Below are 115,343 nucleotides of genomic sequence, written 5' to 3'. Positions count from 1 at the left end.
CGATATCCGCGGTCTGCTCAAAATGTGCATCCCAAACTGCTGGGGTCTGGCTTATCCATAGCAATTCCTCCACATTGGAAATTAGATAGGGGTCCGTTTGAGTTCCTGCTCCCAAAGGCTGGGTATAACTGGTGGGTATAATAGGAGTCGTAAAACTTTCCACGGAACCATACACCCTGCCGTTGCTATTAGTAATAAAGGCGCGTACGTAATAGTCCGTTCCTGCGGTAAGATCACCAACTGGCAGGGTGTAACTTTCAGTTGTACTGGGTACGCCCTGACTATAAGTCGCCCTGAATTCAAAATCCGAGGTAAGGGCAAATTCAAATCCATGGTCAGTAGCACTGGGATTACCCAGGTTATCGATAGTGGCATTGGCAATAACTGAAGTTTGGGAAATGTCCGTAACCGATACTGTAGTAGCACCAGGGGCAAATTCCTGCCATTGCAGGTAGGGATAGCCGTTGTTGTTGATACCATCCAGCTTCCAAACCGTGCTAAAATCCCAGCCCGCATCCGTAAACGTTTGCTGTTGCTGCATTTCAGCCGTCGTTTTACCCACACCGCCTTGACTCGTTGACTTATTGGATTCTTCTGTATCCCAAAAACTTGATGATATGGGGTAAAACCCAAAAGAATCCGTATAGCCATTTAATCCGCCTGAAAAACCTGAACTATTTACCAGTCCTGTAGAATAACTATTCGTGATATTGTTGGTTGCATTCTCTCCGCTTAATCCGCCCTGAGTTCCTAGTCCATTGGTTACAACGTTTGTATAACTATTGGTTATAGATTGATAATTTGCTCCTGTTATCCCCCCCAAAAGAATAGGTGCATTTACAACTCCAGAGCTAAAACACTCATCAATGGAACCAAGATTTCTACCAACCAAACTTCCTGTAACGTTATCGCCAGTTATATTTACATCTATAAGTCCTAGATTCTTGAGTTCACTGCCCAATTGATTATACCCAATGAAACCAACAAAATTTGTTGACGACCTATCAATATATAAATTCGTAATTAAACTCCCATTACCATCATAGAGGCCCATAAACCGATTTGAATTATTACCAATAGGGGAAAACCCTTGGTTATTCCCTGCACTAATTGCATCATTAGGGTCGTTGTATAGATCCCCATCCAAATTGTCATCTGAATCATCCCAAAATTGGGTTTCAGCAGCATCGATATCCGCCGTCTGGTGAAAATGTGCGCCCCAAACAGCTGGGGTCTGGCTTAGCCAGGATAAATTTGCCAAGGAAGCAATTTGGTAGGGATCAGCAGAAGTGCCGGAGCCCGTGGGTTGCACAGTATTGGTTTGCGCCTGTACGGGAAGCATACTCAGAACGAGAAAAAAAAGTAGAACGCTAAAGTTGCTTTTGGTATAAATCTTAAAAGAAAAGGCCATTGGATTAGATTTGGATATTGAAATACCATCAAATAACCAAATATTGTAAGATTTTACCTACTTTTTGTTGTTTGCTATTCCGTAAGCTGTTGTGAATTCTTAAAAAATTGATGTTGAGGGATTTGCAAGAAATGGTAAGACTCTTATCCTAAAGCATGGATTTTATTGCTTACATTAAGTGGTATCCGCCTTATTTTGAAAAGACTTTTTCCTAAGCTCTAGTTGTATCTGGGGTTTGCAACCTTAAAAAACTTTGCTCACCGCTTCAATGGTCTTGGCTAAATCTGAATAACTGATAGCATCGTTTAAAAAGTAGCTCTCGAAGGCTGAAGGTGGCAGGTAAATCCCTTGGTCGAGCATACCATGAAAATAGTTTTTGAAGGTATCATTATTCCCTTTCGCAGAACTTTCAAAATCAACAACAGGGTCATCACAAAAATGAACAGAAATCATGCTGCCAAATCGGTTAATCTGATGGGCAATGCCCTTCTCGTTCAACACCTCGGCAATACCTTTATGTAAAAACTCTGTTTTCTCAGCCAAACTGATAAAGGTTTCTGGTTTGGTATTCAGTTCGGTCAACATCGCCAATCCTGCACTCATGGCCAATGGGTTTCCACTTAAAGTACCCGCCTGATATACCGGACCTTCAGGTGCCAGATGGCTCATAATTTCAGTACGAGCCGCAAATGCGCCTACTGGGAGTCCGCCCCCAATTACTTTTCCGAACATCACAATATCGGCATCAACACCCAAAGCTTCTTGTGCACCACCTTTGCCCAGGCGAAAGCCCGTCATCACCTCATCAAAAAGTAACAAGATTCCCTCTTTGGTACAGAGTTCTCTAAGGCCTTTTATAAATTCATCTGTGGGAATAATACACCCCATATTACCTGCAACCGGTTCAATGATAATGGCTGCAATTTCTCCTTGATTTGCTTTAACCAAAGCTTTAACTCCATCCAAATCATTATAATTCGCAAGCAACGTATCTTTTGCCGTGCCCTGTGTCACCCCTGGGCTGTTAGGGCTGCCAAAGGTTACCGCACCACTACCTGCCTGAATCAAAAATGAATCGGAATGTCCATGATAACATCCTGCAAATTTTATGATTTTGTCCCTGGCGGTATACCCGCGGGCTAATCTGACCGCGCTCATACATGCTTCTGTTCCTGAATTCACAAAACGAATCTTGTCAATGTTTGGCACCATGCTCACTGCCAGCTTAGCAAGTTCTGTTTCTATTTCGGTGGGAATTCCGAATGAAGTGCCTTTTTTAGCTTTTTCAATAACAGCCTCTAAAACAGGCTTGTGGGCATGACCTAAAATTAAGGGACCCCATGAAGCAATATAGTCTATATAGTAATTTCCGTCTTCATCATAGAGATATGCTCCTTTGGCTTCTTTGATAAAAATAGGGTCGCCACCAACGGCTTTAAATGCTCTAACCGGCGAATTCACCCCACCAGGAATATATTTTTTTGCTTCAGAAAATAGTGCACTACTTCTTTGGTATCGCATACGCTTTTATCTGGTTTTCGCCTTTCTGAGATTAAGGACCTGACCTATGGCCAAATTATTATTCTTCAAACTGTTCAAGCGTTTAATTTCATCAATTGAAAGTCCATACTTCTTTGCAATTCCATACAGCGTATCCCCTTTATTCACTATATGGGTAAAAACACGATACTCTTTCGGTTTACGAATGGTTTCTAGTCCGCCATCAACCACTTCTTCATCAAATTGGGTCAATTCAAAACGTTCAATCAATGCTATGAGCTTTTGAGGGTATTTCTTATCTGTTGCATAACCAGCTTGCCGTAAACCGTAAGCCCATTTTTTATAATCGTCTCTTTGATAATTAAACAAAAACCGATAACGACTTCGTGACGCCAAAAAGATACTATGGTCTCTAAAAGAAAACATGGGGTGATTGTATTTACGAAAACATTCCCCCTTGGCATCATCATCATGAAAATCAAATTCGCCCTGCCATCCTGTATGACATTTAATTCCGAAATGGTTGTTCGTTTTTCTGGTAAGCTCTCCTTTTCCCGAGCCGCTCTCTAAAATACCTTGGGCTAAGGTAATGCTTGCCGGAATACCAAAAGCGCGCATCTCATATTGTGCAATTTTTGAAAACTCGGCTATATATTGATTGGTAGTTTCAATTGGAAAAGCCTTAAAGTAACCTGGGTCGGCCGGTAACGGATACAATCCTGATTTATTGAATTTAGTATCTTCAATACCAGTATTGGGTTTATATACTCCAGCTTTTTTTGTGTTTGTGGCTACTTTTTTACTGCTTGCAGCGCGTTTCTTTGCACCACAGCCAACCAAAAAAATAGTTGCAAAGAGCGCTACTAAAAAATGTCTTGTCATATATCTAACAACGGTAAATCCTTTTTTTTTAATACACTGTTCATTCCTTTTATGCCTTGCAAACCCCCTGTATGGATTACTAATACTCTAGTTTTTGCTTTGAAATAATCCTTCTTTATCAAGTCTAAAAGTCCAAAAAATAATTTTCCGGTATAAATGGGATCGAGTGCAATATCAGTGTTGTTCTTAAAGTCATTGATAAAACGAACAAGCTCGATATTGCATTTGGCATAACCCCCAAAATGATAGTCAGAAATCAATTCCCAATTCTCATTTTGAGCAAATTTACGAATATCGTTGCTTAAAAAATCAACTTTAAGCGCTGGGAATCCCAAAACCCTTTGATGTGAAGCTGAAGAATTTACCAATCCTGCCAAAGTACCGCCAGTACCTACGCAGCAACAAACTACATCAAAATGAGCATCAGCTTTATTCAAAATTTCTTCACAGCCCTTTATGGCCAATAAATTTGTTCCTCCCTCAGGAATGATATAAAAAGAACCAAATTTCGACTTTAATCCATCTAAAAAACCACTGGACTTTTTTAACTGATAGTTTGCTCTAGAAACAAAGTGAAGCTGCATTCCATTTTCATAAGCTAGACGAAGTGTAGGATTGTCCTTCCATTTTCTTTCTAACTCTTCACCTCTAATTACACCGATGGTTTTTAAACCATAGAGCTTGCCTGCATAAGCGGTAGCCGCAATATGATTAGAAAATGCCCCGCCAAAAGTCAGAAGAGTCTTAAAACCTCGATGCTGTGCCTCGGCTAAATTGTATTTGAGCTTACGGTATTTATTTCCTGAAATTTGAGGGTGAATCAAATCTTCCCTTTTCACAAAGAGCTCAATCTTTTTCTGATGAAGCAATGGAAGTTTTATTTCTTGATTGGCAACTTTCAAAAATAACTTATCTGAAAATATAGTTTAAAAAACCATAAGGTTTGCGCTTTTGAATATAGTCCAACCGGTGTTCATTAGCATAAGCTTCGCGCTCAAAAGAAATATTCTGATAGGCTCTGTAACTATCTAAATACAAAACGGTTCTAAAAAGCCATTCCCCCAAATACCATAAATAAAAAAAAACCAACAATAGCTCTTGCTGCTGCTTTAAATGAATGCGCTCGTGGTTGATGAGCACTTGGTCTTGCATATAGGTATCTTCTTTGACAATGATGAATGGCCAAAGGGTGAGTCCTACATAATTTTTACGAAACAAGTGTTTAAAAACTAAAATCATCTACGGTTGGTTTGATGAATTTTTGTTATCGTGGGGTACAACAAATATAATTCATTAGAAATTTAACAACGAACTGAAACTATTTTTCTTACAATGCATAGGTCAAAACCCCAATTAACTCGTTAAATAGTAATTTTGCACTTAGAGATTGTTTAGAATCTAGAACGCTGTTATGAAGAAAATTCTACCTTTAGAAGAAGGTGATTTTTATCTTTCACCTGAGGGATATAAAGTTTTTACTGAAAAATATCATTTAAAAAGAGGGTATTGCTGCGAAAGTGGCTGTAGACACTGTCCATACGGGTATAGTCAAAAAACGAATTCAAGGGACCAATCTTAGGTTTTCGGCATAATATTTGATAAACATTAAGTGCATAAAGTTCTGGTTTAACTCAAAATAAAATTGTTATGAAAAAATGGAAATTATTTGTTCTGCCTGTAATGGCCTTACTTTTTTTAAGCTCGTGTGTTTCTGTTCGTGTTCTAGCGGACTATGACAGAGAAACTAATTTCAACACCTATAAAACATACGCTTTTTATAAAACCGGAATCGACAAAGCTCAAATTTCGGATTTAGATAAAAAGCGAATTCTGAAGGCCATAGATGCTGAAATGACTTCTCGTGGCTTCACAAAATCACAAGATCCTGATTTACTGGTCAGTATTTTCACAAAAGAGCGCGAACAAGTAGATGTCTACAACAACAACTTTGGTTGGGGCGGTGGCTTTGGTTGGGGCGGTTATGGATGGGGCGGCTTCGGATGGGGCAACCCTTGGCTATGGGGCCCAGGCTATGGTTGGGGCGGCAATAATGTTAGCACCAGAACAGAGGGATCTCTTTATATTGACCTGATTGACAACACCAATAAAGAATTGGTTTGGCAAGGTCGTGGTGTTGGCACCTTGAATAACACTAAAAATATTGAAAAGAAAGAAGAGCGAATCAAAGAATTTGTTTCAGAAATCTTGGAAGCCTATCCGCCAGCGATAGTTGCGAATTAAAAGTTTGAAATAGCGAAGTAACTAAGATACCCTTTTTTGAGTGTTTGTCGTTACGAGGGTAGTTACTTCGCTATTCATTTTCACAAAAGAGGGAAAGCAATTTCATCTTTCACTTCCTTTAATACAAAAGCACTTTTTACGGCTCCAATATTTGGTAGGGTGGCAATTTTGGTCTTTGCAAAATTGTAGTATGCATCAAGATTTTTAACGATGACCTTTAAGAGAAAATCAAACTCCCCTCCGACTACAAAGCACTCCACAACTTCAGGAAATTGATTTACCAATTCTAAAAAATCGTCCATCATAGGGCCCTTTTGAGCCTCAAGAGAGATAAAACTGAACACAGTAATACTACTTTCGACTTTCTCTTTATTGATTACGGCCACATAATTTTTAATATAGCCATCTTGCTCTAGTCTTTTGATGCGTTCATAAACGGGGGTTTTGGTTAAATTAAGATGCTCGGCAATGCTTTTGGCAATTGTTTTGGCATCCTTCTCCAAAATTTTTAAAATAGCCCTATCTATGGCGTCCAGGTCCGTGATCATACTTTTTCCTTTTACAAGTTCAAAATAAATATAAATTTATTGTTTTTCCTTTATTATGATCCATTAAAAGGAATTATCACTAATTTATATTTATAATACACTTAATAGTTCTTTTAGAACTATCTTTATAAGAAAATATTTCGAAATGAATTTTCATCTCGCACAAGCCAATATCGCGCGCTTTAAAGCAAGTCTTGACGACCCTTTAATGAAGGAGTTCGTTGATTTCTTAGAACCCGTGAATAAATTGGCAGAAGAAAGTGAAGGATTTGTTTGGCGATTGATGGATGAAGAAGGTAGGTCTGCAAGTTATATTGAATCTCCTTTTAAAGATGAGATGATGGCAGTAAACATTAGCGTTTGGAAAGATTTAAGTTCCCTTAAGGCTTTTGTTTATGGAACGGTCCATTCCTATTTTTTACAGAACAAAAAGAAGTGGTTTGATATGAAAGGCCCATCACAATTTGTAATGTGGTGGCTGCCCGAAGGAGAACTACCCACATTGCAAATGGCCAAAGACAAATTAGAAACGATGGAAAAAAATGGGGATACCCCTTCAGCTTTTTCAATGAAATCAATCTTTGATGCAAACGGAAAATTATTAGTATAAATTAAATTTTAATTAGTCAGCAAATTTTATAAGGATGAAAACTGCATACGAAAGCAATCCTATTTTAGATAAACTTCCACATCATCTAAGACAATACATAAAACCTCAAGGTTATGATAACTACACAGCCATAGATCAAGCAGTTTGGCGTTACGTTATGCGTAAAAATGTTGACTATTTAAGCAAAGTTGCTCACAACTCTTATATTGAGGGCCTTCAAAAGACTGGTATCTCCACCGACGATATTCCGAATATGTACGGCATGAACCGAATTCTAAAAGAAATTGGTTGGGCCGCCGTTGCCGTTGACGGTTTTATTCCTCCTTCTGCTTTTATGGAATTTCAAGCATATAATGTGTTGGTAATTGCCTCTGATATTAGACAACTAGAGAATATTGAATATACACCAGCCCCAGACATTATCCACGAAGGTGCTGGCCATGCCCCAATTATTGCCAACCCAGAATATGCAGAATATTTAAGACGTTTTGGTGAAATTGGCTGCAAAACCATTTCAAGCGCCAAAGATTATGAATTATATGAAGCTGTTCGCCATTTATCCATTATCAAAGAAGCTGAAGGGACTCCCGCTCTGGAAATTGAAAAAGCAGAAAAGCAAATTGAATTCTTGCAAGACAATATGGGAGAACCAAGTGAAATGGCCCTTATCAGAAACTTGCATTGGTGGACGGTAGAATATGGTTTGATAGGTAGTGTCAAAAAACCTCAAATTTATGGTGCAGGATTACTCTCTTCCATAGGTGAAAGTGCTTGGTGTATGACTGATGGTGTAGAAAAACACGAATATACATTAGATGCAACTTATACCGGTTTTGATATCACTAAACCACAGCCACAACTATTTGTCACTCCAGATTTTGCTCATTTAAGCCAGGTTTTGGAGGACTTTGCGAATACCATGGCCTTGCGAACCGGAGGTTTAAAAGGATTGACCAAATTGGTAAATTCTAAAGCTTTAGGATCCATAGAGTTAAGCACAGGCATACAGGTCTCAGGTGTTTTTGAGCATGTTATCTCCAATGATGGAAAGCCCCTTTATTTCCGAACCTTTGGGCCTACTGCACTTGCCTATAGAGAGAAAGAGCTTGTAGGCCATGGCACACTTCAACATCCTGAAGGTTTTGGCTCTCCTATTGGAAAATTAAAAGGAATCAACCTTGCCATTGAAGACATGAGCCCAAGGGATTTAAAGGCATACAATATTTTTGAAGGTGAGCGCATTACATTAGAATTTGAAGGTGGTGTAATCGTTACTGGTGAAATAATTACAGGAACAAGAAATTTAAAAGGGGAGATTGTACTAATTACATTTAAAGATTGCCGTGTTACCCATGATGAAACCATATTATTTTTGCCAGAATGGGGGCTATATCATATGGCGGTTGGAGAGCAAATAACTTCAGCATTTAATGGCCCAGCTGATTTAAACAGTTTTGATTTGATAAGTCATGAACTTACTGAAACGACAATAAAACCCAAAAGAAAGGAAGAGCAAGTCTTGTTAGCGCAGTATTATAGACAAGTACGAGAATACAGAAAGGGCACTAATACTACCATTTCTAGAAATAAGGTATTTCAAGAAATCAAAGAGAAATTCCCTAATGACTGGTTATTGTCCGTTGAGCTGTATGAATTGGCAAAATCTACGGACGAGAGCAATCTCACCAATAACATTTTAAAACACTTAGAGCTGGTCAAACAAAATAATCCCAATGTCGGCCATTTAATTGATGATGGATTAAGTTTAGCGGATAAGATGTTTTCCATTAAGGTTTAATTCTTCGATAGCACCAATCGATTTATCTTCGAAAACCAATTTCCATCCCATAGAGTTGGTGAGCAATAAAAATTTAGAAAGCTCGGTCAGCAGTCGGTTTTCTGAATTGCTTTTTAAGGTTGATGCTTCAATTTTTTTGAATAATGAAGCATTCACATTACGCTTGATAGCATTATAATCTTTAGCGTCAAACTGATTCAAATAATCTGCGGACACATCATAATATTCAAAATCAGGATTGATTTTGACTTCTGGCTCAGGAATGTTCTTTATGAACAAGGTTCTAGACTCTTGATCAATTTTAAAATCAACCTTTGTCAGATCGTAAGCAATAGTCACATCAGCATTTACGACCACAAGGGCTTTCTTATCGGCAGTAATCAATGGACCAAAAAGTTCTTTGGAATCAGCATAATTATAAATCTCAGCAAAATGACCTTCGGTCACAATCAATTTTGAAACGTTATTGATCTGCTGTTCAATCAGCATCGAATTCTCTTGTAGAATCACTTTTTTATCTAAATCATCAGAACATGATTTATATATCAAAACGGAAGCCAAAGCGATAATGGCTCCAACAAGAATTTTTTTCATTTTATTTTAAATATGCTTTCACGGCTTCTAAGGCTTCAGGGATACCCGCAGGGTTTTTTCCCCCAGCAGTCGCAAAGAAGGGCTGTCCACCTCCGCCACCTTGAATATATTTACCCAATTCACGAACAATGGTGCCCGCATTCAAGTTACGCTCAAAAGCCAATTCTTTTGAGATGTAGCAAGACAATATGGCTTTTCCATCTTTTTCAGATGCTAATAGCAAGAAAAGGTCTTGCTTATTGCTACCTATCTCAAAAGATAAATCTTTGATGCCACCAGCATCTATATCCACTTTTTTTGCTAAAAATTTAACACCATTTACCGTTGTCAATTCATTCAATAAATCGGTCTTTAAACCCTTCGCTTTATCCTTTAAAAGGCTTTCCACTTGTTTCTTTAACTGTATGTTTTCATCCTGAAGTGCAACTACGGCCTTTACCGGTTCTTTGGTATTATTGAGCAAGTCCCTTATTTCAAAAAGCGCTCTATTGTTCTTAAAATAAAAATCTTTCACCGCATCTGAAGTAATCGCCTCTATTCTTCGAATTCCAGCAGCGACGGCACCTTCGGAAGTTATCTTAAAATGCCAAATATCCCCCGTGTTTTTCACATGGGTGCCACCACACAACTCGATGGACTGTCCGAAACGAACGGTGCGCACGGTATCTCCATATTTTTCCCCAAATAGAGCCATAGCCCCTTCTGCCATGGCATCCTTTATGGCAATATTTCTATTCTCTTCAAGCGGCAATTGTCCTTCTATACGAGCATTTACAAAATTTTCGACTGCCCTTAACTCTTCAACGGTCAACTTTGAAAAATGAGAAAAGTCAAACCGTAAATATTTTGAATGAACTGCCGACCCTTTTTGTTCTACATGATTTCCTAAAACCTCACGAAGTGCTTGATGCAATAAATGTGTTGCTGTATGATTACTTGCTGTTCGCCAACGCTGTTTTTTATCAACGGAGGCTTTAAAAGTTCCCGAAACATCTTTGGGTAAATTTTCTGAAAAATGAACAATCTCATTATTCTCTTTTTTAGTGTCCGTGATATATGTCACATCTCCATTAGTAGCTTCTAGATAGCCCTTATCACCCACTTGACCGCCACCCTCAGCATAAAAAGGAGTCAGATTAAAGACCAACTGGTATTGATCTCCGTCTTTTTTACTCGTCACCTTTCTATATTTCACCAGTTTTACGTTTGCTTCTAAACTATCGTATCCGATAAATTCTTGTTCCGCATCTTCAGAAAGAATGGTCCAATCTTCTTTTGAAGTCTCAGAGGCCGCACGAGATCTATCCTTTTGAGCTTTCAGTGCTTTCTCAAATCCATCAACATCCAGTTCATATCCTTTTTCCTCCAAAATCAGAGCGGTCAAGTCAATAGGAAATCCAAAAGTGTCATAGAGTTCAAAAGCCTTGGAACCGTCAATGGTTTTATCTTTTGACGTTTTTATAACGGAATCCAACAAGATCAAACCTTGTTCTAAAGTGCTTAAAAACGAATTTTCTTCTTCTTTAATGACATTTTCAATCAATTGGTATTGTTGTTTTAGCTCCGGGAATGCTTTCCCCATAGATTCACCCAAGACTTTCACCAACCGATAAATGAATGGTTTATTAATGTTTAAAAAGGTAAATCCGTAACGTATAGCACGTCTTAATATTCTTCTAATGACATATCCAGCTCCTGTGTTACTGGGCAATTGTCCATCTGCAATGGAGAACGCCACAGCTCTCACATGGTCTGCTATTACGCGAATAGCGATATCTACATCCTCTTCCTTACCGTATTTAGCGTTGGTAATCGTTTCTATTTCACGTATCAAAGGAGTGAAAACATCGGTATCGTAATTTGATTGTACATCTTGCAACACCATACAAAGGCGTTCAAAGCCCATGCCCGTATCAATGTGCTTATTGGGCAAGTCTTCAAGCTGTCCGTTCGCTTTTCGATTGTACTGCATGAAGACCAGATTCCAAATCTCGACGACGAGAGGATGGTCTTGATTTACCAATGAAGCTCCTGAAACTTTTGATTTTTCTTCTTTTGAACGAATATCTACATGTATCTCTGAACAAGGTCCACAAGGGCCTTGGTCTCCCATTTCCCAAAAATTGTCCTTTTTGTTGCCCATGATGATCCTATCTTCAGGCACTATGGCTTTCCACAAATCGTAAGCTTCTTGGTCCATTTTAAGATTGTCCGCATCATCACTCCCTTCAAAAACAGAAACATAAAGGCTGTCTTTGTCAATTCCGTAAACTTCAGTCAAAAGCTCCCAGGCCCATTGAATGGCCTCTTTCTTAAAATAATCTCCGAAACTCCAGTTACCCAGCATTTCAAACATGGTGTGGTGGTAGGTGTCCTTGCCCACCTCTTCTAAATCATTGTGTTTACCACTTACACGAAGGCACTTTTGGGTGTCAGTAACTCTTTTTGATCTTACCACAGAATTTCCTAGAAAAAACTCTTTGAATTGGTTCATACCTGCATTGGTGAACATCAAAGTAGGGTCATTTTTCATGACCATGGGTGCCGATTGAACAATCTTATGTTCTTTCGATTTAAAAAAGTTTAAAAACTGTTCTCTAACCTTTTGGGATGTCATCTTAGGAGTTAAGCTTTAATTAATTTTAACAGAATGAACAAAACAATTTTTATATTTGTTTGTTTCCATAAAAACGAATGACCAAAAATAGGATAATTTCATTTCATGTCTAAAGTAAAATACTATTACGATCCTGATACGCTTTCGTATAGAAAGATTGAACCAAAAAAATCAAAAAGGTATCGCAATCTGTTTTTTTTCATATTAGGCGCTGCTCTATTCGGATTTTTGGGTTTACTTTTCTTAATGAACACGAATTTGGTCAACACGCCAAAAGAACTTTCTTTACAGCGTGAGGTGCAGAACTACGAGCTGCAATTTGACATATTAGATAAGAAAATGGAACAGATTGAGAATGTTCTCGCCAATATTGAAGATCGTGACAATAATATTTACCGCTTGTATTTTGAAGCGAACCCTATCCCTGAAGAACAACGTCGAGCAGGATTTGGTGGGGTAAATCGTTATAAATCCTTAGAAGGATTTAATAATTCTGACATTGTCATTAATGCATCCAAACGTTTGGATATCATTCAAAAACAAATGGTTATCCAATCTAAGTCTTTGGATGAAATTGCAATTCTTGCTGAAGAAAAAGAGAAATTTTTAGAAGCTATACCAGCTATTCAGCCTATTAGAAATGAAGATTTAACACGTATGGCATCTGGTTTCGGATGGAGATCTGATCCTTTTACGAAAGCAAGAAAAATGCATTATGGAATGGACTTCACAGCACCACGGGGCACACCAATTTATGCGTCAGGCAATGGTAAAGTTACCCGCGCTGACAATAGGGCATCTGGCTTTGGAAAACATATTCGCATTGACCATGGTCATGGTTATTTAAGTTTGTATGCGCATTTGAGCAAATACAATGTCACCCCGGGGCAAAAGGTCAAACGTGGCGATCTTATTGGTTTTGTTGGTAGTACAGGCCGTTCTGAAGCTCCTCATCTACATTACGAGGTTTGGAAAGATAAAGAACGTATCAATCCTATTAATTTCTATTACGGAAGTTTATCACCACAGGAGTTCGAAAACATGCTCAAGTTTGCCGCTCAAGAAAACCAATCTCTCGATTAATGCACATAGACCTTCCTGAAAAACGGTATTATGGAATTGGCGAAGTAGCCAAAGCTTTTGGCGTAAACACCTCGCTTATCCGCTTTTGGGAAAAGGAATTTGATGTATTACAACCAAAAAAGAATGCCAAAGGCAACAGAAAGTTCACCCCTGAGGACATTAAAAACCTTAAACTCATCCATCATTTAGTCAAGGAACGCGGTTTTACGCTTGAAGGAGCTAAAATTCATTTAAAGGAAGACAAGCATAAGATCCTATCTAATTTTGATGTCATAGAAAAACTACAAAAAGTCCGGGCTGAATTAGTAAAAATTAAAGAGAATCTTTAGTTGATCGTAACAAAATTGGTTTTCTTCCAACCTATAGACAACTATAAACGAAATAAACACTAAAACTTTATAAAATGAAAAAGCTATTAATTCCATTAATCGTAATTGGCGTCTTAATCTTTGTTCTGGGAAGCTGGTATGTCAACACCAATAATTCATTGGTTGATATGAAAGGCCAAGCAACAAAACAATGGGCCAATGTAGAAAGTTCTTATCAACGTAGAAGTGATTTGATTGGTAATTTGGTAAAAACCGTACAAGGAGCTGCCGACTTTGAGCGGGGAACCTTAAAAGATGTCATTGAAGCACGCTCCAAAGCCACTTCTACAACCATTGATGCTAATAATCTAACCCCTGAAAAGCTGGCTGCTTTTCAACAAGCACAGTCAGGTCTTTCATCAGCTTTATCAAGATTATTAGTAACTGTTGAGCGCTACCCGGACTTAAAAGCAAATCAAAATTTTCTAGAACTACAATCACAGTTAGAAGGAACCGAAAATCGAATCAATGTGGAGCGTAATAGGTTCAATGATTTAGCTGGAGAATACAATATCAAGATTGAAAAGATTCCGACCAATATCATCGCAAATATTGCTGGTTTTGACGGGTTGGCATTATTTAGCTCAAACCCCGGTGCTGAGAATGCCCCTGATGTTGACTTCAATTTCGACTAGTAATGTCTAAAGTAGAAGATTTTCTTACTGCAGATGAAGAACAAGAAATTGTACAGGCCATTCTTGAAGCTGAGAGAAACACTTCAGGTGAGATTCGCGTGCATATTGAACCTACTGCTAAAATTGATCATTTTAGTCGTGCCCAACAGGTATTCCATTTGCTGAAAATGGATAACACCAAAGATGGAAATGGCGTACTGATCTATGTTGCTGTGAACGATAAAAAGTTTGTCATTTATGGTGATAAAGGTATTGACAAAGCAGTTCCTAGAGGATTTTGGGAAGGCACAAAAGAAACTATTGCCAACCATTTTAAACAAGGAAATTTTAAGAAAGGAATCATAGAAGGAATATTAAAGGCAGGTAAGGAACTTGAAGCCCATTTTCCTTGGGATCATAATGATACAAACGAACTAAGCGATGCAATTTCAAAAGGGTAGTCTACTTATTGCATTACTATTGGTGTCTTTTGCTTGGGGTCAATTCACCATACCCGAGAAACCGTCTAATCAAACCAGTGTTTACGATTATGTGGGCTTACTTTCGGCAACACAAAATTCAGCTTTAGAACAAAAATTAGTCCGTTATGCCGATAGTACTTCAACTCAGATAGTCATTGCCATAATAACTACTACCAGAGGCGAAGATATTAATTACCTGGGGGCCAAGTGGGGACAAAAATGGGGTATTGGACAAGCTAATGAAGATAACGGTGTATTGGTTCTGTTAGCTCAGGATGACCGCAGAATAGCAATTAGCACAGGTTATGGCGTAGAAGAATTTCTAACAGATTTGATGAGCAAAAGAATTATTGAATCAGTCATAATTCCGGAGTTCAAAGCTGGAGATTATTATAGGGGATTGGATAAAGGAGCCGATGCTATTTTTGAAGTCTTGACCGGGCAGTTTATAGAAGATAGAAGCTTTAAAAACCAAGGTTTTCCGTTCGAATCATTCTTACCATTTATTATATTCTTTGTCATTCTCATTATTCTAGCAAGCCGCAAAGGTCGGGGGGGCGGTAAAAACAACCGAGGAGGACGTGGTGGAAGCGGACTTGACATTTGGGATATTATAATTCTCAGCAATATGGGACGTGGAGGTTATAGAGGTGGCTCTTCTGGTGGAAGCGGAAGCTTTGGTGGAGGAGGTTTTGGCGGCGGCTTTGGAGGTGGCGGCTTTGGAGGCGGTGGTGCTTCAGGCGGCTGGTAAACTTATTCCGCTTAAAGCTTATGACACCTTAAGTTCTTAAAAATTCAAGTTAAAGAACGCCCAAATTATTTATTCCCTTTCAACCTAGGGTTATTTTCATATTAGTAATTAAAGCAACCCGTAAAGGCCTAGAGTATCTCTATATAAAAAAATGGTGATGAAAAGACTGATATTTCTATTTGTATTACTCAGTATTTTGTTTTCTTGTAATGATGATGAAAATAACCTTGATTGTAGTTTAGTAGATTGTGCAGGCTTTCCAAGTCTTAATTTTGAACTACTGGTGAATGGAGAAAATGCTTTTACAGCGGATCTTTTAAATATTGATGAAATTTCATTAACCGGTATTTTTCCCGACCACTCAGAATTGACCACCTTCGAAGTCAACTTAGCCAACGGAGAAACTGAAATATTGTTTTTAAACAGTTTTGCTTGGGAAGAAGGAACTTATGATTTTAATTTGAACATCGGTAGCGAATATACCAGCAAAATAGTAGTCGAGGTCGAAGAAACTCCAAAAGGTGGATGTTGTGGAGGAATACCATTTTTCACAAGTTTGCAAATAGATGGCGAAGTCATTCAAAATCCAAATTCCGTAATCACCCTTGATATTGCATTATAGAATTAGGCTCTATTTATTTTTTCCGCATAAAAAATCTTTTTAAAATTTCTCACTAGTAATGCAGTAATTCATGACTAAAAACACAGAGGATTGATTAATTTTTTGTCGTTATTATAGTCTCATTCCGTGTAAACAAATTGCCACTTGCATCCATTCCTTCAATAAATAATTTTATAGTTTTTTGCCCCTTGACAGGCACCATAATTGTGGTTGGAATTTCTGAGCCTATTAAAATGTTTGCCTTCCAATCTATAGCACCATAATTTTTAAATACGGGTGTCGTATGATCTGGATAATTAGGCGTAAAATATTCTTGTGGCCGAGCATAGCCGTTTTCTATGGCAAATTTTAAGAATTTGTTGCGATTCTGAGGAGAAACATAGTTATGATTTAGTTGAATTGAAATAAATGGATTAGTTCTAGTTTTTTTAAAACTAATAAACTTAACACTAGAAAGAGGCATTCCAATAACTTCCCCCTGAGATGCCATCATACCCTCTATAATTATTGGAGCTTCGGGAAATGGGAACTTGTTTACAACAGCTCTAACTCTACCTTCTCTCATTAAAATTGAAAAACCAAGCCTACGTAGGTATGAAACTACTGATTTTGTTCTTTTAATATCTAAATCATTTACAAAACTACCCTCTATCTCCGCTGTAATTTGAAATTTGTTATCTGTAGTAGTCACTTTTTCAGTCACTACAACTTCGTCTAAAGCGATTGTAAGCTCTACAAGGTTCAAGGATTGATTACCTTCAACAGAAGACCCTATATCTTTCTTTTCAAGAATTACATTCTCAAAATTTAACCAATTATCTTTCTGAATCCTTAAAGGATTAGTATTAAAAAATTGGACTTCGGCATTTGGTTTTCTAAGCTTTCCTTTTTTTCCAATTAAAGAGATTCCCAAAGAATCACCCTCGAATAAGTTGATATTACTTTCAAATGCTTTATTAACACTCAATTCTTCAAAAGTATAAGCTCCAGAAAAATCAGTAACTAGTGAAACTTGGTTTTCTTCAGTTAAATCAGCATCCAGCACTTTCCCTGAAATGGAGATTCCTGTTTCCATGTCAAAGCTTAATTTTAATTCCTCAACTTTTCTTGACTCCCAATCATATTTTCCCCAACCTTCAACTATCAAGCGCTTATCAAGTTCAAATCGTTTTTTTCTATTCATATTATCAAAGTAATAGGATCCTTTGAAAGCATTTTTCAAATAATAGTCCACCAAAAAAGCGGAAACAATTGAATTCTTGGGATTGTATGCGAAACTCGAACTAGGTAGTACGGAAACACTCACATTGGTATCCAGAATACCATTCTTTGGTCTTATAAAATCTATTTGAATACTATCGCCAAACTCGCTTAGGCAATGTTCAACTTCTAAGGGTACTATTCGTTCTTTATCATTTCGATGGTTAAAGAACATTCTGTAAGACACTGGTTTTAGTTGGTCATCAAAAAGAACCGCAGTATTTACGCCATAAGGCAAAGATTTTCTTAGCAACGCGATAACAGATTCTTCTTCTATAATTTCAACAGCCTCAAAAACAATGGACTCATCTTGATAAATAGCAACTGAATAATTTTCGCCATCTTTCTCTTTGAATATTTGCTTTGAGGCTATCAACTTTACCAAAATATTGTCTTTCCCGTTATTATCAATATTTAATCCAATTCTATTGGATTTAGGAATTGGAAGCATTTTCTTTGAATATCCAATGGCATTATTTCCCCACTGTAAAAAATACTTTTTACCTATGGACACCATAAAACCTATCTTTCCTAATCCTAAAGAGTTGGTAGTAATGTTCGAACGGACCACATTACCCTGACCATCTACGAGTTCTAGGTTATTTACCGACAGCCTTTCTCCAGTTGTTCTTGAAAGTACAATCCCAATTTGGTTAAAAGCACCCTCGATTAAATATCCTCCTTCGGGATATACTTCAATTTTGAGTTCGTCTACAATGTCATCATCTTCTACACCAGCTTGTATTATCTTAATATGCTGTTGAAAAGGAGTGAGATGCTTAAAATTTCTTTGGTAGTTAGTCCAAGCTATAATTTTATAATCCTCCTCTGTAAAAGTAGAATCAATAGCAAAATCCCCATTTGTCAATCCATCCTCGGTATAGAACAATTTTCGTTTAATTTCATCTCCTTTTTTATCATAAATAGCAACATGAAGATTTGTGGTTTTCAATGAAGGCAATTGGGTGTTCTGATCTTGAACATAAGCCTTAAACCAAAGCCTTTCCCCTTTTATAAATGTAGTTTTGTTCAAATGGAGATGGATGTTTTCGAATAGCTGAGGTACTGTCTCCTCGGTTTGGGTAAAACCAACGTTGGCACTAAAATGAAGAAAACAAAAAAACACAAGTGCTTTTTCCATATACACTGTTTTTATTGTTATAAATTACGAAAAAAGACTCCTAATTCTTATTTTTTGCGCATGAAAACCGTCATAGGTACACCGGTAAAATCAAATTCTTTTCGCAATTGATTTTCTAAAAAGCGTTTATAAGGATCGCGTACGTATTGTGGTAAATTACAAAAGAAGGCGAACTGCGGATAAGGTGTAGGTAGTTGGGTGCAAAACTTGATTTTTACAAACTTGCCCTTATATGCAGGTGGTGGATGGTTTTGAACAATGGGCAACATAACATCGTTCAGTTTCCGGGTTACAATTTTCTTTGATCGATTTTTATATACCTCAACAGCAGTTTCAATAGCCTTAAAAATGCGCTGTTTGTTTAACACGGAAATAAAGAGAATCGGTACATCAACGAAAGGTTCCATGGCCTCGCGTATCTTCTTTTCAAAATCACGAACTGAGTTAGTCTCTTTTTCGACTAAATCCCACTTATTGACCAAAACTACAATACCCTTATTATTTCGTTGCGCCAACCAAAAAATATTCTGTACCTGCCCATCAAATCCTCGTGTAGCATCCAATAATAAAATACATACGTCAGCATGCTCTATGGCACGCACAGAACGCATCACAGAATAAAACTCTAGATCTTCCTTTACTTTGGCTTTTCTACGAATACCTGCCGTATCGACCAAATTAAACTCAAACCCAAAACGGTTGTATTTTGTATCAATACTATCCCTAGTGGTACCAGCAATATCAGTAACGATATATCTTTCTTCACCAATTAATGCGTTAATAAAAGATGATTTACCTGCATTGGGTCGCCCCACAACGGCAAATCGAGGAAGTTCACTTTCTTCTTCAACTACCTCTGGCAGTACTTTAACCAATGCATCTAATAATTCTCCTGTTCCACTACCATTAATGCTTGAAAGTGTATAATATTCACCTAACCCTAAAGCGTAAAATTCAACCGCATCAGCTTCACGTTGCCCGTTATCCACTTTATTAATGGCCAAAAAAACTGGTTTATCTACTCTACGCAATAATTTGGCAACGTCCTCATCCATCCCTGTAACGCCAGACTCCACATCTACCATAAAAATAATAGCATCCGCCTCATCGATGGCAAGTTCAACTTGTTGGTCAATCTCCTTTTCAAAAACGTCGTCACTTCCAAGAACATAACCTCCGGTATCAATAACTGAGAACTCCCTGCCGTTCCAATCTGTTTTTCCATAATGGCGATCACGAGTAACCCCACTTACTGCATCAACGATTGCTTCTCTTCTTTGAATCAAGCGATTAAAAAAAGTTGACTTTCCAACATTTGGTCTTCCCACTATGGCTACAATTGCCCCCATCCTCAGTAATTTTTGGCAAAAATAGCATTTATTTACCAAGAAAAATCGATACCTTTTGGAATAGCAAACCTAACAACATGAGCGATTTAGGAAATGAAATCGTTTTACGTCCTCGTTTTGAAATTTCATTGGTTACTGAAATTGAAAAACTAATGGCATTTTTTGATCAACAGACGCAAAACCCTTTTGTAATAAAACGAATAGACGAGCATATTTATATTAGATTTCGACAAGAGGAAACTACCTTTTGGTCTCCACAGCTCCATATAGAACTGACTTCTTTCGAAAAGGGCATAACTAAAATTCAAGGGCTTTTTGGGCCTAATCCTACTCTTTGGACATTTTTTATGTTCCTTCACTTCGGGGTAGGCACTCTATTTGTCATCATTGGTGTTTTTGCTTATTCAAAATATTCATTGGGGCAAGATATTACGGTCTGGATAGTCATTATGATTTTGCTGACCTTGCTTTGGTTTGTACTTTATGCTTTTGGTCGTTTAGGCAAATCAAAAGGTAAAGCTCAAATGAAACAGCTAAAGGTTTACTTTGACCAATTGGTCTCAGATTTTGAAAAAAGCAAAAAAGGCACAATTTAAAAAATCATGCCTTGCACTTAGATTCAATTATAAAACAGAACTATCTTAAATTCTTAGTTTTCATAAAAAGTAACTGTACCACTCACTTCATTACTCACTACCAACAATTCTTTACCAGTAGGGCTATCTTCTGCTGCAATTACAATGATTCCTTCAGGGCCAACATCACCAGCAGTTTCTAAAATTTGAATGAACTCAGGAGCGCTTGGGTTACTGATATCATACACCATAACTTGATTATTTCTTTCAAGACCTACAAAAAGTATTTGTTTATCCCCTATTTTTTGAATAGTGACTGCTTCTGGTTCCGCACCTTTATCATCGCTTCTACCATCATTACCATTAAAAGCCCCTGGAGTCAGTAATAAAGTTTGTATCGCAATATCATTACCACTATCATAAACCAATTGACCGTCGCCTGACCAAATAGAGAATGAACGAGCGCCATAGTTATAAATAGCATCATAATCACCATCACCGTCAATATCGCCCAAAGTGTTGGTTACTTTGAGCCTACCCAGGTTTTCTTCTAATTGAAGGGTAGCAGCATCTGGAAAAACCGTTTCATCAAGCATAAAATCTTCTAAACGTTCTTCTTCTGAGTAACCATCATAATCTCTGGCATCTCCTTCATTGGCGGTCACCACATAATCCATTCCATCAACATTGTAATAGGCAATTGCATCAGGTTGGTACATTCCATAAACAGGAACACTGCGTAATGCTTTGGTATCATCTTTATCACTAGGGTCTATTTCATTGCCCATGGCAGAATAGTCTTTAAAGCCTAAAGGGACAATAGCTTCAATCTGTTTCGTTTCTAGATTCACTACTGCTACTCCATTGTTTTCTTGCAGCGTTACCCAAGCAGTTTTTGAATCATCAGAAACTGCTACATACTCAGGCTCAACGTCCATGGCCAAAGTAGCATGCGGACCAAATACTCTAAAACCTTGAGATTCTAAATCTGCCTCTTGACTGTTAAAGGCATCAAAACCTAAATTGTAAACTTCTCCGCTTTCAATATTGATAATACTAATAATTCCCTTTGGATCAATTGTATAATCATCATTAGGCTCTCCCTCATTAGCTACTACAATATATTTTCCATCAGGGGTAAATGTCACCATATCAGGAAGAGCTCCTACATTAAAAACATTTATTTCCTGTTGCGTAGTAGTATCAAAAAGCTCAATAAAACCTTTATCTTGCTTTGTTGGAGCTTCAATGGCAACAGCCAATTTCCCATTACTCACTGCAACACTGTTAGGAGCTCCATCCTGTAAACAAACTACTGGACTCAATTGTACAACATTGTTAATATCTGAAATGTCAAAAGACGAAATCTCATTGATTTCAACATTAACGACAAATAACTTATTAGTTGAAGGGTCAAATGCTGAAATTTCAGCAGCACCTTCGCCACCTACTTGAATGGTGCTATGATAGTCAAAATCAATATTTACTATTTCTTGTGGAGCATCATCCTCTCCACCACCATCATCACCAATAAAATCATCTAAATGTTCGCAACTAATAAAGCAAATAGCTAATCCTAAATAGGTTAGCGGTTTAATAAAATTTTTCATTCTGATTGGTTTAAATTTCTATGAAGGTCTTAAACCAAAGTGAAGTTAAGGTTAGCTAAATTGTAAATAATGATTTAGTTATTGTAACCAAAACGTTTCAACTGATTACTGTTGCTGCGCCAATTTTTATTGACTTTTACATAAAGCTCAATATGGACTTGTTTGTCAAAGAATTTTTCAAGGTCTTTTCTAGCTTCAACTCCGACCCTTTTTAAGGCAGAACCTTTATGTCCAATAATAATACCCTTTTGAGTATCACGTTCAACCATAACTACGGAGCGAATTCTGATAATCTTATCATCTTCAATAAATTCTTCCGTTTCGACCTCAACCGCATATGGTATCTCTTTTTTGTAGTGAAGTAAGATTTTTTCGCGAATGGTCTCATTGACAAAAAATCGCTCTGGTTTATCTGTCAATTGATCTTTGGGATAGTAAGGCTGCCCTTCAGGAAGTAATTCCAATATTCTGTCAAAAACTTCTTTTACATTAAAATTTTCTAGTGCAGATATCGGATGAATCTCTGCATTGGGCAACAAGCTTTGCCAATGTTGTATTTGGTCTTCTAAGACCAATTGTTCAGAAGTATCTATTTTATTGAGCAGTAATAAAACTGGAATTTTACTATTCTCTATCTTTTGGAAGAAAGCCTCATCTTTTAAAGCCTTTTCCCCTATCTCGACCATATATAAAAGAACATCGGCATCTTCAAAAGCCAGCTTTACAAAATCCATCATGGCCGTTTGCATTTCGTATACCGGCTTGATGATGCCTGGCGTATCAGACAAAATTACCTGAAAATCATCACCATTCACAATTCCTAAAATACGATGTCGCGTTGTCTGGGCCTTAGATGTGATAATAGAAAGTTTCTCTCCAATAAAAGCATTCATCAAAGTAGACTTGCCCACATTTGGATTGCCAATAATATTTACAAAACCAGCTTTATGCTTTTTCATGCTTCAATTTTTGAAAATATATTTTAGCTGCCTTATTTACTTTAGGTGCTAATAGTAATACCGCAATCATATTTGGTATCACCATTAATGCATAAGAAAGGTCAATAAGGTTTTTCACCAATTCTAAAGAGGCTACAGCAGCAAAAACAATCATAATGACAAAATACCAATTGTAAAACCTACCTATTTTGGCATTGGTTAAAAATGATAGGCATTTCACCCCATAATACGAATATGTAAATAATGTAGAAAGGGCGAAGGCAGAAACAATAATCATTAATAGTACGCCTCCCCAATTACCGAGAGAAATATTGAATGCGTTTAAGGTCATTACAATTCCGCTTCCATCCTCTAAATAAGCTCCACTCAAAATGAGCACCACAGCAGTGAACGTACATACCAAAATGGTATCAATAAAAGGTCCTAACATCGCAACTAAACCTTCTCTAATAGGTTCATCATTTTTAGATTGACCATGATACATTGGAGCGCTACCGAGGCCAGCCTCATTAGAGAACATGGCCCGTCGGACACCAATAATGACAAGCCCCCAAAAGCCCCCAGTAACCACTGTTTTAAAATTCCATGCTTCAGTTACAATCAATTTTAAAGATGGTAATACTTGTGATGCATTCATAATCATGGCCACTATGACCGCCACCAAATACACCATGACCATAAAAGGCACAATAGCGGTAGCTACTTTTGCAATTTTTGCAAGCCCTCCAAATATTACAAATGAAGTTATTAGCGCCAAAACGAAACCAATGGTCAACTTCCAATTAAAATCAGTCATTTCAAAAAGTGATTCAGAAGGCTGAATTACACTCATAAAAGTCTCTGTAAATTGATTTGCGGTAAACACACCCAAAAACCCAAATAGACCTGCAATACAAAAGAAGATAGCAAGAGGCTTATATTTCTTTCCCAAACCTTGTGTAATGTAAAACATAGGTCCACCTTTTAGTTTGCCTTCAGAATCTTCACCACGAAACATAATTGATAAACTACATGAGTAAAATTTGATACACATTCCGATAAGTGCCGTCATCCAAATCCAAAAAACGACACCCGGCCCACCATCATGAATGGCAATAGCCACGCCAGAAATATTGCCCAAACCAACAGTCGCGGCCACAGCTGCCGATAGTGCTTGTAAAGAACTAACATCACCTTTAGCATTTTTATCGTCATATTTGCCTCGAGTAATTGCAATGGCATGCCCAAAAAAACGATAGGGTAAAAATTTGGAATAACATACAAGAAAAATTCCACCTCCAATTAATAAGACGAACATTGGCCACTCCGTTCCTGAAATGGCATTTAATAAAAAATTATTGAATTGCTCCATGATTTCGAAGGTAACTATTTCGATTAAAACTGGAAGTAGTCTAAGTCATTTCAATTTATTTTTCAAATCAAAGTCTTACTAAATTTGGAAATAACGCTCAAACGGTTGTATATTTGCCGTCCACATCGCGGGATAGAGCAGTAGGTAGCTCGTCGGGCTCATAACCCGAAGGTCACTGGTTCGAGTCCAGTTCCCGCTACTAGTAAACAAAGGGCTTTTGAGAAATCGGAGGCCCTTTCTTATTGATCAGATATAACACTTCATTTTTTAAAATTTTAATTACTCTTAATTATAAGGACTACTACCGCTTTAATTCCTTTTATAAACCTACTCGTTTCATAAAAGCTTCTCTATAACTATCCCCAATAGGAATACGTATATCATAGATAACGATCTTACTTTTTTGTATTGAGTCTATTTTATTAACATTAACGACAAAAGAACGATGCACCCTAATAAAATCATTACTCGATAATTTTACTTCGATATCTTTGAAGTTCATTAGAGTTAAAATTGGCTTTTTTTCAGTATCAATATGAATTTTTAAATAATCTTTCAAGCCTTGAATGTGAGTAATGTTTTCAAGTTTTATTTTAACATTGCCATAATCTGATTTTACGAAAATAAATTGATTAGACTCAGATTCACTTCCGCTAGCTGAAGAGACATTTCCTAGTTTTTCATGCCCTTGGCGAAGAGAAAGAAGTTCTTTAACCCTATTTATTGCAGTAACGAATCTGGGAAAGGGAACAGGTTTAACCAAATAGTCTACTGCATTGAGTTCAAAGCCATCAATTGCGTATTGTGGATAAGCTGTTGTGAAAATAAAAAGAGGTTTTTTATCTATTGATTTTACAAATTCTATACCTGTAATTTGAGGCATTTCAATATCTAAGAACACTAAGTCCACCTCTTCAGTCTGGATATGGCCTATACTTTCTAAAGGATTGGTAAATGTCTTAATTACTTCTAACTCACCAATGTCTTCACAATAAGATTTTATGATGTTTATGGCCAAGGGCTCATCATCAATTATGATACAATTCATTTAGAGAGATTTAGTTCAAGTTGTACGGAATAAGTACCACCATTTTTATTGATTTTTAATGCATGATTATCTGGGTATATTAGACGCAGTCTATTTTCAATGTTATTTAAGCCAATGCCAGAATTAATTTTATCTTTTCTATGTAATCCAATTTTGTTTTTTATTTCAAAAAAAAAGTTTTCATTATAAATTTCCATCTTAATATTAATATCAGTTTTTCCATTAAAATCAGTTCCGTATTTAAAGGCATTTTCTACAAATGGAATAAGAAGTAAAGGAGGTATCTTTTTATCTTGGTATTCACCAATGATTTTTAGTTTTAAGGCGCTACTGTCTTTCAACCTAAAGCGTTGAAGATGTATAAAGTTTTTTATGTAACTGATTTCTTTTGATAGGGGAACCATTTCTTCCCTGGCCTCATATAACATGTATCGCATCAGCTCAGATAAGGTAATCACAGCTTCTGGAGCTTCTCGCGATTTGTTTCTAACTAAACTGTAAATACTATTTAAAGAATTAAATAAAAAGTGAGGGTTTAGTTGCGCCCTTAAGAACTGTAACTCTGTTTCCTTGCTTTGAACCTTAATTTCTTGGTTGACCTTATCTTTTTTATAAAACTCCTTCACCAGTCCTAAAACCCCTCCCAATAGAAAAAATGCTAGCGAAAAGATGAACGACATGGCATATGGCAATTGTCTAAAAGGAAGCATTTTTTCTTGTTCCGTAAGAACAATTGTATCAGTCAATTCTAAAAACTTCTTAAAGGGTGCAGGAAAAAAGTATGAGTTGATGATTACATTAAAAAAGAGTATGAATAGAACGGAAATGATAATATAGGCAAGTAGCTTTTTCTTGAGTAAAAACTTGGGGACTAGAAAAAGGTAATTGACATAAACCAGCACCAATGGTTGAAGTATGAAACGAGGTAAGAAGTTTGGATCAACCTTTCCAAGTTCTCCAAAACTTATACCTATTGGAAAAGAAAGAAAACATATCCATACAATGATATGAATCCAAATCTCTTTTATTTTAATCAACTTTTTCAAATTTCTTCTATTGGTAATTATATTTTTAGTAAGTTATCCCATTTTGGTCCAAATCAAATTTGGAAATCTTTGGCGAAAGTCTTTTTTCTAATCTATTAATTACCAAATAACCTATCTTTTCTGCTTCAATTTTAGTTTTAAAGGTTTTTCTATTCGAAATACCTGGAATATTTCTTTGTTTAATCAATATCTTATTGTCGTAATAAATGGTGTATTCCCAACCCTCTTGATTTTCTTCAACCTGCAATTCATATTGGCTATTTGAATTCGTATATAAAAATTCAATCCCTATGATTCCTAAAATGATTACCGCCAAAACCAAAATTAGGCGTGTTTTTTTTAAGTTCATCAAGTTATGATTTTAAACCGTATTCTCTTGGAAGGGAATACGGTTTGCTGACGCTCAACATATTATAAAAAATCAAAACAACATTAATCATCCTCGTCTTCTTCTTGGTTTGGAAAAAACTCTCTATTATCATCTAAGTATAGTGTTCCACTTCTTCCTAGTCCAACAAAAGCTCTAGACCCATTGTAAAATCCTATAGCTCCTTGGCGAACAATTCCTTCATATTCGGTCTTTTCTTCCCAAAGATCAGTTGAAGGATTGTATTCCCAGGTACTAACCGTACCTCCAGTTGTTGAAAATGCTCCAGTTGAAATATATCCTTTATCACCGACTGCAAAGCCGACAGCATTATTTCTTACAATGCTGTAATCATCATCATCATCCAAATCTAGCAAAGGACTCCAAGTTTCCGAATCCAGATTAAATACCCAAAAATCAGTGAGGTTAAGACCGTTTGACACGCCCGTACCCAAATAAACATTATTATCTATGGTAAATGTAGTACCATCTCTTCGCTTATTGCCGCCAAAACCCACTAATTCGGTCCAACTATCGTTAGAAGGTTCATACCTCCAAAAATCCTTCTTATCGTTGTCGCCATCAAAACCGGTACCCACATAACCATTTGTTGTTGAGTTAAAAGCCAGCGCACCTCTTCTAGCCGATCCACCAAAATCTGAAAGAACATCCCATGTATTTGCTGAAATATTGAGTCTGTAAAAATCCCTTAATTCGTTATCCCCATCATAACCTAAGCCCACATAACCATTTCCATTTACGGTAAACCCAACTGCCGAACTTCTAGGAGTACCTGGGAATGATACGAGTTGACTCCAAAAATTGCCTTCCATGTCATATTCCCAGACATCTGTGAGTCTATCATCACCATCATAACCAGTTCCCATATAGCCTTTGTTGCCTATTGTAAAATAAAAAGCACCGCTTCTTGGTGTACCATCAAAAATTGATCTATCTACCCAATTTCCTAATAATTCGTCATCATCATCATCATTTGAACACGAGATTAATAAAGGAATTACTACTATTAATATTGCTATTCTGAAAACTGAGATTGTAGGTGAACTTGTATTAGTTTTTGTTACCATTTATTTTTTATTTAAATTATATTTTATTCCCATAGTTAAGTAAGCTGAACCGTTAGGTTCAAAATTGTATACCAAATTTTGATTGCTATCCAGTAATTCTAAAGAGTTGTTTGAAAGAAAACCTATTCGGGTTGTTGCACTTATATTTGGTTGTAATCTATAAATATGTTCTAAACCAATATCAAGACCACTAAACTTTAACTTGGTGTGCTGTATTTGATCACCATTAAAAATCGTAGTAGCTGAAGTATTGGCGTATATCCCAGATAACATTCCTCTTAAATGAATCAAATTTCTTTCATTTACCAGGTACCATAGACCACTCTTCGGAAATCCCAGAGAATAACTCAATCTCTCTCCTATTTCTTTATTAAATGAGATAATTGGGAAAAATTGGGGCTCACCAAGTATTTGTCCACGACCTATACCCAGAGTAAATGAGTTAAAGTTTTTGTTGTTGTACCAATCTTTTGATATCGTAATCTTACCGTTGTATATTAAATCTTCGTTGGTTATATCATTTATAAGACTAGAAGAAAGTATGGGGCTCATTGAAATATTAAGACTCCAATTATTCTTGATAGAACCAGAATAAAAAAAGCGAGGTTCCACAATATGGAATACCTCTAAGGAGTTTTCCAAGTCATTATCGACTTCAAAAAATGAAAATTGATGGTTTGAATATGACAAACTCAATCCGATAAGTCCGATTTCTGTAGCCTTTTTTGTTGTAAATGATAAATTGAACATTCTGGCTTCCGTTTCTCCCACACTAGGGACTAGGCTGTATTCAAATGAGACTAACTCATTGAATTCAAAAGACTGACCATGCATTTTAGAATAAGATAGAACAACCATTAGAAGGAAGTAATATTTGTTTTTCAATCTATTTTTTTTTCAAAACTATCTAAGGAATTAAGTTGTTTGAAAAAAGATATACCGAGAATGATGTTTTATATACAAACTCATTTTTTTTGTCGATAAAGGTGAAACACAAAGTTCATAGACACATTTTCTTTATAGACAGAGATTTAATCTTATTTAGTATATAATACTTCATCACAAAAAAGCATGCGGTTTTCTTTGCAACTATTATAGCCGTAACATGAAGAAATTATTAATCGTTTTTAGTGTTGGACTGTTTATTGTTGCATGTTCATTTGATATAGAAAACATACCAACTCTTGAAGTAGGACAAGAATTTGTCAATTCAGAAGTACGTGTTCTAGTACTTGATACTTTTACAGTTAAACTCTCCACTTTTAGGTTTGATAGTATTAATTCATCAAGTACTGAAAGATTGCTTGTTGGTCAATACAATGATCAATTTACTGGTAAAGTTCGAACTGAAAGTTATTTTGAACTGACTCCAAGAGACTATGAATTGCCGAATGATGCTGAATTGGATAGTGTGGCCTTGATACTTGGTTATGATAACTATTTTTACGGAGATACCACGCTAATTTCAAAAATAGGTGTACATCAATTAGAGGATAGGGTAAATCCTGATGAAGATTTCTTTTATAATACAAGCAGATTAAATTTTGATCCAGAACCATTAGCTTCAATAAATTATAGACCAGAACCCTTTGATGAGGATTCTCTGCATATTTCAATACCGATAGAATTCGGTCGTCCAATTTTTGAGGGAATTAGAGAAAATGAAATTAACAATGATGATGATTTAAGAGAATTTTTTTATGGTTTTACCTTACAGCCTGATGCTAATGATAACACATCAATAATTGGTTTTTCGAGAACTCAAGAAGAAGGTGCTTTCACCATCGAAGCATCTTCGTATTTACGTTTCTTCTATACCACTCCTCAAGAATTCGAGGATGAAGAAGATTTTTACGATCTCATTATACAGCCATCAACAAGAGGAGTAACGGGATTTAATCATATTTCCAATACATTATCAGAAGAAAGTAGTTTAACCGCTTTAACAAAACAAGAAGATCTTTTGCCGTCTATAGCCTCAGGCGATTTAGGATACATTCAGTCTGGGACGGGTTATGCCTTACGTGTAGAGTTTCCGACGATTAGAAGACTATTTGAAATTGAGGGTACAGGCACCATATTAAGCGCTGAATTACAACTAAAGCCACCTACTGATTCATATAATGATTCTTTTCCAATTCGTGGTAATTTGAATGTTGGTCTTGTTGACAACAATAATGAAACAATTCTAACAGGATTACTAAATGATGATGGAAACGCAGAGGAACAACTTATAGGTCAACAAGAGGAGTTCAGTGAAGTATTATATGAAATCTCAGTTGGCACTTACATTGATACAAAATTGAATGAAACTACTATTGTTAAAGATGCACTATTACTGTTCACCCAACAATACAATAATTCTGTAGACCGAGTTATACTGCAAGGAGAAGAGAATATGGATTTTGAAGCAACGCTAACGCTTACCTATGCAATATATGAAGAGTAAAACGCTAAAATTAGCTTTAATACTACTTATTCCTGGTATAACATTAGCTCAAGGAAATGGCACCACCGGTTCTCCATACTCCCTTTTTGGTTTGGGCATAGAAAGCAATGCAAGCATAGGAAAAAACAGTTCTCTGGGTGGAGGTGGTTATGCGCTTAGCGGAAATAATTTTATCAATAACTTAAATCCTGCATCTTATGCAAATTTTGGAACCAATACATTTTTGTATGATGTAGGGGTTTCCGCCGAGATAAGCAATATTGCTAATAGAAGTGCTGACGAACGGAGATTTGCGGGTAGTATATCAAATTTGGCCCTTGCAGGAAGTATTACACCAAAATCAGGGTTTGGTATTGCTATAATACCTTTCACAGATGTAGGTTACTCATTGCTTGGGGTAGAAAGTAATATCGAAGGGGCTACTGATACTTTTGTTAGTAATATTTTTGGTTCGGGTTCATTAAATGATTTAAAACTAGTTTACGGTCATCGTATCTTAAAAAACATAAGTATAGGTGGTAGTCTGTCCTATCTTTTTGGCTCAATAGAAGAACGTGAACAGATAAATACTGGGAGTAGTGGCTTGACAGTATTAGAGGACAACAGATACACGGGAACCCGTTTGGGTTTTGGAGTTCAATATGACTTTTATAATAAACTTACATTCGGCTTTGCAATAAACTTTCCTACTTTCTTATCAGGGAAACAAGATAGAACCGTACAAAGAACCTTAGAAAACACCCTACCGGGTTTAGTTGATAATGAAAAAGATATACCGCTTTCTAATTTTAAACTGCCTATTGAACTTAACCAAGGTATATTCTTCAAGGCTAAAGAAAACTTGAGTTTAAATATTGACTACGGCATCAAATTATGGGGTTCAACAAATCAGACCGATAATATTGGAAAGTATATTGATCAATACATTTTTGCGGCCGGGGCTGAATATTATATCGATGACAGGGGAATTAAACCCTGGCATCGGTTACGTTTTAGAGCTGGATTTAATTATGACACTGGTTATCTAGAGATAAGAGACACGAACATTGAGTCTTATCAGTTTACAGCTGGAATAGGTATCCCTATTGGTCCAGGGAGAGGTTCTAACATCAACATTTCATTTGCAAGAGGTAATCGCGGTTCTATTGGAGGATTATTGGTTGAAGAAAGCTTTAATACCATAAACATCAACTTCAGCCTTAAAGACATTTGGTTTGTTAAAAGAAAGATAAATTAAGTTATACCAATCACCTGATTTTGTCTACGAATCCCAATTTCTTCATTGATATTAAAAAAAGTAACATAAGTATAGAGTTTTAAGTAATCAGTCTAAAACTTTTCATGGTCATTATGAGCAGAATTACTTTTAGAAAAAAAAGTTGAAAAAAGGTATTATATATATTACTCTTTTGATAGGTTTTCAGTCTTTTGGTCAAGCTATGTTAATGCTGGGAAATAGGGAAGAATTAAATCCTGTAGGCATCAACTTTTCATCTATACCCAATTTGGGCGGAACCGAAGTCACTAGTTATGGAGCAAACTTAAACTTCGGAATTCCATTAAAAAAAGGGTTGATAGGCTTATCCCTGGGTTATCAGAATCATGATTTTGTTTTTAGTGAATCTACCAACCTCATTGATTTATCTTCTTTTGAGAACATACAGGTAATCAGAAGCAATGTTTCTTACATGGTTCCTTTAAAAGATTCTTTGAATTTTATTCTTTCGGCAGGCACTTCATTGATGTCCAACTTTGGCGATGGATTGTCTTCAGAAGATTTTGTGTTTAATGCCATTATTGGGGCTTTAAAAAGGTGGGGGAACAATGAAAGAAACTCAGCTTTGTTGATTGGAGCTTTGTATGGCACACAATTTGGAGAGCCAACGCTGCTTCCTGCAATATCTTTTAATCAAAAGCTTAATGAACACTGGGGTTATTCTTTGGGCTTACCGGTGACCGGGGTTAATTATCAAATTAATGAAAAGCATCGACTCTCTTTTTTAGTTTCTCCTCACGGAATTTTTGGTAATAATTCTAATGAAGAACGTGTCGAAGGCAATCGTCTTTTAAGCAATACAAAGATTCAGTTTAACGGAATCAACACCCGTATTTCATATCAATTCAAGTTCACAAAGTATTTAGCCTTTTTTGCTGAAGGAGGATTTATACTCAATTCCGTATTGAAAATATTAGATAATGACAACAATGAAATTATTGATTTAAACCCTGGCAGTGGCACCTATTTCAATACGGGGTTACGATTGGTAATCAAAAGAGCAAATAATATGTATTTAAAGAAAAAGAATGAAAACTAGGTTAGTCGTGGCAATTGCCATTTTGTCCGCTCAATTGATTTCGGGGCAAAAAATAAACGCAAAGGAAATCGCAGATTATCAAACCAATTTGATGGTAGAGCGACTTGATCTAAATCAGGAACAAAAAAAAAAGATTACAGAGCATAACCTAAAATTTTCAAAGAAGCAAGCAGCATTGATGAATAGAGAAGGATCTATGTTCGGTAAAATTGGAGATATTAAAAAAATTAAAAAAGAGAGAAATGCCGAACTGGAAATCATCTTGAACAAAGAACAAATGGAGGTTTTCGAAGATGAAATTGAACCTGAGATACGCAAACATATGCGCAAGAAAATGATGGAATAAGCCAATGAAGAATACACTTAAAACTTTTTTAGGAGCAATTGTTATCGCCTTGGGGGTTTTCATTTTTGTTCTTATATCAAACAATGAAGAAAAAAAAGTGATTGAAAATACGCCGGATCGACCCATGGTTTCCACAACCTTGGCAGAACCTAACCCCATCGCCTATATTTTAGAGGTAACGGGAACTTTAGAGGCCAAAAACAAAGTTGAGATTTATAGCGAGGTTCAAGGGGTTATGCTTCCTAGTAGAACACCTTTCAAAGAAGGTAATAGGTTTTTAAAGGGGAAAGAATTGCTTCGAATAGACAACCGCGAATATATGGCGCAGTTTCAATCAAACAAAAGCAGTTTGATTAGCCAAATCGCCGCTATGCTTCCCGATATGGAGATTGAATTCCCTGAAGCTTCAAAAAAATGGGAAAGCTACCTAAAGTCTTTTGATATGGAAGTCTCATTACAGGCTTTGCCTAAAACCACCTCTGACAAAGAGAAACTTTTTTTAATGGGCAAAGGTATTTTCCAAACCTATTACAATGTGAAAAACCAACAGGAGCGTGTATCCAAATATGTAATTAGAGCTCCATTCACAGGGAGTGTCACAGAATCAAATGTAAATCCCGGCACCTTGGTACGTAGCGGACAAAAACTGGGCGAATTTATAAATACTACTGCTTTTGAATTGAGATTGGCAATTCCGGCAACGGCCAACGAGTATATTAAAGAAGGTAAACCAGTTGCATTAACTACCCTGAACGAAAGTCAAAAATTGATTGGACAAATTAGTCGTATTAACGATAAAATCAATCAAGAAACCCAGACAGTGATAGCTGTAGTCGAGGTCAATCATAAAGACCTCAAGGATGGTCAATTCTTAAAAGCTAAAATAGAAGGTATGACCATAAAAGACCTAGTTAAAATCAAAGGAAATTTAATGCTAGAAAACAATCATATCTATATCGTAAAAGATAGTGTTTTGACCCTACAAAAGATCGTACCCATTAACTACGAGCGAGACAGTGTCATTGTAGAAGGTTTGGAATCCAATATGATTTTATTGGATGAGGTTTTGGCAATGGCCTATCCTGGTATGAAGGTAAATTATTAATACATTTTGAATGAAAGGTTTTATTAGCCATTTTATAAAGTATCCTGTAGCAGTAAACATATTTATCGTCGGGTTCTTGATTTTCGGCTTTTTAGGGTATCAAAAAATGAATTCCTCGTTTTTCCCTTTGGCCGATGCCAAAACCATTCAAATAAGCATAACATATCCAGGGGCGTCTCCTGAAGAAGTTGAAGAAGGCATCGTTGAGAAAATAGAACGAAATCTAAAAGGTATTTCGGGAATAGATCGTGTAAGTTCAATTTCACAAGAGAACAATGCATCCATCATCATAGAAACTTTATCTGATTTTGATATCAATATCATCTTGGATGAAGTTAAAAACGCAGTTGACCGCATTCCATCATTTCCCAATACCATCGAACCCCCTGTTATCGAATCGGTCTTACCTACAAGACCGGCCATATCATTCATAATAACAGGTAAGGAAATTCCGCTTCGCATTTTGAAGCAATATGCTCAAGAAATAGAAGATGATTTACTTCGTATAGAGGGTATTTCCCAAATTGAGCTAAGTGGTTTTCCAGATGAAGAAATCGAAGTGGCAATTTCGGAAGAGAAAATGCGAAGTTATAATCTGTCTTTTGAAGAAGTGGCCCAGTCTGTTGCCGAAGCAAATATTATCGTATCAGGTGGCTCGATCAAAACAGAAGATGAAGAATTTTTGATCCGTGCCAATAATAAGGGCTATGAGGCCAATGAACTGAAGAATATTGTTGTTAAATCTACAATTGAAGGTTCCAAAGTTTATCTTAAAGATATTGCGATATTGAAGGATTCTTTCGACGAGAATCCTGATAAAATATTTTATAACGGGCAGCAGGCCGTTCAAATAGACTTGAAAAACACCAATTCTGAAGACCTTATAAGCAGCGTTGAGACCGTTAAAAATTATATTTTCAATTTCAATACCAGCCATGAAAATATTCAACTGAAAGAGACCTTTAATACTGCCGATTTAGTACAGGGCAGAATTTCATTGCTTTTGGAAAATGCTTTAGTCGGAATGCTTTTGGTTCTCATTATTCTATCTTTTTTTCTTAGACCAACAGTAGCTTTTTGGGTGGCTTTTGGACTGCCCATATCATTTTTTGGAATGTTCATCCTCTTACCCAATTATGGAGTTACCCTAAACATGCTTTCTATGTTTGGTATGATATTGGTCATTGGTATTCTTGTTGATGATGGAATCGTCATAGCTGAAAATATTTATAGTCGACGTGAAAAAGGTGATTCGCCCATAAAAGCAGCGGTTAGAGGAACTATGGAAGTTTTAAAACCTATTCTTTCCGCTATTGCTACAACCATTTTGGCATTTTCCGTTTTCTTTTTTCTTGACGGTCAAATTGGAGATTTTTTCGAAGACATCGCTTTGGTCATCACACTGACCCTTTCGGTCTCTCTAATAGAAGCTTTGCTCATTCTACCATCACATTTGGCGCACTCAAAGGATATGAAAGATATCTATAAAGTGAGCAGGTTCAATCGGTACGGAGAGCGGTTCATGGACTATCTAAGAGATAAAGTCTATAGTCCTCTTTATAAAAAGAGTCTACAGAACAAGTTTCTTTCCTTTTCAATATTACTTTTTCTTTTTTTGTTAACACTTGGTGCTCTTTCAGGAGGGATCATTAAACTTACCTTTTTCCCTACTAATGCAAGTGATCAAATAATAACAACCATAAATACTGCTAAAGGAACTAGTGAGAGAATAACAGATTCCATTGCTTCTTATGTCGAAGATAAAGTATGGGAAATCAACGAAAAACTGCCAAATAACGAGATTGGTGGCTCTCATGTTATAGGAACGATTAAAAGGGTTGGGCCTACGGGTTCGAGCAGTAGTATTACGATAAATCTTTCCCCTAGTGAAACTAGAACTATTTCGTCGGTAGAAATTACAAATGAAATACGTAAAGCGGTTGGCACTTTGCCTATTTTGGAAAAACTCTCTTTTAACTCTGGAGCAAACGTTGGTGGTGCGCCCATTTCAATATCCCTACAAGGCAAGGATATTGATAAAATTAACAGGGCCAAAGAAATGGTTTTTGAGGAACTTAAAAAGAATAAGAATGTTAAAGATATTACAGATTCAAGTCCGAAAGGAATTAAGGAAATCAACCTTAAGCTCAAGGAAAATGCTCAATTGTTAGGCTTAAGCTTTTCGGGTTTTATGGGCCAGGTTCGGAATGCTTTTTTTGGAAATGAAGTCCAACGCATACAAAGAGGCCAAGATGAAGTTAAGATATGGGTCCGTTATAATCGTGAAAATCGTTCAGCAATAAGTGACATTAATAATATTGAAATAAAAACTCAAGGAGGTAGGGTTCCTTTATCTCAAGTAGCTACTTACAGCATTGGGCGCGGAGAAACCGCTATTAACCATTTAGACGGTATTCGAGAGGTTACAATTGAAGCTGACGTGGCAAATCCGAAGGTCAGCTCAACTGAAATCATGGCCGATTTGCGTTCTAGGGTTGCCTCTGAAATTGAATCAACATACCCTGGAGTTGCGGTTTCAGCAGAAGGACAAAATAGAGAAGCCAATAAAATTGCTGATTCAGCGGCAGCGGTTTTTCCAGCTGTACTTTTTTTAATTTATGTGGTCATTGTCTTTACATTTCGAAGCTTTAGCCAACCTTTCATTCTGTTGGCCCTCATCCCTTTTTCTATAATTGGTGTAGCATGGGGTCATTACTTACATGGATTTTCTATGAGTATCCTATCCTATTTAGGGATTATTGGACTAATCGGCATCGTAGTGAATGACGGACTCGTTTTTACCAACAAATTCAATACATTTCTTAAAGAAGGGCTGCCATTTAATGAAGCATTATATGAGACTGGAAGGGCACGTTTTAGAGCTATATTCCTTACATCGATAACCACTATCGCTGGTCTTGCACCATTGATGTTGGAGCGAAGTCTTCAGGCCCAATTTTTAATTCCAATGGCAATTTCCATTGCTTATGGAATTGCTGTTGCCACTATACTTACGCTTTTTCTTTTGCCAATTTTCCTATCGGCGGTTAACGGCTTAAAAGTTATTGCGAAACAATTGGCTACCGGCAAAAAACCCACGCAAGAAGAAGTTGAACGAGCAATTAAAGAACTTAAGGTAGAAAATGTTGAAGTTTAGTTTATTGACCAGTTTTTTGTTGTTGATGACCACGGCTATGGCACAAACGGTATTGACCATGGATGAGGCTATTGCTATAGCCGTGAAAAACAATCACGATTTGCAAATTGCAGGCAACAACACCAAAATAGCAGCAGTAGATAAAGGTATATTGAATAGTGGATATTTACCTACTGTGAGCGCCGCTGGAGGTATAAGTTATTCGGATGAGAATCAAAATGTAACTTTTACCGATGGTAGTTCGACAGCTATTGATGGTGCTGTTACAGAATCGTACAATGCTTCAATAACTACTGAATACATAATTTTTGATGGAATGGTCAGAAAGTTTACCCAAGATAATAATGATACGAACTTTGATTTGAAAAAGGTTCAAGAACGTCAGCAAGTGGAGAATACCATTTTAACCATCTATGAAAACTTTTTTAACGTAGCTTTTCAACAAAAGGTTGTAGAAAATTTAAAAGTCAACATAGAAAATTCACTGGATCGCTTAAACAGAACACAGAGAAATCTAAAGTATGGTCAAGGAACATATTTAGACGAACTTAATGCTCAGGTCGATTTAAATAATGATAGCATAAGTTATATGGAAGCACTGAAAGATCTGAAAAACTTAAAGCGTAGTTTAAATCTAGTTCTAGGGCGTAAAATTGAACTCAATTTTAATGCTGATACTACGGTTTTATTTGGGCCTGAATTGCAAAAAAAAGAAGTGTTGGACGAGTCAGAAAGGAATAACATTCAGATAGTATTAGCAAAAAATAATATTCTTCTTAGCGAAATTGATGTCAAAATCAATAAAGCACAATTTTTGCCTAAAATTAGTGGAAGTGCCTCTTATCGATGGAACGAAAGTCAAAATCCACCTACTTCTTTTGCTTTAAGCAATGAGTCTTACGGGGTAAATTTAGGGTTAAACCTTTCATGGAATATTTTTAATGGAAGTAATTCCGCTAGGGTAAAAAAAGGTAAAATTACTAAGCAAAATAGACAAATTGAATTGGCCGAGGTACAATACCAATTAAAAACGGATGTTCTCAATGCCTATGAGGATTATATTCTAACCAGATATAAAATGAAAGCCGAAGAAAAAAATCTGGAAACCAATCGTCTGAATTTTACTCGAAGTCAGAAACAATATAGTTTGGGTCAAATTACCGCCGTTGAATTTAGACAAGCACAAATTAATTTATATAATGCATTGAATAATATGGAACGTGCAAAATTTGATTCAAAGATTGCGGAAGTCAATCTTTTGCAACTGATGGGTGGCCTACTTTAATCGACACATTGGCATACTAAGATGAAGAAAAAAAGTCCAAGCAAAATGAATAACAGAATAGTTAGTATTTTGAGCAAAAAGAAAAATCTAATAAATGAAATTAAAAGTAAAGTTACAGAAGATAATTTAAGGCTAACTTTTTCGCCCTTCAAAGAATAGTAGAGTGCTTCCATATACTTTATGAATTGTAATAGCTAAAGGATAATTTTGCTTGTTCGGTTTCTTTCTTAATACAATCTGGAAACTACTCATAATGTAACATTTGTATCAAGTTACAACGTTATTAGGTACAATAAATGATGGTTTTAATTGATTTTGGGGAAATTCGAAAATCGACTCATCACCGTAAGTTCATTGGTCGAGTACAGCTTTACTACTACTGCAAAAGCCTCAAGCATATTTGAAGCTTTTTATTGCTCAATATTATTGAAATTAAAACCGGTCAGCTCATTGTTGATAAACTTAGAATTTACTTCAATAGGGTTACAGCAAACCTCGCAGTCTTCGACATAGGTCTGATTGGAAATTGAAGTATCTAATAGCATTGAAATTTCTTCCCAGCAATAAGGGCATTGAAAGAAATGCTCGAGCATGATTATAAATTCGTATTCAATAATTGCCCTGTTAGCTGAAGAAGTTCCAACTCAGCCAGTTTTGCATTGTACTTTGCTAGATTTTTACTGGTCTTGGCATTTAATAAGTTTAGTTGTGCCTGTCTAAGTTCAACCGAAGTTATTTGACCCAACTTATAACGTTCATTGGAACGGTTATAGTTATTTGTAGCCGTATTGACATTTTGCTCTTGTAAACGAAATACTTCTAATCGATTTTCATAATTTCCTTTGGCATTGGCAATATCACGCTTAACTTCTTGTTCGATCTGTTCTTGCAAAGTATCTTGTGAGTCCAATAATATCTTTGCATTTTTTACTTGGGTGATTCCGCTCCCTCCATCAAATAAATTCCAAGTAAGATTGGCTCCCAAGGCAAAATTTCTAGTATTATTTGTATTTATCCCCGGAAAAAAAGCAGATGGCGCGCTCTGGTTAAGATTCCAACCGTATGACCCTGTTAAGCCTATCGTTGGTAAAAAAACAGATTTTCCAGCTTTTAAGCTGTAATCATTAATCATTACATTTTTCTCGGCCTGAAGCATTCTAATGTTATTTCGCTCGCCCTCATTCAAATAATTATCCAAAGTCAATGGATCGGTAAAAACGATGGTCGTGTCCACCCTAAAAACCTTAATTAATTCTTGGTTGAGCAATACATTCAAATCGCGCTGGGTGTTTTTAAATGTCTGCCTTTCATTCATCAAATTGATACTATCATTGACCAAATCAACCTCAGCATTCAATACATCCAATTTATTGTTTTGTCCATATTCAAAACTATATTCCGCTCGTTGTAATCTATTTTTTGTATTTGAAAAAGTCTCTTCTAAAACCCCAATATTTTCTGAAAGTCTTGCTACTTCAAAATAGACTGTGAACAATTGTAATATTGTCGTTTCAATAGTCTCTCTAGCCTGCAATTCAGACAGGTTGTATTCTTCTTTTAATCGCTTATAATCATACAACCTTCCCAAACCATCAAACAGTGTATAATTAGCTGTCAAACCTGCATTATAGCGTTGTGCTTCTGCCTTATACAAATCTGTATCAGGCCTAGGCACTTGATTTCCATCTTCATCCGTAATGAACTGCCCAGGAAACTCAAAGGTTGAATCATCTCGTTGATAATTTGCACCTGCGTTTCCAGTAATACTAGGTAAAAAACCAGAGTTCAAAATGTTTTTGTTGTTCTCAGCAACTTCTACATTGTTTTTGGCAATAATAATACCGAAGTTATTTTCCAAAGCGAGCTTAACAGCCTCTTCCTTAGATAATACTTTTTCTTGGGCACTGATAATCTGTACTAATACAACAAGTATTGTTGTTAGTGAGAAGGTTTTTATTCGCATTATAAAATTTCTTCTAGTTCTTTTTGATTTTTATCATCGAGGGAAGTATCCAAATCCAATCCATTTTGGTTCTGATGAGCAGTTGCCATATGGGTTTCTTCATGTTGCTCTTTAATAGCCCTTTCCACCTCTTCTTTACTTATTTTATTGCCTGTGCCCAACCATTTAGCACCTACTTTAACATTATTACTGAAAGAAAGGAATATAGGCAGCATCACTAGGGTTAAAACCGTAGCAAAACCTATTCCGTATGCAATAGAGATGGCCATAGGTTTTAAGAATTGAGCTTGTCTACTTTTTTCCAATAACAAAGGTGCAAGACCTGCTATTGTAGTAATACTTGTTAAGAAAATAGCTCTAAACCTTGAACGACCAGCTTGAAAAAGAGCCTCATCAAACTTCATTCCTTCACGAAGGTTACCGTTGAATTTTCCAATAAGCACTAAGCCATCATTGACCATAATTCCTATTAAGGCAATAATACCAAGCATAGAAAGAATATTGATTGGGAAACCATGAATCCAATGTCCCCATGCTACTGCTGTTAGACTAAAGGGTACCAATAGCAATAATAATAATGGCTGACTAAAACTTCTAAATGTGAACGCAATCGTAACATAAATCAGGAAAAAAACGGCCAATCCTACAAAATTTAGAGAATCCATTAATTTGTTGCGCTCTCTATTCTGCCCTTCATAAGAAGCTGTTACCGAAGGATACTTTGATTGGATATCCGTCATTACTTCATCTTTGATCCAAGCTAAAATATCAGGTGCACTAGTGGTTTCTGCGTCTTTCAAATCTGAGGTAATCCTAATTTCGCGCTGGCCTTCTAAGTGGTTAATAGCGACATCTCCTCTGGAGATGGTATAGGTTGCAATTTCTTTCAACGGTATTCGCGCGCCTGAAGGAGTAGCAATTCTCATTTCATCTAAATCAGTTATCGATGATCTGTTCTCACGATCATACCGTACCCAAACTCGAATCTCATCTTGTCCCCTTTGAAAACGCTGTGCTTGCGTGCCAAAGAAACCTGCCCGTACTTGATTCATAACGGTGCGCAAATCCAATCCTAACAAATAAGCATTCTCCTTAAGCTCTAATTGAATCTCCTTAATTCCTGCGGGGTCGTTGTCCGCTACATCTTTTAATAAGTCATTACCGACCATAGCAGCTTTAAGCTCTGTTTTTGCTGCTTTTAATTCTTGAATATTATTACCAAGCAATGATATCGAAACGGGATCTCCACCAAAATTACCCCCTGATCCATAAATCAAACTTTCCGTTCCGATTACTGGCCCTACTAACTCTCTCAATCGATTGGTGACCAAGTCTGAACGAATTGCATCGGGTCGTTCCTCACCTGGCAATAGGTTAATTACCAAAGTGGCAGATGAAGATCCGGGGCCAACATTTTTTATCATGTTTTCAAACAAAACCTTATCCGTACCCTTTAAATACTGCTCTGTTAGTTCTTCATTAACAATAATTGCCTTTTCTTCAATTAGACTTATAATAGAATCCGTTACTTTTTCGTTGGTTCCATTTGGCATTAAAAGCTCTACTGCAATACGATCACTAGCAATCCTTGGAAAAAAGGCAGTTCGAATGATTCCACCGCCAACAGAACCAAAGGTCAAAAACAAAGCCATGATGAAAAGAGCAAAGGTCAAAAGCTTGTATTCCAAAGCAAAACGAAGCACAGGACTGTATAGCTTATCACGCATCCAAGCCATTGCACTATCTCCTGCCTTATTGATACCTCTTAACTTGGCAAAAATTGCCGCTATACCTGTTTTCGGTTTATCACTTTGTTTTTGTAATGCTTTAGAATGTGCCAAGTGAGCAGGAAGAATAATCAATGCTTCCACTAACGAAACCACCAAAGTCAAAATTACAATCACGGAAACCTCCCCAAAGAAATCTCCAATTCTACCATCTAAAAATAAGAAAATAGAAAATGCCAAAATAGTGGTTATTATTGCAGAGACAATAGGTGGTATTACTTCCATAGTACCATCTACAGCGGCTTGAATAGGACTTTTTCCTTTCTCATAGTGCTGATAAATATTTTCGGCAATTACAATACCATCATCCACCAAAATACCAATAACTATAATCATCCCGAACAATGACAATACATTGATAGTAACATTAAACATAGGGGCAAATACAAACATTCCTAAAAAAGCAATTGGCAAACCGAAAGCTACCCAAAAAGCAAGTCTTGTATTTAAAAACAATGATAGAAAAAGAAGCACTAAAATCATACCCATTATGGCGTTTTCAGTCAATAATTCTGTTCGTTGTGTAAGCGTTGTTGAAAGATCACTTACTACATTCAGACGAACATTATTATACTTCTGATTAAAGTCTTCAATGTACTCTTTTACATTTTCCGCAGAACCAATAAGGTCCTCCGTATTTGTGCTCGTAATAGTAGCATTTACTGCCAAATCACCGTTATAGTATGTGGCATTGGGGGTTTCAGAAAAGCGGTCTCGAATAATAGCGACATCTTTCAAACGGACTGCTCGCCCTGAGGCATCACTACGAACAATAATATTTGATAATTCATCACCATAATAGGAACGATTGTTTGCCCGTATCAAATATTCTTCAGCACTAGTCTTTATATTACCGCCCGTCACCAAAATATTTGCATTAGAAACTGATAAAGCCACTTCATTAAAAGAAATATTATAGGCCAGTAAACTATTTTCATTGACTGCGATTTCAATCTCTTCTTCTGGATAGCCAGAAATACTTATTTGTGATATTCCTTCAATAGCACGGAGGTCATTCTCGATCTGCCTACCAATCTGCTTTAAAGTAGCCAAGGAAATATTCTCACCACTAACAGCAAAGCTTATGGTTTGACGAACTGCCTCTAATTTAGAAACCACCAAAGGTTCCATCCCAGTTGGAAACGTGGGTACTCGGTCTACCGCGTTTTTTACTTCAAGAAGCATAAAGTCAATATCTTGCCCTTTCTCAATCTCAACATTAATTGACCCTGAGTTTTCACGAGACGTTGAAGTTACCCTATCAACCCCTTGAAGGCCCTTTAGATTGTCTTCAATTTTTAATACAATGCCTTCTTCTATTTCTTGTGGTGATGCCCCAGGATATGTAATGCTTATGAGAACGTTTTTAGATTCTGTTAGAGGAAAAAAAGAAGACTTTAAAGTAAGTGCTCCAACAATACCGAACACAAAGAATGCCAAGATAATAACATTTACCGCGACATGATACTTGATAAAATATTCAATGACTTTTCTCATTCTGCGCTTTTTTCGGCGTTATCTGCCCCATAAACTTTCACTAGCATCCCCGCATATGCTCCAACTACTGGCTTAGAAACTATGGTTTCTCCATCTGGCACATCTTTCAGAACAACATTTTTATCTGAAAAATAAACTGGGTAAACGTCAATAAGATCTAAAATGGAGTCTCGAACAACAAAAATTTGATTATTATCGTTTACCAGTGCCCTATCTATTTCTATGGCATTGTTCTCATTTTTAGCATTCAGATTAGCCTCTAAATATTGCCCTTCTTTTAAATTATCACCCTTTACTTCAATAAACGCTGTTATTGTTTGGCTAGCTTGATCTACCCTTCCATTAATACGTGCTACCCTGCCAACATATGATTTAGTCTTATCTAGAGTTGTTAATGCTACTTCTTCCCCTACTTTTAGAAAATCTGCGTATGATTTGCTAATTGCAACTTCCAACTCATAAGTACCAACTTTTATAAACTCACCCAGTTTTTGACCAGTTCTAACCAAAGTGCCTTCCGTTACTAGTGCTTCAGTAAGTATCCCAGTAAAAGGAGCGGAAATAACATATTTTGAAAGGCGTTGTTCTAAGTTTTTTACATTATAATAACTACTGAAAATACCTCTACCCGTTATGAAATATTTTTCTTTGTCAGAATTGATCTCAGGAAGTTTAGGAGTTGTCTTTTCTAAATCAAAATTAGCCAAATAGCTTTGCCATTTTGAAAAATCTTCTGGGTAATCCAACTGCAGGTCTGGCATAATGGAAGTGACCAAATTATATAGGTTACTTTTTGCGGATTGCACGCTAGCGTAGTATTCCGAGGCATCTATTCTGACCAAAGCCTGACCTGATCTATACTCTTGACCTGTTTTAAAAAGCTGCCCACCTTTCTTTAAAACACCTTGAACCTCCGCATAGAGCTCAACGCGTTCTTTAGCCACCAGATTTCCATTTGCAGGTACTTTAATGGGTACAATACCATTTATCACGGTATCAATAAAAACCGTCTTAATTACTTTCTTTGGTATAGGCCTTCTATTTTCTTTACTATCGGCAATTAAACCGGCCCCGTAAATAGAACCTAAAATGATTGCCAATCCCAATAGGATGGAGAGAATTATTTTTCGCATCAAATAAGTTGATTAGTTTTTGCAAAACTATTGTCAACTAAAGGAGTTCTTGGTTAAATATTTCATAAATGTTTAGAGGTAACTTTTTATTTGTAAAACAAAAAAGGGGACGCACCTCTGCATCCCCGAACCAAACAAACTAAAGTATAACTAACTACTCATTATCGTCTTCATCTTCGAACTTAGTATCCGCCATACGAGTGCGTACCCGTTCTAGATCAAATTCTTTATATGGGTTTAATGATTTATCATCAGTATCAAAAACCAAAAACTGTTTTGTATCAATACTTTGCAATCCTTTGAAAGATTTAAATCTATTGTTCTGGATCTGTAATATTTTCAAACTGGCCAATTGGCCAAACTCTGTTGGTATTTCGCCACCTAATTGGTTGTTTGCCAAAACCAATTCTTTTAGTCTGGTTAGCTTTCCCATTTCTTGAGGAATAGCCCCCTCCAATCCATTTTCAAAGAGACCCAAAGTTTCTAACTTGCTTAGGTTTCCAATTGAAATTGGGATAATTCCTTTTAGATTGTTACTTGATAAATTCAATACTTTAAGCCCTTTTAAATTTCCTAGGCTTTCAGGAATTGGTCCAGAAAGAAAGTTATTGAACATTGATAATTCTTCAAGACTACTTAAGTTTCCTATAGCAGCCGGTATTGATCCTTTTATACGATTCATCTCAAGTTTCAAAACCTTTAAATTTTTTAACTGGACTAAATCCTTTGGCAATACCCCAGTTATGCTGTTGAATGCCAAATTTAAATGGGTCAAATATTTAAGACTACCCAGACTTTCGGGCAAAGCCCCATTTAAATTGTTATTGAATAGATTAATTCCAACTACATGATTATCGTCAATTTCTACACCTTTCCATTCATCAATTGGAGCCTTAACATTCCAGCTAGAATTCCAATTCTCGCCATCTGTGCTTTCAAATAAATCAATCAGTACCTTTTTTTCTTTCGATGAAACAGTTTCATAAACGGTTGCATGTATTTCAAAAAAGGTTAAAACTAAAAGAGATAAAATGATAGTAGATTTCATCTAAAATATTAATTTATAAGAATTTACTTACAAATAAATAGTAAGTATCTTATGAAACCAAACTTATTCGGTGTAATAAGGTAAACTTGTTGTGAAAGTTTAAAAAATTGTTGTTTAGTAAGTTTATTCTTACTTTTTAGTATTTTAATTGGACTCTATCTCAATTGTAATGGTCTCCCATTGTTCCATGTATTCCTCCAACTTCTTTTTAGCGCCATGGTAGGTATCAAAAAAACCAGCATTAGCAACCGTATTATCGTAGTCCATTAAAAGCTGATGGTCAAAGGTGGCTATTTCAGTCTCTAGCGTATTAATTTTTTTCTCAACCGAGCTTAATTTATTGTTTAATGCTTTTTTTCGCTTTTGCTTCTCATAGTCATTTTTTGGCTTTTCGGTTTTGGCACCTGGTCTTACCTTTTCTTTAAGCTCAATTTTTCTGAAGTTTTCAGCATTGCGCTGCTCTAAGTAAAAGTCAATATCCCCTAGATATTCTTTTATGCTTCCATCTTTAAACTCATAAACTTTATCCGTTAGCCCTTGAAGAAAATCCCTATCGTGAGATACCAATATTAAAGTTCCTTCAAAACTCTGTAATGCCTGCTTTAAGACATTTTTTGATTTAATATCAAGATGATTGGTAGGTTCATCCATTACCAAAACATTAAAAGGTTGCAATAACATTTTTGCTAATGCCAAACGGTTGCGTTCACCACCAGACAGAACTTTTACGTATTTTTCAACTTCATCACCTCTAAACAAAAAAGACCCTAGAATATCTCGTACTTTACTTCGGTTACTTTCATTGGCCGAATCTATCATGGTATCTAAAATGGTTTTACTGCCGTCTAAATATTCGGCTTGATTTTGTGCGAAATATCCTATCTGTACATTGTGGCCATTTTTTAAGTAACCTTTATAATCAAGCTCCCCAACCATAATCTTTGCCAAGGTGGTCTTTCCTTGACCATTTTGACCTACAAAAGCTGTTTTGCTTCCTCGCTCTACTAAAAGATTAATGTCATTCAAGACTTCTTTAGCACCATAATGCTTAGATAGTTTTTCCAGTTCAGCAACTACCTTTCCTGGAGTCACTGAAATAGGGAATCGCAACTTCATTACACTATGATCATCTTCATCTACTTCAATACGGTCAATCTTATCCAGTTTTTTAATGAGGGACTGTGCCATTGAAGCCTTAGAAGCTTTTGCTCTAAACTTCTCTATCAATTTTTCGGTCTGTTGAATTTGCTTTTCTTGGTTCTTTTGAGCACTCAGCTGTTGTTCTTTTATCTCAGCCCGTTGAATCAAATATTTTGAATAGGGCTTATTATAATCGTAAATTCGCCCTAGTGATATTTCAATGGTACGATTTGTTACATTATCTAAAAACATTTTATCGTGTGATACAATGACCACAGCACCAGAGTAGTTTCTTAAAAACTGTTCTAACCAAATTATGGACTCAATGTCTAGATGATTCGTAGGCTCATCCAAAAGCAACACATCATTATTTTGCAACAATAGTTTTGCAAGTTCAATACGCATGCGCCATCCACCAGAAAATGTTTCTGTAAGTTTATCAAAATCTTGGCGTTTAAAACCCAGACCTTGTAATACCTTCTCCGTATCACCTTGGTAATTATAACCGCCTAAAATTTCATAATGATGTGATACATCATTCAAATCGATCATTAATTGATTATAACCTTCACTTTCATAATCGGTACGCTCCGCCAATTGAGTATTGATTTCTTCTAGCTTTTCTTCGAGCTGTTTGATTTCAATAAATGCCTGATAAGCTTCTTCCAACACCGTTCTGCCCTGCTCAAAATCAATGTCTTGTTTTAAAAAACCAATCTTCACCTCTTTATCAGAAGCTATAGTGCCAGAATCTGGCTCCATCTCTTTACTCAGCAGTTTTAGCAAAGTAGACTTACCCGCACCATTTTTTCCGATAAGCCCGACCCTATCTCCAGAATTTAAACGGAATGCAATCTCTTCAAATAAATATTCTCCTCCGAAAGCGACAGAAAGATTGTGGATATTGAGCATAGGTGCTATATGATTTTACTATTATAAAATCAGGTTTTAATATTATCTAAAAGCAACAGGACCTGACTAATTTTTATCTTTGTTCAAAAGACCTGCAAATGTTAAAAAAAGGAAGCAAATTGTACAGTATTTTAACAGGAAGTTGTCCAAAGTGCCATAATGAAAGTATGTATATGAATCAAAATCCATACAATTTGACACAACTTTTTAAAATGCATGAACGTTGCTCGCATTGTCAAACTAAATATAAGATTGAACCTTCTTTTTTCTACGGTTCGATGTATGTTAGTTACGGGGTGGGCATTGCCTTTGCTTTAGCAGCATTTGTAATTGCCTTTTTAATCATAGGCGCCTCCCTAAAAAATACTTTTATTGCTATCGTAATCACGATGATTGTCTTTCTACCAATCATTATTAGGCTTTCAAGAAATATTTGGATTAATATTTTCATGAAGTATGACCCCAATTTAAAACATCAGACCACATAGTATTTGGCCGTAAATCTAGAAATGTCCATATCTGGGTCTATAGCTTCTCCCCCTTCAATATGTTCAAACAAATTTTGAGAAGCAGCCGGCGCAATAAGTACTCCTCTTGATCCAAAACCATTTAATACATATATATTCTTATATTTTGGATGCTGGCCAACCAAAGGCCTTCTATCCGTTACCGTAGGTCGTACTCCTGCCACATGGGACACCACTTCGTAATCACATCTTAAAAAGGTACCCAATTTTTCAAGCAACTCTTGTTTTGAAGCTTCGGTGGGAATATTCGTTTTATCTTTCCATTTATAGGTCGCTCCTATACGGTACAAATCACTTCCCAAGGGAATAATAAATACTGAAGATTTTATCACAGCTGTTTCTTGTAATTCGGGAGCCTTTATAGTCAACAACTCTCCTTTAGTGCCATTTAAGGGTAAATATTCAAAATATGGGTTAGATTTTAAACCATATCCTTCCGAAAAAATGATTTGTCTGGCCTTAATCTTTTTGTAAGCCACATGACTATTAGAAATCTCAAACTGTTCGAAATCGAATTGTTCTTCTTGCAACCTACTTTTTTTTAATAGGTAATCTTTGTAAGATTCAATAAGTACTCTGGTGTCTATTCTACCGGTATAGTTGACCTTCCCATACCCAAAAGGTGCTTCAATATTTGAGTTTTGATTTTCTCTGATACTAGTGGATAAAAAATAATCTAAATCAGCCTTATCTGCAGCTTCAAACCAAAGGTTTTGTTCTTCGATCGAAGCAAATCGTCTTAAAACTGGAAGTTTGTAATCTAACTTTACCTTCAGTTTATGCTCTAGACTTGCATAAAAGGGCATGGACACATCTATTTGCACCCTTGCATTCCAAGCCATGGTAAAGCGCTTTAAAATAACAGGATTGTAAAGTCCCCCAGCAACGATGGAAGCCCGTTGAGAATTATCGCTAATTGCCCTAAAAGTTTTTCCGTGTTTTTCTAGCTGTTCGCAAAACGAGATTCCGGCAAGACCTAAACCAACCACCAAGTAATCTAACATAGTGCAAAAGTAAACATCAGATTTGTTATTATGCCCATTATGAAAATGGAGATTTCTCAATCGCTATGCTCATTTCGAAATGACTCGACATAGTTTAAACAAAAAAAGCCCCAACATTGCTGTTAGGACTTTATCTTATAATGAATTGGAAAATTCTAAACTAAATTTGGCTTAGTAAGCCCACATGTCTTGTTCCCTATCTCGAATAGTTTCTTTGATTCTATTCGCTTCAAGTAATTGAAACAAGGCATTATCAAAAATATAATCGTCAATTTTACGGTCACCGTGAACATTATCTTCTTTATAAATAACTCCGTTAAACCTTCTGGCATTCAATAACATATCGTATGTTATTGGTTGCGCAGAGTTTCGATTGTTGAATACCTTTGCCTCATGTAGTATTTGTCTGGCACTTGGGTACCATACCCAAAACAGTTCTACTTTATTGGCATTTGGATCAACAGATTCGTCATCTATAAAGTTAACATCTGGTGCGACTGGAGCAATACCTAATAATCTGTATTTCAACTCGCCTTGACGTTTATCAAAAAACCAGATACCCTTAATTCGGTATTCTTCAATATCAGCGGCATCAAGATCTCTCTTATTGATAAACTCTTCTGAGATTTCTTCGCCTGCATTATATTGTTCATACCCTAAATCGGTTGTATCTACTTTTTGCAGGGTTGCTGTCAAATCACCAAATTTTCGTTTTTCGGTGAAATAAGAATCCGTGTACACATCGGTCAATTTACCATTCTTGATGTTTTTCATCAATACGTGGTACAAAGACCTTCTGTCCGCACCAATACCAATGGTATCGGTTGGGTAATACAACGGAAAGTTGACACGCTCATCTAAATCAATGGTTTCCCATACTGTTTTAGACCAGAGAATATCTCTGTCATCAACATAACCATATGCTAAAGGAGCATCGTTATCTTGAGCGATCTGTGCTTCAGTTTTAACTCCGATATCTTCTGGCTTTTTGGCATTTAAAATATTTGCCTGCGCTGCCATCGATATGGGTAAAAAACATAATGCGACAATTACTAAAACATTTTTCCAATTCATAATTAACTATACTTTATTTAGTTTGTAAGCTCTACAACCACAGGAGATACTTTTTTCAACTTGTAACCCTTGTTGTTTGTAATATAAGCTTGAATATCAAATACTTGAACAGCATCACCTCTACGTGCTCTTTTCAAAGCAGACTTAGCAGCACCATTCAACTTGTTACCTTTTACAACTACTGAAGGTTGCCCTGGCACTTTGAATTTGAATCCACTAACACCGATGTTCAATTCAAAATCAAAGTCTTCCAACATTGCACTAATTGTAGAAACTTCTAAGTTCCTTCTTGGCATTTTTATACTACCTGGTTCACCACGAACGGCGCCAGATGGTCTTGGAATATCTTTGATACGGAATGTAGCCGGAGTACTGATACGTTGTCCATCTGGCAAAATACCCGACGCACTAATCGTAACTTCTCTACCCTTACCAGGATTCATAACATACTTGCTACCGCTTCTTTTAGAAAGACCAGGAGCAGATGCAGATACCTTGTTATCAGGAATACCAGGAATAGAAATCGTCATTGGGTTGGCAACCCCACGATATACAACATTCATCTTATCAGCAGCAATTACAGCAGCATTAGGCTTATTAATGGTAGCGAAAGAATTCTTTACCTCAACAGGAATCTCTTCACCATCTTGCATAAAGAACATAGTACCTTTAATTTCATGGTCACCAGCGGCGCCAGAACCAATCAGCATCTTAATACCACCTGCTTCTAATTTGTAATCTTTACCTTCAGTAAGCTTTCTGCCGTCTAAGGTCAGGTCAGCTTTTACTGGAGTTGAAGAATTATCAGTTTTACTGATGATAATCTTACCATCATATCTATCACCACTATAAAAAGCTGATTTAGAAGCCAAAAGTGATGTCGCAAAGTTCTTTAATGAAACTTGATTGGTCAACTCACCTTCTAACATTGATTTTAAAGCATCTTCTTCCGTCGCTTTGACGTCTGCTTGAAGTGCAGTCAATTTTGCCAATGAAGCAACTAATGGATACCCTTCATAGTGATAGTTGATCCAATCTTGCTTTGTACCATCTCTTTTCTCAACCTTACCATTTGCGTCACCAACTTGAAAACGAGAGTTTACAGCTTCTTTAAGTGCAGCTGGAGCAATAGCAGCAACTTGAGTTCTATAATCGTTAATTCGCTTCAAAAACTCCTTACCATCTTTAGTAAGATTGTCTCCTTGAAAGAATTTTCCATCTAAGAAATCAGAGTTGTCCATTCTAGCATAATCCTTAGCGTCTTCAAGACCTTCGGTCATACCCTTTTTAAGCGACTCTAAATAATCATAATACTCTTGAGACAAAGATTTTATCTGTTGAGCATTTTGATATAATTCTCCGTATTTCTTAGCATCTTCAGAAGCTTTAGTCTCAAGACTAGCCAAGAATTCGTTGTTACTTTCTGTAGTTTTAATGTTAGAAGTCTCTAGCTTTTCATTCATAATACCGAATGCAGCTAGCACCTCTTTACTCATATTTAAGGCCAACATCGCGATGAAGATCAAGTACATAAGGTTGATCATCTTTTGACGTGGTGTTTGTTTTCCTCCTGCCATGGTTTATCTAATTAGTTTTGATTAATAATTTGATTTGGGGGCCTAATTAGTTTTTACTCATAGCTGACAACATACCACCGTAAACACCATTTAATGATGAAAGATTAGTTGCCAATGACTCCATTTGATCTTTTAATGCACCAGCATTTTGAACAACTTCTTCGTTGATAGAAGCTTGTCTGCTTGCACTTTCTAACTGAACTTTATACAAACTGTTTAAAGACTCCATTTGAGCAGCAGCATGTGATAACTCTTCAGAATATTTCTGAGTGTGTTGGATTGCATCAGTAGTAGGAGAGATGTTTTTAGCAGCTCCTTCAAAACTTCTAATGCTATCACCTAAGCTATTGAACAATTCTGTATCAATATTAGCTTCTTTAAGCATCTCATCTAATTTTCTGCCTAAAACGCCTTCAGCCTCTTGAGCTTGTTGAACGTCATTTTTACCAGATTTAGCTTCAGCATTGTTCAATTCTGGGTAAACCAGTGACCAATCGTATTCGTCATCTACTGGTTCAAATGCGCTAATAGCAAAAATTAATGCTTCTGTAATAAGACCTACTGCAAGTAATAATCCACCAGTCAGTGGTCCGAACTCCCAGTGAAGAATTTTAAATAAGGCTCCGATAATTACTACCGATGCACCAAGGCCATAGGCCATGTTAAATAGTTTTTTTGTTGATTTTGACTGTGCCATAATTTTAATTTTAATTAAGTTATATAATAATAAGAATTTGGTTACAAGGTTTAAATAACGTTTTCAATACTAAGTACTTCTAATTCTCTTTTTTTATTGGGTTGAATCCTCTTCACCCATGTAATCTTGTACGGTTCTAAAACCGATATAGCTTCGTGCCGAATCTTGATATTCGTAATCACGTGTACTCACCTGCAAGAAGTAAGCAACATCTTTCCATGATCCGCCTCGAATCACTTTTCTTTTATTTTGTCCTGAACCTGCATTAGGGTTCATTGTTGATACATATTCATATGCCCCTGGGTCGTAACTAGAGTTTGTCCACTCTGATACATTACCAGCCATATTGTATAGGTTATACTCATTAGGCTCATATGATTTAGCTTCTACGGTATATAAAGCTTGATCTGCAGCATAATCCCCTCTTTGAGGCTTAAAATTTGCCATAAAACAACCTGTATCACTTATCACATATGGTCCGCCCCATGGGTAGGTACCGCCTTCAATACCTCCTCTGGCAGCGTATTCCCATTCCGCTTCTGTTGGTAATCTAAATTGGTTAACAAACTGCTTACCACGCTCTTTTTGATCATCATTCTTGAACTTGGTTCTCCAGTGACAAAAAGCTTTGGCTTGTTGCCAGCTAATACCAACCACAGGATACTCACTATAGGCATCATGCCAGAAATAGTCATTGTGCATTGGTTCATTATAAGAGTATTCAAAATCACGTATCCAAACTGTAGTATCAGGATAAATTTCAAACTCTTCAGTACGGATAAAATCTTTTCTCCTACCCGACTTTGCTCGTGCAGCAGCTTCAATATCCATCCAATTGTACTTGTATTTCAATTTTTTAACGTCAATGGTTCTTTGTCCGTTATAGGTCTCTTCATCAGGAAGATAAATAGAGTCGACCATAATTTCGGTATAGAACTCATCTGGATAATCTTCTACATCCCACACCAAATCGATATCTTTATTAAGTGCCCGACCTTCATAACCAGTTTCACCTAAACCAGCATAATTGTCCAACATATACTTATCGTATTCAGAAAGTTTAGTAGTATCTGCATCCATGAATGCGTATTCACCAATACCCTCATCTTCAGGCGTCATACCTAACTGATCCGACAAGATTGCCATTTGGGTTCTAACTACAGAGTCTTTAACCCATTCTACAAACTGACGGTATTCACTATTAGTGATCTCAGTATCGTCCATGTAAAAAGAACGCACCGTTACCGTTCTGGTCGGAGCATTCAATACCTTCGCTTGATCTTCCTCAGCTTTACCCATTATAAATGAGCCTCTGGGTATCAATTCCATTCCATATGGCTTTTCGGGATACCACTTCTTTCCCTGCACACCAACTAATTCACCTTTTGATCTTGATTTAGAACCACAACTTGTGAATAAAAAAACAAGCGCTATAGATGATAACAATAGCTTTCTCATACTTTAGGTTAAATTTTCGATTTAAGAATACAAACTGTAAAACACAATTTCATTACTGATAAAACTAGGTTTTGAATAAATTATTGTATGCTTAACAATTTATACTTCAAAAAATATTCTGTTTAGTTTAAGCCTTTCTTATAGGCTTTAAGCCACCTTTCAGGAATATTCTGATTACAAGCATCTAAATAATCCTGTTGAGTGCATGGTAATAACGCAATCGAATTTGTTTTAGTATGCTCTGGTAAAATAGAAGGGACTTCAACCCACCAGCGTTCTGTAATGTGGCTTTTAAAAAAGATGAGTTCTTCAGAATCTGTTGGCACAGTAAACTTTGTAAAGTCCTCATCATTTGAGCTCGGAACTTCAGTAACCCTGTAACTAATACCTTCAATAAAGTACCAAATAATTTGTGCGGTAAGTTGGTGAGACAAAGAAGTATTTTCAATTTCATAAATACCAAAAACAGCTACTTTATCACTTATACCCGCATATCTAGCAATTGCACAAATCTCGCGCCCGCCAAAACCGTTCGGAGAAAAATTACCTGTTGCCCCCATTTCACTTGCCCGAATGGCCCGCATATCTAAACTGACCATATGGGCGTTTCTAAGTACCGGCTCGGCCAATGAAATATCAGAAACTATTTCACCCAGGCGATACGCATCAAAAAACAAACGCTCCATCAAGTCTATTTCTTCTTGAGCATTAAAATAACTCTGGTATCCAATATTCGAAAAATTATGAAGATTGTTTGGCTTATCAGTTATAATTCTGCTCATATATGAGTGTGATGAAATAAGTTCATCATCTTCGCCAAAATCAAATCGACTATCAATAGACACCATATTGATCATGTCTTTAATTTTATCGAATGCTCTATAGGTGGGAAATGTAATGTCTTGTGTTGCGCCAATAACAATAGGGATTATTTTTTCTTCCAATAGCCCTGCTACAATTTCTTTAACCACAAAATAAGTGTCTTCAACGGAGTCACCTGGCTCTACGTTACCTATATCAATGATATTAGAATTCCAATTACCCATCATTAAACGGTACAATTGAATACGAATGCCATCTGTATCTAATTCCTCAGACTTTTTCTCAAACGCATTTCGAGATTCCAATACGCCAAAAATTGCCACGGTGGCATTGGCGAAAACCGGCAAACCTTTTTTCTCCGTATGTTTAAATATGTTTTTTCCTAGCGATTGTGGGGGTAAAAATTCGGAGAACGCAAGTACCTTATCACTAACGGGAACCAAAAAATCAAATGCCATTGTAAACTATTAGGGGGTGTTTTTATATTTATTTCTTAGCCTTAGCTTTTGTTTTCTTCTTTTTAGGTGATTTCTTTTCTATTAATGCGGATGCTTCTTCAAGAGATATTTTTGTTGCATCAATATCTTTAGACAGCTCTACCTTTATCTTTCCTTTAATAATATTGTGCCTTCCCCATCTGGCTTTTTCAATACGGATTCCTTCTTCAGGCCATTCTTGTATCAGTTTTTCAATTTCTTTTTGTTTTTTGGCCTCAATAAGTTCAACTATATCCTCTTTTGTCAAATTATCAAAATCATATTTTTTGTTCACATTGATGAACAAACTGTTCCATTTAATAAATGGTCCAAAGCGGCCAACTCCTTTTGTTACCTCTTTATCTTCATAATGGGCAATGGGGGCATCAGCCTTTTGTTTTGCAATGATCAATTCAATAGCCCTGTCCATATCTACATCAAAAGCACTTTCTCCTTTATCAAGTGAAATGAACTTTTTTCCAAACCGAACATAAGGTCCAAAACGACCAACGCTTGCTTCAACTTCTTCCCCTTCATAAACGCCAAGCTTGCGCGGCAACTGAAAAAGCTCCATGGCTTCTTCGAATGTTATTGTTGTTATGGATTGCTCGGGAAGCAGGCTAGCGAACAATGGTTTTTCTTCTTCTTCTACGGTACCTATTTGCACCATGGGACCAAAACGACCCAAACGCGCAGCTACTTGCCTTCCTGTCTTCGGGTCAGTTCCTAAGACACGTTCCCCGCTAGCTCTGTCCGCATTTTCTTCAACATCAAGAACGGTCGGGTGAAAATCTTTATAAAAAGATTGCATAACCTTTTGCCAGTCTTCTTCTCCGGCAGCAATCTCATCAAAATCTTCTTCGACTTTTGCTGTAAAGTTATAATCTAGAATATTGGTAAAATGACTGACCAAAAAGTCATTGACAATCATTCCAATATCAGTTGGCACCATTTTACCTTTATCTGAACCAATGATTTCCGTGAGGCCTTTTTCCGATACTTGGCCACCTTCTAAAATTAGCTGTTTATATTGTCGCTCAACACCTTCTATGGTACCTTTTTCAACATAACCCCTGTTTAAAATAGTGGAAATGGTTGGCGCATAAGTAGAAGGTCGCCCAATACCTAATTCTTCTAGTTTTTTTACTAAAGACGCCTCAGTATACCTATAAGGCGGGCGTGTAAAACGCTCCGTAGCAGTAATGTATTTGTTTATCAATTTCTCTCCAACAACCATTGCAGGCAACATGCCCTCTTGTTCTTCAGTTGCATCTTCTTCATCCGTACTTTCTAAATACACTTTTAAGAAGCCGTCAAATTTAATCACTTCACCGTTGGCCGTAAACTCATCTTTATGGGTGCTGGCCTTAATTCTAACATTGGTGCGTTCTAATTGGGCATCACTCATTTGAGAGGCTAAAGTTCTTTTCCAAATAAGTTCATATAATTTTTGTTGGTCGCGCTCCAAAGAAGGTGATTGCAATTTCATATCGGTAGGTCGAATTGCTTCGTGAGCTTCTTGCGCTCCTTTGGATTTTCCCGTATAATTTCGAACTGTACTATATTTTTCTCCAAAATTGTCTACAATAGCATCTTTTGCAGCATTTAAAGCTTCTTTCGAAAGATTGACACTATCTGTACGCATATAGGTTATCAAACCGGCTTCATACAAACGCTGAGCAACCTGCATAGTCCGCCCCACGGAAAAGTATAATTTCCGAGAAGCTTCTTGCTGCAACGTGGATGTTGTAAACGGAGCTGCTGGCGACTTTTTAGCTGGTTTTTTATCCAACTTAGCTACAGAAAAATCTGCTCCTATATTATTTTTTAAAAAAGATTCTGCATCTGCTTTAGATGAAAAAGCTTTAGAAATCTTTGCTTCAAAAACTTTTCTGTTTTCGGTTTTGAACTCCGCCTTTATTCTAAAAGATGCTTCAGGATTGAACGCATCAATTTCTCGTTCTCTTTCAACAATCAAACGTACTGCAACAGACTGTACACGGCCCGCCGAAAGACCTGGTTTTATTTTTTTCCAAAGCACTGGAGAAAGTTGGTATCCTACCAATCTATCCAACACCCTACGTGCCTGTTGCGCATTGACCAAATTATAATTAATCTCGCGGGGGTTTTCAATAGCACGTTGAATAGCTGATTTGGTAATAGAGTTAAAAACTATTCGCCTAGTCTTGCTTTTTTCAAGACCCAGTTCCTCGGCCAAATGCCAAGAAATAGCTTCTCCTTCTCGATCTTCATCACTAGCTAACCAAATCATTTCGGCTTTCTTCGCCAGACCCTTTAGTTTGGTGACTAAAGCCTTCTTCTCTTTATCAACAATATATTTAGGTTGAAAATTATTATCTACGTCAACACCCAATTCTTTGGATGGAAGATCGGCGATATGGCCAAAACTAGATTCTACTTGAAAATCTTTTCCGAGAAAACGTTCAATGGTTTTTGCTTTGGCAGGGGACTCTACAATGACTAAGTTCTTTGGCATTCAATAGGTTTTGCGAAAACAAAAGTATATGATTTTTTTGATTTTATTTCATGCCATAATGTATAACGACCTTTATGGGCCAAAAAAAGCGAGCATATTGGAAGGTAATCTGACAAACATTTTCATGTCACTTTCATTGCTTTTTTTACTTACTTTTAAGGCACTCTATTACATTTAAGGTTTATACAAAAAAACAGAGCAAGTCCAACCAAAAGTATTTCTTATGAAAACCAAGTATTTAATTCCATTTCTTCTCTTATTTGTTTTTTCTTTTGAATCAAATCATGCACAACGTAAAAAAGCCGTTGACATATCTATAGATGAATCATTATATAGTGGTATGGTCTGGCGATCAATAGGTCCATTTCGAGGGGGCCGCTCAGGCACGGCAACTGGAGTGGCCAATGATCCAAATCTGTATTATATGGGTACGGCAGGAGGGGGCGTATGGAAAACTACCGATGCTGGCAGCACATGGCAATGCATTTCAGATGGATATTTCGGTGGCTCTATAGGGGCCGTTGCCGTTGCCGAATCAGATCCTAATGTTATTTATGTAGGTGAGGGAGAACAGACATTACGAGGAAATGTCTCTTCTGGAAATGGTATTTGGAAAAGTTTAGATTCTGGTGAAACATGGAAGTTTATTGGATTGGAAGGTTCTGAACATATTTCAAGGATAAGAATACACCCAAAAAATCCTGATTTGGTTTATGTGGCCGCTATCGGCAACTTATGGAAGCCCAATGAAACACGAGGGGTATATCGTTCAACCGATGGTGGGGCAAGTTGGGAGAAAATTTTATATGTGAGTGATAAAGCAGGAGCAGGAGATTTAATCTTAGATCCGAATAATCCGAGAATAATGTACGCTGCCACCTGGCAAATGAAAAGAAATGGTTATAGAATGGATAGCGGTGGACCTGATAGTAAGCTTTTTAAAAGTACTGATGGTGGTGATTCTTGGACTGATATTTCTAAGTTGCCCGGCTTACCTGCAGGGCCTTGGGGCATTGTCGGTATTGCTATTTCCCCAGTTAACTCTAATCGAATTTGGACTATTATAGAAGCTGACGAGGGAGGGGTATATCGTTCTGATGATGGCGGAAAAACATGGAAAAAGATAAACGAAAATAGAGCCTTGCGCCAAAGAGCGTGGTATTATAGCCGTATTACCGCTGATCCTCAAAATGTTGATAAGGTTTACGTAATGAACGTAAGTTATGGGGTATCAACCGATGGAGGAAAAACGTTTACTTTAAAAAATGCCCCGCATGGTGACCATCATGATTTATGGATTGACCCTAACAATAACAACAGAATGGTTATCGCCGATGATGGAGGTGCTCAAGTTTCCAATGATGGAGGAAACAATTGGACCACATATCACAACCAACCTACAGCCCAGTTTTATAGGGTATCTACCGATAATGAATTTCCATATCGCATTTATGGAGCACAGCAAGACAATAGCACCGTTAGAATTTACCACAGAACTTCTGGTAAATCGATTACTGAAAGTCATTGGGAAAGTACTGCTGGAGGCGAAAGCGCTCATTTAGCTCCTGATCCAAAAAATAGTGATATTGTTTATGGTGGAACCTTTAAAGGTTATATGATGCGAGCAGATCATACCGTGAATCAGACACGCTCTGTAAATGTATGGCCAGATAATCCTGCAGGTTCTGGGGTAGAAGTTATGAAATATCGTTTCAACTGGAATTTTCCTGTCAAATTCAGCATACATGATTCCAACAAACTCTATGCAGGATCCAACTACCTTCACGTTACCACAAATGAGGGTCAAAGTTGGAAAACCATTTCTCCTGATTTAACACGAGGGTTACCAGAAACCATTAAATCTTCTGGCGGCCCCATTACACAAGATAATACGGGAGCAGAGTTTTACTCCAATATTTTTGTTATTAACGAATCGCCACAAGAAGAAGGCGTTATTTGGATAGGAACCGATGACGGTCTAATTCAAATTAGTAAGGATAATGGTGCAAACTGGGAAAACATTACTCCTCCAGAAAGCATATCTCCTAAATTAAATATGATCAATAGCATCGACCCAAGTCCGTTCAAAAAAGGCACAGCATATGTTGCGGCCACTTCGTACAAATTTGGAGATTACACTCCTTATCTCTATAAGACTACAGATTATGGCAAAACATGGACTGTAATCACTAAAGGAATTAAGAGCAACCATTATACGCGGGTAGTTCGAACGGATAAAATTCGTGAAGGTCTATTATATGCTGGAACGGAATGGGGCATGTATGTTTCTTTTGATGATGGTGCCAATTGGCAATCGCTACGATTAAATTTACCCATAACGGCAATTCGAGACTTGGAGGTTAAGGGCAATGATTTAATTGCCGCTACCCATGGACGTAGTTTTTGGATAATTGATGATCTTACCCCATTACATCAATTGTCTCCAGAACTAAAAAACCAAAAAGCATATTTATATAAGCCAGACAAGGCCTACCGAATGCAACAATCGGGTTGGGGAAAACCAAATCCAAAATTGGAAGGAACCAATCACCCCAATGGAGCCATCATCAATTACTATATTGCCGATAAAAAAGACAAGGATACGGTTCATTTAGATATACTTGGACCGAACGGAAAACTCATTCAGCGTTTTTCAACAACAGCCAAGAAGAGCAAAAACGATCCAAGTGCTCCAAAAAAATTGGATGTAAAAACTGGTGGAAATAGATTTGTTTGGAATATGAGGTATCCAGGTTTTACATCATTTGATGGTATGGTCTTGTATTCCTCACCTAATATTGGGCCTAAAGCAGTGCCTGGAAATTATAAAGTAAGATTGACATATAATGGAATGTCTCAAGAGCGGGAATTTACAATTGAAAAAGACCCCAGACTACCTAATAGCAATGCAGATTTTCAGAATCAATTTGATTTTTTAATTTCTGTTCGTAATGAGGTGAGCAGAGCGAATCAGGCCATTGCCGATATTCGAAATGTAAAAACAGATTTGGAGTATGTCTCCAAAAAATCAAAAAACAATAGCTCTCTGAGTAAAATGATCACAGAGTTTAAAACTAAACTCGAGGTAATCGAAAACAATATTCACATGACCAAAAACCAAAGTAGGCAAGATCCTTTAAATTATGGTATTAGAATCAATAACAGACTCGCCTTTTTGCTAGCTGATTCGCAAAGAGGAGACTACCCCCCAACAGATCAATCTAAAGCATTTTTTGTTGAAGTAAAAAAAGAATTGGATGTAGAGATTGAATCTCTGAACCAATTAATGAATAACTATATTTCAAAAATTAATATGAAGGTATCAGAGAGCAACCTCAAAATGATATCCCAAGAGTAGTTTTTAAAAACAAGTGCTGTAAGATTTTCTAAAATAAAACTTTTGGCACTTGTTTTTTAATTATTGGTCATACATGAATACTGTTCTATCATTTTAGTTGAATATGTCATGTGCAGTGATACAATAGTACAATTTGAAATTAGAACGTCTTGTTAGTAAAGGTTTTAGTATCGGCCTCAAATTAATCTATCAATTAAAAATATTTCCAAGATATTCATTTTCAAATTCTAATAGTTCAAGACCCATCTTCACAGACTTTGCATTCCTCCAAAGTATCAAAAGGCACAACACCTTCGCAGCCTCCCCAAATAAACTCTTTGCACGCTTGTTCCTCCTTATCAAAATAGTATTTGGTAAATGCCGCAAAACATGGTCCTGAATCTGGAAGTAGTTCACAACGGCTATAAATCAAGACCGCAACGTCGTCTTTACATTGTATCCCCACTGGTATTGGATCTATTGCACAGTCTGAAATAATTCCATTGTCCATATTATACTGTTTCTGAGCACTGGTGTATTCCTCTACTTTGGCAAAAAAGGACAAGGTATCTATTTTGATTGAATAGGCCATATACCCACTTGGACCACCACATGCCTTGGCCCCGATTGCCACAAACCGCCAGTCTGCAACATCATTACACACCTCCCCTTCACTTAGGGCCCTAATTTCAAGGAGCTGTACATCTAAATCATCCTGAGATAATTCATCGTCATTACTACAAGACGAAAGTGTAAGAATTGTTAAAGCAAAAATTAAGTATTCTTTCATTTAATTTAGGTTTAAAGAACTTATTAATCGAATATTATCGTTCAAATACTCGTATTGATATAAGACTTCATCGCCGACCATTAACAATTGATTCTCCAAGGGTATCACATCAAAAGTCACAATGTCTTTAAAATGATTCAACTGCTCCAAATCAGGAATATCGGATTTATCATAAACTTTTAACCCAGAAGCGCCATCACAAACGAAAAGCTTGTTATCTTTCACTCCAAGCCCATAGGGTTCATCCATAGGGTATATAACCATTAGCTCTGGCGATTCAATAGTAGTAATATCTATAATATATAAGCCGCTTTCAGTAGCTCCACAAAAATTTCCCCCACGTAATGTAACGTAAGCATAGTTTTCATCAACCACAACCGGATCACATGCTGTTCCATGTTGAAACTCAGATACAAAAGTCGGAGTTGCCGGAGCTGAAATGTCATAAATATACATGCCTTGCATACTCCCTAAAAACAAGTGTTCACCGCGATTAAAAATCGTTTCAATATCAAAACCCGCGAATACATCTTCCAAATCTTTTGGGTTTTCTAAATCTGATATTTCAAAAACATTAATTTGGTGACTATCCACAGCATACAAATAATCATCCACAATTTTGAATCGCGCCAAAGATCCACCTTGACCAGTATCACCACTAGATTCATTTGTAGTCGCAACATCATCAAAAAATATATCGGGTTGGACTACGTCTTCAATTCGTCTTCGCTCGGTAACAGTTTCCCAGCCTACAATCAGTTCATTCTCATAATCAATGTCCGCCCATTCAAAAATTTGAGCTTCAGACGGAAAAATAACATTGTCCCTGAGTACATTTTCCATTCGATTTACAATCTGAATATTATCTATATCCGAAATATCCAAAACAATTAAATCTGTTATACTATCGGCGTACAAATAATTGTCTTTAATAGAAATATCTACATTACCCGCAATCTTTATAAAGGAAATTTTTAGAGGTGATTCAGGATTTGAATTATCAATAACATGTACCCCTTTATATTTATCATTGATAAAGATATAATCTTGATAGGCATAAATTTTACCGGACTCATCAATAGGAAGTGGAGAAACAACATCGATACTATTAGTAAATTCTGTCTTACTCATGACCAAGGGTCTAGCAACTAGATAATCGGCAAATTCGCTGTCATCACCATCATCATTACAAGAGAAAAATACCAAAGTGATAAAGGATAGGATTAAAAGGGCTTTCTTTTTCATTTTGTTTAATTTTTTGCATTGGGTTATGTCTTAATGATAGTATTAGTTAAACAAAGTTGCGTTGATTTTGGTTAAAATTTAACTGTCAAATTGTCACTATTTTGTAATATGCACTATCTTTGCAGACGCTAAATAAAGCATGATGGTCCCTAAAGAAGGTATGGAAAAGATAATAAATGAAGAAGTGCAAGGAACCACCCTTACACTGTCAAAAAACGAAAAAAGTACGCGTAAACTGTATATTGAGAGTTATGGGTGTCAAATGAACTTTTCTGATAGTGAAATTGTCGCATCTATTTTAGCGAAAGAAGGTTTCAATACTACACAAGAATTGGCTGAAGCTGATTTGGTCTTGGTGAATACATGTTCCATTCGTGAGAAAGCAGAATTAACCGTGCGCAAACGATTGGAAAAATTCAATGCTGTTAAAAAAATAAACCCAAAAATGAAGGTTGGTGTTTTAGGGTGTATGGCGGAGCGCCTCAAAGACAAATTTTTAGACGAAGAAAAGATTGTTGATATGGTAGTTGGACCTGATGCCTATAAAGATTTGCCCAACCTAATTCAAGAAATCGATGAAGGTAGAAATGCTGTCAATGTCATTCTTTCTAAAGATGAAACCTATGGTGATATTGCCCCTGTTAGGTTGAATACAAATGGAGTAACCGCTTTCGTATCCATTACAAGAGGTTGCGATAATATGTGTACTTTTTGTGTAGTTCCTTTTACTCGGGGCAGGGAGCGTAGTCGCAATCCTGTATCTATTATCGAAGAGGTTAATGAATTGTGGGGCAAAGGTTTTAAGGAAATTACCTTACTTGGGCAAAACGTTGATAGTTACCTATGGTATGGAGGAGGATTGAAAAAGGATTTTGAAAAAGCCTCTGAAATACAAAAGGCAACTTCGGTCAATTTTGCCAAGCTTTTAGAATTATGTGCGTTGGCACAACCAAAAATGCGTGTTCGCTTTTCTACTTCCAATCCCCAAGACATGACATTGGATGTTATCGAAACCATGTCAAAATTTGAAAACATCTGTAATTATATTCACTTACCCGTTCAAAGTGGTAGCAATCGAATTCTTAAAGCAATGAACCGCTTGCATACAAGAGAACAATATTTTGAGCTTATTGATAACATTAGACAATTAATTCCTGATTGTGCAATTAGTCAAGACATGATTTCAGGCTTTCCGACAGAAACAGAAGAAGATCATAAAGACACCCTTTCTTTAATGGAATATGTAAAGTATGATTATGGTTTCATGTTTGCCTATTCTGAAAGACCTGGAACTTTAGCTGCCAGAAAGTTAGCTGATGACGTACCTGAGAACACAAAAAAAAGAAGATTAGCAGAGGTAATAGCCTTACAACGAAAGCACGGTCTTTTTCGAACACAGCAACATGTAGGAAAAACACAAGAGATTTTAATTGAAGGCACCTCAAAAAAATCAGATTCTCATTGGATGGGAAGAAACTCTCAAAATACAGTTGCGGTTTTTCCAAAAGAGCATTATAAAATAGGTGATTTTGTGATGGTAAAAATAAATGATTGTACTTCTGCCACCTTAATTGGCGAGGGTGTGGACTACTCAAAGAATAATTAAAATGGAAAGTGTACAGGCCATAAAACAACGTTTTGAGTTAATAGGCAATGATTCTAAGCTCAACCGTGCTATTGAAAAAGCCATACAGGTCTCCCCTACAGATATTTCCGTTTTGGTTACCGGTGAAAGTGGTGTTGGCAAAGAATCCATTCCTAAAATCATACACTCCCTATCGCATCGTAAGCATGCCAAATATATTGCAGTCAACTGTGGTGCAATTCCTGAAGGAACCATTGACAGTGAACTTTTCGGCCATGAAAAAGGAGCATTTACCGGAGCCACTCAAACTCGAAGTGGTTACTTCGAAGTAGCTGATGGGGGAACCATATTCTTAGATGAAGTGGGCGAACTGCCTTTAACTACACAAGTCAGGCTATTACGTGTTTTAGAAAATGGTGAATTTTTAAAAGTAGGTTCGTCACAAGTTCAAAAAACTAATGTTAGAATAGTTGCTGCTACAAACGTCAATATGTTCGAAGCCATAAAAAAAGAAAAATTTCGAGAAGATTTATATTATCGTTTAAGTACGGTTGAAATTGGAATTCCACCTCTCCGAGAGCGGCAAGAAGATATTCATTTGCTATTTAGAAAATTTGCTTCTGATTTTGGTCAAAAGTATAAGATGCCAACAATTCGGTTATCTGATGATGCTATTAGTCTATTGTTAAAATATCGCTGGCCTGGTAATATTCGTCAATTAAGGAATATTGCTGAGCAGGTTTCGGTACTTGAAGAAAAAAGAATGGTCTCAGCAGCTACGCTTCATGCTTATCTACCTAACTTAAATACTTCAAATTTACCAGCTGTGGTTGGTGGTTCAGAAAAGCAAAGTGGTGATTTTAGCAATGAACGTGAGATTTTATATAAGGTGCTTTTTGACATGAAAGGGGATCTAAACGACTTAAAAAAATTGACTCTTGAACTTCTAAAGAACAACGATTCTGAACAAGTACAGGAAGAAAACGAGACCTTAATACGAAAAATATACGGCAACAAAGAGGATTCCAAAACTCCAGTTGAGAATACTGAAATCACCTCTGAAGTATTGCAGCTTCCAGAACCTATTATTGAGAATACAACAGCTACCATAACCCAAGAAGATCGCTATCATTTTGCCGAAGAAATTCAAGAAGAAGAAACCCTATCTTTACAGGAAAAGGAGATAGAATTAATTAAAAAATCTCTTGAAAGAAATAGAGGCAAGAGAAAGGCAGCGGCTTCTGAGCTAGGCATATCGGAACGAACACTGTATCGAAAAATAAAGCAATACGATTTATAGTAGTATTAATTAAGACTAGAAAAATGATAAAACGACTTATACTATTAGCAGTTCTATTCTCAACTTTCTTCTTAAATAGCTGCGGAATTTATAATTTTTCAGGAGCAAGTACTGGCACAGCGCAAAGTTTTCAGGTTAATTTCTTTCAAAATTACGCAGATCAATCACCTGGATCCACAATTGAACCACAACTAGACCGTGATTTTACTAATGCCTTACAAGATATTATCACCAATCTGACAAGTTTAAATCTTACTGGTAATAACGGTGATTTGATTTATGAGGGCGAAATTGTCGAATATCGGGTCTCACCCATGTCAGCCACTGCAAATCAAACTGCAGCCCAAAACCGATTGACAATGAGTGTCAATGTCAGGTTTTTCAATACTACAAAAGAAGATTCAGACTTTGAAAAGCGGTTTTCTTTCTTTTTTGATTTTCCTGCTACGCAGTTATTAGAATCTGTGAAAAGTGAAGCTCATGAAGAACTTTTTGAACGTATCACCCAAGATATATTTAATGAATCATTAGCCGATTGGTAATATGAATGTTGCCGACTTTATAAATATTATTAAAAAATCTGACTCCATTTTATCTCCCAAACAAACGAGGGAACTTGAGGGAATGTTAGAAGAATACCCCTATTTTCAAGCAGCAAGGGCACTTCACCTAAAAGGGTTAAAAAATCTCGACAGTTATAAATACAATAATGCCTTAAAAACTACGGCGGCATATACAACGGATAGAGAGGTTTTGTTTGATTTTATTACGACTCCCGAATTTACTCAAAATGAAATAGCCGATAGTATTTTAGGAAGAACCACTAAACTTGAAGAAAAAGATGCCGTTTCTGAAGAAGTAATAGCAAATCCAAATACTGAGGTAATTCTTGGTGAATCTCAAGAGAAAAGTCCTCTACCACAGAACATTAGGGATGCAGAAGATATACTCAATCCAGAGTTGTTTAAAACAAAAAAAGTTGATGACCCTATTAAAAAAGATGAAAGCGCTAGAATAGACAGCGCTTCAGAACTTACACTTGGTAAGCCTTTGCCTTTTACACAAAACGAAAAACATTCTTTTAATGAGTGGTTGCAATTAGCTTCTAAAAAGCCTATTCAGAGAAGTAGCGAACAAAAACAACTTGAAAAGAAGAAAAAATTTGAACTTTTAGATAAGTTTATTGAAAGTAAACCTAAAATAATTCCCAAAGAAGAATCTGAACCAAAAGTAAATATAAAAGAATCTGTGAAAATCGACCAAAATGAGCTGATGACAGAGACTTTAGCAAAGGTTTATTTAGAACAGAAAAAGTACAAAAAAGCGATTCGTGCCTTTAAGATATTGAGTTTGAAATATCCGGAAAAAAGTGGTTTCTTTGCAGACCAAATTCGGGCAGTAAAGAATTTGCAGAAAGAAAACGAGTGATATAATGAGTACGTTTACTATATTTTTAATTTTAATAATTGTTGTTTGCCTTTTGTTGGTTTTAGTCATTATGGTTCAAAATCCTAAAGGAGGCGGATTATCCTCATCATTTGGTGGCGGTGGAAATCAAGTTGTTGGGGGTGTAAAAAAAACAGGTGATTTTCTTGACAAAAGTACCTGGACATTGTCAGCTTTGTTAATTGTTTTAATTCTACTTTCAAATGTGGCCCTAAAAGGTAATTATGGACAAGCGGATTCAAAATTATTACAAGGTGATGATATTGAAAACACGATTCCTGAGACAGTTCCTGAAGAGGTTCCGGAAGAAGTACCATCTTCAAATGGAGATAACCCTTTAGATACCATTAATTAGAATAACCTAACGATAAAAGAATTAAATGCCAGCTTAGATGACAAGCTGGCATTTTTATTTTCACAAATTGTCAGTTTTTATGCAATGGCATAATTTCTGCCAAATGATTACAAGATTTATAAAACTAATACCTAAAATTTATAAAAATGGCATTAACATTAAAACCAATAGCCGGTTCTCAGAATAGAATTATTATTGAGCCAGCTACAGCAGAGACAAAAACTGCTTCAGGCATCATTATTCCTGATACTGCAAAAGAGAAGCCTCAAAAGGGAAAAGTAGTAGCTGTAGGAGATGATGTTCAGGATGAAAAAACTACTGTAAAAGTAGGCGATAACGTTCTTTATGGCAAATATGCAGGAACTGAACTAAAGTGGGAAGGAAATGACTACTTAGTTATGAAGGAAAGTGATATTCTAGTAATTATTAAATAATAAAAACCAAAAGTTAAAATGGCAAAAGATATAAAGTTTGACATCGATGCACGTGATGGCCTTAAAAAAGGTGTAGATGCATTAGCAAATGCTGTAAAAGTAACTTTAGGACCAAAAGGTAGAAATGTTATTATCAGCAAATCATTTGGTGCTCCACAAGTAACTAAAGATGGTGTTACCGTAGCTAAAGAAATTGAACTAGAGAACGCCCTTGAGAACATGGGTGCGCAAATGGTAAAAGAAGTAGCTTCTAAAACCAACGATTTAGCTGGTGACGGCACAACAACTGCTACCGTTCTTGCACAGGCGATTGTAAAAGAAGGTTTAAAGAATGTTGCTGCGGGTGCAAATCCAATGGATTTGAAAAGGGGAATCGACAAAGCTGTAGAGGCTATTGTTGAAAATTTAGCTAAACAATCAAAAAAAGTAGGTGACTCTTCTGACAAGATTAAACAAGTTGCTTCTATTTCTGCAAATAACGATGAAACTATCGGCGATTTAATTGCACAAGCTTTTGGAAAAGTTGGCAAAGAAGGTGTTATCACTGTAGAAGAGGCAAAAGGTACTGATACTTATGTTGATGTTGTTGAAGGAATGCAGTTCGACAGAGGTTATTTATCTCCATATTTTGTAACTGATTCTGAAAAAATGATTGCCGATTTAGAGAGTCCTTATATTCTCCTTTTTGACAAGAAAATTTCTTCAATGAAAGATTTACTTCCAGTTCTTGAGCCAGTTGCTCAATCTGGAAAGCCTTTATTGATTATTGCGGAAGATGTTGATGGTGAAGCTTTGGCTACCCTTGTAGTTAATAAGCTAAGAGGTTCTTTAAAGATTGCTGCTGTTAAAGCCCCTGGTTTTGGTGACAGAAGAAAAGCAATGTTGGAAGATATTGCCATTTTGACAAACGGTACAGTTATTTCTGAAGAAAGAGGCTTTTCTTTGGAAACAGCTACTATTGATATGTTAGGCACTACAGAAAGAGTAACTATTGATAAAGACAACACGACCATCGTTAATGGTGCAGGTGCTGCCAAAAACATCAAGACTCGTGTCAATCAAATCAAATCTCAGATTGAAAGTACTACTTCTGATTATGATAAAGAAAAACTACAAGAGCGTTTGGCAAAATTAGCCGGGGGTGTAGCTGTTCTTTATGTAGGTGCTGCTTCTGAGGTTGAGATGAAAGAGAAAAAAGACCGTGTTGACGATGCATTGCATGCAACTAGAGCCGCCGTTGAAGAAGGTATTGTTGCTGGCGGAGGAGTTGCCTTGGTAAGAACAAAGTCTGTTCTTTCTAAAGTTGAAACCGAAAATGAAGATGAAGCTACTGGCTTGCAAATTGTTGCTCGCGCCATTGAATCTCCATTACGCACCATTGTTGAAAATGCTGGTGGTGAAGGCTCTGTTGTTGTAGCTAAAATTATGGATGGTAAAGGAGATTATGGCTATGATGCTAAATCTGACAAGTATGTTGAAATGATGAAAGCTGGTATTATCGATCCTAAGAAAGTGACTCGTGTTGCTTTAGAAAATGCAGCTTCAGTTTCAGGCATGATTCTAACTACAGAATGCGCTTTAACGGATATTAAAGAAGATGCTCCTGCTGCCATGCCTCCAATGGGCGGTGGTGGAATGCCAGGTATGATGTAGTCCGTAGCACGGGCAGGCTATTTATTAGCTTGTTTATGGATAAATCAAAAAAGCGTCTTATTTCTTAAGGCGCTTTTTTTGATTTAAAGATTTTTCTTAGTGATGGTGAACTTACAAACCAAAGCGTAAATCCGCTCATAACAGTTGTTAAACCCAATAAACTAAAAGCTCGCAACAGTATAGTGTTGAAATTATCACGCCCCTGATAATCCATAGTATGCGTCATCCATAAAAAATCAAACCAACGCCAATTTCGATGGCGAACTGTTTGGAAAGCTCCATTATTCACAGCTACAAATGATTTTATCTTTTCTGGCGAATTGTATGAAATCTCATAAGCTGGCAAAGGTCGACCACGATACTCATGATGTGGTCCAACACTGTCAATTTGTTTAATAGCACTCACTTTTAAATCCGACTTCAAATACTTAGCTGCTACCAGTAAGGCCTCATCTGGTGACACTTTCTCCCTTAATTCGCCAGTTGAGGCATTCAATAGTTTACTATCATTAATCCAATAAAAAGGCTTCCCAGCAATTTCAAGAAGTTCTAATGATTCGATTTCACCAGAGACCTGCAAATCTGATGTTCCCAACAAGTTGGAAAAAGAAGCTTTTTCTGGTGGTAATTTTTTAAAGTGATCGCCATGGATCTCATCAATATCTGTCCAACTAAAATAAAGCCCGCTAATGGTCCAAAGCAAGAATTGAATTCCCAAAAAGAGTCCTAAATATCTATGGGCTTTGCGAATCTTAAGTACTGTTTTTCTTTTTGTCATGTAAAAGCCTGTTCATCAGAAAATCTTGACCAACATGATAATGGCCATTACTAACATGATGGTATTTTCGATAAAGGTAGCTTCGGTCATTGGCAATTGCAAGGCAGTACCCAAACAAGCGCAACGAATTTGTTTTTTATCTAACAAGGTTTTTGTAACTCCTATTGTGGTCATACCCAAAACAACTATGGTAACTGCTAAAGCTATTGGAATTTGAAACCGCATTAAAAACATGATTCCCAAGGTTAATTCGATGAATGGGTATATCCATCCATATATAGGAATTAATTTAGCCAAAGGGTCATACATTTTAAAACTCTCCGGAAATCCTTTTAAATCCAAGAATTTAAAAAAGCTAAATACAATGTAAAAGAGTCCCATAAAGTCCAGCATTGCTTCTCTAGTACTCCAATTATTATAATTCAACAAGAAAGATGCGGCGAACAAATACGCAAAAATCAGCAATAGAGGTTTTAGTTGTTGTAACTTGGTTTTCTCCCCAATCACCTTTTCATTTTTCTGAGTCACCATGAGCCTGTCGAAGGGCAATTTGTCATCTATTTTACCTTTGACTTTTTGTTCAATATTATATTTTTCAGGTAATACATTTTTGAAAGCCGAAATAGAAATATCTTCTTTCATTTCTATTTCGGCTTCTCCTTTTTCTAAATCAACCTGGACTGTCTCTACTCCATCTACATTTAAAAGTCTTTCCGTGACCGATGCAACGCAGCTTTGACAGGTCATTCCTTCAATACTAAAAGAATTTTTCATGAGTTAATTACTACTATTAGTAGGATTTAATATGTAAGAAGACAATTTTCCATTCCTATAATTAATGATATATAAGGTTTCTTGCATGATAATCATATCTGTTGGTTTTTCGATATCATCCCTTAATGTCTGTTTTAAATTTCCATCTTTATCAAAAATTAAAACACGGTCGTTCTCAAAATCGGTTATGAATACCTCTTTATCAGAAACATAAATACCGGTAGCCGCATTCATTTTTTGGTCTTCCCCCATCATTTTTACAAAATTTCCTTGCTTATCAAAAACTTGAATACGATTATTATAGGCATCTGCCACCCATATGAGACTATCTGTTATTTGCACATCGGTAGGATAATAGAATTCTCCTGGTTTCTTGCCCTCCTTTCCAAAGGAAATCCATTTCTCCCCAGTATTGAAAAGAATTCGATTGTTATAAAAGTCTGCAATGGCTTTTTCCGATTTATAAACACCAACTCCTGCAGGGGCATCCAAACTATCATTTAAAAAAAGGTCCTCCATAGTTCCATTTTTAAAAACAGCAACATTGTCCTTACCATATTGCGGAATAAAAATTGACACTTTATCCGCATCAATATGCATTGGCCTATCCAAAGAGTCAATTGTCTTTTCAATAACACCGTTATGATCTATTTGCACCAAACGATTATGGTCTCCATCCGAAAGCCATAATTTCCCATCCAATTCAGCAATTCCGATAGGGTTTATACCCTCCAATTGAACAACAGTTGCCAATTTCCATTCTTTTGGCACTTCTTCTTGCTTACAAGAGCTAAAAAGAACTATTGCAGTAGCCAGTATATTTAGATATTTCATAATGTTATTTAGTTATGCGTTGGTAATGACAACAAGCAGGTAATTCATCATAAGTTACTTTTTGCGCCTTATGGTTTTTAGTATCGTGACCAGCCTTGGCAATTGCCATTTCAATTTCAGTTAAGCTTGTAGCTCCGGTATCAAAAGATACTTCCATCATCTTGGTATCTTTATTCCAAGAAATCTCTGAAACACCGTTCACGCTTTTTGCAGCTTTAGATATACGTGCTTCACACATACCACAATTGCCTGCAACCATCATCTTTTTAGTAATAGTTCCTTCACTACTATCTGATAACATTGCTCCTTTAGATTCTTCAACTTTACCATTCGCTCGTTCTATTTTAGAAGTTACGGGTGTATACCCCGCCTTTTCAACTTGCTTTTCTACAGCTTGCATGGTTAAAGCCTTTTCTGCCGGATATTTAAAACTAAAATCTCCAGTTTCAATGTCAATCTTAACATTCTTAATTCCTTTAAACTCCTTGAATTTTTTCTCAAGCCCGTAAGCACAGAAAGGGCAACCCAAGCCGTCTACCTGAACCATAAATTTATCCATCGCCTTTTGCGCATTTGCACTAAACATTGTCATCATTCCAATGACCAATGTTACTATTATTGTTCTCTTCATTATTGTAGTTTTTGTATTATTAAAATGTAAATCGAGTACCTAAAAAGATACTATGCCTTAACTCTCGTCCTGCATCAACATCATTGACCAAAGGAACTTGAACAGCTAAATCAAAGGTTATATTTTTTCTAGCATATTGAATTCCCTGGGCATATAGCAATTGATACCAATCCCGCTCTACCAACCAAGAGTTGGTATATTCAAAATATAAGTTTATCTGCTTATTAGGATATTGAGGCTTTAAAAGTGGAAGGCCAAAACCTAATTTATACCTGAATTCGTCCAAAGTACCATCCGGCATCCAGTTATAACCAACCTCATTCGAAATACCATATTTTAGGGTTTCATAACCTGCTACAATTCCATAATATCCAGAATACTTACCTGTACTTAATTCCATAACATCTAATTCTTCTCCTGTCGGCAAGTTTTGCAATGTTTTAGCCACGATACGAAACGTCTTCCCCGTGGCATCTTTTCTAAAGAACTGATACTTTCCCAATATTTTAATATCGGCTAATGAGCTTCCAGAAGCCCCATTTTCAATATCATAATTTATATAAGGCAAATGGACCGCCACCAACGAATTGGAAGAAGGCAGATAATGCAACATTAAGGGAACATAAACAAATGTTCCTCGTTCTGTTTTCCGAATTTCAGTAAGGGTTTTTGTCGTAAAACTTCCACCACCTAACATTATTGGTTTATCAGCTGTTATTGGTGGGCCTTGTGCTTGTGCTATTAATGAGAGTAATAGTATTGCAACTAATATTACATATGTATTTTTCATGATTTTCTTATTTGATTTAATTCTTTAATATGATAATCATCCAGAAAGGACAATCACATATTTCTATAGATTTAAAAAATCCACTTTTATAGAATAAATCAAATTAGAAAAACTGCATCAAGTAACTGGATATCCCTAACGAGTATGGGAGGTGGGTAATATTCGTATGAAAGTTTTTCTCTTTCTAGATTGTTCTCTATATAGGAAAATGAAGTTGTAAAGACAACTAAGAAAATTTGCTGGTCAAAATTAAAATCATTGAAATTCAATTTTAAATCATCCAGACCCTGCATAACAAAGGTTTCGTCATCACAACAGTGATTCTCATAACCTTCTTCTTCAAGAAGTACCATAGCCGCTTCCATTCCACAATCATCAGCTTTCACAAAAAAAGCAATATCCATAACTCGCCCCATGCACAAATGCTTATCAACAGTCCATGACACTGTTGAAAGCAATAGCAGGAAAGCCATTGATACAGAAACCACTTTTTGAAAAGCATTTTTCATTCTGCAAATTTACAAAATATTAAAATTCGTTTTTGGTAATTGCTGTTTCTTTAACCAAAGATTAGTATTTGATCATTGTAATTTATGCTGATTTATTCGACTTTTACATTTTCCATTTACAAATCATGTACAAAGAACTTCAATCCAAAATTTCTAGAATTACACAAGAACGAGCAATGGATAGCCACCAAAAAATGCAACAAATCTGTGATTTACTGCGTAAAGAAATTCCATACTATAATTGGGTAGGTTTCTATTTTAAAAATGGTGATAAACGCGAATTGAAGTTGGGGCCATATGCTGGGGAACCCACGGATCATACAATTATACCTTTTGGCAAAGGAATTTGTGGTCAAGTAGCGGAAAGTAATCAGAATTTTGTGGTGCCTGACGTACAAGCGCAAGACAATTATATAGCTTGCAGTATTACGGTCAAGTCAGAAATAGTGGTTCCCTTATTTAAAAATGGAGAAAATATTGGGCAAATTGATATCGATTCCGATACATCAGACCCTTTTACAGAAGTTGATGAACGCTTTTTAGAGTTTGTAAATCAAAAAGTGGCCGAAATTCTTTAAAACTTGTTGGTTTTTGTTGATAACCCAATCGTATTGATGCTCTAAAAAAAAGTAAATTTGATGCTTAATTTTTTTGCACAAAGGCACTTATGAGCACCACTAAAAAAGCAACTTCCGCATTAATTTCAGTTTTCCATAAAGATGGATTAGAACCTATCATAAAAAAGTTTGAGGAACTAGGAATCACTATTTATTCTACTGGTGGGACTGAAAAATTTATAAAAGACCTAGGGGTCAATGTTGTACCAGTTGAAGATGTTACCAGTTATCCTTCTATTCTAGGTGGCCGGGTAAAGACATTACATCCAAAAGTTTTTGGTGGAATTTTGAATCGCCAAGATCACGATGGTGATATTGCACAAATGGAAGAATTTGAAATCCCTCAATTGGATATAGTTATCGTTGATTTATATCCTTTTGAGAAAACTGTGGCAAGCGGAGCATCAGAACAAGATATTATAGAAAAAATTGACATTGGTGGAATTTCGCTTATTCGTGCGGCAGCGAAAAATTATAAAGATGTGCTTTGTGTTTCGTCAATGGAAGATTATGAAGATTTTTTAAATGTAATCTCTGCAGAGAATGGTATTACCAAAATTGAAGACAGAAAACGTTTTGCTTCTAAAGCCTTTAATGTTTCATCAAATTACGACACCGCTATTTTTAATTACTTCAATCAAAACCATGAAGAAGCAGTATTAAAAATTAGCGAGCAGAAAGGGCAAGTGTTACGCTATGGTGAAAACCCTCATCAAAAAGGATTTTTCTTTGGAGATTTTGAAGCCATGTTTGACAAATTACACGGCAAAGCACTATCATATAATAATTTATTGGACGTTGATGCCGCAGTACAATTAATGAACGAATTTAAAGGTGACCCACCAACCTTTGCAATTTTAAAGCACAACAATGCTTGTGGACTTGCCCAACGCGAGACCATTCATCAAGCCTATGTCGATGCTTTGGCAGGAGATCCAGTATCTGCTTTTGGTGGTATTTTGATTTCGAATACAGAGATTAATGCTTCAACAGCGGAAGAAATCCATAAGTTATTTTGTGAAGTTGTGATTGCTCCAAGATATTCCAATGAGGCCCTTGATATTTTAAAAGGGAAGAAAAACCGTATTATACTGATTCAAAAGGAAGTTCAACTTCCAGAGACCATAGTTCGCACTTGCTTAAACGGTGTTTTGGTCCAAGACAAAGATTTCAAAACAGATATAGTTGCTGATTTGACTTATGCGACCAAAACCAAACCTTCTGAAAAAGAGCTAGAAGACCTATTATTTGCCTCTAAACTTTGCAAGCATACTAAATCTAACACCATAGTTCTTGCTAAAAACAAACAATTATGCGCCAGTGGAACGGGGCAGACATCGCGCGTTGATGCATTGAATCAAGCAATTCACAAAGCAGGTTCATTTAATTTTGACTTAAACGGAGCTGTGATGGCCAGTGATGCATTTTTTCCTTTCCCTGATTGTGTTGAAATTGCCCATAAAGCAGGAATAACAAATGTTATCCAACCCGGTGGTTCCATTAAAGATCAGTTGAGCATTGATTATTGCAATGAAAATGATATAGCCATGGTAATGACAGGAACACGTCATTTTAAGCATTAATTTCATTACTTTTGCCGATAAATTTTACCGTTAATCCGATAAACAAATAATTTTTATGGGTTTTTTTGATTTCATGACCGAAGAAATTGCCATCGACCTTGGTACGGCAAACACGCTTATTATTCATCTGGATAAAGTAGTCGTCGATAGCCCTTCGATAGTAGCCCGTGATCGTGTTTCAGGTAAAATTATTGCCGTTGGCAAAGAGGCCAATATGATGCAGGGTAAAACCCATGAAAATATAAAAACTATTCGTCCTCTTAAAGATGGTGTAATTGCCGATTTTGATGCATCTGAAAAGATGATTAATATGTTCATCAAAAATATACCGGCCTTAAAGAAAAAATGGTTTCCACCGGCATTACGCATGGTCATTTGCATCCCTTCAGGGATTACCGAGGTAGAAATGCGGGCTGTACGCGAGTCTGCCGAACGTGTAAATGGCAAAGAAGTGTATTTGATACATGAGCCCATGGCTGCCGCCATCGGTATTGGATTGGATATTATGCAACCTAAAGGAAACATGATTGTTGACATAGGTGGTGGAACAACTGAAATTGCTGTTATTGCTCTTGGCGGTATCGTTTGCGATAAATCAGTTAAAATTGCAGGTGATGTCTTCACTAATGACATTATCTATTACATGCGCACGCAACATAACCTTTATGTAGGCGAAAGTACTGCAGAGGCCATCAAAATTGAGATAGGTTCGGCTACGGAAGATTTGCAATCTCCACCAGATGATAAATCTATTCAAGGTCGCGATTTGCTAACAGGAAAACCAAAACAGGTCAATGTATCATACAGAGAAATCGCAAAGGCACTTGATAAAAGTATTTTACGTGTTGAAGATGCTGTAATGGAAACTTTATCCCAAACCCCACCGGAACTTGCGGCAGATATTTACAATACAGGGATTTATCTTGCAGGAGGTGGATCCATGCTACGTGGTTTAGACAAAAGACTATCGCAAAAGACAGATCTTCCCGTCTATATTGCTGAAGACCCATTAAGAGCAGTAGTTAGAGGAACTGGAATTGCTTTAAAAAACTTAGACCGTTATAAGAATATTCTTATCAAATAAGAGTATAATCAAATTCGGATTTGTGTCAATCCAAACAATAAAATTGAATGCAAAGGATTATCAATTTTATTCTTAACTACAGAAACGCATTCTTATATGTATTTCTCTTATTGATTTCACTTGTTCTTACAGTTCGTTCGCATTCTTTTCACCAATCAAAATTTTTTAACTCTTCAAAATGGCTTACTGGCTCTTTGTACCAAACATCTAGTAATATTACCTCTTATTTTGATTTAAGGGAAGAGAATGACAGACTAGCCAAAGAAAATGAAAGACTTCGGTTTCAGCTCCTAAATGCTGACGCTAATCTTAACAGTAGTGATACCTTAAATGTCAATTTTGAGGTTGTTAATGCAAGAATTACCAAAAACAGCTACGCCTCACCTCGAAATTACTTGACCATTGATAAAGGGGAAAAAGCGGGTATTAAGCAAGATATGGGCGTAATTACCACAAAAGGCATTCTTGGCATCGTAGAAAATACATCTACTAATTTCGCAACCGTTCAGAGCATTTTAAACATGAAATCAAATATTAATGCAAAGATTAAGAATACAAATTACTTTGGTTCTTTGATTTGGGATGCAAAAAAATATGATATAGTTCAACTTACCGATATTCCAAGGTTAGTCCCTGTTACAGTTGGCGATACTATAGTTACTGGAGCCATGTCGAGTATTTTTCCGGAGAACATACCTATAGGGGTCATTAAAAATTTTAGCTTAAATGAAGCCCAAAGTTTTTACAATATTGATATTAATTTATTCAATGACATGGCCAATATCAAAAACATCTATATCATCAAAAACAAAAATCGAGAAGAAATCATAAACTTGGAAGAACGAATTCTAAATGCTCAATAATCCGGTAGTCATTAATATCGCCCGTTTTGTCTTATTGGTACTTGCACAGGTGCTAATTTTTAACCATCTCAATTTTTTCGGTTACATTAATCCATTAGTCTACGTATTGTTCTTTTACTGGTATCCAATCCGTGAGAATAGGGCTATTTTTATTATTGTCAGTTTTACTCTGGGTTTGACAATTGACATATTCTCAGACACTTTGGCCTTGCATGCGCTAGTCTCGGCAACCTTGGCTTATATTAGGCCTATATTGATGCGGTTTTGCTTTGGGGCAAATTTTGATTTTCAGGGTTTTACTTTTAAAAATTCAACTCGGTTACAGCGAATCACATTTCTTTTTTTGTTGATTTTTATACAGCATCTAATTTTCTTTTCTCTTGAAACTTTAAGCTTTTCACATATCCTATTAATTTTACAAAAAATACTATTTACAAGTTTGGCCACGTTTATATTATGTGTTCTTTTAAGTTCTCTTTTTGCTATTGAAAATGTATAGCTTAACTTAATGTATACAAACTAAATACGGATGAAAAAAATTCTGTTATCTTCTATCATTGTAATTATTGCCATCACCTTTATCGGTCGTTTGTCTTACTTGCAACTGTTTAGTTTTTCACCAAATCAAATCCTTGAAGACCCAGCAATTCAAACTGTATATGATTACCCAGAACGTGGATATATTTATGACAGAAATGGCAAGCTCTTGGTGGGGAATCAGCCCGCTTATGATGTTATGGTCATTCCAAGGGAAACAAAAACCTTAGATACCCTAGAGTTTTGTGAACTTTTAAAAATTAACAAAGAAGATTTTCTTAAAAATATAAAAAAAGCTAGACGATATTCTACACGTTTACCGTCTGTTTTAGTACCCCAACTTTCAAAAGAAGACTATGCCAGGTTGCAAGAAAAAATGCGGAAGTACAATGGGTTTTATATCCAAAAAAGGTCTTTGCGTGATTATATGACCACCAGTGCCGCTAATGTACTTGGTTATATTAGTGAGGTCAATGAAGTTGATTTAAGAAACAATCCATACTACAGAGCTGGAGAATTAAAAGGGCGTACTGGCATTGAAAAACAATATGAAGAATTATTAAGAGGTAGAAAAGGGGTGAAATATCTCCAAAAAGACCGTTTTAATAGAGATATTGGTCCTTATAAAAATGGTAAACTAGATACCTTGCCAAAAATAGGAAATGAACTTCACATTACCATTGATAAAGAACTACAAGAATATGGAGAACGTCTTATGCGAGGTAAGAGAGGCGGTATTGTTGCCCTTGACCCTACATCAGGTGAAATTTTGACCATGATTTCAGGACCTACCTACGACCCTTCTCTTTTGGTAGGCCGTGAACGTTCTAAAAACTACTCAAAGTTACATTATGACAGTATTTCAAAACCTACATGGGATCGTTCTATTTTAGCCCAACCCTCTCCCGGCTCACCTTTTAAAACATTAAATGCCCTTGCTGCATTACAAGAAGGAGTAATCGATACAGAGACTACGTTTAGGTGCTATAACGGATTTTATGTTGGCAACAATAAAAGAGGATGTCATTGTGGCGGAGGTGTGCGTGATTTGAACTCTGGTATTTTTAATTCATGTAATGCTTATTTTGCCGGTACTTTCCGAAAGATATATAGTAAATATAAGACCACCGACGAAGGTATGGATGCTTGGGAAAAACATATGAAAAGCTTTGGACTGGGCAATTATTTGGGCACTGACCTTCCTACCGGTGCTCCCGGAAGAATACCTGATAAGGCATATTACGATAAAGCTTATGGAGATAATCGTTGGGCATCTTCTTTTATCATTTCTAACGCAATTGGTCAAGGTGAAGTGGCTGCAACCCCAATTCAATTGGCAAATATGACTTCGGCAATAGCCAACAGAGGGTTTTATTATACTCCACACATCATTAAGCAAATTGGAGGTCAAAATAGTATAGATTCGAAATACACGGAACGTAAGTATACAACAATTGACAAAGAGCATTTTGAGCCAGTAATCGAAGCAATGGCAAATGTTTACAAATATGGTACAGCTAAATGGCTAAAAGTTCCGGGAATAGAAATTGCTGGAAAAACAGGAACTGTTGAAAACTTCACACGAATTGACGGAGAACGAGTTCAATTGACCGACCATTCTATTTTTGTGGCCTTTGCCCCAGTTAAAAACCCAAAAATTGCTTTAGCAGTTTATATTGAGCATGGGTACTATGGTGGTAGATATGCAGGACATATTGCATCATTGCTAGTTGAAAAATACCTAAAGGGAGAAATAACCCGAAAAGATTTAGAAAAGAAAATGTTAGAGAAAACTTTAGAGCAAGAATATGCCAAACCATTAAGTGGTGAACCTTTCAAGATAAATGAGTATGTCTGGTAAAAGCGTCCTCAAACGTTTGGACTGGCTTACCGTTTTGCTCTATGCTGTATTAGTATTTTTTGGATGGATCAATATCTACAGTACGACTTTTACTAACACAGATACTTCCTTTTTTGATATAAGTACATTATATGGCAAACAGCTTTTTTTTATTGGGCTGTCTTTTTTACTAATAATCATAATATTATCTCTAGAATCATCATTCTTTGAACGATTTTCAGGAATTTTTTATGTAATGTCTATTGTGCTTTTGATTGGACTTTTTCTTTTTGGAAAGACTATTGCTGGTGCAACATCATGGTATGATTTAGGTTTTTTCAACTTACAGCCTTCAGAATTTGCCAAACTAGCTACGGCACTTGCTATGGCAAAGTATTTGAGTGATATACAAACTGATATAAAGAAAGGAAGACATCAATTATACGGCGTGTTCATAATACTCGTTCCCGTATTATTGATTGTACCCCAACCCGACCCAGGTAGTGCCCTAATCTATTTTTCTTTGTTCTTTGTTTTATTCAGAGAGGGCTTGCCAATAAAATATCTAGGGTTTGCTTTACTTTTTATCTTACTTTTTATATCCACTTTAAAATTTGGGGTAATATGGGTATCTATTGGGCTAGGCATTCTTACTTCTCTATTCTTTTTATTTAAAAGGGCCGATATAAAGATTCCTAAAATACCACTCATTATTTTCATAATTTCCTGTATTGTTATTTCCCTTTCCGTAAATTTTGTTTTCAACAATGTTTTTGAACAGCGGCATCGAGACCGATTTGGTCTTTGGCTAGGCCTTGAAAAAGACCCAGCCAAGCTAGAGCAGATTAAAAAAACGATAGGATACAATACATATCAGTCAGAAAAAGCCATTGAATCTGGGGGGTTTTTAGGAAAAGGCTTTTTGGAAGGAACAAGAACCAAAGGAGATTTTGTTCCACAACAGCATACTGATTATATATTCAGTTCAGTAGGAGAAGAATGGGGGTTTTTAGGAACTACTTTGATAATTATAATTTTTACCCTATTTTTTCTAAGGTTGATTCATTTGGCCGAACGTCAAAAACGTGATTTCAGTAGAATGTACGGTTATGGAGTCATTTCTATCTTATTGATACATTATTTTGTGAATATTGGAATGGTCATAGGTCTACTGCCAACTATTGGTATTCCTCTACCATTTTTCAGCTACGGCGGTTCTGGATTACTCTTTTTCACCGCCATGCTCTTTGTACTCTTAAAGTTTGACGCTACACGACTAAAAGAGCTTTAAAACTGCCAGCCATCAATTATAATATCTTCTTCAATTTCTTGTTGCCATTTACCAGGTTTTTTATAAAAAAAGTCAATCCCAGTGCGTTCTTCCAATTCATCTATAGTCACTAAAAAACGATTTAAGGATTGCCGACTTTCTTTATTAGGAAACAAAAAAGCTAAAACCTTAACTGAGTTACCATCATTCCTATAAACAACTTTGTAAAATGATTTTGGCACATCAACATCTTCTGAGCCAATTTCTTCTAGATTTTCTTCTAAAACTCCTCCGACAATTATACCTAAATCGCCATATCGCTTGCACCACTGTCTAATCTGCATCTCTAACCGATTCCAAATCCCTGCATTGAATGCTCTGTCTTGAGGTGAAATATTACTCGTATAAAATGTTTCGTTATAAGCATATTCAGAAAACCTTCTATCAGCTGCAGGGCATAAATGCCCTCTATCATAACCTGAATTTTTATAGTTGCGCCAATCCGCAGATTTTGATTTTACCTTCGGGTCTTCAATAAAGTAGGGGCGTTTACGATTGTCATAGGTTAAATGTTCTTTCTTCAGTTCATAGGCTAGCCATTCTGCTTGCTCATGTGGTTCGCTATAAGACAACATAAAATAATCATGAAAAACAAGCTGATTCTGATTTGAACTTGGCAAAAAGTCTTTATTGAAAGCTAAAGGTGTTTTTTTACTGTCAGGATTTGAATAACTATCTGGTGTATAAAAGTTTTCAAACAACCAAAAACCCAGTATACAGATTAAAAGCAAAACTGAGTAAACAAGTCTATCTTTCCTCATACATCTAAATTTCATTATTTACGAAAAATCAGATTTTAATTTTCAAATTTAACCAATGAACTCATTTAACTTATCATTTTGCCACCCTAAAGCTTAAGCTTAATTTTGTTCTTATTTTCAGATATGGCTTCTTTGACCAAAAATATAGATGATGTAAAAGTAATTCTGGACGCTGGGGAACTTGTAGCAATACCTACGGAGACCGTTTACGGTCTAGCTGCCAAGGCAACTGATACTTTAGCCATTAAAAAAATATTTGAGACTAAAGGTCGGCCGAGTACTAATCCTTTAATTTTACATTTTGCTAGCCTTGATTCCATTTTGCCCTACATTGATTCAATTACTGAAGATGTTCGCTTATTGGCAGATACTTTTTGGCCAGGGCCACTTACCTTATTAATGCCAAAATCAGACTTAGTGCCAGAAATAATTACTGCTGGATTACCAAGGGTTGCGGTAAGAGTACCTAATCATCCAATGACTTTAGAGCTTTTACAGAGATTAGATTATCCTTTGGCTGCACCTAGTGCTAATCCTTCAGGCTATATAAGCCCAACAAATCCATCACATGTTGAAAAACAGTTAGGCACAAAAATCAAAATGATTTTAGATGGCGGAAACTGTATTAAAGGTTTAGAATCAACCATTTTAGGATGGGACGAGCATCACCGACCTATTCTTTATAGACAGGGTGTTATTACTAAAGAGGATCTCGAGACTACTTTAAAAAAAGAACTGCAATTTCATCAATCAGGTTCTACCATTTTAGAAGCCCCTGGTATGTTATCATCACATTATGCACCCCATACCAAAACAATTGTCACTATAGATATTGAGAAGCGTATTGAACAATATAAAGGTTTAAATATAGGATTGATAAAAGCGTACCAATCCTACGATGGATTTGTTTCCATAAAAAAAGAAATTGTTTTGTCTCCAACTAGGTCTTTGGATGAAGTAGCTAAGAATCTTTATGCTGCAATGCATGAACTTGACATGCTTCAACTAGATTTGATATTAATTGAAGAAGTGCCAAATGTAGGCATTGGGTTGGCCATAAATGACAGATTAAGACGGTCATCAACTAATAATAAATAAAAAAGCCCTGAATTAATTCAGGGCTTTTTTATTTATATTTTTAATTATACTTAGCCTTTTACACTGGCCAATTTCGCATTGTTATTTTTTAAAGCATTCAATTTTAAATCTTGTAAAACATTGATTGCTTCTTCAATGTAAACATCCTTTGCCAAATCTGTATGCCAACGATCTCTTTTCTCTCTTAGAATTGGGTCTTTAGTAAACAATTCTTCTTCATACTTTAAAGACTGAAAAGTTAATCTAGAATCGTAATCTGAAAGTTGCTTAAATTGATTGGACCTTTTTTTATTGGCTTCTTGAGTTGTTTTATACTTATTGTAATTTAATGAAACCACAGTTTCATTTTGTTGGTCACGTACCCACTTGGCATTCTCTTCTATCAATTTAATTTGTGGGTTATTTGCCATTCTTGCCGTACTTCGCTCAATGGTCGCTTCATAATCTATATAACCGTTCCAAATTTGATAGTCTGCCGGTGTGATTTTATCCCAAGCTAAAGGGTTTTCTTGATCTCGTTCTCCTAAATCGATATAACTGTATCTATCTGGAACTACAATATCACTCTTGACACCTTCCAACTGCGTTGAACCACCATTTATTCGATAGAACTTCTGAGTAGTCAGTTTAATAGCCCCTAAATCACCATGCTCATTACTCCTGACTATATTATCTAAAGGAATCACGTTTTGAACGGTGCCTTTTCCAAAAGTCTGTTTGCTGCCTATTACAACCGCTCTTTTATAGTCTTGCATGGCGGCCGCTAGTATTTCAGAAGCCGATGCAGATAACTCATTTACCATAATAACCAATGGACCATCCCATTGAATTCTTTCATCTTTGTCTTCATGAATCTCTTTTCGCTGACCAGATGATTTAACCTGCACAATTGGACCATCTTTAATAAACAACCCAGCCATTTCAACAACGGTTTTTAATGATCCTCCACCATTATCCCTTAAATCAAGAATCAAACCCTCAGCTCCAGCTTGCTTTAATCGTTCAACCTCTTTAGCCACATCGGTTGCTGCATTCCGCTCAGAATAATCATCAAAGTCTACATAAAATTTAGGAAGATTAATGATTCCAAATTTACGTTCGTCCTTTATTACAGTAGCAGATTTTGCATAAGACTCTTCTAACTCAACAACATCTCTTTTGATTGAAACAATGTCTACGGTTCCATCTACCTTTCTTACTGTTAAATCTACAATAGTACCTTTAGGTCCTTTGATTAATTTTATAGCATCATCTAGTCGCATACCAACGATATCAATAGGCTCTCCACCTTCTTGGCCAACTTTAAGTATTTCATCACCAACTTCCAAGCTTTTAGCTCTCCAAACTGGCCCACCAGATATAATTTCTACAATTTTTGCTCCTTCTGGCTTCTTTTGTAGTCTTGCCCCGATTCCTTCAAATTTGCCAGACATGCCAATGTCAAACTTTTCTTTCTCATCAGGGGCAAAGTAAAATGTATGTGGATCAAATTCATCGACAATGGTATTTATGTATTGTACAAACCAATCTTTTCGCTCCAAGTCTGAGACAAAATCAAAAAACTCATCTAAGGTGTTCTTTGTTGTCTCACGTGAAGCTTGTTCGACTTCGGCAAGGGTCATGTTTTTCAATTCTGCATTTGCCTCATCTTGACTTTTAGAGATTGTTACACTAGCGAGGTCACCACCTTCAGCACCGCCAGCTTTCACCACCGTATTCTTAATCTTTATTTTTCCATCATAAACTCCTAAAGCATTATATTTTAGTTGTTTTCTCCAACGTTCTTTAAGCTGTTTTTTATTGGAGGCATATGGCTCTTCTTTATAGTCAACTACTATTTCTTCATCTCTAGCAAAGTCAAAAGGGTCTTCTAAAATAGTAGTATAAATCACTTTAGCCTCGTCCATTCGCTTCATCAACCTTTGGTAGACCAAATTAAAAAAAGAGATGTCGGTATTTTTGATTTGATCGTCTATTTGATATTTATATTGTTCAAACTCACGAATATCACTTGCTAAAAAATACCTTTTTGTTGGGTCTATAATGTCAATGAAATCTTCATATACACTTGCCGAAAATTTATCATTAATATCTTTGGGTTCATAATGGCCACGTTCCAAAACATAGGTTATCAAATCAAGCAACAACTTATCTTTATCATTGGTCTCGAATGATTTGTTTGTAAAACTGCAAGAGGCAACCGCTATAAGAATAATTAATAGGCCTAATACAAAATTCTTCTTCATAATATTGTTTTTGGGACTGGGTTATCGTTGTTCAATTAGCAGAAATCAGTCTTCAATTTATGCTTACAATCCGTACGAATTCCCTAAGATAATGAAAAAATCATGCCACCTTATACAGGTCTATATTTAATTTTTTGTTAAACACTTCAGACTTCATATCCTTATGAAAAACGTATTTTTACCATATTAATTATATCAAATGAAAAAACCGCTCATCCTTTTAACGAATGATGATGGAATTACTGCGCCAGGTTTACGTTCACTGATTCAATTTATGAAAGAAATTGCCGATGTGGTCGTGGTCGCGCCTGATAGTCCTCAATCGGGCATGGGGCACGCGATAACGATTGACAATACACTTTATTCAAAAAAAGTCATCATAGATAAGGAAAAAGGTGCGCCCTTAGAATATAGTTGTAGCGGAACACCCGCGGATTGTGTGAAATTGGGGCTTCAAGAAATTCTAAACAAACGACCAGATATGGTAGTAAGTGGAATAAATCATGGATCTAATTCTTCCATAAATGTTATTTATTCAGGCACCATGAGTGCAGCAATTGAAGCGGGTATTGAGGGCATTCCGGCAATAGGGTTTTCACTTTGTGATTACGCTTGGAACGCTGATTTCAGCGCTGTTGGAGATTTTGCAAAAAAAATAGTGCTTGAAGCACTGAAGAATGGTATTCCAAGTGGCACTGTCTTAAATGTAAACATACCCAAAACTGATGGACTACCGCCAAAAGGCATAAAGGTATGCAGGCAAGCCAAAGCTAATTGGAAAGAGCGTTTTGACAAACGTACCAGTCCAACAGGAAAAGAATATTATTGGCTTACAGGAGAATTTGAACTTTTGGATAAAGGCGAAGACACTGATGAACATGCTCTTAGTCAAGGCTATATTTCTATGGTACCTACTCAATTTGATCTTACTGCTCATCACACCATTCAACATATAAATAACTGGCATCTAAATGAATAAAACTAAAAAAGAAGTTATTATCGGTTTTTTAGTTGGGATTATTGCCAATACACTTGGAACACTATTGTACATTTTGTTATTTTCTGACCTTAGTATTTCCGAAACATTTAATGCGGCAATTGCACAGGGGCACATAGGAAGCATTTTAGCTTTGGGAGCTATTTTAAATTTAGTGGCATTTTTTGGGTTTCTTCGCATTAAAAGAGATTATAGGGCAAGAGGGGTGATGATAGCAACTATTTTAACGGCCATGGTCATTCTCTATTATAAGCTGTTTTAAGATGAAGTATTATATCATTGCCGGCGAAGCCTCAGGAGATCTTCATGGTTCCAATCTTATCAAAGCTCTTTTCAAAAAAGATACTGATGCACAAATTCGTTGTTGGGGTGGCGATTTAATGCAAAAAGCTGGTGGTGAATTGGCCAAACACTATAAAAGTATGGCCTTTATGGGATTTTTAGAAGTGCTTAAAAACATCCATACTATTTTTAAAAATATCCGATTTTGTAAAGATGATATTACCAAATTCAATCCTGATGTTATCATTTTTATAGATTTTTCTGGCTTTAATCTTCGTATTGCCAAATGGGCAAAAACGATGAAATTCAAGACCAACTATTACATCTCACCTCAAATTTGGGCTTCAAGAGAAAGTCGAATTCATAAAATAAAAAGAGATATCGACAAAATGTATGTGATTTTACCCTTTGAAAAAGAGTTTTATAGTAAACATAACTACCCAACCAAATTTGTCGGCCATCCTCTTTTAGATGCTATTGAGAATACTGAGTTTATCGATGAAAAAGAAATACGGTCAAAATATAATTTGCATCCTGACAAACCTATAATTGCCTTACTCCCTGGAAGCCGAAGGCAAGAGGTGCAAAAAATGCTTTCTTTAATGCTATCGGTTACCGTTGATTTTCCTGATTATCAATTTGTAATTGCCGGTGCCCCTAGTTTAGATGATGATTTTTATATGCATTTTCTTAAACAAAACACAGTAGGCTTTGTATCTAATGAGACCTATTCCTTATTGAAATGCTCTCATGCAGCTTTGGTAACTAGCGGAACAGCAACATTGGAGACAGCGCTTTTTAATGTACCGCAAGTAGTTTGTTACAAGGGCAATTGGATTTCATACCAAATCGCAAAACGTATTATAACCTTAAACTTCATTTCATTGGTAAACCTCATTATGGATAAAGAAGTGGTAAGAGAATTAATCCAAGACCAATTGAATATCAAAAATCTGACTTTAGAGCTTCAGGAAATCGTCGAAGGTGAAAAAAGAAATCAAATATTGTCAGACTACGAAATACTACAGGAAAAATTGGGAGGGCCGGGCGCTAGTAAAAAAACAGCTGCTTCGATCGTTGAAAATGCGTAATTTTAACCTCCAAGGAGAAATTATATTCTTGGATGCTTAAGAAAGCCTACATTTTAATCATTGCCATTTTGCTTACGGGTTGCTTTGCAAAAAAGAAAACCACCTATAGTAAGACAAGAACGATTACCGTAAAATCTTCTGATGAAAAGCATGTAACCACCAAGGAGAAAAAGAAAAAAAAGGGAGGTGAAAATAAAAAGGCCGAGCAAGTAATTGAAACTGCCATGACCTATTCTGGGGTTCGTTATAAATTTGGTGGTGAAACAAAAAAGGGAATGGATTGTTCAGGACTTGTTTTTGTCGCCCTAACTAAAAATGATATTTCTTTTCCTAGGATTTCACACCAAATGGCAAATGAAGGAAAGCGCATAAAAATCAAAGAAGTGCAAAAAGGTGATTTACTCTTTTTTAAAACTGCTAAAAGAGGCAAAAACATCAATCACGTAGGCTTAGTAGTTGAAGTTGATGATGAAATTAAGTTCATACATTCTACTACCTCGCGTGGTGTCATTGTTTCTTCTTTAAGAGAAGGCTATTGGAATTCAGCCTTTATCAAAGCTCAGCGCATTTTATAATGCAAATGTTCGACTTTGTATCCGTTAAACTCTCTCTTTGCATAATTATTAGCATTCTAATCGGTTTTTATTTTGAACCTCACCTTAAAACTTGCGGTCTTGTTTTATTAGGCTCATTGGTCACCTTACTAATAGCTTATATAAAAAGCATTAGAGATGGCTTCCCTTATTTTGGCCCTATCAGCTATTTCACGACCATATGCTTGGGCTTTTTTATTGTTGCCCTATCAAACCCTAAAAATTCTAGTTCCCATTATTCAACCTTAACATTATCTAAGCCTGCTGTTTGGAAGGTTAAAATTCGTGAGGTTTTAAAGCCCAATTCATATTCAAACAATTATATCGTTGAAGCAAAGACTTCTGATTCTATTTCTGTTTCAGGAAAATTACTTTTAAACATTCAAAAAGATTCCAATAAGATTAGAGCGCACTATGTTGACCAAGAATTGTTATTAATTTCTGAAGCTTTAGCTATAAAGCCACCACTGAACCCATATGGATTTGATTATAAAGATTATTTAAAGAAGCAAGGTGTCTACCATCGCTTACAAATAGGTGTAGATTCTTATTCAAAAACTAAAAACTCTTCAAAAACATTGATAGGAATTGCTGCTAATTTTCGAGAACAACTTATCAGAAAACTAAAAGAAGCCCCATTCGGAGCTGATGAATTAGGCGTAATCCAAGCCTTATTATTAGGACAGCGAAATGATATATCAGCCCGCACCTATGACAGTTACAAAGATGCTGGAGCGGTACATATTTTAGCCGTTTCAGGTCTTCATATAGGCATTTTATTACTACTGCTGCAATTTTTATTAAAACCCCTAGAATTACTGCCAAAAGGAAAGACCATTAAGCTTATTGCCATCGTATTATTGCTTTGGTCATTTGCTTTTATTGCTGGCCTTTCACCTTCCATTTTTAGATCAGTGATGATGTTTTCCTTTATTGCCTATGCCATGTATCTGAATCGCCCAAGCAACACCTTTAATATATTGGCACTCTCTATGTTCGTCATTCTATTAATAAAGCCAATGGTTTTGTTTCAGGTTGGCTTTCAAATGAGTTATGCGGCAGTTTTTGCCATCGCATGGATTTATCCCATGTTACAGCGGTTTTGGTATCCAAAAAACTGGATTCTTCGAAAAGGATGGCAATTATTATCGGTCAGCTGTGCGGCTCAAATGGGGGTCTTACCAATTAGTTTGTTCTATTTTCATCAATTTCCAACATTGTTCTTTATTTCTAATTTGGTTATCATTCCCTTTTTAGGAATTATTCTTGGGATTGGAATTTTAGTTTTGACATTAGCATGGTTTGATCGGCTTCCAGACATTGTAGCAAATGCATATAACTTTTTGATCGGCAAGATGAATTCTGTAATAGCTTGGGTTGCCCGACAAGAAAATTTTGTCTTGCGTGATATTTCTTTTGACCAATTTCAATTAGTATTAACATATGGACTGATACTACTTTTTATTCTTTCACTTTCTAAACCAACTTTTAGAAAAGTTAGCATGTTTTTGATAGGAGTACTTTTCTTTCAAGTATGGTTAACTTATAACCAATGGCAACTTGATAAAACGGAGTATTTTATTTTAGGGCATCAAACCGCGAATACTTTTTTCTTACATCAAAAAGGGGATCATTTGAACATTATAGGTTCAGAAAATAGTCATTTAGAACGCATAACCGCAAATTATAAAGTTGCACGACGAATTGATTCGGTAAATAAAACTTCATTAGAGAATAGCTATACGATTGGCAAAAATCAATTATATGTTATAGACAGTTCGGGAATTATTCCATATCTAAAGGGACTGGATTATTTGTTGCTTACCCAATCTCCAAAAATAAACTTAGAAAGGCTAATAGATTCCGTAAGACCAAAACAAGTTTTAGTTGATGGGAGTAATTATAAAAGTTTTGTAAATCGCTGGAAAGAAACGTGTTTAAAAAAAGAAATCCCTTTTCACTATACTGGTGAAAAGGGGGCCTTTTATTTTGCTATTGAATAACAGTTAGTGTACGTTACCCATTAATCGTTTCATTAATGGTCCAAAAACTAATACTACAGCGCCTGCAACTAAAGCATAGATGGCAATTAGTCGAAATCCATCTAAGTATACATCCAAGGTCTCTAATCCCCCAACGTTACTGTCGGTACTTTCAATGGCCAATTGTTTAGAAATAAACCCTACTATCTGAAAAGCATAAGCAGAGGACAAGAACCAAACTCCCATCATAAAGGCTACAATTCGTTTCGGAGATAAATCGGTGATTTTAGAAAGCCCTACGGGGGACATGAACAATTCACCAACAGACAGTATGAAATATAACCAAAGTAAATATGAAAATGGCACCATTCCATTTGCATCAGCCGCTCCTCCACTAAGAGAAACAATATAAAAGCTGACCCCAGCCAAAATCAAACCTAAACCAAACTTATATGGAGTTCTCGGATTCAATTTCTTTTTGGCCAAATATGTCCAAACTAGAGATATAGGTATGGCCAGTATAAAAATGAACATCGAGTTCAAGGCATTTGTCTGACTTGCATTGATAAGGGATAAGTTGACATTACGTGCAGCAAACAGGGTTATTACACTACCGTGCAACTCATGAAAACCCCAAAAAATTGTCATAAAAAACGTAATGAGAAGTGCCATAATAAGTTTTTTTCGCTCATCAGGGGTAGATTTCATAATAATATTCCCCATGTAAACTAAAATGGCAATCCCTATAACTTTAAAAAGAACGTTAACTATATTTTGATCTTCGAAAAAGCTGCCTTCTGCCCCTAAAGATTTATAAGAGTATAATAAAAAAGCTATCAAAGGAGCTGATAGAAAAGCTAAAATAGGAATCAATTGTTTTTGCGGAATTCCCATTATTTTTCTTTCATACACTTCCATACTTGGCGGTCTTCCTCCTTCACCAAAAACATTTTTCTTAATTCCGCTCCAAAAGAATAAAAGTCCTGTTAACATTCCTATTCCAGCCAATCCAAACCCATAGTGCCAACCATAAGTTTCACCCAACCAACCGCAGAGCAAAGGTGATACAAAGCCACCTATATTTATTCCCATATAAAAAATGGTAAAGCCCGAGTCTTTTCTAGGGTCACCATCTTTATATAGTGTACCAACAAAGGTTGATATATTCGGTTTAAAGAATCCATTACCTACTATAATAAATGCCAATGCCAGAAAAAATGCTGTATTACTTTCAATTGCAAGCACAAAATGGCCTAAGGCCATCAAAATACCCCCTAAAAAAATTGAGGAACGCATCCCTAAAATAGAATCAGATATTTTACCACCAATTACTGTAGAGGCATATACCAAAGAGCCGTATGAGGCATAAACCGCTGCTGCTGCATAATCACGGGTTGAAAGTGCTTCGAAAATAACATTGACCATATAAAGGGTCAACAATGCACGCATTCCATAAAAGCTAAATCGCTCCCATAATTCAGCAAAGAACAAATAGAACAACCCTTGTGGGTGTCCAAAAATTTCTTTTTCGCTAGCTGGTTTTACTGTATCTGACATATTTTAGTTGGTTTAGTTATAGTTTTTCTCTGATAAACTTGGTCATCTTAGTGTACAGATGCAATCTTGTATTTCCGCCGTAAATACCATGGTTTTTATCGGGGTATACCGCCCAATCAAATGCTTTATTCTCTTGAATTAGCGCCTCTATCATTCGCATTGAATTCTGCACATGCACGTTATCGTCACCCGAACCATGCACCAACAAATAATTACCTTTTAGTAACTCAGGATAGTTAAAAGGTGATTCATTATCATACCCATCAGGATTTTCTTGTGGAGTACGCATAAATCGTTCCGTATAAATAGTGTCATAAAATCTCCAGCTAGTTACTGGAGCAACCGCAATTGCAGTTTCAAAAACATCATTACCTTTTAAAATGCAATTGGTGCTCATATGCCCTCCAAAGCTCCAACCCCATATTCCGGTTCGGTCTTCATCTATATAGGGCAACTCACTGAGTTTTTTAGCGGCGGCAATTTGATCTTCAGTTTCATACTTGACCAAGTTCAAATAGGTAACTTTTTTAAAATCACTGCCTTTTAAGCCTGTTCCACGACCATCTACACAGACCACGATATAGCCTTCTGAAACCAAAAGTTGGTGCCAGTAATCGTTTGCGCCCATCCAACGGTTTGCAACTTGTTGAGATCCCGGACCACTATATTGGAACATTAACAAGGGGTATTGCTTGGTTTCATCAAAATCGGCTGGCTTCATCATCCACATATTCAAATCATTTCCATTGATATTGATAGTTGAAAACTCTTTAGACACTAGCTCATAAGATGCTAGTTTTGTCAAAAGTGCAGCATTATTTTTAATATCTTTTACCTTTTTGCCATTTGATGCCTTGTGCAAGGTGTATTCTGAAGGTATTGAAGCGCTATTGTAGGTATTAATAAAATAGGTGTAATCAGCACTAAATGCAGCGCTATTAGTTCCCTCTTTTGTGGAAAGGTGTTTTTTGTCACCACCGCTTGAACTTATGCTGTAAACATCTCGATTTATTGAACCATTTTCGACCGATTGATAATAAATACGATCTTCATTTTGATCATACCCATAGTAGTTGGTCACTTCCCAAGGGCCTTTTGTAATCTGATTCATTAAATTACCGTCTTGGTCATATAAATAAAGGTGGTTGAAGCCATCTTTTTCGCTAGTCCAAATAAAACTATCATCCTCGAGAAATGTCAGGTTATCATGAATGTCAACATAAGCGCCATCCTTTTCTTCAATAAGGGTTTTAACAGAATTGTCTTGGGCATTCACTTCATGCAAAATCAAATGGTTTTGATGACGATTCATAGTCTGCATACTCAAAAAATTAGGATTATTCATCCATTTGATCCTTGGAATGTAATACGCCCCTTCAACATTAACATCACTTATGGTTTGCGATACTACATCATACAAATGCAAAGAGACTTTTGCATTTTCCTCTCCCGCTTTTGGATATTTGAATTCATGTTGAAAAGGGTAGAGATTAGTACCATAAACATCCATCGAAAAGTGAGGAACGTTGGTTTCATCAAAACGCAAAAAAGCAATTTTGCTACCATCACTATTCCATTCAAAAGCTTGAACAAAAGAAAACTCTTCTTCGTATACCCAATCAGTGATACCATTTATAATGGTTCCATAACTTCCATCATCTGTAACTTGCTGGGTGTTTTTTGAAACTAAATCTAATACGTACAGATTATTCTCTAAAACATAAGCCAACTTAGAGCCATCGGAAGACAATTCAGGCTCTTGTATCTTTCTTTCTGAGATTTTTATAAGATTCTTACTTTCAATATTATAAACATAATACACGCCTAAACGTGAGCGTCTGAATATTGGCTCAACTTCAGTGGCCAAAATAAGCTTTGATTCATCATCACTAAATTCATATGACGTAAAAGGAGGGATTTCTTGATTAGAGCTAACTATTGTCTCTACCTTTTCTAAAGTCTTATAATTGTATTTATCAATGCTACTTGAATTGGTAGTTCGATTTCTATTTAAAACCGTATACTGGGTTCCGTTTTTCATGGAGCGCAACACATCCATTCGCTTCGTTATGAAAGCGCCTCCCCATATCTCTTCAAGGGTGATTTTTTGTTTTTGAGCTATAGAAAAGGAACTGAATAGAAAGGAAAAAAGGAGAAGAAAAGTAAGTTTTCTCATTACCATAGAAATTTTTAAAACTATCAAGTTTACTAATAATTTACCGAATAGTAAACTTTAGTTGCCGATTTGCCAAACAATAATCGGACCGCATATGGTATTTGCTATATTTGAACTCAGAAGAAAAAGCTATGCATACTCCTATCGAAGGGTTTTCAAAACTTACCAAAGCAGAAAAGATTGATTGGCTTTCTGAAAACTGCACCACTGATGCCGAAAAAACAAAGCAACTATTAAAACGCTATTGGAATGCAAATAGTTCAGTTCAAAAGATACATGATGAATTTATAGAAAACACAGTCTCCAACTACTATTTGCCTTTTGCCATTGCTCCTAATTTTCTTATTAACAATGCATTATATGCCATACCCATGGCAATTGAAGAGAGTTCCGTAGTTGCCGCAGCCAGTAAAGCTGCAAAATTTTGGTTGGATAAAGGAGGGTTTAAAACCACCGTTCTAGGTACTGAAAAAGTAGGGCAAGTACATTTTATGTACACAGGGAATAAGAAAAAACTACTTCAATTTTTTGAAACTATCAAAGCTTCTTTTTTTGAAGATACCAAGGCAATTACCCAAAATATGAAAAAGCGTGGTGGTGGCATAAAAGATCTTGAACTCCGGGATAAAACAGATAAGCTTGCCAATTATTATCAACTTCATTGCACCTTCGAAACCTTAGATGCTATGGGGGCGAATTTCATCAATTCTTGTTTAGAGCAATTTTCAAAAACACTTCAAAAAGAGGCAGATGTGTATTTTGATTTTTCGGCTGATGAGAAACAGCTAGAAGTTGTAATGAGCATATTGAGTAATTATGTTCCAAACTGTATTGTTAAAGCTGAGGTAAGTTGCAAAATCAAAGAACTTGATGAAGATGAACTTAGTGGCCAGAAATTTGCCGAAAAAATGTTACAGGCAATAGATATTGCTAAAGCAGAAACGTATCGTGCTGTAACTCACAATAAAGGTATCATGAATGGTATAGATGCAGTGGTATTGGCTACCGGAAACGATTTTAGGGCCGTTGAAGCTGGTATTCATGCTTATGCTTCTAAAACTGGGGAGTATTCGAGTCTGACCCATGCCGAAATAAAAGATGGTGTTTTTCGATTCTGGATTGAAATTCCCTTGGCTTTAGGCACGGTTGGTGGGCTTACTTCTTTGCACCCTTTAGTAAAGCTTTCGCTCGAAATTCTTCAAAAGCCAAACGCTGAAGAACTCATGCAAATAGTTGCTGTAGCCGGCTTAGCCCAAAATTTTGCAGCACTCCGCTCTTTAGTGACTACAGGAATTCAAAAAGGCCATATGAAAATGCACCTATTAAATATGCTTAACCAATTGGGTGCCACTGAACAGGAAAAGCAGCAATTGGTTGCCCATTTTAAAGATAATGCTGTGACCAATGCATCTGTTAAAGAGGCGTTAGAAAAAATTCAGACACACTAATGCGGAGAGAATTCTATAGCAATGGAAAACTATTACTTACCGGTGAATATGCTGTTTTAGATGGAGCACGAGCTTTAGCGATTCCTACTAAATATGGTCAAAGTTTGACGATTCAAGAAAATGACTCCGGATACTTACAGTGGAAAAGTTTTGAACATCAACAAAGATGTTGGTTTGAGGTCAAATTCTCAATGCCTGAATTAAATCTTATTTCATACTCTGATCAAAAAACAGCAAATACCCTTCAAAATATCCTATTAGCGGTAAGACGGATAAATCGAGAGTTTTTGACGTATGAATCTGGCCTAGCCATAACAACTAGTTTAACGTTTCCAAAAAATTGGGGATTGGGAACATCATCTACTCTAATCAATAACATAGCTAGTTGGGCCTTAGTAGACCCTTATGTTCTTCTCGAGCAAACTTTTGGTGGAAGTGGATATGACCTTGCCTGTGCAAAACATGACAAACCCATAGTTTATCAATTAAATGATGGCAAAGCCACCATTCAAGAAATCAATTTTAACCCTTCTTTCGATGAACACCTCTATTTTGTTTATCTCAATAAAAAGCAAAATAGCCGCGAAGCAATTCGCAACTATCGCGAACAGGCTTTTGACCGATTAGAATTAGTAAACGCAATTTCCGTACTAACAAACAATTTAATTGAAGTAAAAACACTTTCAGAGTTTGAAATACTGCTGCAGGAACATGAATCTATGCTTTCAAAGGTACTTCGAATCACAGCCGTTCAAGAAAATTTGTTTTCAGATTATTTTGGAGTGGTGAAAAGCCTTGGTGGTTGGGGTGGCGATTTTGTGCTTGCCACCGGAAATGAAAAAACCCCTGAATATTTTAAATTCAAGGGTTTTGAAGTTGTGATTCCTTATAAAAATATGACTTTATAAGAATCCATTCTCTGGAAAAGTCAATTGTAAGGTCTAATAAAAAGTAGCTCGGTTATCCTCAATCTCAGCACCCTCTTTCAATGCATTATAAACAGCTGTATTCACCGCACTACGGTTTGATGTGGTCAAAGTATTACTAAAGGTGCTAAAATTAGGTAAGGTAATAGCATCATCTCTCTTTGTCACTTTAATCATAAATACACCTGTTTCCCCTTCAAGTAAGCTTGAAGTTTGACCTTCTTCAAAAGCGAATGCATTACCAACAACCATTGGTTCTCTGCCTGCACCAGGTATTGTTGGTGACTTTCTGGTCAAAGCGGATGCATTTGATATTGTCACATTATTATCCTTAGCAAAATCATCAATACTTTTACCTTGATTTGAGGCCATAATTTGTTGTGCCTTACGTTTTTTTCTAATTTTCGGCAATGCAGTAGTAGAGGCATCTTCTGTTGCCATTAAGCCGTCTTTGTACATTTTGGTAAGTTGTACAACGGCGTAACCATTGGTCAAATCGAAGCGCTTGATGTCACCTACTTTAGTATCATCATTAAATGCCCATTGTACGATATTACGTTGTGTGCCAAGACCAGGTAGATTCTCATCCATTTGCTTTAATTTATTTACGGGCAGTAGGGCATATTCACTTTCTTTTGCAATATCTCCAAAAGACTCGGCAGCGGCATCTATGGCTGCCATTTCAAACTTGGTTGCATCAGTAAACAATGAATTGACGGTTTCATCTGAAGGCTCTATCTCTCTAGATAGGGTTGCCACCTGCAGAATATCTTGCTTGTCATCAACTTTAATAATATGAAAACCAAATTCAGTTTCAACTAGCCCAATAGAACCAACTTCATTTCCAAAACAGAAATCATTGAATTCATCAGCCATAATTCCCTCTTGAAAATATCCCAAATCCCCACCTCTTGGTGCAGAAGGTCCATCTGAATTATCACGGGCCAATGCAGTAAAATCAGCACCATCTTTTTTGGCTTCAACCAATAATTTGTTTGCTTCTTCTTCGGCTTCTTCTTTCGTTCTTTTTATTTCAGGATTTGCTCTAGTAGCACCTTCATAAACCACTAAAATGTGACTTGCCTTTGCACTCCCATTTGGTTTAACATCCATCACTTTTGAAACCTTAAAAAAGTCACCATCTCGGTAAGGTCCATAAATACCACCCTTTCCTAAATTCATCAAAGTATCAGCGGCTACGGCAGGTAAATCTTTTTGAGCCTTATAAATAGTATCAAACTTTGTATCAGAATTTCTATCTAAGAAGGCCATTATATCTTTTGTATTTCTGAATCCTGCAATGGTGTCTGTTTCATTTCTTTCCTGAATATATTCAACAGTATCATTCAAGAGACCGACTACAGCTCCTTCCACGGCATTTTCATCTTCTAAAGAAGCTTTTTCCTCAAAAAACACAAAACGAATATCTCTTGCTTTTTCTTGTTTATAATCGTCGGGATTATCTTTAATAAAGGCTGCTATTTCATCTTTAGAAACCTGTATTGTGCTATCAGCAATACTAGAATATGGAACTCGCACATACTGAATATCTACTTTATCATTGGTCAGTTTATAATCAAATTGACCTTCGGCCAAAGTAGCGCCAGCACCTGCTTTTATTAAATTGAAATACAACTGTTCTTTGGCAGATTGCATAATCGATTTTTCAATTTGCAACCAATTGTCATATCGTAATGGATCGGTTTCTTTCCAATCTGCAATTGCAGTTTTAAAGACCTCTACATTAAAAACACCATTCTCATCTTGAAATGATGGGTCTTGCGCGTAACCCGTATTTTTTATGAAATCAACTATTTGATCACTTTCAACGTCTATTCCCAAATCTTCAAACTGCTGATTTAACAAAGTTCTGCGTACCTCTTGATCATATACTGTGTTGACCAATTGCGTCGAAGAAAGGTTTGTTCCATACTGTCGCTGTGCCTGTTCTAACTTAGAATTAAAATCTTCCATGGATATGGGTTCATCATTGACCTCAGCTAGTGTCGAACCTACCTTACCTCCCGCAAAATCATTGTTTGTGAAAACACCAGAAATCACAAAAGCAAACAATGCCATACCAATTATTAAAATTAGTACTGTTGTTCGTTTTCTTATATTCTCTAAAATTGCCATTTTATGCCTTGTTATCTATAATTTCAGTGCGCGAAAATACCATTTTCTTTTCAAATAGGAAAGCCTAAAAGACAGCTAACAGCCTTTCAAATAATCACTTTAAAGAGATTATTCATCTTTTAAACGATGTACACTTACCAAATCGATTTTATTGTTGGAAACTTCCAATATGTGAAATAAAAAATTATCAATTTTAATTTCTTCATCTTGTTCAGGAATTTCTTCAGTTTCACTCATAATAAGGCCCCCCAAAGTTTCAAAATCGTCACCATCAGGAAGTTCTAGTTTATAATTTTCGTTAATATAATCAACTTCTAAACGAGCCGAAAACTTAAATACATTCTCGCTTAGCCGTTCCTCGTGTAAATCGGTGGAATCATGTTCATCTTCAATCTCTCCAAAAAGCTCTTCAACGATATCTTCTACAGTCATTATGCCTGAAGTGCCACCATATTCGTCTAAAACAACCGCAATGCTTTTTCTTCGTTTTGTTAATACATTCAAGATTTCATGCACTAACATGGTCTCTGGCACAAACTCTACCGGCAATAAAATACTTTTTATGGTCTTCGGCTTTTTAAAAAGTTCATATGAATGTACATACCCTATAATATCATCAATAGTCTCTTTATAAATCAATATTTTAGATAGCCCTGTTTCTGTGAAAAGTTTGGTGAGGTTTTTTGGAGTTTCATCTAATTCAACGGCAATAATTTCTGTTCTAGGTACCATGACCTCACGAGCCTTGACCTCTGAAAACTCCAATGCATTTTGAAATAGTTGTATTTCTGAATCAATATGATCCTCTTCTTCAACAGCTTCCATCTGTTCTGTGATATAGTCTCCTAATTCGATTTTAGTAAACGCCAATTGCACCTCATCACCTTCTGTTTTAAAAAAGGTTCTTAAAATAAAGTCAGAGACCTTGATTATAAACCAAGAAACTGTGGAAAAAAGAACATAAAAAAAGTACGCGGGTATTGCAAAGATTTTAAGTAACGTGTTTGAATAAATTTGAAACATTACTTTGGGCAAAAATTCTGCAGTCAGCAAAATGATAATAGTTGAGATTATGGTTTGCGATAAAAGACTGAAATCTGTAAGTAGTAAATTGATAAAACTTGAATTAGTGGGCAATAAACCCGCAAACCTATCCATCAATAAATCACCCATGAATAAACCATAGACCACTAAAGCTATATTATTGCCTATGAGCATAGTAGCTATGAACTTTGATGGCTTTTTAGTGAGCAAGGCCAATACTTTTGCCAAAAAGCCATCTTGCTTTTTTTCAAGCTCAATATGTATTCTATTCGCAGATACAAAGGCGATTTCCATTCCTGAAAAAAATGCTGAAAAAAGCAGTGATAATATAATTATGAGTACTGAAAAATCCACAATTAATTATCCTTTTTCCTTGCCCTTTCTTCAAAACGTTTACGATATTTTCTTCTAAAAAAGAACATCGCAAGTGATACAACAGCGAAAAAAATAAAAATATAAGTCTCTTTTGGCGCTGCTGCCCATAAAGTAATTATTTTATATATAGAGGCTACGGCTACAACCAAATACAAATACTCCGTATACTTTAAAATCTTTACCATTTTATTCTTCTGAAATTGTCATTAACCCAAATGTTTTATGGGCATTAAAAAAAGTAAATTCTCTATTAAAATCCATACCCTCACCATCCATTACAGTGCCATCTTCAGGGTTAGTATATGTGAATTTTTCCTCTGTAAAAATCCATTTGTTTCCTCGATCGTAAAATAATTGTGGTGTTTCCAACTTTTTACCATCATGAGATGTGAGAACAACATTGCCTTGCAAATCAATAACACTTGTTTTTGAATATATAATGGCATAATCTGCTACTATCACACTTTTTTGGTCTTTCTCATTAAAAAAATCGAGTTGTAAGCCTTCTGGAAATTCTTTGTAACCAAAACTTAGATTATCAAAATCTTTATTTATGGGGCTCTTTAAAATTGCCACCACTCTTGAAACCGAAGAATCTTGAGTCGAAAGTTCTTTTACAGCTTCTGTGTATGTAAGCACAAAATTTTTAGCTACACCTTGTGGATAAATGTTAGTGGCAGCTTCTTCGCCCACTCGTTTATAATTGTCACCACAGCCTAAAAAAAGGATTGCCACAGTAAATACTGTGGCAAATCTCTTACTATAATATTTTATAGGTGTTTTCAATCTTATAAGTTAGGAACTTTAATACTACCGCCAACCCAGCAACTAAAGGTCACTGTTTTACCAGCCATACCTGCGTTAAAAATCATTGTTTTATCAGGAGCTCTTTGCGTATAACTCGCTGCAGTTTTATTTGCTCTCGACTTTAAAGAAGGATCTACTCGACCGGCTTTACGTGCCATATCAGCCGCTTTCCAATAAATAGCCCTCTTTTCAAAAGGTGTACTACCACAAGCGTTAGCGCTACCGGCATATAAATTGGCAATTAACAAATAAGCTTTGCCATTTGATGAATTTGCATTAATTGCTTTTTGAGCATAGTTTCTTGCTTGAGATTTACTGTTCTTCCTAACAATAGTCGCAATCTTATAAAGAATATTAGATTTTCTATACGAATCCGCTTCCAATTCAACCGCTTTGTTAAAATCGGCAATAGCACCTTTACTATCCCCAGATTTAGACTTAAGTGTTCCAAGATATACATATACGTCAGCAGATGGGTCAAGTTCAGCTTGTACTTCCACCATTTTACTAAACAAAGGATCGTCAGTACATTCTTTGCTAAACATTCTACCTACAGCTCTCTTTACCCAAGTAACATCGGCCTTCTTAGCCTCAAAGCTTTTTTCATATAGTGGTATTAAATTACCACAATCAGCTAATGCACCCAATTTGGAATCAATACTACCAGAAATTTTACCATATGACTCAGAATTCACTGTAGCCGCTCTTTTTTGTCTTTTTTCTTTAGACGTTAGGGCAGTGCCAGCGTCTTCTTTTGCTAAAATCTTAGAAAGAACTCCCGTAAGCTTCTTATTCTCTTCTTCAACTTTTTCAGTTACATCATCGTAGACATCAAAAACTTCCTGAAGGTCTTTTTTACCTTCATTGTGCAAATCAACTAAACTTGAAAAATAAAGATATAGTGCCTTAGGATTCTTAAAATTCTTTTTGTCTTCTTCAAAAGCCTTGCCCAACATGCCATATAACTCATCGTTTGATGCCATCTTGTTATCATACATTAACAAACCTTTATCAATCTCTCTGGCGGCCATTGGGAATTTATCGGCAAAATATTTCCCACTATCATCATATAGCTGCATCAAATCTTGTATATAACCGTCTTTATCAGCTCCAGATGAATTCTTGATTTTGTGCTTTAAAATTTTCTCGCCATAAGAAAAGTTGGCCTTATTAATATCAGGACAAGCCTCTAAAACCATTTTCCAAGGCTCATAAGCTGCATCATAATTTTTAACTTTCGCATGCTCTGCATAAATTGAGAGGTTTGTCATGCATTCAGGGTTCTGAGCTTGGGCCATACTTAAACCCATCGTCATAATGACAGCTATCATCGTTAAGTAGAGTTTCTTCTTCATCTTATTAATTTTAAAGTGGTTAATGTACAAATTTTTATAAAACTAACTTACAGAAGGTTGGTTAGACCTTGGTTATTTATGAAATATTTAAAAAAAACTTTAGTTTATTTTTCTTTTAATAAACCATTTGTCATTTAATGACAATCCAACGTTTATCTTAAAATAACTTTCTTCTATTAGTCCTGCATCGGTAGTACCTCTTCTTCCCAATTCAAATCCTAGGTTTAAATTAGAAAAACTAGCACCCAACGGTAAACCAAAACCAAAAGTTATGCCAAGATTGTTTATCTCCTTATTATTAACAACTAAACCCGTTTGTTCATAACGTAATCCTGCCCGGTAGGTAATTCTCTTAAAATACCCTGACAGGGAGCGGTAATCAGGTATAAAATAAGTTCCGAACGCCATAACGCTTGCATCTTCATAAACCACATTTTCTTGTCCGAGAAAATCATTGCTAAAATCACTGAATTGTTGAAAACTGTACTCACCACCTACAAACCACTTTTTATTTTCACCAAAACCGAGACCTATAGTGGCCATTGTCGGTATTTTTAGTTCAGTGTTTTTTAGTCCTTGAGCATCTAAATCAACATCAAAAACCTCTATTTCTCCACTATTTAATGAAAAAGAACCTATCCGCTCACTGTTTTTAGAAACCAGATTTACTTGGGTATTAATTCCAATGTGCGAATACAAGGTATACTTGTCTTTAAAAGTGGGAGTATAATTTAAAGCATAGTTAAAATCAAAACCATTAATTTTTGATTCCCTATTGTCTAAAGTGCCAAATTGAACATTTTCTACACTTTGAATTCTTTGATAATCTAAAGTGCCAAAATTATAGTTAATTGTAGCTCCAAGACTAAGATTTTTTATTGGTTCAAAACCTATGGACAAATAAGCTCGGTTCAGCCCACCCTCACCGCTAAAAATATTGGTGACCGTATCCTGAGCAGTATTCAGAGTTTGTTGATTAAGACTATAACCAACGGATGAATATGGCATAAGTCCAAACCCTATACCTACATTTTTAGCAATGGGGAAGCCAATAGCTAAATAATCTAAATTGGTCACTGATGCATTTTGTTGTTCTGTAGCATCTTTAAGCCTAAATTCACGATGTGAAATACCTGCAGTATATGTTGTTAACCTTAATTGAGAATATGCACTTGGGTTTTTAAGGTTAAGATGTATACTATCAGCATACATTCTTAGCCCGCCCATCATCTGATTTTCTACTGTACCACCATTTCTAAAATCGCCAATACCAAAATATGAGTAAGGAGAAATAGTGCCATTTTGAGCATAAGTACCAAAAGAGAAAAGGCTTATGCATCCAATCAGAAAATTCTTGACCATCTAGTTTTTATTGTATTCCAGCAGGTAATTTAACCCCTCCAACAGAAATTTAGAATTCGCAAATATGGAATTTTTTAACCGTTTGGCAAAAAATTGAGCGTCACCGCCTGTTAAAATAACTGTTAAAAGTTGAAAGCGGTCTTTATATTGATTTATAACCCCATCCAATTCTTGACAAATACCATTGATCACACCACTTTGCATTGCTTTTTCTGTAGAATTGCCAATAAAATCTAAAAAGTCCTTGGCATCAAGCAACGGTAGCTTCGCTGTCTGTGCACTCATTGCTTTAAAACGCATTTTAAGCCCTGGAGAGATGGCCCCTCCAAGATATTCTCCATAGTCGTTTATCATCTCATAGGTTATGCAAGTACCCATATCAATAACCAGTGTGTTCCCTTTAGGATTTTTATAAAAAGCAGCGGTTGCTAGAGCAATACGGTCAATACCAAGTGTTTGTGGATTTATGTAGCTATTCTTAAAAGGAACTTTAGACTTATGTGATAGCATATGAACTTTGCAAAAAAGCGTTAATACTTCATATTCTTTTTTAGGAAAATCACTTACCGAAGCTATAATAGCATGGTCAATTTTTGGATATACTTCAAAAAGCTCTTTAACCATACTTAGAAAAAGGGCAGATTCAGAGTGCTGGTCAACTACTATTTCATATTTATCGAAAACGGCATATTTGACCCTCGTATTACCAATATCAATCACAAGATTCATAATGCAAAAATACAAACAAACCTGGGTTTGTTATGCTGCGATAAACCAATTACAATTAAATCAAATACAAAGTTTTGGCAATAACTACCATATGCTTATGATTATCATTAGTAACTCGCACTAGAAAATTAGCTAAGAAGCGTGTATAAACAAAAAACCTCGCAAATTGCGAGGTTTGAAGTGGTGCCTCCAGGAATCGAACCAGGGACACATGGATTTTCAGTCCATTGCTCTACCAACTGAGCTAAGGCACCATGCTCATTAAAGCGGCTGCAAATATAATTTCAAATTTAAGATTAACCAATAAAAAACTTAAAAAAGGTATTATCCTCCTACCAAAGTCTTTATTTTAAAGAATACTAGCGCTCTACTTTTTTCATCTGAGGTAACATTCTTTCCTTTTTCTGGCGATGATTTTCACTACTGATCAGAATTTTATCTAACAATCTAATAGCCTCGTTAACATAAGGTCCTTTATTGAGCATAACGCATTCTGCTTTTAAAGATGAGGAAACATCTGTCATCTCAGATCTTGAGGGCAGCCCGCTCTTAGCTAAATTCTCTAATACCTGTGTGGCCCATATCACAGGTACATGAGCTGCACTGCAGGTTGACAGAATCTCATCTTGAACAGCGCCTATATGCTGCCATCCTGTTTCTATTGCTAAATCTCCCCTGGCAATCATTACACCAATGGTATTGACTTTCATGGCACTTAATAAAATGGGTAATAAATTCTCAAAAGCAATGCGGGTTTCAATTTTTAGCACAACACTCAATTTTTGCAACACGCCAAGTGCTTTAAGTTCTGTATACAACTCTTCAACATCTTCCGCAGAATTAACAAAAGAAAAGTTAATAATATCAGCATGATGAGCTACAAAAGATAAATCAACTTTATCTTTTAAGGTCAAACCGCTAATTCCTAAATCTATGGTTGGTAAGTTAATCCCTTTTTCAGCTTTTAATTTAGATCCACTCTCTTTTGCGTTAATAATCTTAACTTGAAATTGGTTTGCGCCAACCCCACAGATAATGCCCTCAATCTTACCATCATCAAAGAAGATAGGTTCTCCTTGCTTTACATTTTTAAAGACCTCTGGCAATTGACAAGACAATATCGCTTCTTTAACCAACTTTCCCTGCTCATTAAATTGTGGTAAGATTCCTAGTGCTTTATCTTTAACTAAAGTGATTGTATCATTTTTTTTAGTAAAACATATTGCTCTGTATTTGGCAGTTCTAAGACGATTTCTGAAGTAAGCCCAATCCGTTCAGGCTTTAAAACAGTCCCCGATTTGATATATGCCGTTTTAAAACAATTCGTAATAAAGGCATCATTTTCTCTACGGACTACTTTGAGCTTTCTTTTTTTAGCTCGAGTATCTTTGAAATGAATAATATCATTTACTCGCAATTGTTTTAACCATTCTTGGTTAACCAAGATACCATTTGGCCATTTTTCTTCATCTAATCTAGAAACCAAGGCAATTTCAATAGGTTGCCATACTTGTCCAAAAACATCTTTTTTAGGTTTGAATTTTTTCAAAGGAGGCCCTGGGGGTATTTGACCTGTTCTAATTTTCGGTCCTGCCAAATCCATCGCTATTTTCACTTCTTTATGAAGTTCCTGAGCGGCGCGCTTAACATTGGATATAATGGCTTCCCAAATTTCAGGACTGTCATGTGCACAATTAATCCGCGCGCAATCCATCCCATTTTTTACCATATCATATACCGATTTATAATCATGGGCGGATTGAGCTGGCTGGGTGACCATCACACGCACGCGTCGTCTTTTGTTACAACTTCCGAAAAGTGCGTCATTATTTTTGATCATTAAATTTTCTGCCTCTGCAATAGAAACTGCGCTTTTTGAAATTACATTCCCATTTTTACCAGCGATAATTTGAAGTAACGATTTTGTATTTAATAGGCTAAATAATATATGACTTTCGGCATTTGCGAGACGAGTCAGTCCTAAGGTCTTTAGAGCCTCTTGAAGACCTCTCAAATCAAAATCTCTTAAAGTTCTATAGTGTATTAAGTTTGTTACGCTCTTAAAGTTACTTGGGTGCACTTCTTTTAAGGTCTCTTTATAGCTTTCCTCTTTTTCGGACATACTACCAAGAAGTCTCTCAATAATAAGAATAAGCTTATCTATCTGCAGGTTGAGCATATGCAACAGTATCTATATTTTGCTCAAAGATCATATTATTCAAAAACGAAAAACCTGATTTTCATCAGGTTTCATAACCTTAATTGGCTGAAATCAATTTCTTTATCGAGTAGCTATTTTTAGAAAATACCATTTATACGTTTTTTACTACCAGTTATAAAAAAATGAATTTTTCAGTACTGATTTTTGATAGTTTTAATCATCAATTTCAACCACAACGAGCATGAACACTATTGGAGAAAAACTTGGGTATTTTTGTTGGTACCTTGTTCTTGGGTTATCAATCTTGTTATTGATATCCAATCTTTACATATACTTTAATTAGACTACTTAATTGACTTTAAAAGGATTCATATCGAACTCCTTTACTCAAATTATCTTACCTCTTAGGTTTTCAATTAAGCATTTTATGTACACTTCTGATGAAAATAAACGGGTAGTCGTCACATACAAACTCTTATAAATAAACATCTCAATTAAAGAATGGTCTAATGTAATTAAGCTAATCTAGCTTCTTTAAAATTGTATCTTTACATTTTAATTTTGATTCATGCGTTTTCTGTTGGCAGCCTTCTTTACAGTTTGTTTTCTTAATTTTTCTTTTGCACAATCTACCATAGAAAAAACCCTTAGAAAGTTCAATAATAATTCTGTCAAATACATATATCTCAATGAATTAAAAGAAACCGAAAATCCCATTTTATTAGATACTCGAAAAAAAGAAGAATATAACGTTAGTCACCTAAAAGATGCCTTTTGGGTGGGGCATAAAAATTTTGAACTAGATTCTGTACTTAAATACTACCCCAATAAAAATGCTGACATAGTTGTGTATTGCTCCATTGGAGTACGCTCAGAAAACATTGGTGAAAAGTTATTAGATGCAGGCTATACCAATGTGAAAAATCTATATGGAGGCATTTTTGAATGGATCAACCAAGGAAATGTTGTATACAATAACGAGAACAACGAAACAGAAAAAGTGCATGCATTTAGTAAACATTGGGGCAAATTGCTGACCAATGGTGACAAAATATATACCTCCAAATCAAAAGAACTTGAAAAACAACGCAACTGACCTTCTACTTATTTTTACTAGAAATCCCGAGCTAGGAAAATGTAAAACACGTTTAGCAGCTACTATTGGCGATAAGGCTGCTCTAGATATCTATAAATTTTTACTGAGACATACCGTAGAAATAACCAAAAACCTTTTCGTTGAAAAATATGTTTACTACTCTGAAGACATATGGGAAGATGATATCTGGAATTCAAAATTGTACACGAAAAAATTACAAGAAGGAATTGATTTAGGTGAACGTATGAAAAATGCTTTTGCCGATGGATTTAAAAACGGTTTCCAAAAAATTATTATTATTGGAAGTGATATGTATGACCTATCTCAAGATGATTTGGCCAACGCTTTTTCAAAATTAGATGAGCATGATTTTGTAATCGGACCGGCTTTGGATGGAGGCTATTACCTTTTGGGCATGAAATATGTCAAAGAAGAATTGTTTTCTGATAAAGTTTGGGGCACCGGAACCGTCTTAAAACATACGTTAAAAAACTTAGCCAATGATGATTTTAATCTAGTTGATGAAAGAAACGACGTAGATTTTTATGAAGACATAAAAGATAATATCGTTTTTCAACCCTTCTTACAAAATTTAAAAAAATGACGAAAAAACAATTAGATGAATCTGTTACTTATTTAAAAAACAAAGGGTTCGACACTCCAGAAATAGGTATTGTGCTTGGAACAGGATTAGGACAATTGGTTAATGAAATTGAAGATAGCCTAGTCGCACACTATAATCACATTCCTAATTTTCCATTAGCCACAGTTGAGTTTCATAGCGGTAAATTATTGTTCGGAACAATCGAAAATAAAAAGGTGGTTGTAATGCAAGGTCGTTTTCATTTATATGAGGGTTATGACTTGTTAGATGTCACCTACCCGATACGGGTTATGAGCGAACTTGGTATTCAAAAATTATTTATTTCAAATGCAGCTGGGGCAATAAATCTTGATTTCAAAAAGGGCGATATCATGCTTATAGAAGATCATATTAACCTGCAGGGTGGCTCTCCATTAGCATTTAAAAATGTAGCTGAGTTCGGTGACCGTTTTGTTGATATGAGCGAGCCATACGATACCTATATGCGCAACAAAATAATCGCAATTGCTAAAAGAGAAAAGATTTCGCTTCAAAAAGGTGTTTATGCCTCAGTCGTAGGTCCACAACTAGAAACAAAAGCAGAATATCGAATGTTAAAAACATTAGGGGCAGACGCCGTAGGTATGAGTACCGTTCCAGAAGTTATTGTTGCCAATCATTTAAGGTTGCCGATTGTTGCAGTCTCAGTATTGACCGATGAATGCGACCCTGATAATCTTGAACCCGTTAATATTCAAGAAATTATTGAAATTGCCGGTAAAACGGAACCCAAAATGATAAAGCTCTTTAAAGAACTAATTAAGACTTTGTAAGTTTTGAAGCCTTGTTACCACTACTTCTAGGTCAATTAAAGTTTTAATGTCTCATACAGTCTCTACTAAAATAAGTATTGTTATTCCAGTATTAAACGAAGGTGGTATTATTGGAAGTTTACTTGAATACATAGGTAATAACACTTCAAAAGAGAATATACAGCAAATACTGGTAGTTGATGGTGGCAGTACCGATTCGACAGTAAAAATTGCGAAAAAGTTCAATGCAAAGGTATTATCCTCAAAAAGAGGTAGAGCAGCGCAGATGAACGTCGGAGCTAACTATGCTAGGGGAACAATCCTATACTTTTTACATGCTGATACTATTCCCCCAAAAGGTTTTGATAAAATCATTTTAAATGCATATTCTAATGGCCATGAAACTGGTTGTTTTCGTATGCGATTTGATACTAAAAATATTATTCTAAGGAGTTTTGCATATTTATCTCGAGTAAATCATACACTCTGCAGGGGTGGTGATCAATCACTCTTTATCTCAAAATCACTTTTTGAAAAACAAAAAGGGTTTAATGAGAATTATTTGATTTATGAAGACAGTGAATTTATTAGAAGGGTTTATAAGGCAACAAATTTTATAGTACTACCTCAAAAGGTAATAACCTCGGCTAGAAAATATCGTGAAAAAGGATGGTTGAGTGTTCAATACCATTTTGGTATAATCCACTTAAAGAATTACTATGGTGCCGGTCCAAAAGACCTTTATCAATATTACTCAAAGCATTTGATCTGATATGATTTGATTAGGTTTTCGGCTAAAAATCATTTTTGACGATTCTCGAAAAATACACTATTCGAAGATGAGGTAACTATTTTTCAATATCCAATTCTGCATAATCATTAAACATCCCCTTTGTTACCCATTTAGCAAAAGTTCTTTTATCTGAGTACACCGAGAATTGTTCATTCTTGAACTTTAAATCAGCAGAAACATCAATGACAGATATTGCAGGCAATACATTTTTAGCTAAGAATAAATCATTATCATTTTCAAAAATCTCCGAAAAATCCTTAACCGAACGGTTTGTAATACTGTTTCTTTTAACTACAGCTTTTATGTTATCGGCAAATTTTTGCCCTTCTTCACTTTTACTGTGATGGTAAATCGCAACATTTAGTTTTCTATTTTTGATTTCACCAGTAGATCTAATTATCAATAAACGCTGATACTTGCCTGTATGCTTCAAGTAACGCTTGTTAATTGTTTCTACATACTCTTGAACTCGACGAAAATCATGTTTCTTATTAAGCAAAGTATCTGATTCCATAAGGTAAACCTGAGCTCCATTCACAAGAAGCTCCCTAGCCAATTCAGACACAATTGTAGCTCCGAAAGCAGTATTTACATTATTATCTTCAGCTATCAAATAATAGACAGCTTTATTAAGTTTATCAGATTTAACACTAATCTTATTAAGTTCACTAGAAAAAAGTGGTTCTTCTACGCCATTGACAATATTAATCGCTTTACCGGTCTCTTTAAAAGAATCAGGAGCATTTGGAATTTTATATGCTCTACCTAAATGCAGTTCACTTCCGTTTCTTAGATTCTCAGTATTTAAGGCAACAAATTCCGCATAGTATTTCGAAGGATTTAACCCTTCTTTTCTAAGAACTGAAAAAATACCATCTCCTTTTTGAGCAATTACAGTCTGCAAAGAATCTTGAGCAATTCCATTTAAATAAACCACTAAAATGCTTAAAAACGCAAGAAATACACGGTTCATAGTTTATGACTTAGCTTGTAATACAAAGATTACTAAAAATACTGTCCAATACCAAATACAATTCCCCTTGTTGCATCTTTTGTAATACCATGACCGTAATCTATTCTTAAAATGGCATTGAAAATACGTTTGTGAATAAATCGAATGCCAACTCCAGGATAGATTCGAAGATTTTGATCGTCCGTAAAATCACCAAAATCACCTCCGGGATTTCGCCAACTTCCTCCATCAATAAAAAAGTTTCCTTGTACCACATAGGTCTTATTTTCCAATAGGGTATATCGGTATTCTGTATTTAATACGATAGCAGCCGTACCTCTGTCAATGGTATTCCCCACACCACGAATATTCAAATTATTATCCACTGCAAAAGGAGCGAACGGTGTTTCAATATTGCTAGAAACACCAAATCGTAATCGATTGGCCCAATTTCCGTTTGCGCCTATCCTTGCAAAATATAAGAAATCATTAAACCCAATAGTAAAATCTGGTAAGGTTTGGTCTTGACTGCGAACCAACTGTAAATTTAAAGTACTTCTATAGCCTGAAAGGTAATGATAATAGTAGTTTAGGTTATTAAAATCATAAATCAGTTTATAAAGGTATTTATCAACTCTTAAACTCTGTGGCACCTCAGGATTTGTGGCCCCTGATAAATATGCATAATCTTCAGTAAAAAGGTTAACTCCTATTTCTACTCGATTTTTAAAATTGAATTCATATAACACCAAAGCCTCGACAGATTCATTATTATATTTATAATCTGCGGTACCATTATCAAGAAAAACAGGTTCTTGTGTGGTTAAATCTTGATAATTTAGCGCAAGTCCAAGTTTTTTTGAAAACAGATAAGGTGCTCTAAGATTGGCTCCATAAGAATTAAAAATATCGTATTGATAAAAGCCTCCGAGTGTAATATTTCTACCCAAAAAGTTAAACTCTTGTAGGCCAACTCTAAAGGCAAACTCATCATTATTTGAAGTATAAACATTCGCAAATGGAATTATAGTATAATTCTCTTCAATACCATAAAACACATTATATTGCCCTGGTTCGTTTGCGTTAAATACTTGAAAATAAGCATGCGCGACTGCTGGCAAGCGTTTGAGTCTGTTAATATCCTTTTTAATTAAGGCAGAGTCCAACTTAGAACCCGGTTTGACCAAAACAAACTTTTTTAAGAAAGTAGATTTTGTTTTTTTATTTCCTTGAAATTTGACATCAACCACGATTGATTGACCATAAACTGCAAAAAACAGAAAAGAAAAGAATACTAGGAAACCTACTCTAGGCATTTTATGGTCGTTTGTTCAAATAGTCGCCATAAAAGTTTCTTATTACAATTTCGGATGGTTTATTTTGAGGGGTAAATCGATTGTCACCTTCTCCTCCTGTTTTTTTGTGTTGTATAAACCACTTCCAAATAAAACCGCCAGCAAACCAATCTTCTTTCCAAAACTCATCAAAAACTACTTGAGTAGCATCTGCCTGGGCCTTTAGGTTGACATCCATTTGATTACGATCTACCAACCATGGTTTTTTAGCAGTATAGTCCATGCTACGATAACCAAACTCTGTAAATACAATAGGTTTATCTTTCTCTTCAGAAATATTTTTAAGTGCAATTTTCCATTTTTGCCATCCCTTCTTCATATGTTCTTTGGTTGGGTTTTTCTCTTCAGATAAAGGAAAATAAGCGTCTACTCCAATATAATCCAATTCACTCCAAAAAGGAGTTCTTGTATATTCATCCCAATTCGCAGCATAAGTAAGTTTACCTGAGTAACGATTCCTCACTTTTTCAATAAGTTCTTTCCAAAATTTTGGGCGATATTTTATAAATTCTTCCAGCTCTGTTCCAATGCAATAAACCTCGGCATCTACCTCTTCAGCTAATAAAGCATAAGTCAGAATAAAATCTTTGTATGTTTTTTCCAACTCTAGCCACGCTTCTTCGGTTTCCATAGTGATATCACCCGTAAATTCCCCTTGCCACACCCAAATTTGTGGCTTTATCATAATCTTTACTCCATTTTTTTGCAACAGTTGGGCATACTGCTTTGCACCGGCACGTGTTTCTCCATACCACTGTCGATCCGTGTTGAAAACCACATTTGGGTTGTTTAAGCTTCTTATAAAACCAAAAGGCATTATAGCGGCGTAATTAGCGTTCACATTTACCAAAGGGTCAATATGCTCTTGGGTAACTTTTTCACGAGAACCAACAAAGCTAAGTCCGTTGATTTTTTCACCTACCTGACTGCTACAAGAGAACTGTAAAAAGCACAAAAAAAGAAGTCCTAATCTTTTCATAGTTAAAAATTAAGACTTCTAAAATACTTGTTTTGTATTCTAAAGACTAAAAAACGGCACGCAAACCTATGTTAAAAGTTTCGCCAAGACCTGTGTTTTCACCCCTTACAAAGTTGGTATAAAGTGTCTCTATGTTAAGTTCTTTTGTTAATTGATACTTAGCTCCACCTCCTAAAGCAGTAAAGTTCTGTTTGAAATCATTGCCTAAATCTAGTCTTTGAGTATGTTGCGCCAATGCCAAAACAGTAAATTTTGAGCTAGGGAAATAACTTAAGAATATTCCTGGAGAAAGATTTAAACTATTATTTGCAAAACTTTTTTCTTGGTCCCCAAAATTGAGTTCAGAGTTTAATTCGGTAAATAGTTGCCATTTTTTTCCGGGAAAAGTATAGTCATAGAAGAATCTATTTTGCCATGTAAAACCATTTTGATCTAAAAACACGCCATTATCATCCACTTCATCACCTACTAAAGGAATTGAGAAAGCACTCAATATGGAAAAATTACCAACATTTTTAAAAGGAACAAATTTAATAGCTGGGGCAATAGATGTAATACCTGATGTGGTTCTTCGTTCAGAACTACCGTCACCCAGAATAAAATCTCTGCCATTTGCCCTAAACTCGACTATGGCTCCTAAATTCACTCTTTTGTTTTGAGATACTCCTGTAAAAGCCTCTAAAGTAGAAGTGAAAAAATTTTGCCTAATACCATCTTCGGAAGTGAAAGTACTTTCTGTTTGGGTATATAAATTATTGAATAACTTCAGGTCCCACTGACCCTGCCCTATGAGTTTAGATGGTGTCAAGTTTTGAATAACACTTCCTCCATCATCAGAATCATCTTGTGAAATTACATTTAAGGTGGACAAAAGAAGCCCAGCCATAAGGATATGGTTTTTAAAAATTTTCATTTTAGTTGTTTTTGAAATTGTTGTCTAATTTTTTTTTTCGTTTAGAGTCCAATCATAGTTGTAGTAACTGACTTTGACCTTTCCATCTATTTTTTCTTTTCGATATTGATTTACATAGTCAATTTGACTTTTCCCTTCTTGGGTGAAATCTCCTTTGTACCACTCAAAGAGTTGAGATAATTGTACTTTATTGCCTTTTACCTTTATGAAATTGGGATTATTTAAAGACAATTCT

102 protein-coding genes and 2 tRNA genes (2 of these 104 running past the window's edge) are annotated in these 115,343 nt (G+C 36.0%); 46 read left to right on the top strand and 58 right to left on the bottom strand.

What is annotated here, in order from left to right; genetic code table 11:
* The 5 genes from RM706_RS07315 to RM706_RS07295 form a co-directional block, all read right to left on the bottom strand.
* Positions 1 to 1,411, bottom strand: the beginning of a protein-coding gene (locus tag RM706_RS07315; protein WP_311350375.1) for a T9SS type A sorting domain-containing protein. The gene continues 3,392 nt to the left of window position 1, outside the view; 1,411 of the gene's 4,803 nt are visible here — the first part of the coding sequence; the start codon lies at positions 1,409 to 1,411; the stop codon falls past the left edge of the window.
* A 243-nt stretch (positions 1,412 to 1,654) separates the two neighbouring features.
* Positions 1,655 to 2,932 carry a glutamate-1-semialdehyde 2,1-aminomutase gene (gene hemL, locus RM706_RS07310; RefSeq protein ID WP_311350374.1) on the bottom strand — a complete coding sequence of 426 codons (1,278 nt, stop codon included), beginning with the start codon at positions 2,930 to 2,932 and terminating at the stop codon, positions 1,655 to 1,657.
* Between the two features lie 6 nt (positions 2,933 to 2,938).
* Positions 2,939 to 3,793 (bottom strand): glucosaminidase domain-containing protein, encoded by an 855-nt coding sequence (locus RM706_RS07305; RefSeq protein WP_311350373.1) that lies wholly within the window; start codon positions 3,791 to 3,793, stop codon positions 2,939 to 2,941.
* Positions 3,790 to 4,695 carry a 1-aminocyclopropane-1-carboxylate deaminase/D-cysteine desulfhydrase gene (locus tag RM706_RS07300; protein ID WP_311350372.1) on the bottom strand — a complete coding sequence of 302 codons (906 nt, stop codon included), beginning with the start codon at positions 4,693 to 4,695 and terminating at the stop codon, positions 3,790 to 3,792. The genes RM706_RS07305 and RM706_RS07300 overlap by 4 nt, the downstream gene beginning before the upstream one ends.
* 7 nt (positions 4,696 to 4,702) lie before the next feature.
* Positions 4,703 to 5,032: a hypothetical protein gene (locus RM706_RS07295; RefSeq protein ID WP_311350371.1), complete on the bottom strand. Its 330-nt coding sequence runs from the start codon at positions 5,030 to 5,032 to the stop codon at positions 4,703 to 4,705.
* A gap of 172 nt (positions 5,033 to 5,204) precedes the next feature.
* On the opposite strand from RM706_RS07295, the gene RM706_RS07290 reads away from it, so the two are divergent.
* Complete coding sequence (locus tag RM706_RS07290) at positions 5,205 to 5,372, top strand: C1orf53 family protein (protein ID WP_311350370.1); 168 nt, start codon at positions 5,205 to 5,207, stop codon at positions 5,370 to 5,372.
* 68 nt (positions 5,373 to 5,440) lie between these two features.
* Complete coding sequence (locus RM706_RS07285; RefSeq protein ID WP_311350369.1) at positions 5,441 to 6,034, top strand: DUF4136 domain-containing protein; 594 nt, start codon at positions 5,441 to 5,443, stop codon at positions 6,032 to 6,034.
* Between the two features lie 80 nt (positions 6,035 to 6,114).
* Here the strand turns inward: RM706_RS07285 and RM706_RS07280 are convergent, their stop codons facing one another.
* The gene (locus tag RM706_RS07280) at positions 6,115 to 6,582 is read right to left on the bottom strand and encodes an Lrp/AsnC family transcriptional regulator (protein ID WP_311350368.1); all 468 of its coding nucleotides are present in this window, start codon (positions 6,580 to 6,582) and stop codon (positions 6,115 to 6,117) included.
* Positions 6,583 to 6,727: 145 nt separating this feature from the next.
* On the opposite strand from RM706_RS07280, the gene RM706_RS07275 reads away from it, so the two are divergent.
* Together RM706_RS07275 and RM706_RS07270 are read left to right on the top strand one after the other, a co-directional pair.
* A complete protein-coding gene (locus RM706_RS07275) occupies positions 6,728 to 7,192 on the top strand; it encodes a DUF3291 domain-containing protein (RefSeq protein WP_311350367.1) in 465 nt (154 codons plus the stop codon).
* A 34-nt stretch (positions 7,193 to 7,226) separates the two neighbouring features.
* Positions 7,227 to 8,990: an aromatic amino acid hydroxylase gene (locus RM706_RS07270; RefSeq protein ID WP_311350366.1), complete on the top strand. Its 1,764-nt coding sequence runs from the start codon at positions 7,227 to 7,229 to the stop codon at positions 8,988 to 8,990.
* Here the strand turns inward: RM706_RS07270 and RM706_RS07265 are convergent.
* Together RM706_RS07265 and alaS are read right to left on the bottom strand one after the other, a co-directional pair.
* Positions 8,958 to 9,584 (bottom strand): DUF4230 domain-containing protein, encoded by a 627-nt coding sequence (locus RM706_RS07265; RefSeq protein ID WP_311350365.1) that lies wholly within the window; start codon positions 9,582 to 9,584, stop codon positions 8,958 to 8,960. The genes RM706_RS07270 and RM706_RS07265 overlap by 33 nt on opposite strands.
* Position 9,585: 1 nt before the next feature.
* Positions 9,586 to 12,201: an alanine--tRNA ligase gene (gene alaS / locus RM706_RS07260; RefSeq protein WP_311350364.1), complete on the bottom strand. Its 2,616-nt coding sequence runs from the start codon at positions 12,199 to 12,201 to the stop codon at positions 9,586 to 9,588.
* Positions 12,202 to 12,306: 105 nt separating this feature from the next.
* Between alaS and RM706_RS07255 the strand changes: the two genes are divergently transcribed.
* From RM706_RS07255 to RM706_RS07230, 6 genes are all read left to right on the top strand, one after another.
* A complete protein-coding gene (locus RM706_RS07255) occupies positions 12,307 to 13,284 on the top strand; it encodes a M23 family metallopeptidase (protein ID WP_311350363.1) in 978 nt (325 codons plus the stop codon).
* A complete protein-coding gene (locus RM706_RS07250) occupies positions 13,284 to 13,613 on the top strand; it encodes a MerR family transcriptional regulator (protein ID WP_311350362.1) in 330 nt (109 codons plus the stop codon). The genes RM706_RS07255 and RM706_RS07250 overlap by 1 nt, the downstream gene beginning before the upstream one ends.
* 74 nt (positions 13,614 to 13,687) lie before the next feature.
* A complete protein-coding gene (locus RM706_RS07245) occupies positions 13,688 to 14,287 on the top strand; it encodes a LemA family protein (protein WP_311350361.1) in 600 nt (199 codons plus the stop codon).
* A gap of 2 nt (positions 14,288 to 14,289) precedes the next feature.
* Complete coding sequence (locus RM706_RS07240) at positions 14,290 to 14,727, top strand: TPM domain-containing protein (protein WP_311350360.1); 438 nt, start codon at positions 14,290 to 14,292, stop codon at positions 14,725 to 14,727.
* Entirely contained in the window at positions 14,708 to 15,499 is a 792-nt protein-coding gene (locus RM706_RS07235; RefSeq protein ID WP_311350359.1) for a TPM domain-containing protein, read from the top strand. The genes RM706_RS07240 and RM706_RS07235 overlap by 20 nt, the downstream gene beginning before the upstream one ends.
* A 157-nt stretch (positions 15,500 to 15,656) precedes the next feature.
* On the top strand, positions 15,657 to 16,121 hold the full coding sequence (locus RM706_RS07230) for a hypothetical protein (RefSeq protein WP_311350358.1): 465 nt from the start codon (positions 15,657 to 15,659) through the stop codon (positions 16,119 to 16,121).
* A gap of 94 nt (positions 16,122 to 16,215) precedes the next feature.
* Here RM706_RS07230 and RM706_RS07225 read toward each other — a convergent pair whose 3' ends face one another.
* Positions 16,216 to 18,522: a hypothetical protein gene (locus tag RM706_RS07225; RefSeq protein ID WP_311350357.1), complete on the bottom strand. Its 2,307-nt coding sequence runs from the start codon at positions 18,520 to 18,522 to the stop codon at positions 16,216 to 16,218.
* Positions 18,523 to 18,569: 47 nt separating this feature from the next.
* On the bottom strand, positions 18,570 to 19,871 hold the full coding sequence (gene der, locus RM706_RS07220) for a ribosome biogenesis GTPase Der (RefSeq protein ID WP_311350356.1): 1,302 nt from the start codon (positions 19,869 to 19,871) through the stop codon (positions 18,570 to 18,572).
* Positions 19,872 to 19,948: 77 nt separating this feature from the next.
* Between der and RM706_RS07215 the strand changes: the two genes are divergently transcribed.
* Positions 19,949 to 20,467: a GTP-binding protein gene (locus tag RM706_RS07215; protein ID WP_311350355.1), complete on the top strand. Its 519-nt coding sequence runs from the start codon at positions 19,949 to 19,951 to the stop codon at positions 20,465 to 20,467.
* Positions 20,468 to 20,520: 53 nt separating this feature from the next.
* Here the strand turns inward: RM706_RS07215 and RM706_RS07210 are convergent, their stop codons facing one another.
* The 3 genes from RM706_RS07210 to RM706_RS07200 all read right to left on the bottom strand — a co-directional run bounded on the left by RM706_RS07210 (position 20,521) and on the right by RM706_RS07200 (position 24,366).
* On the bottom strand, positions 20,521 to 22,056 hold the full coding sequence (locus RM706_RS07210) for a choice-of-anchor I family protein (protein ID WP_311350354.1): 1,536 nt from the start codon (positions 22,054 to 22,056) through the stop codon (positions 20,521 to 20,523).
* A 74-nt stretch (positions 22,057 to 22,130) separates the two neighbouring features.
* Complete coding sequence (gene era / locus RM706_RS07205; RefSeq protein ID WP_311350353.1) at positions 22,131 to 23,015, bottom strand: GTPase Era; 885 nt, start codon at positions 23,013 to 23,015, stop codon at positions 22,131 to 22,133.
* On the bottom strand, positions 23,002 to 24,366 hold the full coding sequence (locus RM706_RS07200) for an alanine/glycine:cation symporter family protein (RefSeq protein WP_311350352.1): 1,365 nt from the start codon (positions 24,364 to 24,366) through the stop codon (positions 23,002 to 23,004). Before RM706_RS07200 ends, era begins: the two co-directional genes overlap by 14 nt.
* A gap of 126 nt (positions 24,367 to 24,492) precedes the next feature.
* Here RM706_RS07200 and RM706_RS07195 point away from each other — a divergent pair.
* Positions 24,493 to 24,565, top strand: a tRNA-Met gene (locus tag RM706_RS07195).
* A 120-nt stretch (positions 24,566 to 24,685) separates the two neighbouring features.
* On the opposite strand, the gene RM706_RS07190 is transcribed toward RM706_RS07195, so the two are convergent.
* The 5 genes from RM706_RS07190 to RM706_RS07170 form a co-directional block, all read right to left on the bottom strand.
* Positions 24,686 to 25,414: a LytR/AlgR family response regulator transcription factor gene (locus RM706_RS07190; RefSeq protein ID WP_311350351.1), complete on the bottom strand. Its 729-nt coding sequence runs from the start codon at positions 25,412 to 25,414 to the stop codon at positions 24,686 to 24,688.
* Complete coding sequence (locus tag RM706_RS07185) at positions 25,411 to 26,460, bottom strand: sensor histidine kinase (RefSeq protein ID WP_311350350.1); 1,050 nt, start codon at positions 26,458 to 26,460, stop codon at positions 25,411 to 25,413. The genes RM706_RS07190 and RM706_RS07185 overlap by 4 nt, the downstream gene beginning before the upstream one ends.
* A gap of 25 nt (positions 26,461 to 26,485) precedes the next feature.
* A complete protein-coding gene (locus tag RM706_RS07180; RefSeq protein ID WP_311350349.1) occupies positions 26,486 to 26,809 on the bottom strand; it encodes a DUF4907 domain-containing protein in 324 nt (107 codons plus the stop codon).
* 83 nt (positions 26,810 to 26,892) lie between these two features.
* Positions 26,893 to 27,915, bottom strand: a complete 1,023-nt coding sequence (locus RM706_RS07175) for a Kelch repeat-containing protein (protein ID WP_311350348.1) — start codon at positions 27,913 to 27,915, stop codon at positions 26,893 to 26,895.
* Positions 27,916 to 28,773: a hypothetical protein gene (locus tag RM706_RS07170; RefSeq protein ID WP_311350347.1), complete on the bottom strand. Its 858-nt coding sequence runs from the start codon at positions 28,771 to 28,773 to the stop codon at positions 27,916 to 27,918.
* A 247-nt stretch (positions 28,774 to 29,020) separates the two neighbouring features.
* Between RM706_RS07170 and RM706_RS07165 the strand changes: the two genes are divergently transcribed.
* The 7 genes from RM706_RS07165 to RM706_RS07135 all read left to right on the top strand — a co-directional run bounded on the left by RM706_RS07165 (position 29,021) and on the right by RM706_RS07135 (position 38,572).
* A complete protein-coding gene (locus tag RM706_RS07165; protein ID WP_311350346.1) occupies positions 29,021 to 30,364 on the top strand; it encodes a DUF4270 family protein in 1,344 nt (447 codons plus the stop codon).
* Positions 30,354 to 31,601, top strand: a complete 1,248-nt coding sequence (bamG, locus tag RM706_RS07160; protein ID WP_311350345.1) for a BamG family beta-barrel-assembly machinery protein — start codon at positions 30,354 to 30,356, stop codon at positions 31,599 to 31,601. The genes RM706_RS07165 and bamG (RM706_RS07160) overlap by 11 nt, the downstream gene beginning before the upstream one ends.
* Before the next feature lie 142 nt (positions 31,602 to 31,743).
* On the top strand, positions 31,744 to 32,679 hold the full coding sequence (locus RM706_RS07155) for a DUF6268 family outer membrane beta-barrel protein (protein ID WP_311350344.1): 936 nt from the start codon (positions 31,744 to 31,746) through the stop codon (positions 32,677 to 32,679).
* Entirely contained in the window at positions 32,669 to 33,025 is a 357-nt protein-coding gene (locus RM706_RS07150; protein WP_311350343.1) for a DUF4890 domain-containing protein, read from the top strand. The genes RM706_RS07155 and RM706_RS07150 overlap by 11 nt, the downstream gene beginning before the upstream one ends.
* Positions 33,026 to 33,029: 4 nt before the next feature.
* Entirely contained in the window at positions 33,030 to 34,130 is a 1,101-nt protein-coding gene (locus tag RM706_RS07145) for an efflux RND transporter periplasmic adaptor subunit (protein WP_311350342.1), read from the top strand.
* 10 nt (positions 34,131 to 34,140) lie between these two features.
* Entirely contained in the window at positions 34,141 to 37,287 is a 3,147-nt protein-coding gene (locus RM706_RS07140) for an efflux RND transporter permease subunit (RefSeq protein WP_311350341.1), read from the top strand.
* A complete protein-coding gene (locus tag RM706_RS07135) occupies positions 37,274 to 38,572 on the top strand; it encodes a TolC family protein (protein WP_311350340.1) in 1,299 nt (432 codons plus the stop codon). The genes RM706_RS07140 and RM706_RS07135 overlap by 14 nt, the downstream gene beginning before the upstream one ends.
* Positions 38,573 to 38,982: 410 nt before the next feature.
* On the opposite strand, the gene RM706_RS07130 is transcribed toward RM706_RS07135, so the two are convergent.
* The 6 genes from RM706_RS07130 to RM706_RS07105 all read right to left on the bottom strand — a co-directional run bounded on the left by RM706_RS07130 (position 38,983) and on the right by RM706_RS07105 (position 48,052).
* On the bottom strand, positions 38,983 to 39,165 hold the full coding sequence (locus RM706_RS07130; RefSeq protein WP_311350339.1) for a CPXCG motif-containing cysteine-rich protein: 183 nt from the start codon (positions 39,163 to 39,165) through the stop codon (positions 38,983 to 38,985).
* Positions 39,166 to 39,167: 2 nt separating this feature from the next.
* Entirely contained in the window at positions 39,168 to 40,535 is a 1,368-nt protein-coding gene (locus RM706_RS07125) for a TolC family protein (protein ID WP_311350338.1), read from the bottom strand.
* Positions 40,535 to 43,819 (bottom strand): efflux RND transporter permease subunit, encoded by a 3,285-nt coding sequence (locus RM706_RS07120; protein ID WP_311350337.1) that lies wholly within the window; start codon positions 43,817 to 43,819, stop codon positions 40,535 to 40,537. Before RM706_RS07120 ends, RM706_RS07125 begins: the two co-directional genes overlap by 1 nt.
* A complete protein-coding gene (locus RM706_RS07115; protein ID WP_311350336.1) occupies positions 43,816 to 44,952 on the bottom strand; it encodes an efflux RND transporter periplasmic adaptor subunit in 1,137 nt (378 codons plus the stop codon). The genes RM706_RS07120 and RM706_RS07115 overlap by 4 nt, the downstream gene beginning before the upstream one ends.
* A 154-nt stretch (positions 44,953 to 45,106) precedes the next feature.
* Positions 45,107 to 46,000: a leucine-rich repeat domain-containing protein gene (locus RM706_RS07110; protein ID WP_311350335.1), complete on the bottom strand. Its 894-nt coding sequence runs from the start codon at positions 45,998 to 46,000 to the stop codon at positions 45,107 to 45,109.
* A 144-nt stretch (positions 46,001 to 46,144) separates the two neighbouring features.
* Positions 46,145 to 48,052: an ABC-F family ATP-binding cassette domain-containing protein gene (locus tag RM706_RS07105; protein WP_311350334.1), complete on the bottom strand. Its 1,908-nt coding sequence runs from the start codon at positions 48,050 to 48,052 to the stop codon at positions 46,145 to 46,147.
* Between the two features lie 98 nt (positions 48,053 to 48,150).
* Between RM706_RS07105 and RM706_RS07100 the strand changes: the two genes are divergently transcribed.
* Complete coding sequence (locus tag RM706_RS07100) at positions 48,151 to 48,540, top strand: DUF983 domain-containing protein (RefSeq protein WP_311350333.1); 390 nt, start codon at positions 48,151 to 48,153, stop codon at positions 48,538 to 48,540.
* On the opposite strand, the gene RM706_RS07095 is transcribed toward RM706_RS07100, so the two are convergent.
* The 7 genes from RM706_RS07095 to topA form a co-directional block, all read right to left on the bottom strand.
* A complete protein-coding gene (locus RM706_RS07095; RefSeq protein WP_311350332.1) occupies positions 48,528 to 49,583 on the bottom strand; it encodes an NAD(P)/FAD-dependent oxidoreductase in 1,056 nt (351 codons plus the stop codon). The two genes, RM706_RS07100 and RM706_RS07095, sit on opposite strands and share 13 nt — an antisense overlap.
* A 171-nt stretch (positions 49,584 to 49,754) precedes the next feature.
* On the bottom strand, positions 49,755 to 50,657 hold the full coding sequence (gene porN, locus RM706_RS07090; RefSeq protein ID WP_311350331.1) for a type IX secretion system ring subunit PorN/GldN: 903 nt from the start codon (positions 50,655 to 50,657) through the stop codon (positions 49,755 to 49,757).
* A gap of 17 nt (positions 50,658 to 50,674) precedes the next feature.
* Positions 50,675 to 52,234, bottom strand: coding sequence for a type IX secretion system motor protein PorM/GldM (gene porM / locus RM706_RS07085; RefSeq protein ID WP_311350330.1), 1,560 nt, complete (start codon positions 52,232 to 52,234; stop codon positions 50,675 to 50,677).
* A 46-nt stretch (positions 52,235 to 52,280) separates the two neighbouring features.
* The gene (porL, locus tag RM706_RS07080) at positions 52,281 to 52,931 is read right to left on the bottom strand and encodes a type IX secretion system motor protein PorL/GldL (protein WP_311350329.1); all 651 of its coding nucleotides are present in this window, start codon (positions 52,929 to 52,931) and stop codon (positions 52,281 to 52,283) included.
* 93 nt (positions 52,932 to 53,024) lie between these two features.
* Complete coding sequence (gene porK / locus RM706_RS07075; protein ID WP_311350328.1) at positions 53,025 to 54,389, bottom strand: T9SS ring complex lipoprotein PorK/GldK; 1,365 nt, start codon at positions 54,387 to 54,389, stop codon at positions 53,025 to 53,027.
* A 122-nt stretch (positions 54,390 to 54,511) separates the two neighbouring features.
* On the bottom strand, positions 54,512 to 55,669 hold the full coding sequence (locus RM706_RS07070; RefSeq protein WP_311350327.1) for a formimidoylglutamase: 1,158 nt from the start codon (positions 55,667 to 55,669) through the stop codon (positions 54,512 to 54,514).
* A gap of 28 nt (positions 55,670 to 55,697) precedes the next feature.
* Entirely contained in the window at positions 55,698 to 58,184 is a 2,487-nt protein-coding gene (gene topA, locus RM706_RS07065; protein ID WP_311350326.1) for a type I DNA topoisomerase, read from the bottom strand.
* Positions 58,185 to 58,407: 223 nt separating this feature from the next.
* Here topA and RM706_RS07060 point away from each other — a divergent pair, with 223 nt between their 5' ends.
* Positions 58,408 to 61,542 carry a WD40/YVTN/BNR-like repeat-containing protein gene (locus RM706_RS07060; protein ID WP_311350325.1) on the top strand — a complete coding sequence of 1,045 codons (3,135 nt, stop codon included), beginning with the start codon at positions 58,408 to 58,410 and terminating at the stop codon, positions 61,540 to 61,542.
* A 235-nt stretch (positions 61,543 to 61,777) separates the two neighbouring features.
* On the opposite strand, the gene RM706_RS07055 is transcribed toward RM706_RS07060, so the two are convergent.
* Together RM706_RS07055 and RM706_RS07050 are read right to left on the bottom strand one after the other, a co-directional pair.
* The gene (locus RM706_RS07055; RefSeq protein WP_311350324.1) at positions 61,778 to 62,311 is read right to left on the bottom strand and encodes a BPTI/Kunitz domain-containing protein; all 534 of its coding nucleotides are present in this window, start codon (positions 62,309 to 62,311) and stop codon (positions 61,778 to 61,780) included.
* On the bottom strand, positions 62,312 to 63,556 hold the full coding sequence (locus RM706_RS07050; RefSeq protein ID WP_311350323.1) for an LVIVD repeat-containing protein: 1,245 nt from the start codon (positions 63,554 to 63,556) through the stop codon (positions 62,312 to 62,314).
* A 160-nt stretch (positions 63,557 to 63,716) separates the two neighbouring features.
* Here RM706_RS07050 and miaB point away from each other — a divergent pair, with 160 nt between their 5' ends.
* The 7 genes from miaB (at position 63,717) to groL (ending at position 70,329) form a co-directional block, all read left to right on the top strand.
* Positions 63,717 to 65,162, top strand: a complete 1,446-nt coding sequence (gene miaB / locus RM706_RS07045; protein ID WP_311350466.1) for a tRNA (N6-isopentenyl adenosine(37)-C2)-methylthiotransferase MiaB — start codon at positions 63,717 to 63,719, stop codon at positions 65,160 to 65,162.
* Between the two features lies 1 nt (position 65,163).
* Entirely contained in the window at positions 65,164 to 66,441 is a 1,278-nt protein-coding gene (locus RM706_RS07040; protein WP_311350322.1) for a sigma-54 interaction domain-containing protein, read from the top strand.
* 23 nt (positions 66,442 to 66,464) lie between these two features.
* Positions 66,465 to 66,983: an LptE family protein gene (locus tag RM706_RS07035; RefSeq protein WP_311350321.1), complete on the top strand. Its 519-nt coding sequence runs from the start codon at positions 66,465 to 66,467 to the stop codon at positions 66,981 to 66,983.
* A 1-nt stretch (position 66,984) separates the two neighbouring features.
* Positions 66,985 to 67,869, top strand: a complete 885-nt coding sequence (locus RM706_RS07030; protein WP_311350320.1) for a DUF8458 domain-containing protein — start codon at positions 66,985 to 66,987, stop codon at positions 67,867 to 67,869.
* 4 nt (positions 67,870 to 67,873) lie between these two features.
* The gene (gene secG, locus RM706_RS07025; protein ID WP_311350319.1) at positions 67,874 to 68,242 is read left to right on the top strand and encodes a preprotein translocase subunit SecG; all 369 of its coding nucleotides are present in this window, start codon (positions 67,874 to 67,876) and stop codon (positions 68,240 to 68,242) included.
* Positions 68,243 to 68,388: 146 nt separating this feature from the next.
* Positions 68,389 to 68,676, top strand: a complete 288-nt coding sequence (locus RM706_RS07020; RefSeq protein WP_311350318.1) for a co-chaperone GroES — start codon at positions 68,389 to 68,391, stop codon at positions 68,674 to 68,676.
* 18 nt (positions 68,677 to 68,694) lie between these two features.
* Positions 68,695 to 70,329, top strand: a complete 1,635-nt coding sequence (groL, locus tag RM706_RS07015) for a chaperonin GroEL (RefSeq protein ID WP_311350317.1) — start codon at positions 68,695 to 68,697, stop codon at positions 70,327 to 70,329.
* Between the two features lie 64 nt (positions 70,330 to 70,393).
* On the opposite strand, the gene RM706_RS07010 is transcribed toward groL, so the two are convergent.
* From RM706_RS07010 to RM706_RS06985, 6 genes are all read right to left on the bottom strand, one after another.
* On the bottom strand, positions 70,394 to 71,107 hold the full coding sequence (locus RM706_RS07010; protein ID WP_311350316.1) for a PepSY domain-containing protein: 714 nt from the start codon (positions 71,105 to 71,107) through the stop codon (positions 70,394 to 70,396).
* Between the two features lie 15 nt (positions 71,108 to 71,122).
* Complete coding sequence (locus RM706_RS07005) at positions 71,123 to 71,881, bottom strand: heavy-metal-associated domain-containing protein (protein WP_311350315.1); 759 nt, start codon at positions 71,879 to 71,881, stop codon at positions 71,123 to 71,125.
* A 3-nt stretch (positions 71,882 to 71,884) separates the two neighbouring features.
* The gene (locus RM706_RS07000; protein ID WP_311350314.1) at positions 71,885 to 72,715 is read right to left on the bottom strand and encodes an NHL repeat-containing protein; all 831 of its coding nucleotides are present in this window, start codon (positions 72,713 to 72,715) and stop codon (positions 71,885 to 71,887) included.
* A 4-nt stretch (positions 72,716 to 72,719) separates the two neighbouring features.
* Complete coding sequence (locus RM706_RS06995) at positions 72,720 to 73,346, bottom strand: heavy-metal-associated domain-containing protein (RefSeq protein ID WP_311350313.1); 627 nt, start codon at positions 73,344 to 73,346, stop codon at positions 72,720 to 72,722.
* 19 nt (positions 73,347 to 73,365) lie between these two features.
* The gene (locus tag RM706_RS06990) at positions 73,366 to 74,136 is read right to left on the bottom strand and encodes a hypothetical protein (protein ID WP_311350312.1); all 771 of its coding nucleotides are present in this window, start codon (positions 74,134 to 74,136) and stop codon (positions 73,366 to 73,368) included.
* A gap of 98 nt (positions 74,137 to 74,234) precedes the next feature.
* Positions 74,235 to 74,645: an HYC_CC_PP family protein gene (locus RM706_RS06985; RefSeq protein WP_311350311.1), complete on the bottom strand. Its 411-nt coding sequence runs from the start codon at positions 74,643 to 74,645 to the stop codon at positions 74,235 to 74,237.
* Between the two features lie 176 nt (positions 74,646 to 74,821).
* Between RM706_RS06985 and RM706_RS06980 the strand changes: the two genes are divergently transcribed.
* From RM706_RS06980 to rodA, 6 genes are all read left to right on the top strand, one after another.
* On the top strand, positions 74,822 to 75,223 hold the full coding sequence (locus RM706_RS06980; RefSeq protein ID WP_432264970.1) for a GAF domain-containing protein: 402 nt from the start codon (positions 74,822 to 74,824) through the stop codon (positions 75,221 to 75,223).
* 89 nt (positions 75,224 to 75,312) lie between these two features.
* Entirely contained in the window at positions 75,313 to 76,845 is a 1,533-nt protein-coding gene (gene purH / locus RM706_RS06975; RefSeq protein ID WP_311350309.1) for a bifunctional phosphoribosylaminoimidazolecarboxamide formyltransferase/IMP cyclohydrolase, read from the top strand.
* A gap of 55 nt (positions 76,846 to 76,900) precedes the next feature.
* Entirely contained in the window at positions 76,901 to 77,929 is a 1,029-nt protein-coding gene (locus RM706_RS06970) for a rod shape-determining protein (protein WP_311350308.1), read from the top strand.
* Between the two features lie 47 nt (positions 77,930 to 77,976).
* Positions 77,977 to 78,792, top strand: a complete 816-nt coding sequence (mreC, locus tag RM706_RS06965; RefSeq protein ID WP_311350307.1) for a rod shape-determining protein MreC — start codon at positions 77,977 to 77,979, stop codon at positions 78,790 to 78,792.
* A gap of 529 nt (positions 78,793 to 79,321) precedes the next feature.
* On the top strand, positions 79,322 to 81,190 hold the full coding sequence (mrdA, locus tag RM706_RS06960; RefSeq protein ID WP_311350306.1) for a penicillin-binding protein 2: 1,869 nt from the start codon (positions 79,322 to 79,324) through the stop codon (positions 81,188 to 81,190).
* On the top strand, positions 81,180 to 82,460 hold the full coding sequence (rodA, locus tag RM706_RS06955) for a rod shape-determining protein RodA (protein ID WP_311350305.1): 1,281 nt from the start codon (positions 81,180 to 81,182) through the stop codon (positions 82,458 to 82,460). Before mrdA ends, rodA begins: the two co-directional genes overlap by 11 nt.
* Here rodA and RM706_RS06950 read toward each other — a convergent pair.
* The gene (locus RM706_RS06950; RefSeq protein ID WP_311350304.1) at positions 82,457 to 83,260 is read right to left on the bottom strand and encodes a DNA/RNA non-specific endonuclease; all 804 of its coding nucleotides are present in this window, start codon (positions 83,258 to 83,260) and stop codon (positions 82,457 to 82,459) included. The two genes, rodA and RM706_RS06950, sit on opposite strands and share 4 nt — an antisense overlap.
* A gap of 123 nt (positions 83,261 to 83,383) precedes the next feature.
* On the opposite strand from RM706_RS06950, the gene RM706_RS06945 reads away from it, so the two are divergent.
* Complete coding sequence (locus tag RM706_RS06945; protein ID WP_311350303.1) at positions 83,384 to 84,358, top strand: L-threonylcarbamoyladenylate synthase; 975 nt, start codon at positions 83,384 to 83,386, stop codon at positions 84,356 to 84,358.
* 50 nt (positions 84,359 to 84,408) lie between these two features.
* Here the strand turns inward: RM706_RS06945 and RM706_RS06940 are convergent, their stop codons facing one another.
* A complete protein-coding gene (locus RM706_RS06940; protein WP_311350302.1) occupies positions 84,409 to 86,604 on the bottom strand; it encodes a carboxy terminal-processing peptidase in 2,196 nt (731 codons plus the stop codon).
* A 199-nt stretch (positions 86,605 to 86,803) separates the two neighbouring features.
* Here RM706_RS06940 and surE point away from each other — a divergent pair, with 199 nt between their 5' ends.
* The 5 genes from surE to RM706_RS06915 are packed head-to-tail and all read left to right on the top strand — an operon-like array spanning position 86,804 to position 91,570.
* Entirely contained in the window at positions 86,804 to 87,583 is a 780-nt protein-coding gene (gene surE / locus RM706_RS06935; protein WP_311350301.1) for a 5'/3'-nucleotidase SurE, read from the top strand.
* Positions 87,576 to 87,863, top strand: coding sequence for a hypothetical protein (locus RM706_RS06930; RefSeq protein WP_311350300.1), 288 nt, complete (start codon positions 87,576 to 87,578; stop codon positions 87,861 to 87,863). The genes surE and RM706_RS06930 overlap by 8 nt, the downstream gene beginning before the upstream one ends.
* A gap of 1 nt (position 87,864) precedes the next feature.
* Complete coding sequence (lpxB, locus tag RM706_RS06925) at positions 87,865 to 88,974, top strand: lipid-A-disaccharide synthase (RefSeq protein ID WP_311350299.1); 1,110 nt, start codon at positions 87,865 to 87,867, stop codon at positions 88,972 to 88,974.
* 32 nt (positions 88,975 to 89,006) lie between these two features.
* Complete coding sequence (locus RM706_RS06920; RefSeq protein WP_311350298.1) at positions 89,007 to 89,549, top strand: C40 family peptidase; 543 nt, start codon at positions 89,007 to 89,009, stop codon at positions 89,547 to 89,549.
* A 5-nt stretch (positions 89,550 to 89,554) separates the two neighbouring features.
* On the top strand, positions 89,555 to 91,570 hold the full coding sequence (locus RM706_RS06915; protein WP_311350297.1) for a ComEC/Rec2 family competence protein: 2,016 nt from the start codon (positions 89,555 to 89,557) through the stop codon (positions 91,568 to 91,570).
* Positions 91,571 to 91,573: 3 nt separating this feature from the next.
* Here the strand turns inward: RM706_RS06915 and RM706_RS06910 are convergent, their stop codons facing one another.
* Positions 91,574 to 93,106 carry a peptide MFS transporter gene (locus RM706_RS06910; protein ID WP_311350296.1) on the bottom strand — a complete coding sequence of 511 codons (1,533 nt, stop codon included), beginning with the start codon at positions 93,104 to 93,106 and terminating at the stop codon, positions 91,574 to 91,576.
* A gap of 16 nt (positions 93,107 to 93,122) precedes the next feature.
* Positions 93,123 to 95,282 (bottom strand): S9 family peptidase, encoded by a 2,160-nt coding sequence (locus tag RM706_RS06905; RefSeq protein WP_311350295.1) that lies wholly within the window; start codon positions 95,280 to 95,282, stop codon positions 93,123 to 93,125.
* Positions 95,283 to 95,413: 131 nt separating this feature from the next.
* On the opposite strand from RM706_RS06905, the gene RM706_RS06900 reads away from it, so the two are divergent.
* Together RM706_RS06900 and RM706_RS06895 are read left to right on the top strand one after the other, a co-directional pair.
* Positions 95,414 to 96,730: a hydroxymethylglutaryl-CoA reductase, degradative gene (locus tag RM706_RS06900; protein WP_311350294.1), complete on the top strand. Its 1,317-nt coding sequence runs from the start codon at positions 95,414 to 95,416 to the stop codon at positions 96,728 to 96,730.
* Positions 96,730 to 97,638, top strand: coding sequence for a GYDIA family GHMP kinase (locus RM706_RS06895; RefSeq protein WP_311350293.1), 909 nt, complete (start codon positions 96,730 to 96,732; stop codon positions 97,636 to 97,638). Before RM706_RS06900 ends, RM706_RS06895 begins: the two co-directional genes overlap by 1 nt.
* 33 nt (positions 97,639 to 97,671) lie before the next feature.
* On the opposite strand, the gene RM706_RS06890 is transcribed toward RM706_RS06895, so the two are convergent.
* The 10 genes from RM706_RS06890 to RM706_RS06845 all read right to left on the bottom strand — a co-directional run bounded on the left by RM706_RS06890 (position 97,672) and on the right by RM706_RS06845 (position 107,643).
* Positions 97,672 to 99,792, bottom strand: a complete 2,121-nt coding sequence (locus tag RM706_RS06890; RefSeq protein WP_311350292.1) for a peptidylprolyl isomerase — start codon at positions 99,790 to 99,792, stop codon at positions 97,672 to 97,674.
* 108 nt (positions 99,793 to 99,900) lie between these two features.
* Positions 99,901 to 101,190, bottom strand: a complete 1,290-nt coding sequence (locus RM706_RS06885; RefSeq protein WP_311350291.1) for a hemolysin family protein — start codon at positions 101,188 to 101,190, stop codon at positions 99,901 to 99,903.
* A 2-nt stretch (positions 101,191 to 101,192) separates the two neighbouring features.
* A complete protein-coding gene (locus tag RM706_RS06880; protein ID WP_311350290.1) occupies positions 101,193 to 101,396 on the bottom strand; it encodes a hypothetical protein in 204 nt (67 codons plus the stop codon).
* Between the two features lies 1 nt (position 101,397).
* Positions 101,398 to 101,997, bottom strand: coding sequence for an LPS export ABC transporter periplasmic protein LptC (lptC, locus tag RM706_RS06875; RefSeq protein WP_311350289.1), 600 nt, complete (start codon positions 101,995 to 101,997; stop codon positions 101,398 to 101,400).
* A gap of 2 nt (positions 101,998 to 101,999) precedes the next feature.
* The gene (locus RM706_RS06870) at positions 102,000 to 103,373 is read right to left on the bottom strand and encodes a tetratricopeptide repeat protein (protein ID WP_311350288.1); all 1,374 of its coding nucleotides are present in this window, start codon (positions 103,371 to 103,373) and stop codon (positions 102,000 to 102,002) included.
* A gap of 99 nt (positions 103,374 to 103,472) precedes the next feature.
* A complete protein-coding gene (bamG, locus tag RM706_RS06865) occupies positions 103,473 to 104,735 on the bottom strand; it encodes a BamG family beta-barrel-assembly machinery protein (protein ID WP_311350287.1) in 1,263 nt (420 codons plus the stop codon).
* Positions 104,736 to 105,464: a type III pantothenate kinase gene (locus RM706_RS06860; protein ID WP_311350286.1), complete on the bottom strand. Its 729-nt coding sequence runs from the start codon at positions 105,462 to 105,464 to the stop codon at positions 104,736 to 104,738.
* Positions 105,465 to 105,645: 181 nt separating this feature from the next.
* Positions 105,646 to 105,718 (bottom strand) — tRNA-Phe (locus tag RM706_RS06855).
* Between the two features lie 105 nt (positions 105,719 to 105,823).
* Positions 105,824 to 106,660, bottom strand: a complete 837-nt coding sequence (locus tag RM706_RS06850) for a pyruvate kinase (protein WP_311350465.1) — start codon at positions 106,658 to 106,660, stop codon at positions 105,824 to 105,826.
* Positions 106,651 to 107,643, bottom strand: a complete 993-nt coding sequence (locus RM706_RS06845; protein WP_311350285.1) for a pyruvate kinase — start codon at positions 107,641 to 107,643, stop codon at positions 106,651 to 106,653. The genes RM706_RS06850 and RM706_RS06845 overlap by 10 nt, the downstream gene beginning before the upstream one ends.
* A 550-nt stretch (positions 107,644 to 108,193) precedes the next feature.
* On the opposite strand from RM706_RS06845, the gene RM706_RS06840 reads away from it, so the two are divergent.
* Genes RM706_RS06840 through RM706_RS06825 form a run of 4 tightly spaced genes read left to right on the top strand, consistent with a single transcriptional unit; the run spans position 108,194 to position 110,888 of the window.
* Complete coding sequence (locus tag RM706_RS06840) at positions 108,194 to 108,721, top strand: rhodanese-like domain-containing protein (RefSeq protein ID WP_311350284.1); 528 nt, start codon at positions 108,194 to 108,196, stop codon at positions 108,719 to 108,721.
* Complete coding sequence (locus RM706_RS06835; protein WP_311350283.1) at positions 108,702 to 109,325, top strand: TIGR04282 family arsenosugar biosynthesis glycosyltransferase; 624 nt, start codon at positions 108,702 to 108,704, stop codon at positions 109,323 to 109,325. Before RM706_RS06840 ends, RM706_RS06835 begins: the two co-directional genes overlap by 20 nt.
* Complete coding sequence (locus tag RM706_RS06830) at positions 109,322 to 110,137, top strand: purine-nucleoside phosphorylase (protein WP_311350282.1); 816 nt, start codon at positions 109,322 to 109,324, stop codon at positions 110,135 to 110,137. The genes RM706_RS06835 and RM706_RS06830 overlap by 4 nt, the downstream gene beginning before the upstream one ends.
* Before the next feature lie 46 nt (positions 110,138 to 110,183).
* Positions 110,184 to 110,888, top strand: coding sequence for a TIGR04283 family arsenosugar biosynthesis glycosyltransferase (locus RM706_RS06825; RefSeq protein WP_311350281.1), 705 nt, complete (start codon positions 110,184 to 110,186; stop codon positions 110,886 to 110,888).
* A gap of 76 nt (positions 110,889 to 110,964) precedes the next feature.
* Here the strand turns inward: RM706_RS06825 and RM706_RS06820 are convergent, their stop codons facing one another.
* The 5 genes in view from RM706_RS06820 to RM706_RS06800 are tightly spaced (at most 46 nt apart) and all read right to left on the bottom strand, a layout consistent with a single transcriptional unit that may run on beyond the window.
* A complete protein-coding gene (locus RM706_RS06820) occupies positions 110,965 to 111,882 on the bottom strand; it encodes a hypothetical protein (RefSeq protein WP_311350280.1) in 918 nt (305 codons plus the stop codon).
* 32 nt (positions 111,883 to 111,914) lie between these two features.
* Complete coding sequence (locus RM706_RS06815; protein WP_311350279.1) at positions 111,915 to 113,177, bottom strand: POTRA domain-containing protein; 1,263 nt, start codon at positions 113,175 to 113,177, stop codon at positions 111,915 to 111,917.
* Position 113,178: 1 nt separating this feature from the next.
* On the bottom strand, positions 113,179 to 114,195 hold the full coding sequence (locus RM706_RS06810) for a glycoside hydrolase family 113 (RefSeq protein WP_311350278.1): 1,017 nt from the start codon (positions 114,193 to 114,195) through the stop codon (positions 113,179 to 113,181).
* Positions 114,196 to 114,241: 46 nt separating this feature from the next.
* Positions 114,242 to 115,108 carry a hypothetical protein gene (locus RM706_RS06805; protein WP_311350277.1) on the bottom strand — a complete coding sequence of 289 codons (867 nt, stop codon included), beginning with the start codon at positions 115,106 to 115,108 and terminating at the stop codon, positions 114,242 to 114,244.
* A gap of 24 nt (positions 115,109 to 115,132) precedes the next feature.
* Positions 115,133 to 115,343: the end of a DUF547 domain-containing protein gene (locus tag RM706_RS06800; protein ID WP_311350276.1), read on the bottom strand. Its footprint extends 515 nt past the window's final position; 211 of the gene's 726 nt are visible here — the last part of the coding sequence; the start codon falls outside the window, past its right edge — the gene reads right to left on this strand; its stop codon occupies positions 115,133 to 115,135.

The organism is Croceitalea rosinachiae (genome assembly GCF_031846445.1).
Taxonomy (GTDB): domain Bacteria; phylum Bacteroidota; class Bacteroidia; order Flavobacteriales; family Flavobacteriaceae; genus Croceitalea; species Croceitalea rosinachiae.
Note: the sequence above shows the minus strand (reverse complement) of the source record. Positions and strands in the feature narration are given on the sequence as shown.

Coding starts and splice junctions, on each gene's coding strand:
- RM706_RS07210 (WP_311350354.1), bottom strand. CDS start 22,056: ATGAAAAATTTTATTAAACCGCTAACCTATTTAGGATTAGCTATTTGC.
- RM706_RS07140 (WP_311350341.1), top strand. CDS start 34,141: ATGAAAGGTTTTATTAGCCATTTTATAAAGTATCCTGTAGCAGTAAAC.
- RM706_RS07285 (WP_311350369.1), top strand. CDS start 5,441: ATGAAAAAATGGAAATTATTTGTTCTGCCTGTAATGGCCTTACTTTTT.
- RM706_RS06815 (WP_311350279.1), bottom strand. CDS start 113,177: ATGCCTAGAGTAGGTTTCCTAGTATTCTTTTCTTTTCTGTTTTTTGCA.
- RM706_RS07130 (WP_311350339.1), bottom strand. CDS start 39,165: ATGCTCGAGCATTTCTTTCAATGCCCTTATTGCTGGGAAGAAATTTCA.
- RM706_RS07290 (WP_311350370.1), top strand. CDS start 5,205: ATGAAGAAAATTCTACCTTTAGAAGAAGGTGATTTTTATCTTTCACCT.
- bamG (WP_311350345.1), top strand. CDS start 30,354: ATGAAGAGTAAAACGCTAAAATTAGCTTTAATACTACTTATTCCTGGT.
- mreC (WP_311350307.1), top strand. CDS start 77,977: ATGCAAAGGATTATCAATTTTATTCTTAACTACAGAAACGCATTCTTA.
- RM706_RS06860 (WP_311350286.1), bottom strand. CDS start 105,464: ATGAATCTTGTGATTGATATTGGTAATACGAGGGTCAAATATGCCGTT.
- RM706_RS06890 (WP_311350292.1), bottom strand. CDS start 99,792: ATGGCAATTTTAGAGAATATAAGAAAACGAACAACAGTACTAATTTTA.
- RM706_RS06910 (WP_311350296.1), bottom strand. CDS start 93,106: ATGTCAGATACAGTAAAACCAGCTAGCGAAAAAGAAATTTTTGGACAC.
- RM706_RS06970 (WP_311350308.1), top strand. CDS start 76,901: ATGGGTTTTTTTGATTTCATGACCGAAGAAATTGCCATCGACCTTGGT.
- RM706_RS06905 (WP_311350295.1), bottom strand. CDS start 95,282: ATGAGAAAACTTACTTTTCTTCTCCTTTTTTCCTTTCTATTCAGTTCC.
- RM706_RS07095 (WP_311350332.1), bottom strand. CDS start 49,583: ATGTTAGATTACTTGGTGGTTGGTTTAGGTCTTGCCGGAATCTCGTTT.
- RM706_RS06830 (WP_311350282.1), top strand. CDS start 109,322: ATGACGAAAAAACAATTAGATGAATCTGTTACTTATTTAAAAAACAAA.
- RM706_RS06825 (WP_311350281.1), top strand. CDS start 110,184: ATGTCTCATACAGTCTCTACTAAAATAAGTATTGTTATTCCAGTATTA.
- RM706_RS06810 (WP_311350278.1), bottom strand. CDS start 114,195: ATGAAAAGATTAGGACTTCTTTTTTTGTGCTTTTTACAGTTCTCTTGT.
- RM706_RS07000 (WP_311350314.1), bottom strand. CDS start 72,715: ATGAAATATCTAAATATACTGGCTACTGCAATAGTTCTTTTTAGCTCT.
- RM706_RS07120 (WP_311350337.1), bottom strand. CDS start 43,819: ATGAGAAAAGTCATTGAATATTTTATCAAGTATCATGTCGCGGTAAAT.
- RM706_RS07005 (WP_311350315.1), bottom strand. CDS start 71,881: ATGAAAAATTCTTTTAGTATTGAAGGAATGACCTGTCAAAGCTGCGTT.
- RM706_RS07105 (WP_311350334.1), bottom strand. CDS start 48,052: ATGCTCAATATCCACAATCTTTCTGTCGCTTTCGGAGGAGAATATTTA.
- RM706_RS07010 (WP_311350316.1), bottom strand. CDS start 71,107: ATGACAAAAAGAAAAACAGTACTTAAGATTCGCAAAGCCCATAGATAT.
- RM706_RS07240 (WP_311350360.1), top strand. CDS start 14,290: ATGTCTAAAGTAGAAGATTTTCTTACTGCAGATGAAGAACAAGAAATT.
- RM706_RS07295 (WP_311350371.1), bottom strand. CDS start 5,032: ATGATTTTAGTTTTTAAACACTTGTTTCGTAAAAATTATGTAGGACTC.
- RM706_RS07170 (WP_311350347.1), bottom strand. CDS start 28,773: ATGGTTGTTCTATCTTATTCTAAAATGCATGGTCAGTCTTTTGAATTC.
- RM706_RS07265 (WP_311350365.1), bottom strand. CDS start 9,584: ATGAAAAAAATTCTTGTTGGAGCCATTATCGCTTTGGCTTCCGTTTTG.
- RM706_RS07230 (WP_311350358.1), top strand. CDS start 15,657: ATGAAAAGACTGATATTTCTATTTGTATTACTCAGTATTTTGTTTTCT.
- RM706_RS06845 (WP_311350285.1), bottom strand. CDS start 107,643: ATGCTCAACCTGCAGATAGATAAGCTTATTCTTATTATTGAGAGACTT.
- RM706_RS06985 (WP_311350311.1), bottom strand. CDS start 74,645: ATGAAAAATGCTTTTCAAAAAGTGGTTTCTGTATCAATGGCTTTCCTG.
- groL (WP_311350317.1), top strand. CDS start 68,695: ATGGCAAAAGATATAAAGTTTGACATCGATGCACGTGATGGCCTTAAA.
- RM706_RS07225 (WP_311350357.1), bottom strand. CDS start 18,522: ATGGAAAAAGCACTTGTGTTTTTTTGTTTTCTTCATTTTAGTGCCAAC.
- porK (WP_311350328.1), bottom strand. CDS start 54,389: ATGAGAAAGCTATTGTTATCATCTATAGCGCTTGTTTTTTTATTCACA.
- RM706_RS07175 (WP_311350348.1), bottom strand. CDS start 27,915: ATGGTAACAAAAACTAATACAAGTTCACCTACAATCTCAGTTTTCAGA.
- RM706_RS06995 (WP_311350313.1), bottom strand. CDS start 73,346: ATGAAGAGAACAATAATAGTAACATTGGTCATTGGAATGATGACAATG.
- RM706_RS07150 (WP_311350343.1), top strand. CDS start 32,669: ATGAAAACTAGGTTAGTCGTGGCAATTGCCATTTTGTCCGCTCAATTG.
- lpxB (WP_311350299.1), top strand. CDS start 87,865: ATGAAGTATTATATCATTGCCGGCGAAGCCTCAGGAGATCTTCATGGT.
- RM706_RS07055 (WP_311350324.1), bottom strand. CDS start 62,311: ATGAAAGAATACTTAATTTTTGCTTTAACAATTCTTACACTTTCGTCT.
- RM706_RS07145 (WP_311350342.1), top strand. CDS start 33,030: ATGAAGAATACACTTAAAACTTTTTTAGGAGCAATTGTTATCGCCTTG.
- porL (WP_311350329.1), bottom strand. CDS start 52,931: ATGGCACAGTCAAAATCAACAAAAAAACTATTTAACATGGCCTATGGC.
- topA (WP_311350326.1), bottom strand. CDS start 58,184: ATGCCAAAGAACTTAGTCATTGTAGAGTCCCCTGCCAAAGCAAAAACC.
- mrdA (WP_311350306.1), top strand. CDS start 79,322: ATGAAAAAAATTCTGTTATCTTCTATCATTGTAATTATTGCCATCACC.
- RM706_RS06820 (WP_311350280.1), bottom strand. CDS start 111,882: ATGAACCGTGTATTTCTTGCGTTTTTAAGCATTTTAGTGGTTTATTTA.
- RM706_RS07245 (WP_311350361.1), top strand. CDS start 13,688: ATGAAAAAGCTATTAATTCCATTAATCGTAATTGGCGTCTTAATCTTT.
- RM706_RS07020 (WP_311350318.1), top strand. CDS start 68,389: ATGGCATTAACATTAAAACCAATAGCCGGTTCTCAGAATAGAATTATT.
- RM706_RS07035 (WP_311350321.1), top strand. CDS start 66,465: ATGATAAAACGACTTATACTATTAGCAGTTCTATTCTCAACTTTCTTC.
- RM706_RS07200 (WP_311350352.1), bottom strand. CDS start 24,366: ATGGAGCAATTCAATAATTTTTTATTAAATGCCATTTCAGGAACGGAG.
- hemL (WP_311350374.1), bottom strand. CDS start 2,932: ATGCGATACCAAAGAAGTAGTGCACTATTTTCTGAAGCAAAAAAATAT.
- RM706_RS07235 (WP_311350359.1), top strand. CDS start 14,708: ATGCAATTTCAAAAGGGTAGTCTACTTATTGCATTACTATTGGTGTCT.
- RM706_RS06915 (WP_311350297.1), top strand. CDS start 89,555: ATGTTCGACTTTGTATCCGTTAAACTCTCTCTTTGCATAATTATTAGC.
- RM706_RS06870 (WP_311350288.1), bottom strand. CDS start 103,373: ATGAAGAAGAAACTCTACTTAACGATGATAGCTGTCATTATGACGATG.
- RM706_RS07190 (WP_311350351.1), bottom strand. CDS start 25,414: ATGAATTGTATCATAATTGATGATGAGCCCTTGGCCATAAACATCATA.
- RM706_RS07110 (WP_311350335.1), bottom strand. CDS start 46,000: ATGAAATCTACTATCATTTTATCTCTTTTAGTTTTAACCTTTTTTGAA.
- RM706_RS07250 (WP_311350362.1), top strand. CDS start 13,284: ATGCACATAGACCTTCCTGAAAAACGGTATTATGGAATTGGCGAAGTA.
- alaS (WP_311350364.1), bottom strand. CDS start 12,201: ATGACATCCCAAAAGGTTAGAGAACAGTTTTTAAACTTTTTTAAATCG.
- porN (WP_311350331.1), bottom strand. CDS start 50,657: ATGAATTGGAAAAATGTTTTAGTAATTGTCGCATTATGTTTTTTACCC.
- rodA (WP_311350305.1), top strand. CDS start 81,180: ATGTCTGGTAAAAGCGTCCTCAAACGTTTGGACTGGCTTACCGTTTTG.
- RM706_RS07100 (WP_311350333.1), top strand. CDS start 48,151: ATGTTAAAAAAAGGAAGCAAATTGTACAGTATTTTAACAGGAAGTTGT.
- era (WP_311350353.1), bottom strand. CDS start 23,015: ATGAAAAAGCATAAAGCTGGTTTTGTAAATATTATTGGCAATCCAAAT.
- RM706_RS06990 (WP_311350312.1), bottom strand. CDS start 74,136: ATGAAAAATACATATGTAATATTAGTTGCAATACTATTACTCTCATTA.
- miaB (WP_311350466.1), top strand. CDS start 63,717: ATGGAAAAGATAATAAATGAAGAAGTGCAAGGAACCACCCTTACACTG.
- RM706_RS07125 (WP_311350338.1), bottom strand. CDS start 40,535: ATGCGAATAAAAACCTTCTCACTAACAACAATACTTGTTGTATTAGTA.
- RM706_RS07135 (WP_311350340.1), top strand. CDS start 37,274: ATGTTGAAGTTTAGTTTATTGACCAGTTTTTTGTTGTTGATGACCACG.
- porM (WP_311350330.1), bottom strand. CDS start 52,234: ATGGCAGGAGGAAAACAAACACCACGTCAAAAGATGATCAACCTTATG.
- secG (WP_311350319.1), top strand. CDS start 67,874: ATGAGTACGTTTACTATATTTTTAATTTTAATAATTGTTGTTTGCCTT.
- RM706_RS06940 (WP_311350302.1), bottom strand. CDS start 86,604: ATGAAGAAGAATTTTGTATTAGGCCTATTAATTATTCTTATAGCGGTT.
- RM706_RS06945 (WP_311350303.1), top strand. CDS start 83,384: ATGGCTTCTTTGACCAAAAATATAGATGATGTAAAAGTAATTCTGGAC.
- RM706_RS07305 (WP_311350373.1), bottom strand. CDS start 3,793: ATGACAAGACATTTTTTAGTAGCGCTCTTTGCAACTATTTTTTTGGTT.
- RM706_RS06840 (WP_311350284.1), top strand. CDS start 108,194: ATGCGTTTTCTGTTGGCAGCCTTCTTTACAGTTTGTTTTCTTAATTTT.
- RM706_RS07060 (WP_311350325.1), top strand. CDS start 58,408: ATGAAAACCAAGTATTTAATTCCATTTCTTCTCTTATTTGTTTTTTCT.
- bamG (WP_311350287.1), bottom strand. CDS start 104,735: ATGGTCAAGAATTTTCTGATTGGATGCATAAGCCTTTTCTCTTTTGGT.
- surE (WP_311350301.1), top strand. CDS start 86,804: ATGAAAAAACCGCTCATCCTTTTAACGAATGATGATGGAATTACTGCG.
- RM706_RS07050 (WP_311350323.1), bottom strand. CDS start 63,556: ATGAAAAAGAAAGCCCTTTTAATCCTATCCTTTATCACTTTGGTATTT.
- RM706_RS06950 (WP_311350304.1), bottom strand. CDS start 83,260: ATGAGGAAAGATAGACTTGTTTACTCAGTTTTGCTTTTAATCTGTATA.
- RM706_RS07040 (WP_311350322.1), top strand. CDS start 65,164: ATGGAAAGTGTACAGGCCATAAAACAACGTTTTGAGTTAATAGGCAAT.
- RM706_RS07270 (WP_311350366.1), top strand. CDS start 7,227: ATGAAAACTGCATACGAAAGCAATCCTATTTTAGATAAACTTCCACAT.
- RM706_RS07070 (WP_311350327.1), bottom strand. CDS start 55,669: ATGGCATTTGATTTTTTGGTTCCCGTTAGTGATAAGGTACTTGCGTTC.
- RM706_RS06930 (WP_311350300.1), top strand. CDS start 87,576: ATGAATAAAACTAAAAAAGAAGTTATTATCGGTTTTTTAGTTGGGATT.
- RM706_RS07180 (WP_311350349.1), bottom strand. CDS start 26,809: ATGAACTTAAAAAAAACACGCCTAATTTTGGTTTTGGCGGTAATCATT.
- RM706_RS07165 (WP_311350346.1), top strand. CDS start 29,021: ATGAAGAAATTATTAATCGTTTTTAGTGTTGGACTGTTTATTGTTGCA.
- RM706_RS06900 (WP_311350294.1), top strand. CDS start 95,414: ATGCATACTCCTATCGAAGGGTTTTCAAAACTTACCAAAGCAGAAAAG.
- RM706_RS06920 (WP_311350298.1), top strand. CDS start 89,007: ATGCTTAAGAAAGCCTACATTTTAATCATTGCCATTTTGCTTACGGGT.
- RM706_RS07215 (WP_311350355.1), top strand. CDS start 19,949: ATGAGCGATTTAGGAAATGAAATCGTTTTACGTCCTCGTTTTGAAATT.
- RM706_RS07275 (WP_311350367.1), top strand. CDS start 6,728: ATGAATTTTCATCTCGCACAAGCCAATATCGCGCGCTTTAAAGCAAGT.
- RM706_RS07030 (WP_311350320.1), top strand. CDS start 66,985: ATGAATGTTGCCGACTTTATAAATATTATTAAAAAATCTGACTCCATT.
- RM706_RS06895 (WP_311350293.1), top strand. CDS start 96,730: ATGCGGAGAGAATTCTATAGCAATGGAAAACTATTACTTACCGGTGAA.
- der (WP_311350356.1), bottom strand. CDS start 19,871: ATGGGGGCAATTGTAGCCATAGTGGGAAGACCAAATGTTGGAAAGTCA.
- purH (WP_311350309.1), top strand. CDS start 75,313: ATGAGCACCACTAAAAAAGCAACTTCCGCATTAATTTCAGTTTTCCAT.
- RM706_RS06805 (WP_311350277.1), bottom strand. CDS start 115,108: ATGAAAATTTTTAAAAACCATATCCTTATGGCTGGGCTTCTTTTGTCC.
- RM706_RS06880 (WP_311350290.1), bottom strand. CDS start 101,396: ATGGTAAAGATTTTAAAGTATACGGAGTATTTGTATTTGGTTGTAGCC.
- RM706_RS07255 (WP_311350363.1), top strand. CDS start 12,307: ATGTCTAAAGTAAAATACTATTACGATCCTGATACGCTTTCGTATAGA.
- RM706_RS07280 (WP_311350368.1), bottom strand. CDS start 6,582: ATGATCACGGACCTGGACGCCATAGATAGGGCTATTTTAAAAATTTTG.
- RM706_RS06980 (WP_432264970.1), top strand. CDS start 74,822: ATGGATAGCCACCAAAAAATGCAACAAATCTGTGATTTACTGCGTAAA.
- RM706_RS07115 (WP_311350336.1), bottom strand. CDS start 44,952: ATGCGAAAAATAATTCTCTCCATCCTATTGGGATTGGCAATCATTTTA.